98 protein-coding genes and 2 pseudogenes (1 of these 100 only partly in view) are annotated in these 115,343 nt (G+C 44.4%); 47 read left to right on the top strand and 53 right to left on the bottom strand.

Features of this window, described 5'->3' with window-relative positions; translation table 11 throughout:
• Together OO774_RS16520 and angU are read left to right on the top strand one after the other, a co-directional pair.
• Nucleotides 1-262: the end of a condensation domain-containing protein gene (locus OO774_RS16520; RefSeq protein ID WP_264907595.1), read on the top strand. It extends 2,609 nt beyond the left edge of the window; only the last 262 of its 2,871 coding nucleotides appear in the window; the start codon falls outside the window, past its left edge; it ends in the stop codon at nt 260-262.
• A 136-nt stretch (nt 263-398) separates the two neighbouring features.
• Entirely contained in the window at nt 399-1,724 is a 1,326-nt protein-coding gene (angU, locus tag OO774_RS16515) for an anguibactin biosynthesis histamine N-monooxygenase AngU (protein WP_264907593.1), read from the top strand.
• 74 nt (nt 1,725-1,798) lie between these two features.
• On the opposite strand, the gene OO774_RS16510 is transcribed toward angU, so the two are convergent.
• The 6 genes from OO774_RS16510 to OO774_RS16485 form a co-directional block, all read right to left on the bottom strand.
• Nucleotides 1,799-2,557: an alpha/beta fold hydrolase gene (locus tag OO774_RS16510; RefSeq protein ID WP_264907592.1), complete on the bottom strand. Its 759-nt coding sequence runs from the start codon at nt 2,555-2,557 to the stop codon at nt 1,799-1,801.
• Complete coding sequence (locus OO774_RS16505; protein WP_264907591.1) at nt 2,557-5,685, bottom strand: amino acid adenylation domain-containing protein; 3,129 nt, start codon at nt 5,683-5,685, stop codon at nt 2,557-2,559. The genes OO774_RS16510 and OO774_RS16505 overlap by 1 nt, the downstream gene beginning before the upstream one ends.
• A gap of 76 nt (nt 5,686-5,761) precedes the next feature.
• Complete coding sequence (locus OO774_RS16500) at nt 5,762-7,951, bottom strand: TonB-dependent receptor (protein ID WP_264907589.1); 2,190 nt, start codon at nt 7,949-7,951, stop codon at nt 5,762-5,764.
• Nucleotides 7,952-8,054: 103 nt separating this feature from the next.
• Nucleotides 8,055-9,023 carry a siderophore ABC transporter substrate-binding protein gene (locus OO774_RS16495; protein WP_264907587.1) on the bottom strand — a complete coding sequence of 323 codons (969 nt, stop codon included), beginning with the start codon at nt 9,021-9,023 and terminating at the stop codon, nt 8,055-8,057.
• Nucleotides 9,024-9,078: 55 nt separating this feature from the next.
• Nucleotides 9,079-10,032, bottom strand: a complete 954-nt coding sequence (locus OO774_RS16490; RefSeq protein ID WP_264907585.1) for an iron chelate uptake ABC transporter family permease subunit — start codon at nt 10,030-10,032, stop codon at nt 9,079-9,081.
• On the bottom strand, nt 10,029-10,973 hold the full coding sequence (locus OO774_RS16485; protein WP_264907584.1) for an iron chelate uptake ABC transporter family permease subunit: 945 nt from the start codon (nt 10,971-10,973) through the stop codon (nt 10,029-10,031). Before OO774_RS16485 ends, OO774_RS16490 begins: the two co-directional genes overlap by 4 nt.
• A gap of 411 nt (nt 10,974-11,384) precedes the next feature.
• Here OO774_RS16485 and OO774_RS16480 point away from each other — a divergent pair, with 411 nt between their 5' ends.
• Both OO774_RS16480 and OO774_RS16475 read left to right on the top strand, forming a co-directional pair.
• Nucleotides 11,385-13,499, top strand: a complete 2,115-nt coding sequence (locus OO774_RS16480; RefSeq protein ID WP_264907582.1) for a condensation domain-containing protein — start codon at nt 11,385-11,387, stop codon at nt 13,497-13,499.
• Nucleotides 13,500-13,638: 139 nt separating this feature from the next.
• Nucleotides 13,639-14,160: an SDR family NAD(P)-dependent oxidoreductase gene (locus OO774_RS16475; protein WP_264907581.1), complete on the top strand. Its 522-nt coding sequence runs from the start codon at nt 13,639-13,641 to the stop codon at nt 14,158-14,160.
• Nucleotides 14,161-14,342: 182 nt separating this feature from the next.
• Here OO774_RS16475 and istA read toward each other — a convergent pair.
• Nucleotides 14,343-15,687, bottom strand: a pseudogene (istA, locus tag OO774_RS16470) (IS21 family transposase); the annotation flags it as partial.
• Nucleotides 15,688-16,066: 379 nt separating this feature from the next.
• Between istA and OO774_RS16465 the strand changes: the two are divergent.
• Entirely contained in the window at nt 16,067-17,524 is a 1,458-nt protein-coding gene (locus OO774_RS16465; protein WP_264907579.1) for a DUF3360 domain-containing protein, read from the top strand.
• Between the two features lie 257 nt (nt 17,525-17,781).
• Here OO774_RS16465 and sulP read toward each other — a convergent pair whose 3' ends face one another.
• The 4 genes from sulP to OO774_RS16445 form a co-directional block, all read right to left on the bottom strand.
• Entirely contained in the window at nt 17,782-19,506 is a 1,725-nt protein-coding gene (sulP, locus tag OO774_RS16460) for a sulfate permease (protein WP_264907578.1), read from the bottom strand.
• 34 nt (nt 19,507-19,540) lie between these two features.
• On the bottom strand, nt 19,541-19,951 hold the full coding sequence (locus OO774_RS16455) for a TIGR01244 family sulfur transferase (RefSeq protein WP_264907576.1): 411 nt from the start codon (nt 19,949-19,951) through the stop codon (nt 19,541-19,543).
• 15 nt (nt 19,952-19,966) lie between these two features.
• Entirely contained in the window at nt 19,967-20,830 is an 864-nt protein-coding gene (locus OO774_RS16450; protein ID WP_264907574.1) for an MBL fold metallo-hydrolase, read from the bottom strand.
• A gap of 81 nt (nt 20,831-20,911) precedes the next feature.
• Nucleotides 20,912-21,559, bottom strand: a complete 648-nt coding sequence (locus OO774_RS16445) for a peroxiredoxin (RefSeq protein ID WP_264907572.1) — start codon at nt 21,557-21,559, stop codon at nt 20,912-20,914.
• Nucleotides 21,560-22,148: 589 nt separating this feature from the next.
• On the opposite strand from OO774_RS16445, the gene OO774_RS16440 reads away from it, so the two are divergent.
• The 3 genes from OO774_RS16440 to OO774_RS16430 all read left to right on the top strand — a co-directional run bounded on the left by OO774_RS16440 (nt 22,149) and on the right by OO774_RS16430 (nt 23,414).
• Nucleotides 22,149-22,379: a PAS domain-containing protein gene (locus OO774_RS16440; RefSeq protein ID WP_319553119.1), complete on the top strand. Its 231-nt coding sequence runs from the start codon at nt 22,149-22,151 to the stop codon at nt 22,377-22,379.
• A gap of 256 nt (nt 22,380-22,635) precedes the next feature.
• Nucleotides 22,636-22,857 carry a hypothetical protein gene (locus tag OO774_RS16435; RefSeq protein WP_264907570.1) on the top strand — a complete coding sequence of 74 codons (222 nt, stop codon included), beginning with the start codon at nt 22,636-22,638 and terminating at the stop codon, nt 22,855-22,857.
• Entirely contained in the window at nt 22,824-23,414 is a 591-nt protein-coding gene (locus tag OO774_RS16430; RefSeq protein ID WP_264907569.1) for a TIGR01458 family HAD-type hydrolase, read from the top strand. The genes OO774_RS16435 and OO774_RS16430 overlap by 34 nt, the downstream gene beginning before the upstream one ends.
• Before the next feature lie 210 nt (nt 23,415-23,624).
• On the opposite strand, the gene OO774_RS16425 is transcribed toward OO774_RS16430, so the two are convergent.
• Nucleotides 23,625-23,963 carry a cytosolic protein gene (locus tag OO774_RS16425; RefSeq protein ID WP_264907568.1) on the bottom strand — a complete coding sequence of 113 codons (339 nt, stop codon included), beginning with the start codon at nt 23,961-23,963 and terminating at the stop codon, nt 23,625-23,627.
• 239 nt (nt 23,964-24,202) lie between these two features.
• Between OO774_RS16425 and OO774_RS16420 the strand changes: the two genes are divergently transcribed.
• A complete protein-coding gene (locus OO774_RS16420; protein ID WP_264907566.1) occupies nt 24,203-24,358 on the top strand; it encodes a hypothetical protein in 156 nt (51 codons plus the stop codon).
• Between the two features lie 47 nt (nt 24,359-24,405).
• On the opposite strand, the gene OO774_RS16415 is transcribed toward OO774_RS16420, so the two are convergent.
• Together OO774_RS16415 and OO774_RS16410 are read right to left on the bottom strand one after the other, a co-directional pair.
• The gene (locus tag OO774_RS16415) at nt 24,406-24,750 is read right to left on the bottom strand and encodes a hypothetical protein (protein ID WP_140319048.1); all 345 of its coding nucleotides are present in this window, start codon (nt 24,748-24,750) and stop codon (nt 24,406-24,408) included.
• Between the two features lie 614 nt (nt 24,751-25,364).
• On the bottom strand, nt 25,365-27,125 hold the full coding sequence (locus OO774_RS16410) for an ABC transporter ATP-binding protein/permease (RefSeq protein WP_264907562.1): 1,761 nt from the start codon (nt 27,123-27,125) through the stop codon (nt 25,365-25,367).
• A gap of 37 nt (nt 27,126-27,162) precedes the next feature.
• Here OO774_RS16410 and OO774_RS16405 point away from each other — a divergent pair.
• Nucleotides 27,163-27,366: pseudogene (locus OO774_RS16405) on the top strand (hypothetical protein); the annotation flags it as partial.
• Here the strand turns inward: OO774_RS16405 and OO774_RS16400 are convergent.
• A complete protein-coding gene (locus tag OO774_RS16400) occupies nt 27,350-28,054 on the bottom strand; it encodes a GntR family transcriptional regulator (protein WP_264907560.1) in 705 nt (234 codons plus the stop codon). The pseudogene OO774_RS16405 and the gene OO774_RS16400 sit on opposite strands and share 17 nt — an antisense overlap.
• A 288-nt stretch (nt 28,055-28,342) precedes the next feature.
• Between OO774_RS16400 and OO774_RS16395 the strand changes: the two genes are divergently transcribed.
• Nucleotides 28,343-29,968 carry an alpha-glucoside-specific PTS transporter subunit IIBC gene (locus OO774_RS16395; protein ID WP_264907558.1) on the top strand — a complete coding sequence of 542 codons (1,626 nt, stop codon included), beginning with the start codon at nt 28,343-28,345 and terminating at the stop codon, nt 29,966-29,968.
• Nucleotides 29,969-30,048: 80 nt separating this feature from the next.
• A complete protein-coding gene (locus OO774_RS16390; protein ID WP_014233669.1) occupies nt 30,049-31,386 on the top strand; it encodes a 6-phospho-alpha-glucosidase in 1,338 nt (445 codons plus the stop codon).
• 251 nt (nt 31,387-31,637) lie between these two features.
• On the opposite strand, the gene OO774_RS16385 is transcribed toward OO774_RS16390, so the two are convergent.
• Together OO774_RS16385 and OO774_RS16380 are read right to left on the bottom strand one after the other, a co-directional pair.
• Nucleotides 31,638-32,252, bottom strand: a complete 615-nt coding sequence (locus tag OO774_RS16385; protein WP_264907556.1) for a 3'-5' exonuclease — start codon at nt 32,250-32,252, stop codon at nt 31,638-31,640.
• Between the two features lie 218 nt (nt 32,253-32,470).
• Entirely contained in the window at nt 32,471-33,400 is a 930-nt protein-coding gene (locus OO774_RS16380) for a M14 family metallocarboxypeptidase (protein WP_264907554.1), read from the bottom strand.
• A gap of 187 nt (nt 33,401-33,587) precedes the next feature.
• Here OO774_RS16380 and OO774_RS16375 point away from each other — a divergent pair, with 187 nt between their 5' ends.
• Nucleotides 33,588-34,493 (top strand): DUF808 domain-containing protein, encoded by a 906-nt coding sequence (locus OO774_RS16375; RefSeq protein ID WP_264907553.1) that lies wholly within the window; start codon nt 33,588-33,590, stop codon nt 34,491-34,493.
• 90 nt (nt 34,494-34,583) lie between these two features.
• Here the strand turns inward: OO774_RS16375 and pyrC are convergent, their stop codons facing one another.
• Nucleotides 34,584-35,612 carry a dihydroorotase gene (gene pyrC, locus OO774_RS16370; RefSeq protein ID WP_264907551.1) on the bottom strand — a complete coding sequence of 343 codons (1,029 nt, stop codon included), beginning with the start codon at nt 35,610-35,612 and terminating at the stop codon, nt 34,584-34,586.
• A 158-nt stretch (nt 35,613-35,770) separates the two neighbouring features.
• Nucleotides 35,771-35,935 (bottom strand): YqaE/Pmp3 family membrane protein, encoded by a 165-nt coding sequence (locus tag OO774_RS16365; protein WP_237313866.1) that lies wholly within the window; start codon nt 35,933-35,935, stop codon nt 35,771-35,773.
• A 199-nt stretch (nt 35,936-36,134) separates the two neighbouring features.
• On the opposite strand from OO774_RS16365, the gene OO774_RS16360 reads away from it, so the two are divergent.
• Nucleotides 36,135-37,952 (top strand): hybrid-cluster NAD(P)-dependent oxidoreductase, encoded by a 1,818-nt coding sequence (locus OO774_RS16360; protein WP_264907549.1) that lies wholly within the window; start codon nt 36,135-36,137, stop codon nt 37,950-37,952.
• Between the two features lie 79 nt (nt 37,953-38,031).
• Here OO774_RS16360 and nadE read toward each other — a convergent pair whose 3' ends face one another.
• Entirely contained in the window at nt 38,032-38,862 is an 831-nt protein-coding gene (gene nadE, locus OO774_RS16355) for an ammonia-dependent NAD(+) synthetase (protein ID WP_264907548.1), read from the bottom strand.
• Between the two features lie 215 nt (nt 38,863-39,077).
• On the opposite strand from nadE, the gene OO774_RS16350 reads away from it, so the two are divergent.
• Both OO774_RS16350 and OO774_RS16345 read left to right on the top strand, forming a co-directional pair.
• Nucleotides 39,078-39,611 carry a nicotinate-nicotinamide nucleotide adenylyltransferase gene (locus OO774_RS16350; protein WP_264907546.1) on the top strand — a complete coding sequence of 178 codons (534 nt, stop codon included), beginning with the start codon at nt 39,078-39,080 and terminating at the stop codon, nt 39,609-39,611.
• 14 nt (nt 39,612-39,625) lie between these two features.
• Nucleotides 39,626-40,108 (top strand): hypothetical protein, encoded by a 483-nt coding sequence (locus OO774_RS16345; RefSeq protein WP_264908708.1) that lies wholly within the window; start codon nt 39,626-39,628, stop codon nt 40,106-40,108.
• A gap of 91 nt (nt 40,109-40,199) precedes the next feature.
• Here the strand turns inward: OO774_RS16345 and OO774_RS16340 are convergent, their stop codons facing one another.
• Nucleotides 40,200-40,808, bottom strand: coding sequence for an AraC family transcriptional regulator (locus OO774_RS16340; protein ID WP_264907544.1), 609 nt, complete (start codon nt 40,806-40,808; stop codon nt 40,200-40,202).
• 192 nt (nt 40,809-41,000) lie between these two features.
• Between OO774_RS16340 and OO774_RS16335 the strand changes: the two genes are divergently transcribed.
• Nucleotides 41,001-42,107 (top strand): 1-acyl-sn-glycerol-3-phosphate acyltransferase, encoded by a 1,107-nt coding sequence (locus tag OO774_RS16335; protein ID WP_264907543.1) that lies wholly within the window; start codon nt 41,001-41,003, stop codon nt 42,105-42,107.
• A gap of 59 nt (nt 42,108-42,166) precedes the next feature.
• Here OO774_RS16335 and OO774_RS16330 read toward each other — a convergent pair whose 3' ends face one another.
• On the bottom strand, nt 42,167-42,769 hold the full coding sequence (locus tag OO774_RS16330) for a hypothetical protein (protein ID WP_264907542.1): 603 nt from the start codon (nt 42,767-42,769) through the stop codon (nt 42,167-42,169).
• A 145-nt stretch (nt 42,770-42,914) separates the two neighbouring features.
• Complete coding sequence (locus OO774_RS16325) at nt 42,915-43,214, bottom strand: YfcZ/YiiS family protein (protein WP_264907540.1); 300 nt, start codon at nt 43,212-43,214, stop codon at nt 42,915-42,917.
• 504 nt (nt 43,215-43,718) lie between these two features.
• On the opposite strand from OO774_RS16325, the gene OO774_RS16320 reads away from it, so the two are divergent.
• Entirely contained in the window at nt 43,719-44,180 is a 462-nt protein-coding gene (locus tag OO774_RS16320) for a TetR/AcrR family transcriptional regulator (RefSeq protein ID WP_264907539.1), read from the top strand.
• A 25-nt stretch (nt 44,181-44,205) separates the two neighbouring features.
• Here OO774_RS16320 and OO774_RS16315 read toward each other — a convergent pair whose 3' ends face one another.
• Nucleotides 44,206-45,147: a chemotaxis protein gene (locus tag OO774_RS16315; protein WP_264907537.1), complete on the bottom strand. Its 942-nt coding sequence runs from the start codon at nt 45,145-45,147 to the stop codon at nt 44,206-44,208.
• 255 nt (nt 45,148-45,402) lie between these two features.
• Here OO774_RS16315 and ppiC point away from each other — a divergent pair, with 255 nt between their 5' ends.
• Nucleotides 45,403-45,681 (top strand): peptidylprolyl isomerase PpiC, encoded by a 279-nt coding sequence (ppiC, locus tag OO774_RS16310; RefSeq protein ID WP_005375342.1) that lies wholly within the window; start codon nt 45,403-45,405, stop codon nt 45,679-45,681.
• A gap of 72 nt (nt 45,682-45,753) precedes the next feature.
• Nucleotides 45,754-46,098, top strand: coding sequence for a YajD family HNH nuclease (locus tag OO774_RS16305; protein WP_264907481.1), 345 nt, complete (start codon nt 45,754-45,756; stop codon nt 46,096-46,098).
• Between the two features lie 116 nt (nt 46,099-46,214).
• Here OO774_RS16305 and OO774_RS16300 read toward each other — a convergent pair whose 3' ends face one another.
• Both OO774_RS16300 and OO774_RS16295 read right to left on the bottom strand, forming a co-directional pair.
• Nucleotides 46,215-47,171 (bottom strand): siderophore ABC transporter substrate-binding protein, encoded by a 957-nt coding sequence (locus OO774_RS16300; protein WP_264907479.1) that lies wholly within the window; start codon nt 47,169-47,171, stop codon nt 46,215-46,217.
• Nucleotides 47,172-47,303: 132 nt separating this feature from the next.
• Nucleotides 47,304-49,397, bottom strand: coding sequence for a TonB-dependent receptor (locus tag OO774_RS16295; RefSeq protein WP_264907477.1), 2,094 nt, complete (start codon nt 49,395-49,397; stop codon nt 47,304-47,306).
• Nucleotides 49,398-49,556: 159 nt separating this feature from the next.
• On the opposite strand from OO774_RS16295, the gene OO774_RS16290 reads away from it, so the two are divergent.
• On the top strand, nt 49,557-50,453 hold the full coding sequence (locus tag OO774_RS16290; protein ID WP_264907475.1) for a LysR family transcriptional regulator: 897 nt from the start codon (nt 49,557-49,559) through the stop codon (nt 50,451-50,453).
• A 53-nt stretch (nt 50,454-50,506) separates the two neighbouring features.
• Nucleotides 50,507-51,022, top strand: coding sequence for a GNAT family N-acetyltransferase (locus OO774_RS16285; RefSeq protein WP_264907473.1), 516 nt, complete (start codon nt 50,507-50,509; stop codon nt 51,020-51,022).
• Nucleotides 51,023-51,147: 125 nt separating this feature from the next.
• Here OO774_RS16285 and OO774_RS16280 read toward each other — a convergent pair whose 3' ends face one another.
• Complete coding sequence (locus OO774_RS16280; protein WP_264907471.1) at nt 51,148-52,779, bottom strand: glycosyltransferase family 39 protein; 1,632 nt, start codon at nt 52,777-52,779, stop codon at nt 51,148-51,150.
• 499 nt (nt 52,780-53,278) lie between these two features.
• Here OO774_RS16280 and OO774_RS16275 point away from each other — a divergent pair, with 499 nt between their 5' ends.
• Nucleotides 53,279-53,620: a DUF3316 domain-containing protein gene (locus tag OO774_RS16275; protein ID WP_014234728.1), complete on the top strand. Its 342-nt coding sequence runs from the start codon at nt 53,279-53,281 to the stop codon at nt 53,618-53,620.
• 144 nt (nt 53,621-53,764) lie between these two features.
• Here the strand turns inward: OO774_RS16275 and OO774_RS16270 are convergent, their stop codons facing one another.
• Both OO774_RS16270 and fdhA read right to left on the bottom strand, forming a co-directional pair.
• Entirely contained in the window at nt 53,765-54,691 is a 927-nt protein-coding gene (locus OO774_RS16270) for a LysR family transcriptional regulator (protein ID WP_264907469.1), read from the bottom strand.
• 418 nt (nt 54,692-55,109) lie between these two features.
• Nucleotides 55,110-56,312 carry a formaldehyde dehydrogenase, glutathione-independent gene (fdhA, locus tag OO774_RS16265; RefSeq protein WP_264907467.1) on the bottom strand — a complete coding sequence of 401 codons (1,203 nt, stop codon included), beginning with the start codon at nt 56,310-56,312 and terminating at the stop codon, nt 55,110-55,112.
• Nucleotides 56,313-56,717: 405 nt separating this feature from the next.
• On the opposite strand from fdhA, the gene OO774_RS16260 reads away from it, so the two are divergent.
• Nucleotides 56,718-57,623, top strand: a complete 906-nt coding sequence (locus OO774_RS16260; protein WP_263839202.1) for a LysR family transcriptional regulator — start codon at nt 56,718-56,720, stop codon at nt 57,621-57,623.
• A 202-nt stretch (nt 57,624-57,825) separates the two neighbouring features.
• On the top strand, nt 57,826-58,482 hold the full coding sequence (locus tag OO774_RS16255; protein ID WP_264907465.1) for a nitroreductase family protein: 657 nt from the start codon (nt 57,826-57,828) through the stop codon (nt 58,480-58,482).
• An 80-nt stretch (nt 58,483-58,562) separates the two neighbouring features.
• Here OO774_RS16255 and OO774_RS16250 read toward each other — a convergent pair whose 3' ends face one another.
• The gene (locus tag OO774_RS16250; RefSeq protein WP_264907464.1) at nt 58,563-59,471 is read right to left on the bottom strand and encodes a LysR family transcriptional regulator; all 909 of its coding nucleotides are present in this window, start codon (nt 59,469-59,471) and stop codon (nt 58,563-58,565) included.
• A 307-nt stretch (nt 59,472-59,778) separates the two neighbouring features.
• Here OO774_RS16250 and OO774_RS16245 point away from each other — a divergent pair, with 307 nt between their 5' ends.
• The 3 genes from OO774_RS16245 to OO774_RS16235 all read left to right on the top strand — a co-directional run bounded on the left by OO774_RS16245 (nt 59,779) and on the right by OO774_RS16235 (nt 62,864).
• Complete coding sequence (locus OO774_RS16245; RefSeq protein WP_264907462.1) at nt 59,779-60,879, top strand: alkene reductase; 1,101 nt, start codon at nt 59,779-59,781, stop codon at nt 60,877-60,879.
• A gap of 260 nt (nt 60,880-61,139) precedes the next feature.
• A complete protein-coding gene (locus tag OO774_RS16240; protein ID WP_264907461.1) occupies nt 61,140-61,883 on the top strand; it encodes a dienelactone hydrolase family protein in 744 nt (247 codons plus the stop codon).
• A gap of 135 nt (nt 61,884-62,018) precedes the next feature.
• Nucleotides 62,019-62,864: a CPBP family intramembrane glutamic endopeptidase gene (locus OO774_RS16235; RefSeq protein ID WP_264907460.1), complete on the top strand. Its 846-nt coding sequence runs from the start codon at nt 62,019-62,021 to the stop codon at nt 62,862-62,864.
• A gap of 86 nt (nt 62,865-62,950) precedes the next feature.
• Here the strand turns inward: OO774_RS16235 and OO774_RS16230 are convergent, their stop codons facing one another.
• Genes OO774_RS16230 through dgcN form a run of 3 tightly spaced genes read right to left on the bottom strand, consistent with a single transcriptional unit; the run spans nt 62,951 to nt 65,797 of the window.
• The gene (locus OO774_RS16230) at nt 62,951-63,808 is read right to left on the bottom strand and encodes a D-amino-acid transaminase (protein WP_264907458.1); all 858 of its coding nucleotides are present in this window, start codon (nt 63,806-63,808) and stop codon (nt 62,951-62,953) included.
• A 10-nt stretch (nt 63,809-63,818) separates the two neighbouring features.
• Entirely contained in the window at nt 63,819-64,793 is a 975-nt protein-coding gene (gene dgcA, locus OO774_RS16225) for an N-acetyl-D-Glu racemase DgcA (protein WP_264907456.1), read from the bottom strand.
• Nucleotides 64,793-65,797 (bottom strand): N-acetyltransferase DgcN, encoded by a 1,005-nt coding sequence (gene dgcN, locus OO774_RS16220; RefSeq protein ID WP_264907454.1) that lies wholly within the window; start codon nt 65,795-65,797, stop codon nt 64,793-64,795. The genes dgcA and dgcN overlap by 1 nt, the downstream gene beginning before the upstream one ends.
• Before the next feature lie 1,330 nt (nt 65,798-67,127).
• Between dgcN and alr the strand changes: the two genes are divergently transcribed.
• Entirely contained in the window at nt 67,128-68,207 is a 1,080-nt protein-coding gene (alr, locus tag OO774_RS16215) for an alanine racemase (RefSeq protein WP_264907452.1), read from the top strand.
• Nucleotides 68,208-68,276: 69 nt separating this feature from the next.
• Here alr and OO774_RS16210 read toward each other — a convergent pair whose 3' ends face one another.
• Both OO774_RS16210 and OO774_RS16205 read right to left on the bottom strand, forming a co-directional pair.
• Nucleotides 68,277-70,367, bottom strand: a complete 2,091-nt coding sequence (locus OO774_RS16210; RefSeq protein WP_264907450.1) for a sodium:proton antiporter — start codon at nt 70,365-70,367, stop codon at nt 68,277-68,279.
• 128 nt (nt 70,368-70,495) lie between these two features.
• Nucleotides 70,496-70,675 (bottom strand): hypothetical protein, encoded by a 180-nt coding sequence (locus tag OO774_RS16205; protein ID WP_065298237.1) that lies wholly within the window; start codon nt 70,673-70,675, stop codon nt 70,496-70,498.
• A gap of 296 nt (nt 70,676-70,971) precedes the next feature.
• On the opposite strand from OO774_RS16205, the gene OO774_RS16200 reads away from it, so the two are divergent.
• A complete protein-coding gene (locus tag OO774_RS16200; RefSeq protein ID WP_264907448.1) occupies nt 70,972-71,973 on the top strand; it encodes a permease in 1,002 nt (333 codons plus the stop codon).
• 9 nt (nt 71,974-71,982) lie between these two features.
• A complete protein-coding gene (locus OO774_RS16195; protein ID WP_264907446.1) occupies nt 71,983-72,219 on the top strand; it encodes a thioredoxin family protein in 237 nt (78 codons plus the stop codon).
• A 48-nt stretch (nt 72,220-72,267) separates the two neighbouring features.
• On the opposite strand, the gene OO774_RS16190 is transcribed toward OO774_RS16195, so the two are convergent.
• From OO774_RS16190 to OO774_RS16180, 3 genes are read right to left on the bottom strand one after another with little or no spacing between them, the layout of a single operon-like run.
• Entirely contained in the window at nt 72,268-73,593 is a 1,326-nt protein-coding gene (locus OO774_RS16190) for a TRAP transporter large permease subunit (protein WP_264907444.1), read from the bottom strand.
• On the bottom strand, nt 73,583-74,209 hold the full coding sequence (locus OO774_RS16185) for a TRAP transporter small permease (RefSeq protein WP_264907442.1): 627 nt from the start codon (nt 74,207-74,209) through the stop codon (nt 73,583-73,585). The genes OO774_RS16190 and OO774_RS16185 overlap by 11 nt, the downstream gene beginning before the upstream one ends.
• A gap of 59 nt (nt 74,210-74,268) precedes the next feature.
• Nucleotides 74,269-75,285 carry a TRAP transporter substrate-binding protein gene (locus OO774_RS16180; protein WP_264907440.1) on the bottom strand — a complete coding sequence of 339 codons (1,017 nt, stop codon included), beginning with the start codon at nt 75,283-75,285 and terminating at the stop codon, nt 74,269-74,271.
• A 208-nt stretch (nt 75,286-75,493) separates the two neighbouring features.
• On the opposite strand from OO774_RS16180, the gene OO774_RS16175 reads away from it, so the two are divergent.
• From OO774_RS16175 to OO774_RS16165, 3 genes are all read left to right on the top strand, one after another.
• Nucleotides 75,494-76,921, top strand: a complete 1,428-nt coding sequence (locus OO774_RS16175; protein WP_264907438.1) for an NAD-dependent succinate-semialdehyde dehydrogenase — start codon at nt 75,494-75,496, stop codon at nt 76,919-76,921.
• 39 nt (nt 76,922-76,960) lie between these two features.
• Nucleotides 76,961-78,235, top strand: coding sequence for a 4-aminobutyrate--2-oxoglutarate transaminase (gene gabT, locus OO774_RS16170; protein ID WP_264907436.1), 1,275 nt, complete (start codon nt 76,961-76,963; stop codon nt 78,233-78,235).
• 100 nt (nt 78,236-78,335) lie between these two features.
• Nucleotides 78,336-80,159: a PLP-dependent aminotransferase family protein gene (locus tag OO774_RS16165; RefSeq protein WP_264907434.1), complete on the top strand. Its 1,824-nt coding sequence runs from the start codon at nt 78,336-78,338 to the stop codon at nt 80,157-80,159.
• 79 nt (nt 80,160-80,238) lie between these two features.
• On the opposite strand, the gene solA is transcribed toward OO774_RS16165, so the two are convergent.
• Entirely contained in the window at nt 80,239-81,363 is a 1,125-nt protein-coding gene (solA, locus tag OO774_RS16160) for an N-methyl-L-tryptophan oxidase (protein ID WP_264907432.1), read from the bottom strand.
• Nucleotides 81,364-81,990: 627 nt separating this feature from the next.
• On the opposite strand from solA, the gene OO774_RS16155 reads away from it, so the two are divergent.
• Both OO774_RS16155 and OO774_RS16150 read left to right on the top strand, forming a co-directional pair.
• Complete coding sequence (locus OO774_RS16155; RefSeq protein WP_264907430.1) at nt 81,991-83,343, top strand: alpha-amylase family protein; 1,353 nt, start codon at nt 81,991-81,993, stop codon at nt 83,341-83,343.
• Nucleotides 83,344-83,641: 298 nt separating this feature from the next.
• Entirely contained in the window at nt 83,642-83,935 is a 294-nt protein-coding gene (locus tag OO774_RS16150; protein WP_264907428.1) for a hypothetical protein, read from the top strand.
• A 100-nt stretch (nt 83,936-84,035) separates the two neighbouring features.
• Here the strand turns inward: OO774_RS16150 and OO774_RS16145 are convergent, their stop codons facing one another.
• Genes OO774_RS16145 through OO774_RS16135 form a run of 3 tightly spaced genes read right to left on the bottom strand, consistent with a single transcriptional unit; the run spans nt 84,036 to nt 87,075 of the window.
• Nucleotides 84,036-84,791, bottom strand: a complete 756-nt coding sequence (locus OO774_RS16145; RefSeq protein ID WP_264907426.1) for a DeoR/GlpR family DNA-binding transcription regulator — start codon at nt 84,789-84,791, stop codon at nt 84,036-84,038.
• Nucleotides 84,788-85,774: a 4-hydroxythreonine-4-phosphate dehydrogenase PdxA gene (gene pdxA, locus OO774_RS16140; protein WP_264907425.1), complete on the bottom strand. Its 987-nt coding sequence runs from the start codon at nt 85,772-85,774 to the stop codon at nt 84,788-84,790. The genes OO774_RS16145 and pdxA overlap by 4 nt, the downstream gene beginning before the upstream one ends.
• Nucleotides 85,774-87,075 carry a four-carbon acid sugar kinase family protein gene (locus tag OO774_RS16135; protein WP_264907423.1) on the bottom strand — a complete coding sequence of 434 codons (1,302 nt, stop codon included), beginning with the start codon at nt 87,073-87,075 and terminating at the stop codon, nt 85,774-85,776. Before OO774_RS16135 ends, pdxA begins: the two co-directional genes overlap by 1 nt.
• Before the next feature lie 207 nt (nt 87,076-87,282).
• Here OO774_RS16135 and OO774_RS16130 point away from each other — a divergent pair, with 207 nt between their 5' ends.
• The 7 genes from OO774_RS16130 to OO774_RS16100 all read left to right on the top strand — a co-directional run bounded on the left by OO774_RS16130 (nt 87,283) and on the right by OO774_RS16100 (nt 94,775).
• A complete protein-coding gene (locus OO774_RS16130; RefSeq protein WP_264907422.1) occupies nt 87,283-88,419 on the top strand; it encodes an iron-containing alcohol dehydrogenase in 1,137 nt (378 codons plus the stop codon).
• 9 nt (nt 88,420-88,428) lie between these two features.
• On the top strand, nt 88,429-89,304 hold the full coding sequence (locus OO774_RS16125; protein ID WP_264907420.1) for a dihydrodipicolinate synthase family protein: 876 nt from the start codon (nt 88,429-88,431) through the stop codon (nt 89,302-89,304).
• A gap of 33 nt (nt 89,305-89,337) precedes the next feature.
• The gene (locus OO774_RS16120; RefSeq protein WP_264907419.1) at nt 89,338-90,336 is read left to right on the top strand and encodes a TAXI family TRAP transporter solute-binding subunit; all 999 of its coding nucleotides are present in this window, start codon (nt 89,338-89,340) and stop codon (nt 90,334-90,336) included.
• A gap of 105 nt (nt 90,337-90,441) precedes the next feature.
• A complete protein-coding gene (locus OO774_RS16115; protein ID WP_264907416.1) occupies nt 90,442-92,322 on the top strand; it encodes a TRAP transporter fused permease subunit in 1,881 nt (626 codons plus the stop codon).
• 82 nt (nt 92,323-92,404) lie between these two features.
• Nucleotides 92,405-93,562: an exo-alpha-sialidase gene (locus OO774_RS16110; RefSeq protein ID WP_264907414.1), complete on the top strand. Its 1,158-nt coding sequence runs from the start codon at nt 92,405-92,407 to the stop codon at nt 93,560-93,562.
• A gap of 62 nt (nt 93,563-93,624) precedes the next feature.
• Entirely contained in the window at nt 93,625-94,095 is a 471-nt protein-coding gene (locus OO774_RS16105; RefSeq protein ID WP_264907412.1) for a YhcH/YjgK/YiaL family protein, read from the top strand.
• Nucleotides 94,096-94,097: 2 nt separating this feature from the next.
• Complete coding sequence (locus OO774_RS16100) at nt 94,098-94,775, top strand: SDR family oxidoreductase (RefSeq protein ID WP_264907411.1); 678 nt, start codon at nt 94,098-94,100, stop codon at nt 94,773-94,775.
• Nucleotides 94,776-94,880: 105 nt separating this feature from the next.
• Here OO774_RS16100 and OO774_RS16095 read toward each other — a convergent pair whose 3' ends face one another.
• Together OO774_RS16095 and speG are read right to left on the bottom strand one after the other, a co-directional pair.
• Nucleotides 94,881-95,306: a universal stress protein gene (locus tag OO774_RS16095; protein ID WP_264907410.1), complete on the bottom strand. Its 426-nt coding sequence runs from the start codon at nt 95,304-95,306 to the stop codon at nt 94,881-94,883.
• Between the two features lie 649 nt (nt 95,307-95,955).
• On the bottom strand, nt 95,956-96,495 hold the full coding sequence (gene speG, locus OO774_RS16090) for a spermidine N1-acetyltransferase (protein WP_264907409.1): 540 nt from the start codon (nt 96,493-96,495) through the stop codon (nt 95,956-95,958).
• A gap of 254 nt (nt 96,496-96,749) precedes the next feature.
• On the opposite strand from speG, the gene OO774_RS16085 reads away from it, so the two are divergent.
• Nucleotides 96,750-96,902, top strand: a complete 153-nt coding sequence (locus OO774_RS16085) for a hypothetical protein (RefSeq protein WP_264907407.1) — start codon at nt 96,750-96,752, stop codon at nt 96,900-96,902.
• A 117-nt stretch (nt 96,903-97,019) separates the two neighbouring features.
• On the opposite strand, the gene blaCARB is transcribed toward OO774_RS16085, so the two are convergent.
• Nucleotides 97,020-97,871 carry a CARB/PSE/RTG family carbenicillin-hydrolyzing class A beta-lactamase gene (gene blaCARB / locus OO774_RS16080; protein ID WP_264907405.1) on the bottom strand — a complete coding sequence of 284 codons (852 nt, stop codon included), beginning with the start codon at nt 97,869-97,871 and terminating at the stop codon, nt 97,020-97,022.
• 211 nt (nt 97,872-98,082) lie between these two features.
• Between blaCARB and OO774_RS16075 the strand changes: the two genes are divergently transcribed.
• Entirely contained in the window at nt 98,083-99,417 is a 1,335-nt protein-coding gene (locus OO774_RS16075; protein WP_264907403.1) for a ferric reductase-like transmembrane domain-containing protein, read from the top strand.
• A gap of 48 nt (nt 99,418-99,465) precedes the next feature.
• On the opposite strand, the gene OO774_RS16070 is transcribed toward OO774_RS16075, so the two are convergent.
• The 5 genes from OO774_RS16070 to OO774_RS16050 form a co-directional block, all read right to left on the bottom strand.
• Nucleotides 99,466-100,047 (bottom strand): copper-binding protein, encoded by a 582-nt coding sequence (locus OO774_RS16070; RefSeq protein ID WP_264907401.1) that lies wholly within the window; start codon nt 100,045-100,047, stop codon nt 99,466-99,468.
• A gap of 64 nt (nt 100,048-100,111) precedes the next feature.
• On the bottom strand, nt 100,112-103,252 hold the full coding sequence (locus OO774_RS16065) for an efflux RND transporter permease subunit (protein WP_264907400.1): 3,141 nt from the start codon (nt 103,250-103,252) through the stop codon (nt 100,112-100,114).
• A gap of 2 nt (nt 103,253-103,254) precedes the next feature.
• Nucleotides 103,255-104,970, bottom strand: a complete 1,716-nt coding sequence (locus tag OO774_RS16060; RefSeq protein ID WP_264907399.1) for an efflux RND transporter periplasmic adaptor subunit — start codon at nt 104,968-104,970, stop codon at nt 103,255-103,257.
• Between the two features lie 2 nt (nt 104,971-104,972).
• Nucleotides 104,973-106,364: a TolC family protein gene (locus OO774_RS16055; RefSeq protein WP_264907397.1), complete on the bottom strand. Its 1,392-nt coding sequence runs from the start codon at nt 106,362-106,364 to the stop codon at nt 104,973-104,975.
• Nucleotides 106,365-106,586: 222 nt separating this feature from the next.
• A complete protein-coding gene (locus tag OO774_RS16050; RefSeq protein ID WP_264907396.1) occupies nt 106,587-106,982 on the bottom strand; it encodes a hypothetical protein in 396 nt (131 codons plus the stop codon).
• A 189-nt stretch (nt 106,983-107,171) separates the two neighbouring features.
• Here OO774_RS16050 and fdhF point away from each other — a divergent pair, with 189 nt between their 5' ends.
• Both fdhF and OO774_RS16040 read left to right on the top strand, forming a co-directional pair.
• Nucleotides 107,172-111,440 carry a formate dehydrogenase subunit alpha gene (gene fdhF, locus OO774_RS16045; RefSeq protein ID WP_264907394.1) on the top strand — a complete coding sequence of 1,423 codons (4,269 nt, stop codon included), beginning with the start codon at nt 107,172-107,174 and terminating at the stop codon, nt 111,438-111,440.
• Between the two features lie 226 nt (nt 111,441-111,666).
• Nucleotides 111,667-112,038: a hypothetical protein gene (locus OO774_RS16040; RefSeq protein ID WP_014234677.1), complete on the top strand. Its 372-nt coding sequence runs from the start codon at nt 111,667-111,669 to the stop codon at nt 112,036-112,038.
• A gap of 25 nt (nt 112,039-112,063) precedes the next feature.
• On the opposite strand, the gene OO774_RS16035 is transcribed toward OO774_RS16040, so the two are convergent.
• From OO774_RS16035 to OO774_RS16025, 3 genes are read right to left on the bottom strand one after another with little or no spacing between them, the layout of a single operon-like run.
• Nucleotides 112,064-113,164 carry an ABC transporter permease gene (locus tag OO774_RS16035; protein ID WP_264907391.1) on the bottom strand — a complete coding sequence of 367 codons (1,101 nt, stop codon included), beginning with the start codon at nt 113,162-113,164 and terminating at the stop codon, nt 112,064-112,066.
• Entirely contained in the window at nt 113,161-114,087 is a 927-nt protein-coding gene (locus OO774_RS16030; RefSeq protein ID WP_264907389.1) for an ABC transporter ATP-binding protein, read from the bottom strand. Before OO774_RS16030 ends, OO774_RS16035 begins: the two co-directional genes overlap by 4 nt.
• A gap of 4 nt (nt 114,088-114,091) precedes the next feature.
• On the bottom strand, nt 114,092-115,039 hold the full coding sequence (locus OO774_RS16025; protein ID WP_264907387.1) for an HlyD family efflux transporter periplasmic adaptor subunit: 948 nt from the start codon (nt 115,037-115,039) through the stop codon (nt 114,092-114,094).
• Nucleotides 115,040-115,343: the final 304 nt, after the last annotated feature.

Genomic DNA, 115,343 nt, shown 5'->3' with positions numbered 1-115,343 from the left:
TCCAAAAGAAGCCAGCACTGCTGACTCAACAAAACAGATTATCTTTGATATCTACTGCAAAGTTCTTGGTAGGAGAACAGACGAAGATACCAATGAAAACATGCTTTTCGCTCAGTTGGGACTTCGACCTAATCATCTTAAACAGATCAGTATCGAACTACACAAAGCTTTGCTGGTGGAGTTGCCAGTGATGCAGCTCATACGCTGCAAAGACGCTAACGATGTAAAGGCACTCGCTCTGCAGCAAGGGTTGGAGTATTAACTCCAATAGGCTTGTTCAATTATAGACCTGAAATGAGTTTCCCAAAGAAAGATGATGGCTTATCAGGGGCTATTTATTCCAGCGGCTTAGGTCATCAGAACGTTAGGCTATTTTCATCTCACATCAAGGAGAAAAAGTGTATATAACAATAAAAGATATCGTCGGTGTTGGCATTGGGCCATTTAATCTAGGGCTTGCCGCTTTGGCCTCTCACCATCCTGAGCTAGACGTTGAGTTTATTGATCGCAGGCAAGAGTTTAATTGGCATAGTGGTATGTTGCTTCCAGGAGCAACCTTGCAAGTCCCTTTTTTGGCCGACCTTGTTACCATGGCTGATCCCACTCACCCTCTTAGCTACTTAAACTATCTTAAGCAACATGATCGCTTGTACCAGTTTTACTATTATGAAACTTTTCTTGTTCCACGAAGCGAGTACAACCATTATTGCCAATGGGCGGCAGGGCTGCTAGAAAACTGCTCATATGGTGAAAATGTGGTTGATGTAAAATACTCAGAAAAACACGAATGCTTTACAATTCAAAGCCAATTGAACAGCGGAGAAATTAAGACAAGGTATAGTAGAGATTTAGCGATAGGTGTTGGAACTACGCCTTGGTTGCCCGATTGGGCCAAAAATGCAAATCATGCTTTGATTCAACACTCTGCGGAGTTTGCTCATATGCGTGAGCAACTGGCAAAGTGTAACAGTGTTACGGTAATAGGATCTGGGCAAAGTGCCGCTGAATGTGTACTTAACTTATATCGTGATCTAAGCCCTGAAAAAATTGATGCCGGAGCAAGGGTTAGCTGGGTTACTCGTTCTGCTGGTTTCCATCCCATGGAAGCGTCTAAGCTGGGACAAGAGTGCTTTACACCGGCATATATGGATTACTTCCACACTCTTTCTCGGGAAAAACGTCGTCACATCGTAGAAGCGCAGGGGCTGCTCTATAAGGGAATAAGCGGATACACTATCGCAGAGATCTTCGATCTGCTTTATGAGCGATCTATTGGGGGTCGTGAGCCTGGGTTAAGCTTGTACTCTAATAGCCAAGTAAATGAGGTCGAAGCACCCGATCACTCGCAGGCGATTAAAGTGTGGTGTTATCAATCACAACAAGATCGAGCGTTCTCTCTTGATACTAACGCAGTTATTTGTGCAACTGGGTATGCGCATCAGTGGCCTAAATGGTTAGATGAGCTAAAAGGCTCTGTACTTGCAACTGATGAACACGATGATTTGATAGTTGAGCCTAACTTTGTTGCTCAGCGTTGTGACCAAGGTATTGGACGCGTCTTTGTTCAAAACCCAGAGATTTTCCAACATGGTGTTGGTGGACCAGATTTAGGTATTGGCGCATACAGAAATGCTTCAATCATAAACCAAGCTTTAGGTAAGGACGTTTATCGACTGCCAGAAAAATCTGCTTTCCAGACTTATGGTGCTCCAGAAGCAACCTAGCATCTTGAGGTTATTTGGGTATATAGCCTTATTTCTTATCGGCCATCATCAAGATGGCCAGTTGGTGAAGTAAATTATTGCTCTGCAACCTCACTCGATAAGGCTCTTACGCATTCAAGCATCATTTCTGGGTGCTCAGTAACATAGAAATGTCCTCCTTTAACAACAAGATGTTCAATCACGTCATTGCACCAAAACTTCCATTCCTCCACTTCTGAATAGTAGGCTTCTTGATCTTTATCTCCTGAAACCAGAATAGTAGGGACTGAAAGGCGAGCATCTCTATTTGGTGGTGATGCGAAAAAATATTGCTCTGTGGCGGTAAAGTCTGCGCGTAGAGCCGGAAGAAATATTGACCACCATTGCGGATTATCAGCAAGACTTTGATCGCATCCCCCCATTTCGATTAGGTTGGCAATGAAGGTTGTATCATCACACTTACTGAGCAATCTTCGACCTTTAATGTGAGGTGCCTGGCAACCAGAGATGACGAGACCTTTAGGCGTATGACCTTGGTGCAGGAGCTTCCTACTTGCCTCATAAGCGACTTGTGCTCCCATACTGTGACCAACAATGATCGTCTTTTCTATGGGGATACGGCTTGCAAGCAGGGCTTGAATCATTTCCTCTGCTAATGACTCGATATTTTCAATAGTCGCGTCATCAATTCTGGTTTCTCTGCCTGGGTAAAGCATGACTGATACTGATTCTTTGACTAGGTTCAGGTTCCGCCAAGCTCTAAGGCTGCCGCTGCCACCGCCTGCAAAAGGACAAAAAATATAGTGAACTCCCTGATCCATACCAGAAGAAGCAATCGTGATTAGTGGACTCATTATGAAGCTCCTTGAGTCATCACTAACTTGCATCTATCCATAATGAGAGCGAGAGCTTCGAGCGAAGGATAGCGATACAATACAGATAATTTGATTGGATAACCCGCTTGGTGACAATGTTTAAGTACCTCAATCGCTGCGTAGGCGTCTCCTCCCAATTGGAAAAAATGGCTAGACTTATAAAACTCTTGCGTGCCGAGTACCTCACTCCAAATCTCAGCTAACTTATGTTCACTGGATGTGACAAGTGGTTGGTCTGCAGTAGACGATTTGTTCTTTCTGCAGCTTGTCATTTGAGTTAGAGCTTTATAGTCGACTTTGCCGTTTGCAGTTAGCGGCAATGTGTCGAGGAATACTATTCGCTGAGGAACCATATAGCTAGGTAGTTGATTGTTTAGTAGGTTTTGTACTTCATCTGTATCTAGTCGCTTGGTGTTTGCTTGTTCTGGATCAAGGACGATAAACGCCGCGAGAGTCTTAGCTTTGTTACCTACAGCGATGGCGATCGCACGTTGTACTTGAGGGATGTTGTTGAGTGCAACTTCGATCTCCCCCAGTTCAATTCGATATCCACCTATTTTTACCTGTTTATCTCTGCGCCCCAAGAACTCAAGGGTGCCATCAGGCCAGTAACAACCCATGTCCCCAGTTCGATACCAAGCACAGTCATCAATATGTAAAAACTGCGCTTGAGTTTTGAGCTCATCGTTAAAATAGCCAAGAGCGACACCATCTCCACCAATCCAGAGTTCTCCAGCTACCCAATCTGGGCAATCGCGCCCAAAGTCATCAACTACTCGATATTGTTGTCGAGGAAGAGGATAGCCATATGGGATGGACCGCCACTCCGACGCTACCTGATCGACATCAAAGACATTCGACCATATTGATGCTTCTGTGGCTCCCCCCATCGCGACAAATTTTCCGTTAGGTCGATATTGACGATAGCGTTCTGGTAAGTCTAATCCGATCCAGTCTCCAGAAAGCATTGTTAAACGTAGTTCGGAAGGCGCAGAGGAACTAAAGCAAGACGCGTAAGTCAATAACATATCGAAAAGGGCAGGTACGCTATTCCACATGGTGACGTTATTCTTTTTAATCGCGTGGCACCAAGCACTTGGGTCTCTTCTTTCAGACTCATTGACTAGTACTATTGCGCCTCCAGCCGAGAGTAAACCAAAAATGTCATAGACAGAGAGATCAAAGTGAAGAGCAGACAGTGCTAATACTCGATCATTGCTATTGATTTGGTAGCGTTGATTGAGGGCGATACAAGTATTGAGTGCTCCTTGGTGAGATATTACTACTCCTTTGGGGGTGCCTGTTGAGCCTGAGGTGTAGATAATATAAGCAGGCTTACTTGGTTCTATTTCGGGTGATGCTACCATTGGCATGCTCTTTATAGCTGTTTGCCAATCTAAATACAAAAATTGGCTAGATGGCATTGAATCCTTTGTATCAGATTCGTCTGTAAGAACTACGTTTATACCAGCGCCTTGGTAAATACCTTCGCGTCTTTCTTGTGGCTGATCGAGTGACACTGGCACATAAACAGCGCCAGCGTACAATATGCCTAATACAGCAACGATCTGGCCGATTCCTTTATTCATACTTACAGCCACACGATCCCCGGGTACCACTCCAACCTTCGTTAGCGCACCTGCGCAGTGTTGCGCATAGTCTGCTAAAGTTTGGTAGCTGATAGACTTTGGGCCATGAATGACTGCCGTTGCATTCGGGAAAGCCTCAACATTTTTCCAAAAACCTTGATGAAGTAAGCCTTCTGGCAATTTGTGGCTTTCAGGTGTGTTGATTGCGTCACGGGTAGAAATTTGATTCGCTGGTAGCAGGATTGGTAAGGGTTGTGTCCAATCACTATCTCTTTGGCTGAGAGAATCAAGGAGGCCAGTGTAGCTAATTAACATCTCTTGGATCATGTCTTTTGGGAACAGTGTATCATGGCTGTCCCAGTGCAGAATAAGTTCGTTTTTCTTTAACTCTGCATGTAACGATAGCCAAGTATTGGCTGACTGGTGGCATCCCCAAACCGCTTTTTGCTTGGTCTCTGTAAGTTGGCTAGAGAAAGCGATATTGGCAGGATAGCGATGAGCGTCTGAAAGCCGAGATAATTGCTGAACAAGTGAGAAAATAGGTGTCGGATGATGCTTGTGCGTTTGTTCGAAGTGTTTTTGGTTTTCTCGAACAATGGAAAGAAAGCTCTGACCGAAACCAGATAAGTTTACAAGTAGAGGCTGAGTAAACTGGCCTACAATCCCTTTTTCTCTATTTTTGGGGCTATTATCAAACCTCAACATGAGAGTCTCTTGATGCCCCCATAGAGATAGAACTGAAGCAAAAATGGTCGCCAGCACTAGCTCCGGTGTTACGTTATGATTTTTACTTCTTACGACCAATTGTTGCCATTTTTCAGACGAAAAACTCACTGTTCGTCTGGTTATCCCTGTTTCAGGCACTTTGTCGGGTTCACATACTGTTGGGAGGTTGGCTGACCCAGGTAGCTTCAATATATGTTCTTCCCATTCGGAACAACCAACTGTCATATTGGTTAACTCGTTAGTCACCATATTGTGATGTGCAGTGAGAACGTCTTTTGGACTGAAAAATGTGGGTAGGTTTCCTTCTAACATTTGATCTAGTTGTTCAAAAAATAATGAAACACTTTGCGTATCAACAGCGACGGAGTTGAATCGGGTATGAAGCCTGATTCTATTTAGTGGTAATAGACTAATAGAAATGGAGAGGATCGCTTGTGAATGATTTTTTGTTAGTTCGGTACGAGTAAGTGTCAGTTGTTTTTCTATTTCTTCTTCCGACGCTTGGCTTAGCTCGTTTACATCGAAGGCTTCAAGGTGGTTTTTATGAGTAAGATGCAAGTAAAAATCAGCACTGATTCTGGTATTGAGCATTGGGTGATGGTTTATAAGTGTCACGAGACAACTTTCTAGCCGATCCCTTGGTGTGTCATTGTATTCCGCTTCTTGATAGATAAAGTTGGCAATGGCTTGCTGTTCACTACGCTGCCTTTGAGTCGATAGTTGCCAGGTTTGATAAGAAGTTAAGGGTAGGACTGTGTTATTGAGAGGAGGTAAGTGTTCGCTTTGGGTCATAGTGAGTTCTCATAAATAGCCAAGTGGGAGGAAGAAATACCCTTAGCCAACAGACTAAGGGCATAGGTGCGCTAGATTAGAAATCCGCTGTAGCAGACAGCATCACTGTGCGCGGTGCACCCAGAGCAAGGTCGGCATAGTGAGTGGTCGTCCAGTAATCCTCATCCAATACGTTGTTGACGGTAAGGCGCCAAATCACGCTTGTATCAGCAATTCTTGAATTGTAACGAGCGCCAAGATCAAAAATAGTCTGGGCAGATAGTGATTGAGTGTTTTGTGCATCAATAAATTGTTCTGACATATAGTTTGCTTGACCAATTAGCGTTAGCTCACGCATAGCTGGAAGGTTCCACTCTAATGCCAGTTTAGCTTGCAGGTCAGGTAACTTAGTTGCTTTTTTCCCTTCTTCTGTCACATCTGTTGCTTTTGTAATTTCAGCATCTGTATAGGCTATCCCCCCGATAAGCGTGTAGTCCTGTGATAGTGTGCCGTAGAATCCCCATTCAATACCGCGATTGCGCTGCTCACCACCGAAAGAAAAAATATTGCTATCCGGGTCTTGGTACCCATTTGGCTTTTTGATTTCAAATAAACTAAACGTATGCGCAAAGCCGTCCATGTCAAGCTTCAGGCCAGCTTCAGCCTGTTTGGTTTTTTGTGGTTCAAAAGCCTCACCAGCGTTCGCTGCACTTGAGCCCGCTGTCTGACCATTCGTCAAGCCTTCGGTGTAATTACCATAAAGCGATACTGAACTCGAAACCTTGTATAACGCAGCAAATGCGGGAGTGTAAGTACTTTCCTTGAGCTTAGTGGTAGGAAGAGACATCCCATTCATTTCTATTCCAGATTCGTAATCGATGCTTTGGTGACGTAAGCCAAGCGTGATTTGATATTTTCCATTAGCAAAAGACAATGTATCGGCAACACCATAGCTGACCTGAGTGGAGTCGACGGGTAAACCATAGTAGTTGTCATAAACTGAATTTTCAGGTCCCCAAACAGGATCATAGATATTAGAATTCCAAGGTGCAGGGCTATTATTTCCTGTCGGAGAATCGTTTTTATCTTCTCTAAAGTAAGTACTATTCAGTACTAAGTGGTGCTCTACCGGACCTGTGTCAAAGCGACTACGAACGCCAATTTCACCTGAAGTACGTTTACTCTCAAGCTTAACCGATCCTAGAGACACCTCGAGGTTGCCTGCGTTATCAATTATTTTGACTCTTTGCGGCACATTGGAATCAAAGTCCGTACGGCTAGCACCTAATGCGGCGTATGCTGTTATTGAGTCATTAACGTCGATTTCCCCGCGAATCATCATTCCTTTGTCTTCGCTGTCATTGTAGGCCCAATCTGGCGTCAATAATGTATCAGATGACGGTGGAGGTGGGACTTTGACACCAGAAGCGATGCTCAACCCTCGGTTTGCCCCCTCAACTCGCTCGGTACTGTAGTACAAATCTGCTTCAACGAAGGCAACATCATTGCGCCAATCCAGGCTTAGCGATGTAAGTTGCGTCTTGCTGCTTTGATTGTTTACTGCTGTGTCTCCATCTTTAAACACGCCATTGAAACGGATACCAAATTGATCATTTGAGCCGAAACGACGACCAATATCGAAATGTCCTCCAAACTGGGAATCAGACATGTAGGTGCCAGTGAAAGATGTTATTGGTGTTTCTTGAGCTCGTTTTGACACTAAGTTGATAGCACCACCCACAGAACCATTAGGAGCCATGCCATTAAGTAAAGATGATGGACCTTTCAGTACGTCGACACGTTGGAACATCTCGGGACTAATACGGTAGTAAGGAGCGATGCCATACAAGCCATTAAACATTGCGTCGCCAATGTCTAAATTAAATCCTCGTATTTTTAAACTTTCTTTGTTTAAACCAGTTTCACCACTGGTGAAAACGGAAGGATCAGAAGCTGAGATGACATCAGAGATATCTTTGGCGTGCTGGTCTTGGATTTGTTTTTCAGTGTATCCAATCGCATTGAAAGGAGTCTCCATGAAGTCTTTGTCTCCAAGCATCCCTATACTACTCGCTTTGGAAATTTTGCCAGCGGCATAAGCTTTGTTTGCTTCACCGTAAACGGTTATGGATTCGTCTACGACTTCTTCTGCTTGAGCAATGCTGATTGGCAATGTAAAAGAGCTGAGTTGAAGCGCAATGAAGAGGGCGATGCGGCTTGGGCTTGGTTTACCTTTTAGTGATTGTTTTGAAGAGTTCGCCGCTATCTGATGATAGTCATGAGTCATTAATGTTTCCTTTTTTTATTTTGGGCTGGCTCACATCCGTACTGATGTCAGTTACGGGATTGTTTGGTTGGACTACTTAAGGTCCAACTTATTGTTATTTAGTTTATTTTTGATAACCTTTGCGGATGTCTTCGATTATGATTTGCAAGGATGTAATACTGGCAGAGGTGATGTACCAGGCGTCGGCATCAACAAAAACGATGTTGTCGTTTTTCCATGCTGTAGTTTGACGAAGAAGTGGATTTGCCAAGTGTTCCGCATCAATTGCCGGCTTTCCTTCCATTACCGCTGTTCGGTCGATGATGTACAGAATGTCTGGATCGGCTTGGCTAATGAATTCACTAGATATTGGCTGACCATGTAAACTCGTCTCCACTTTCTTACTAGCAGGCTTTACTCCGAGCACATCGAAAACAAAACCATAACGAGACTCGACGCCAAATGAGCTGAAAGCGCCATCGTTATGCATGACAACCAAAGCTTTTTCTGGACGCTCTGTTGTGACTGCACGCACTTCCGCGACTTTTGCTTCGATTTCAGCAACTTTTTGCTGCGCTAGCTCTTGCTTTTCAAAGATCTCACCGAGAGCAATTAGGTGGTGCTTAATGATATCGACGTGATTGTGACGGCTATTACGGTAGTCGATGTCAAAATGCAACGTCGGAGCTAGCTGAGAAAGGTCCTCATATTGATTTGCATGTAGTGGGGTCATCAATACTAGATCTGGCTTTAGGGCATAGATTTTTTCCATATTAGGCTGCACTATCGCGCCTAGGTCAGCGATTTCAGGAGTGTCTTTGTACTTTGCTAGGAAGTGAGGAATAAAGTCTTTCACCATGCCTGCGATTGGGACATTTAGCTGATCTAAAAAGTCTACTTCGTTCATATCTAGTGCAGCCACTCGTTGAGGTCGACTAGAAATAGTCGTTGTCCCGAGGTTATGTTCAATCACGATGGGCGTTTCTAATGGCTGAGTAACTTGAGTTTTAGCTACTTCTGGTTCGCAACCCGTTAAGGTTACTAGAGAGCTGCAAGCGAGCGCGATGCTCAAACTTAGGGTGCTCTTAAACATGGTACATTTCCTTCTGTTGTCATTGAATTGCCTTTACACAGGCGAGTAACAGCCTTTAAATTTGGCTTCTTGTTCTCATCGTGATGGCCAGAAAATAGCCTCCACAAAGGACATTCACCAAAATAGAGACGGTAGTTTTATAGTTAAATAGGTGCTCGACTAAGATCTGACCTGCCAAGAACATCGCAATCGCAATAGCACAAGCGACTAGCAATATGTGCCTGTAGTTCGGTGTGCCAGTAACCGAATAGGCAATGTTGGCAATAAAAATACCCATGAAAGCCGTTGGACCAATCAAGCTAGTAGAAATAGCCACCAAAATTGCGATTACAGCAAAGTACTTTGGTATGTAATGTTTGTCATTTAGTCCTAATGACATCGCTTGGTCCCGGCCTAGCCCAATCACATCCAGCTCGCGTGACCACCTGTTCGCAAAGAGTGCTAAAACGCCCAACACTATACTGGCAAAGAGTAGGGTCGAAGGTTTCGCTCGTTCAAACGAGGTATAGCTGAGTCCTTGAAGGATTGAGAACTCTCCAGGACTTATTCTCAGTTGGATAAACTGCGCGAGTGTTGTCATTACCATCGTCAGAACAAACCCAATGAGCAACACTTGATGCATGTCACGTCGAAACCTCTTGAGTATCCAAGATTGAATGGCAAAGGAGTACAAGAGGATGAGTATTGTGGAGGCGGCGAAATTGCCTACAATACCTAACGTAGCAATGCCAGCGGAGCCTGCTAGTAATAAGAGTAGGGCTTGCCAAACCAGATAAACCGACTCATACCCCATAATGGATGGTGTAAGAATGCGATTAACAGCCAAGGCTTGGAAAACAACAGCAGAGACGGCCACGCAACTGCCTCCAACAAATATGGCTCCAAGTTTAATCAACCTCTTAGGGATAATGTAGTCAAAATCCCATCCGGAGCTAGTAAAGACAAAGGCGATGGAAAGTATGCCAAGGAGTATGATGCTAACTAGCATGGTGGAGTGGTGTGATCTCATGCTCGTGCTCCTTTCAAAAGAAAGGCAAGAAACATGATTCCCCCGACAGCACTGGCTGTTAATCCAATCGGGACTTCAAAAGGAAAGACAACGACTCTGCTTATAATGTCGCAGAAAATCAGTAATGAAGCGCCGCCTAGTGCAACGATTGGCAGTGTATTTTTAAGATGGTCGCCGTATTTGAGTGCGACGAGGTTAGGTATGACCAAACCGACAAAATGAATTGCACCTACTGTCACCACGGTTATAGCAGCGGTGATGGAAACCAGTACGAGGCCCAAGGCTGCAGTGACCGCAAAATTAACTCCTAAGTTGGATGCAACATCTTCCCCCATTCCCATAACTGTAAATCTATGTGCATATAAGTAAGTCAGCAGGGTGATGGGTAAAATTAAGAAAATTATCTCATAGTGTTCTTGAACAACCTTGGAGAAATCTCCCATTAGCCAACCGGACATGCTCTGCAAGATGTTGTTTTGATATGCATAAAACTCTGCGATGGCACTTAGCACACTACCAAACATAAGCCCAATCACAGGTACTAACGCAGAGTTACTGAATTTAATTCTTCGTACTATGGTGATGTATATCAGGCCGGCGGCGAAGCAAAATAGTACGGCGAAGAGCATACGTTCAAGCTTGTCAGAGGACGGAAGTAGGATGATTGATACCAAAATACCAAGTTTTGCCGCATCAATACCGCCAGTTGTACCTGGCTCAACAAATCGATTCCTAACAATATGTTGAAGAATGACCCCACACATGGCGAGACCAGCTCCGGTCAGAATCAGTGCGATTAGCCTTGGAAATCTACTGGCAGTAATTGGTAGCCAACCTTTGTCATCCATGGTCAGCAACAATGACCAATCTAGTGGAGTTGCACCGATGAAAATTGAAGTAAAGCACAACATAGAAAATGTGCATATTACGCGAACACTCATACAAAACATGCTCCGAAATGAAAAGGCAGTGAGCTTCTATTCGCTTTTTGTCGGAATACTAGGAGGCTGAAATACGCATAATGAATATCTTTCACTGAGCGGAGGTTACGTTCCAAAAAGCCATAACCAAGTTTGTTTTTAATAGATAATAAGATCACAACTCAACTCTCAAAACGTCACTAGAGCCAATTGATAATAAAAAAATCAACGGATTCATTCGTCAGTTAGTTTGGCTTAACTGACAAAAATGCAGTTTTCAATTCAAATTGATTATTGACTTGACGGTAAATGTAAATCTAAATGATAATCAATCCTATCATTGTTATTGTCGATGCGTAAGCAATTTGACGCATAATCTTAAAAAATAATATCGCTTACATACTGAGTGAAAAAATAAGAGTTAGAATTCATATGAACAACGTTACGAAAGCGCGTAAAACCCTACTTCCAATCGGCGAACATGAAGAGCAAGTCTGGTTGCAACAGCTTCAAGAGCCCCAGAGTGTTGAGTGGCGGGTTTTGGGGTATGCTATTGATAAAAATAGCAAAAATCATTTAATCGAACACGCTGTTCAAAAGCTAATTTTAGTCGATATGCGATTAAACCTTCGATACGGATTTTCTGAAGATTTTGAGTTAGAGAAGTGGCACCTATCTGAAGAAAGCCAGTTCACTGACACTTTAGATGCAACCAGTAAACAGATTCCAGATTTGATTAAAGCAATGAAAACGCGCGGGTGGGACCCCGAGTCTCAATCACCATTTAGAGTAGCCATTTTACAAACTGAGCAAGAGAAGTATTTGTTTATTATTATCCACCCGATACTAGAACCACATATTAACGATACAACTATCATTAATTTTTTAGGCGCTAATTACGAAGCGTTGAATAACCATTCTTCTTGTGAAAGTTTAAATCCGGAATACATAGATATCACCCAATTTTATTACCATGATGGATCTAACCGTAATATTGAAGAAAAAATATTAGCTGAATTTAGGGCTAGTCTCGATGACCCTGACGTTGAATTGGATGACAACTTTTTTGAAATTGGCGGACACTCACTGTTAGCAACCCGAATTATCGGGAACCTAATGAAGAATCATGGTATCGAAGTTAGCTTCAATGACTTTTTTAAATCCCCAAGTGCGAAAGCCCTTGCTCAGTGTGCTTCGGTAATTCATCAGTCAGCTGGTTTAACGTCTTCAGGAGAACTCGTAACGCACGAGACAACGGCATCATGTGGCTATCCTCTGTCATTCGCGCAACAGTTTTTATGGGATGCACATGTGGCTACAGGTAAGTGCGCGATTTTCAACTTGCCATTCGCAATGCGATTTGATGGCGAAGTCAATGAGGAGTCATTTAAGCTCGCATTTTCAGATCTATTGATTCGTCATACTGGCCTTAGGAGTTTGTTCGTTGATGATGGGAGTGGCGTCGTGCAGCGTATAATTGATGAGAAAGAATTGCCAAATTACGCTTGGTTTTGGGGAAGTTCAGAGCCTGGCAACGCGAGCTTGGCTTCTGAAGCTGCCTATGTGTTTGATTTATCTGAAGAGCTCCCCTTACGTATACGATTTTTTAGGGATGAGCAAACCGGAAAGCAGGTATTGTCTTTCCTCATTCATCATATGATCATCGATGAGTGGTCACTAAATAGTTTGATGTCTGAGCTTTCAAACGCATACATGGCGAGAGTTCAAGGTTTAGAGCCTGTTTGGGCGAAGCCTGCGCTTAGCATCCATGATTATGCTGTCGAACAGAAAAGTCGCGGCCCAAGCCAAGAAGATTTTCGTTACTGGGTGGAACATTTACAAGACGCAGCTCAAGGCCTTAAGCTGACCAAGCATGAACCTGAACAAAAGGCGTCTGTGATTAACCCAATTGAAGCAAATTGGATAGAAATCGATTTAGGTTCACGAGCACATCAGGCTGTCTCCGCCTTAGCTAGAGAGCATAATTCGTCCATTTTCAGTGTTGTTTATTCTGCCATTGCGCATGCTCTGCAAGACGCTGGAGATTTAAAAGACTTGGTGATTGGTACATCAGCATCAGGACGTGATGATGCAAAATACTTCGACTCAGTAGGCTATTACACCACTATGGTCGCTCACCGAGTGCTATTTTACCCTGAGCAATCTTTTGGAAAGCTGATTGAAGATGTGACCGAAACTATCAATGACTCCATGTCCCACGCAACAGTACCGATTGATATGGTTCAACGTGAGCTTGGTTTTGATCCTAACAACGGATTATTATTCGATGTATATGCACAGATTCACTCGGATAATGCGTTGTATGGCTCACTACAAAAGGCTCAGGGTGAATCAGTTTCATACCAGCAAATCCTCCCTAATAAAACTGAGTCATTGTTTGGTTTACACTTTGAAATTATGGAAAACGTGGACAACGAAGAACGCAGTTTGCGTTTAATAGTTACGTATCAGACTGCCCGTTACAATGCTGAACAAGTTTCTAGCATTGGGCAGAAAATGAAAAAAGTCCTCACCAGTCAGAACTAGCCTAAAACGTGTATAGCCAATTTGGTCACAACAACGGCCAGTACAATGTCACTGGCCAATTACGCAATTTTTGCGCCCCCCAATTTAAAGAGAGTTTACTTTCTCAAAAGTAGATTCATTGTTTCTAGTGGAAATCACGATGTCATTAGATAATCAAAGAGTATTACTTGTCGGAGCGGCAACTGGCATTGGTCTGTCAACTTTAGAGCACTTACTTAGTGCAGGTGCACGAGTGATTGTTGCAGACAAGCAAATAGACCTCTTGAAGAAGAATACGCAATCTCTAGCACAAAGATACCCAATGCAGTTTGATTGCTGCTGGTTAGATTTAAGCGATCAAAGCCGATTAGTTGAGATGTTAGCCTCTTGGCAGCAACAAGCCGCGTTTGACCATCTAGTTTGTTGCGCTGGAGTTTTACACGTTGGTGCGCTTCATGAGTTACCCATCGATGTGGTAAAGCAGACTTTCGAAATAAATACTTTTGGTGTGCTTGTACTAATGCAAACCCTTGCTAAGGGGATGAAATCTCATGGCTCGGGAAGTATGGTTATTGTTGGATCTAATGCAGCAAATACACCGAGGAATGCTATAGGTGCGTATGGAGCCTCAAAAGCAGCACTTCATATGATGGTGATCACAGCACGCTTTCAAAGCTCTTGACATCATTTTTCCCCTTTTCGTGTTAGCTCTCATGAACGAGGAATATTTAGCCCACATTGTTTTGCCATACATGATCTAATGGATAGGCAAAAGACAAGACTGCCCCAATTGTCGTCATAAGTGTTTTCAACATAGAAGTTCTTGAATGTTAATGTTTACGTCTGCAAAACTTCCCCATAAATTTATACTCGAAATAGACTAGTGATTTGATCAGTCAATGTCGGGCCTCGAACATTGCTGTGAACAAGGTTCGGCGTATTTGCTTTATCTTTACTCAGTTGTCCTTCACGATTGTTCTTGAGTAGATTGTTGATGAAGGTGTAATTGGGTTTTGTCAGCATCAGTGCATCTTTACAGGCTTGCTCTAAGCGTGGTTCGCTATGCGCTTTACTCAGATTGAGCAGCCCAAGGCAGGAGCGATATGACTGCTCTGGATGAGGCTTGGAGTTAAGCATCTTATTGACGACTTCTCGTGTGGCTGGGCCGATATTGGCTCCCCCAGTTGAGCAAGCGTCCAGGCGACCACCTCTGATGTTGATGATTACTCGGCATGTGCTCTGGTTGGGTGCTGTTTCCGCGCTCTCTTTCGCTGCGTGGATGCCGGGCGACCAAGTCACCTTGATGGTAGATCTGCACCAGACGGTTGGAGGCTTCCAGTTCAACATGGTGGCCAACAAGCTGATGGGGAACCGAGTAGTAGTGACGGCGATATTCGATGTGATAATCAGGCCCCACTTTGGCTCGTTTGGTTTCGGTATATAGGTATCGCTGCATAGGCAGCGACTTCAATGCAGGTTTATCGAGTTTGTCGAACAGCGCTTTACGACTTGCACCATACTGTTTCATCTCACGTTGGTTTAAGTCATTCATAAGCTCACGGATAGCGAGGTTCAGCTCTTTGAAGGTATGGAAGGTTTGGTGTCGTAGCCGCATCATGATCCAGCGTTCCACTAGGAGCACGGCATTCTCTGCCTTGGCTTTGTCCTTCGGTTTATAGGGGCGAGCAGGCACCACTGCGGTTTGATAGTGATTTGCCAGTTTTTGATAGCTGTCATTAAGTCTCGGCTCATAGCGATTGGCTTTGGTGACCGCGCTACGCAGGTTATCGGGGACCAAGAGCTGTGGTACACCGCCGAAGTGTTCGAACGCATTAGCATGCGCCTCTAACCAGTAAGACTTACCTTGACTAGGGAAGGCTTCAACATAGGTGTAATTAGACGCGCCTAAGGTCGCTACGAACACTTCGGCTTCGCGCACTTCACCTGTATCAGGGTTGACCACTTGAAGCCGAGGCCCACAGTAATCGATAAACAGCTTGTCACCTGTAACATGGAGCTGACGCATGCTGCGCTTTTGGGTTTTGAACCAGCGGGTGAAGTGCTCGCAGAACTGAGTGTACGCATAAGCTTGCTCTTGATATTGCTCATGATATTCCTGCCACAGCAACATCTTTGTCATGCCCTTACGTCTCAGCTCGACAGCATATTGCGTGAAGTCTGGCATGACTTTATCGCGCCTGGCTTTCCGTTCAAAAAACGCTCACGAAAGATCAACAAGCTTTCATGTTATGTTAATGATTTGTGCGATAAGTGAGATTTTTGTTGTTCTTTTACTAATGTCTAATATTCCTACCGATAGCAATACATGCTTAATAAGCTCAAGTCAAAGTTGGCCCCATACCTCTTTCTCAGTATGGCCTCAATGTTTGATGTGGATGTTTGGCAAGATACCTATTCAGCTTTCTTGTTTTCACTAGCGAAGTAAATCCAAGTTTTCTTCATTTATGAAATCAATAAAGGTGCTCTGTAGCGCTAAGGATGTTGTCTCGTATTGGTCGAAGGTCAGTACACCAAGCGAAACTCTGGTTGGCATAGTTCAACTTCGAAACATAACAAAGGATAACTCAATGTCTGACACAAGTAAGACCTTTTACAGGGATGTGCGCAAAAAACCGCATGAATTTGAAAACCGAGAAGACTTCCTAAACCATGATTTAACCATCATGAGCTTTCGTCGCTGGGGTATTCATTTGCCATCACGTGACTACAGTATTGAAATCGAAGACTGGGTACCAGCGTTAGCCGCCACCATTGGTAAAGTGGTTATGGTAACCGCCATGGTTGCCGCCTTTGCTGCTCAGTTCGGTTTATCTCCGGAGTTCGTTGCAGAAAACGTGCGTTACGAACTGCTTATCGCGGGCGCTCTGTTCGTTATCCTGTTTTCTGCCATTCTAAACCCGAACGCAAACTTGGCCGGTACCCATGGCCCAATGATACCGCTGATTCCTATGATTGCTGCAGCAGGGGGGCATCCACTTGCTCTTGGCTTGATGGTATGTGCTTTTGGCTTAATTCTCGCTTTTACTAAAGGTGGTTCTAAACTCATGACCCTCACTGGCATTGGGGTTCGAGGTGGGTTGCTGATCTACCTCGGCGCAGTGGGGTTGATCGGACAGATTAATAAGACTGAAGCGTGGGCTGCAAGTACGGACCAAAGTTACATCTCGTTTGTGGTTATTGGTCTAACGGTGTTGGTTTATGCCTACTTAGCCAAGATCAACAAACGTTGGTTGGCCATCCCGCTGTGTTCAGCACTAGCGGGCATTGTCGCTTATGCGATGGGCGCTGAGTTTGCTTTTACCACGGAACCAGGCCTACCTAATTTCAGTCCATTCTACTGGTGGGGTGAAGATACCGGCTGGCAACTAGGCTGGCCAACCCTGGAGCACTTTATTGCCGTTACTCCATTTGCTCTACTAGCCGTTGCTATGTGGTCTCCTGACTACCTCGGTCATCGTGTTTTTCAAGAACTTAACTACCCAAAAGAAGCAAAAGGCGTACTAATGGATGTCGACGACACTATGGTCGGAGCGTCTGTTCGCCAGGGGGTTGGCTCACTATTAGGTGGCGGTAACCTAGCGTCTTCTTGGGGTACGTACATGATTCCTGCGGCAATTGCCAAACGTCCTATTCCAGGCGGCGCGCTGTTAACGGGTTTAATGTGTATTGCCGCGGCAGTCATTGGTTACCCGATGGATCTAGCAATGTGGGAACCTGTTCTTCGTGTCGCGCTGATTGTCGGTGTATTCTTACCACTTCTTGAAGCGGGTATGCAGATGATACATAAGCATAAAGATTCACTCAGTGCAGGTATCTGTATTTTTGCTTGTGCATTCGTTAACCCAGTCTTCGGCTGGGCAATAACTATGCTGCTGGATAACCTCGGACTTATTGGCGACCATGAGCGCGCTAACGAGCTATCGGGTAAAGATAAATACCTGATTCCTGGCGTTGCCTTTATCGTTTGTGCTGGTTCCCTTGCTGTCGTTGGTCAGCTTCCGGGTATTCCCGCCCTGATCGGTTAGCAGAGTCTCGCTCTAAAGGCATAGGTGGTTACTATCTATGCCTTCTCTCATTCCCGCTCTACGCTTGTCCAATGTTCATTGGATACAGGTAAGACGCTGTATTTATTCCAAGTGCTGAATGAAACCTCGAGAATACTCAGCCCCCTTTTGGGATAGTTTCTTAGAACCTATCAATTTACAATTCAATTACCTGTTTGAATTTTTACCTGCTCAGTTGTGATATCGAATCACGACACAAATAGATGTATTGTATGGCGTCATTTTATCAAGGCGCTGTCTAGTTCATTAATTGCATCAAACTGACTGAGAAAGATTTTGCCTTTAAAATGTTCGATGAAATCTGAGCGGTCAATTTGATCCATGACCGGACCTTTTACTTCAGATAAATGCATTTGTATATTCGTTTCTTTGAGACGGTCATGAATCAAAGCTAAGCTCTCTAACGCACTGGCATCAACCATATTCACCCCGGATAACATGAGTACCAGATGTTGGGTCTGAGGATATTGCTCCAGATATTCTGGTATTTTATCTTCTAAATAGCGGGCATTCGCGAAATACAGGCTCTCATCGAATCTCAAATTCAGTACCGTTTTGCTTTGTAGTACATTGAAACGGCGAATATTTCTAAAATGATGGGTTCCCTCGATTAAACCGACAATCGCGATATGAGGCCGGCTGGTGCGCCATAAAAACAGCGCCAACGATGAGAACAATCCAGCCAACACGCCAATTTCAACGTTGAAGGCCAATACACCAACAATAGTGAGGAGCATAGCGATGGCATCACTTCTCGCACTCTTCCAGGTATGGATGATGGCTTTAATATCAATCAGAGATGAAACCGCAACAATAATCGTGGCTGCCAGCACCGCATTCGGCAGATAGGTAAATAGTGGCGTAAAGTAGAGCACGGTAATGCCAATACCAATCGCAGTAAAGGTTCCGGCAAGCGGTGTTTCGGCGCCAGCATCATAGTTGACCACGGAACGTGACAGACCACCTGTGACTGGAAATCCTCCGTTAAGAGAAGAAACGATATTGGCACCGCTGAGGGCTATCAACTCCTGATTAGGCTCTATTCTCTGCCGTCGTTTGGCTGCCAATGTTTGTCCGACAGATGCTGATTCAACAAAGCCGATAATACTGATTAAAATGGCGTAAGGACGTAATTCTCTGATTAATTCTAGGTCCAGTAGTGGTAGGGAAAAACCAGGTAAACCACTCGGGATTTGTCCGACAACACTTACCCCTTTTTTATCAAGACCAAACCAAGCGACGAGCCCAATGCTTAGTATCATAAAGAATACCGGGGCCAGTTTGGTAATATGGCCTGCTAGTATCGGTGACAGGCCAGATTTGATTAAACCGGGCTTTAGGCTACGCCGTGAGTAAATCAGAGCGATAAGGCAGGATACCCCAATAAGTGTGGTAGGCAGGTTAGCCTGGGGGATCGCTAGAATCAGTTCAATTAAACGCTGTATGACATTTTCACCGTGCAGAGGTACGCCGAGAATATGCTTTACCTGACCGATAGTAATGAGTATACCGGATGCAGTCATAAAGCCGGAAAGTACCGGGTGACTTAAAAAAGTGGTTAAAAAACCCAGTCGCAGCACTGACATTAAAAGCAATACGACCCCAGAAAGAAAGGCCAGAGTTGTTGCGGCGCTGATGTAACCTTGACTACCTATTTCAAATAAAGGCGACATGGATTCCGCCGTCATCAGAGAGACTACGGCAACAGGTCCCACTGCCAGCGTTTTACTGGTTCCAAGTATGGTGTAAGCAATTAGGGGCAAGATACTGGCGTACAACCCTGTCACTGGTGGTAACCCCGCCACCATTGCATAAGCGAGACTTTGCGGGATCAGCATTAGGGTGACAATAACTGCCGCTAAACTGTCTTTAGTTGCGTCGTGGCGTGTGTAGCCAGGTAACCAAGTGGATATTGGTAACCATTTAAACCAGAAATTTTTCATACTGAGATGACCCTAAATGTATGCATAAATGAATTTAGTCGGGCTTGCAGACCCAGCTCAGGTTGAATCCCAGTTCAGTCGCTCGCGAAATGCGATTGTTATATGATTCAAGTTCATTTGTCCCCATTGACCATAATGCGCTGCACCTGGTGCCAGTTCGGCAAAACGCAAAAATGGGTTTGGTGGCTTTTTCAAAAAGATCACCAAACTGCTTTCCCTGGTCTTGAGGGATATTTCCCGAAATAACAGGTAGATAGAAATATTCTAGTCCAAGCTTATTAGCAACCTCTTCAATCTCACTGTTAAGAGGTTGCTCTTGTTCTTCTCCGTCCGGACGATTATTGATGATGGATTTGAATCCCATCTCGGCCAGTTGGGCGACGTCGCTGGGCAGAATTTGCGGAGAAACAGTAATCGAGTCGGTTAAATGAATCGGTGTCAGCATAATGGCAACTCCGTTTTATACTTTATTTAAGGGAATTTTTAAGTAACGCACACCATTATCTTCTGCTGGTGGAAGTTCTCCGGCTCGCATATTGACCTGTACTGAAGGCAGAATGAGTGTCGGCATATTCAATGTGGCATCTCGCTTTTCTCTCATTTCGACAAACTGGTGTTCAGCGATCTCTTGATTGACATGAATATTGTGTAACCGCTCTTCACCTATCGTCGTTTCAAATAGATACTCTTCCCGATTAGGTGCTTTGTAGTCGTGGCACATAAAAACGCGAGTTTCATCAGGCAAGGTAAAGAGTTTTTGAATTGACTGGTAAAGTGTTGCGGCATCTCCGCCAGGAAAATCACAGCGGGCCGTGCCGTAATCGGGCATAAATAGCGTATCACCAACAAAAACACAGTTGCTAATAATGTACGCCATGCAGGCTGGGGTATGACCGGGAGTATGAATGGCCTTAGCCTCAAGATTGCCAAGAGTAAACGTTTCCTGATCGGAGAATAGATGATCAAATTGACTGCCATCCATCGCAAAGTCGCTACCAGCATTAAATAACTTACCAAAGGTGTTTTGCACCGAGGTAATTTTGTCGCCGATACTGACTTTCCCACCTAACTTTTGCTTGATATAAGGTGCGGCACTTAAATGATCGGCATGGACGTGAGTTTCAAGAATCCACTCGACTTCCAATCTACTTTCCCGGACGAATTCGATAAGTTTATCCGCCGATTCATATGACGTTCTTCCTGAAGCAGGGTCATAATCCAGCACAGAATCAATAACAGCGCATTGCTGACTTGATGAATCAGTAACGACATAGCTGTAGGTGGAGGTTTTTGGGTCAAAAAATTCGTAAACATTGGGAGTCATGGTTCCTCCTGTGTTTCAGAAATAGGGGGGTGATGTTATTAGTAATGCGGGTGCTGATGGCGCCCGCATATATCAAACAAATTACAGCGCTTTTTTACTAAAGTACCAGTCAACGTAGTTATAGCCCTGATCTTGACGTACTTCTGCCTCTTGAGTAGTCGCAGGTGGTGGAACAATAACTTCATCACCAGGAGCCCAGTTTTCAGGTGTTGCACATGCGTTTGTATCGGTTGTTTGCAGTGCTTTAACTAAGCGCAAAATTTCAGCCACTGAACGGCCATTACTCATTGGGTAATAAAGCATTGCGCGTAACACACCTTCAGGGTCGATGACAAATGTGGCACGAACAGCCGATGTGTCGCTTGCGCCTGGCTGAACCATGCCGTAGGCGCTAGCCACTTTCATGTTCAGATCGGCAATAATTGGGAAGTTGATTTCAACGCCAAAGTTATCTTTAATACTACGAGCCCAAGCTATGTGAGCATGAACACCATCGATAGACAGACCCATCAATTCACAATTGAGTGCTTTAAAGTCCTGACTTGCTTTCGCAAATGCCATAAATTCAGTTGTGCATACTGGAGTAAAATCTGCCGGATGTGAGAAAAGAACTAACCATTTCCCTTTGTAATCTTCAAGACTAAGTGTGCCGTGAGTGGTTTGGGCAGTGAAAGCCGGAGCCGCTTCTTTTAAACGTGGCATTGCAACGACAGTAGTTTGTTCAGTCATATATTGCTCCTTTCCGTTAAGTTAGGTGTTTCTATACTAGTAATTACTAGCTATTGGTGATTGTATTGCCATGCAAGAGTTTTATGGTTAAACCTCCGGTGTTTGGTATTTTTGTTAGTTGATTAAAGTTCATTCATTTGTAAAAGTAGAAGATAACAGCGTGTAATATGGTGATTTTAATTCTTTACCACTTAGGGTTCTCAGGTTGTTTACAGATTCTGATGACTGTTACATAAAAGGGTGAGAGTGTTCCTATAACTGGCATATGATAAAAATTGTTCTTGCTGACAATTTGATAGACAAAAAGAACGGAAAAGGCGAGCAAGTACTTTTTATCTATATGTTGTAAACAAAAAGCAATACTCAATGGTGATGGCCTTATTCCAATGGTTTAACACGCTTTACTGCTGTAAATAATAGGTTCTGCTTAGGTATGACCATTATTTAAAGCTAATTTACTCTTGTTTGACGGACGTTATAAGTGGGTAATATGCCAAATTGTGTTTCTAATACGACAAGTGTTTTTTAATAAAACGAACTGTTTTAGAGTAATTGTATGTAGCAAGATTAAGTAAACTGTTATGGAAAAATAAATAAGACATTTCTACTTACACTCACCACCGATATTCTTGAGAGTATTTCAGACGGAGTATTCACGGTTGATGATAAGTGGCAAATAAGCTTTTTCAACAGAGCTTCGGAAACGATAACTGGTATGCCCAGAGTAGAAGCCATAGGCAAATGGTATTCTGAAGTCTTCAAATTCAGTATGTGTGAATCCGATTGCGCGTTTTACAGGAACAAGTCTATGAACCTTTAGGCGCTATTCGGCCAGCGAGAATCATTGCTGCTACCCACCGGGATTTGCACCAAATGGTCGTTGATGGTTAATTAGACCCACGTTTTGGCTGGGCCCCTGGATTCCCGGAGGTCATTACCATCAAGTGAGTAATGAAACAGCACCGCAGACCTTAAATTATAGCGAGTTCACCTTTTTTAACCTTCTCTTGTGTCCACTTTCCTCTAGTAAACTACAGTTAACTTATTACCAGATATAATTTTTTCGGAGAAAAGTTGTGGAAGAACGACAGAATAAAATACATGGAGTGCTTTTAGATCTGGAAGGGGTTTTATTTGTTGGGGAACAGGTAATTGAAGGTGCAATTGAAGTCGTTGAGTATTTGCAAACACAGCGAATACCATTTCGATTTATGACGAATACAACAACAAAATCAAGAAATAGTATTGCAGAAAAAATGCAAAAATGGGATTCAAGGTTCAGGCTGAAAATATCTTAACTGCAGCGTATGCAGCAAAACACTATCTGGAGCAAAAAGAAAATGTTTCCTGCTATTTATTAGTCGCAGATGAAGTTAAAAATGAGTTTGCTGGATTTCAACAGTCTGAGCAACATCCGGATGTTATTGTCATTGGTGATATCGGGCCGGCTTGGAATTACGAGCTTATTAATAGAGTGTTTCAAATGGTGATGTCTGGCTCTGAATTAATTGCATTGCATAAAGGTAAGTACTGGCAAACCGCGCTAGGCTTGCAGGTGGATATTGGTGCTTTTGTTGCAGGGATTGAATATGTAACTAATAAACAAGCTGTTGTTATTGGTAAACCGTCATCTGCTTTTTTTGATGCAGGGGTTGATGCGTTGGGGTGTGAAAGAAAACGTATTGTGATGATTGGCGATGATATTGAGTCGGATGTTGGTGGTGCTCAACGGGCTGGGATCATGGGTGCATTGGTAAAGACTGGTAAGTATAGAAAAGAAACGTGTTTATCTTCAACCGTGACTTCTGACTTCATATTAAATTCGATTTCAGACTTTAAACAGCTCTTACTATAATTGTGATGGAGCGTGAAAATGGAAAGAGCAAAAGATGCGGTCCTCTGTTACATCGATACTCACTTTTCCTGTGATGGGTCATAGAAGGAGATAGAAAAGTCACTAGCAAGTTTTTGTCCGTGTCCGCTTCAGCCAGTTTTGGCTGAGAGATTTCTGCCCCTTTCCTAGCTAGGGATGCCAATTCGCCGATTTCAACTTACTGAATATTTTTCAGTCCATTCGGGTAATAAAGGTTTGCTCGTCATCCACAAAAGCTACAAAGCCGCCGTGATAGATAAACACCCGACCACGCCCCTCAACTAGACAGGCAAGCTGTGGGTTCAAATCTTCTTCGTTGTCCTGGCTTTGAAAAGTGCCGGTATCTGTGATCACGCCGGTGAGTGTAGGCAAATATCCATAAGCACGCTTGGCTTGATCGATCAGGTTCAATTCGCTGTCGATAGAGAAGCAAGAGGGGATTGCACCAGCGTCTTCGATGAATATAGGTTTCAGTTCTTCAAAAGCTGTAATCACCAGCCAGTCGATGCCGTTAACATGATGGATAAACATAGAGTTGCTCGATAATTTTGATGTGGAGATTCTATCATTATCAGGTGCAGAGCGTAGTAGAAATTTAGTTGCTAAAGGCGGTAATTCTATGCCATTTCCGGACGTTCACTAGGCCACTCGATACACGTTTTTGTCCAGAGGTGTGCTGACGGGCATGTAACACAGAAATGCCCCAAAACAATTCAGAGCAAAGTTCTTGCTCAATACAACGGCTTTGTTGCGTAATTCGACGCAACTAAATGCTTCGATGGATTCTCGAAGTTGGCCGTGCAATTGCCATGCAAGAAATTGAGAACCAAATTAAAGATCCACATGATGTTCTGAATCCTACGCTAACTTACCTAGCAAATCAGTCATATCAAAGCCCGCTCACAACAGCATATATCTTTGGTTAACAAACTAGGAAAAAGGTTGGTGTGTTAACACCAACCTTTTTTAACATTTAACAGGCCTCATTCAAAAGTACCTTGTAGTATTTCGGTAAGAACAACTCACCTTTTTGCCATTCTAATTGAACGTGTTGGCATCGGCCTTGGTAAAGATAGTTACCGTCGACGTAGATTGATTTGCCTTTATCAATCAGCTGATTAAGGAACACAGCTTCTTCGATTTTATCGTCCATTCTGATTTTTGTTTGCAAGTCTCTATCATCATCTATTGCTATCGTCAGAATCCGATTTTTGGCGCTGAACTCTACAGATCTAAGATTATTAATTTTGGCTTCATCGCCACTGGTGTAAAAGTAGAACGCTACTGCAATTAAACCCAGAATAACAAATATTTTCATTTCATCCCCATAAAAAACTCGTTGCATAATCAGCTATTTTAACACGATGTTTTAGAGAGAAAAATTAATTGAAACGGCAGTTTTGTTGGAGTATTCAATAAAGAAAGATGTTTCAATGGTCTTAGTAGAGCAGAGACGTTTCTTCACGTTAGGGCGTCTGACTCTAACGATCGTAAAGAGGCTGAGGACGGGGCTGCTGAAGAGTACATGAAGGCAAACCAAATGGAGCCAGTAGAAGTTGCGGTATACGAGTGATTTTTCCTCTACCTACAGACAGCACAACACCACCAACAATGCTACGAATTAGTTCAAGTTATAAGGTACTAAATAACAAGTGGGCTGCATTAAATTAGCACATAACAAAGTATTTAGAGTGATTCGCAACGCGTGGCATTAATTTCACATATGTCAGCTAATCCGTTATATCCTAATTTAGTAATACAGCTGAGAAAGTTTTGTCCAAAGCCGAGTTATTACACCCTGTGATGACACTAAAAACATAAAATGTCTAAATAAATTTCATGGATTGATAGTCGTCAAGGTGCTTGACTCTGTGAGCAACACTCAGTTGATAAACATTGAGCCTGCTATTGATAACGAGCTTACGTATGTGTTTATTCCAAGTGCTTAAATTGCAACGCCACCAGTCGTTGATACAGCTCGCAGCTTTGCATCAATGAATGGTGGTTGCCAATATCGACCAGTGCGCCATCGTCTAATACCGCTATCTTATCTGCATGTTGGATGGTTGATAAGCGATGAGCAATGATCAGTGTGGTACGGCCTTTCATTAACGCCTCAAGTGCTTGCTGAACATGATGTTCACTTTCGCTATCCAGTGCACTGGTAGCTTCATCAAGCAGTAGGATTTTCGGATCTTTCAGAATGGCACGAGCAATCGCAATTCGCTGTTTTTGTCCTCCTGATAGCCTTACTCCGCGCTCGCCTAAAAAGCTGCGATAGCCTTCAGGTAGCTTCTCAATAAACTCATGTGCATGTGCTTTTTTCGCAGCTTCGATAACTTGCTCGTCTGTCGCTTCTGGGTTGCCGTAGCGAATGTTGTGGAACACGTCGTGGCTGAATAAAGCGGGCTGTTGTGGTACCAGTGCCATCTGTTGGCGAAGATCATTCGGGTCGAACTGGCGAATATCAACGCCTCCATACATAACCTGGCCTTGCTGTGGGTCGTAAAAACGTTGCAGTAGTTCGAATAGTGTCGTTTTACCCGCACCCGACGTACCAACCAGCGCCAATACTTTACCTTGTTCAGCAGTGAGGTATAGTTCCTTAATAGCAGGTTGGTCAGGGCGAGAAGGGTAGTTGAAATTAACCGAGTTAAAAGTAACTTCCGCCGGCATTGTTGCGCTTATCGGTAAAGCATGGTTTGGCGCACTAATATCGCTTTCAACTTGCAGAATCTCAATCAGTCTTTCGGTGGCACCTGCAGCTCTTTGCAGCTCACCAAGCACTTCAGAAATGGTTGCCGTAGAGGACGCGACCATAATGGCATAAAACACAAATGCGGCTAGATCACCGGCTGACATTTTTCCGTGGATGACATCACTGCCGCCGACCCAAAGCATGCCAGCAATCGCGCTAAACACGATCACAATGACCCCAGATATTAAAATCGCGCGTTGTTTTACACGCTGTCTTCCGACCTCAAATGCTTTTTCCACCTCAACGGCAAAGGCGGCTTTTTCATGTTGCTCTGAGCTAAAACTTTGTACCGTTTTAATATGCTCTATCGCTTCACCTGCGTAGCTACCCACATCGGCCATTGAGTCTTGGCTTTGGCGGGATAGTGCACGCACTCGCCGTCCATAGAACAAAATCGGTACCAAAACGAGTGGCACAGACGCAAGTACAATCAGCGTGAGCTTAAAATTGGTGGCAAACAGCATAATGATGGCTCCAATGCACATTAAGGCACTGCGCATGGCCATCGAAAATGACGAGCCAATAATGCTCTGCAACAAAGTGGTGTCAGTGGTGAGGCGCGACATAATATCGCCACTGCTGTTGGTCTCAAAATAACTAGGGTGCAGCGAAATAACATGGTTAAACACCGCGAGACGAATATCAGCGCTAACGCGTTCACCCACTGATGAAACAAGATAGAAGCGAAAGAAAGTACCGATGGCAATACACAGAGTGACACCGACAATAAACTGAATCGCATTCGTTAGATCTTGTAATGACTGTTGAGCAAACCCTTGGTCGATCAGCATGCGTACCCCGTAGCCAACCGATAACGTCAGGCTTGCGGTCGCGACTAGTGCAACCAAGGCTGCGATAACTCGCCACTTATAGGGAGAAATAAAGGCATTTAGTTTAAGAAGGATGCCGAGGTTTTTGTTATTTTTACTGCTCATGAGTGGTCCACAAACCTTTGTTACTGCTAAATGAGCCGATAACCACCTCGATCTTGACTCAAAAATCATGCTGACACAGGCACTACCCAATTATCGTGGTGGTTTCATTCTAGTTAGTCATGTTCATGACTTTGCCTGTGAATCGGGAGTTTTCAGCGACAAATTACTTTGTAACTGTTTTAGAGTACCGGGATCTGTGCATATCATCATACTCGGTAGGTCAGTTATTTACAGCGTTTGAGATAATGTTTGTAAGACATGGTTTCTGGCTTCGAAACAATGCGCGTATATTCAAACACACGTCCATCTTTAAGAATACCAACGGATGAGATACACAATAAGGGCTTGTTCTCATTTACGCCTAGTATCTCACACATGTGTTGAGTGGGCATTATGGCCTCAAAGTCTTGAAATGCGCCATCAATTTCAAAACCGAGTTCGTTTTCTAGGTAGGCGTATTTAGAGCCTTCTAGAGACATTACCTTCATTTTGGGATACATCGCCATTGGCATGTATGAGTCTTCGTAAACAGAAGGCACGCCGTTAATTAGCTTGAAACGACGGATAAAGTAGACCTTTTCACCACTTTCAATGTGTAAGATCTTTGCCAGATCTTCGTCGGCATCAATAAAAGCAAACTCAGCAATTTTGTATTCAAGACTGCTGCTGGCATCCGTAAAGTATTCACTTGTACTTTTCAATTCCAGCATAGAGCCGACCATGGTTTTTCCAATTATGGTCGTTCCGGCCCCTTGACGCTTTTCCACCAAACCAAGCTGTACTAACTCTTGAATTGCTTTTCGGATGGTAATGCGACTGACAGAGTATTGATCAACCAATGCCTTTTCAGTTGGAAGCGTGTCACCAATCGCGAATTCATCGGAATCAATTCGGTTTTTTAGCTCCTGCATGACTTGTTTATACAGCATAAGTTACCTCTCTAATTTCTGATGAAATTATCACATCGCAAATAATACAAATCAATAACCTTTATTGAGTTGTATCGCAATTATTCGGTTTTAAAGCACACAGTATACGTATAAAGATTATCTATAGGTCATGTTTTGTGAGCTTTTTCTCAAAGCATATCTTTTATTTGTATTTGATCACGTTTTGCTTGTATTTAATTTGTCTCTTTTTGTGTCTGGGAGTAATTTGAATGTGTCGAAAGACGGAACACTGTGAAGATGAATAAATAACAAATTAAGGATCCTGCCATGTTGAGTGCGATACAACGTTTAGGCGGAGCGATGTTTACCCCAGTTTTACTATTTCCGTTTGTCGGGATCTTAGTAGGGCTAACCATTGTTCTTAAAAACCCGGTTTTTGTTGGTGATTTAGCCGATAAAAGCGGCCTTTATTATCAAGTGTTACAAGTTATTGAAGAAGGTGGCTGGACCATCTTCCGAAATATGGCGCTATTGTTTGCCGTTGGATTACCAATTGGTTTAGCTAAAACCGCTCATGCCAGAGCTGCCATGGTTGTGATGGTTTCGTACTTATCCTTCAACTACTTTATTGGCGCGATGGGAGGTTTCTGGGGAGAGTTTTTTGGTGTCGACTTTTCTCAACCTATCGGTGGAACTTCAGGATTGACCGAAATTGCGGGCATTAAAACCATCGATACTGGTATTTTTGGTGCCATTATAATCTCCGCTTTGGTTACCTGGATTCATAACCGTACCTTCGAAAAACAGCTACCCGCATATTTAGGCATTTTCCAAGGTGCTTCTTTTGTAGCGATGCTTTCGTTCTTCGCTATGCTTCCTTCTGCTTGGTTAACATTGTATGTGTGGCCTTCAATTCAACATGGGATTTTAAATTTACAGAACTTTATGGTTGATTCGGGTTCCTTTGGTGTGTGGTTATATACTTTTCTGGAGCGCATCTTAATCCCAACAGGTTTACATCACTTTGTGTATGCCCCATTTGTGTTCGGTAATGTGGCAACGCCAAATGGAATTGCTGTGGACTGGTTTACCAATCTAGAAGTGTTCACTCAATCTAGCCAATCTATGCAAGACCTTTTCCCTGCTGGTGGATTTGCATTACACGGTAACTCCAAGATTTTTGGCTGCACAGGTATCGCACTCGCGATGTACCACACGGCTAAACCAGAAAACCGTAAAAAGGTTGCTGCCTTACTCATCCCTGCGACATTAACTGCCGTGATGGTTGGAATTACAGAGCCGCTTGAATTCACTTTCCTCTTTATTGCTCCATGGCTATTCGCCATTCACGCAGTGCTCGCAGGCACTATGGCAATGGTGATGTATAGCTTTGGTGTGGTAGGCAACATGGGCGGCGGCTTAATTGAATTTGCAACGGGTACCTGGATCCCACTGCTAGGTAACCATACCAGTATGGTGGTGACGCAAATCGCGATTGGCTTGTGTTTTACCGTTCTCTACTACTTCGTATTTAAATACCTAATCGTTAAGTTCGATGTACCAATTGCAGGTCGAGGTGAAGCCGAGATGAAACTGCATTCCAAAGAAGACTTTAATAAAAAATACGGAATTACGGGCAAAGGTAATCAAGGTGCCAGCCCACTGCAAATCCAAGCATTTGAGACCATTCATGGCTTAGGCGGTGTCAAAAACATAGCCGACTTAAGTAATTGTGCGACTCGTTTACGCGTGACAGTGAAAGACGCAGAGCAAGTCGAATCCGCTGAATATTTCATGAGTACTGGCGCGGTGAACTTAGTTAAAAGTGGCAATGCCGTGCAAGTCATCATCGGTTTGAATGTGCCCCAGTTACGTGAGGAGTGCGAAAAGATTGTTAATGAGTATGAGCCAGAACTACAAGCATCGGAACTAACGCTTAGCCCGGCTCGTTAAGACCAGACGATTAATCAAAGAATTTTAAACCAGTATTGTAGGGGCGGCGGAAGCGTCGCCCGAAAAAAGAGAGGCATATTATGAAAAAAGAATTCTCAGTTGTTATTGCAGGCGGCGGTTCAACATTTACTCCTGGCATCGTCATGATGCTGCTAGAAAACCAGGAGCGTTTTCCTATCCGTCAACTGAAGTTCTACGATAACTTTGCGTCGCGTCAGGAAACCGTGGCGGAAGCGTGTAAAATTTTACTGAAAGAACGTGCACCGCATATCGAATTTTCTTACACAACGGATCCAGAAGAAGCGTTTACCGATATTGATTTCTGTATGGCTCACATTAGAGCAGGTCTATATGCAATGCGTGAGCAAGATGAGAAAATCCCACTGCGTCACGGCTGTGTAGGGCAAGAAACATGTGGTGCTGGTGGTATGGCTTATGGTCTGCGATCTATTCCTGCAGTCATCGAATTGATTGATTACATGGAGAAATACTCGCCAAATGCTTGGATGTTGAACTACTCAAACCCAGCCGCAATTGTTGCAGAAGCGTGCCGTGTAATGCGTCCTAACTCAAAAGTACTGAATATCTGTGACATGCCTATCGGTATTGAGACTCGTATTGCAGAGATCCTCGGTTACGATGATCGTAAACAGTTCGACATTATGTACTACGGCCTTAACCATTTTGGTTGGTGGAAAGAATTCAAAGACGCAGCAACAGGTGAAGATCTTATGCCGCGTATCAAAGAATACATCACAGAGTATGGTTATTTGCCACCAAGTGCGATGAATGGCACTCAGCATACCGATGAATCCTGGAAGGAGACTTTTATTAAAGTTCGCGATGTGTATGCGCTTGACCCAGAAACCATTCCAAACACGTACCTGAAATACTATATGTACCCTGATTACGTCGTAGAACACTCGAACAAAGAGCACACCCGTGCAAACGAAGTTATGGAAGGTCGTGAGAAGGAAGTGTTTACCGAGTGTCACCGCATTATCGCTAATGGCACTGCGACAGATACGACCATCGAAGTGGAAGAGCACGCTTCATACATTGTTGACTTAGCGACAGCCATCGCGTTTAACACCAAGGAGCGTATGTTGCTTATTGTGCCGAACAATGGTGCGATTAGTAACTTTGATCCAACGGCGATGGTTGAGATCCCATGTATTGTCGATAATACGGGGGCAAAACCTCTACAAATTGGTGAAATCCCAGAGTTCCAAAAAGGCATGATGAACCAACAAGTGTCGGTAGAAAAATTGGTGGTTCAAGCACACGTAGAAGGCTCTAAACAAAAATTGTGGCAAGCGTTGACACTGTCCGCGACTATTCCAAGTGCAAAAGTCGCGAAAGATATCTTAGAAGATTTACTTGAAGCGAATAAAGAGTACTGGGTGGAAATGAAATAATCACTAGTAACCAAAAATGCCCTGCCAGTACAGGGCATTTTTTGTGGTTGTAAAAATATCAAAATACTCGCAGATCTGACATAGAATACATTCCCAGCCATGAAAATTAACCTGTCGAGGCGATGAACACAGAAAACAATACTTTGATTAATACCAAGTCAGAGAGATTGGGAAGTGCTTTGCTCATTCATGTACAACTGCTAGTCAGGGACGTATTAGCCGACACGTATGAAGCGTTGAGTAAGAGTTAGCTAAACACGACTTCTAGCGAGTAACAGGTCCACTTTACCTTTTGCTGTCTTACTAACGGTTTGCATAAACTGAAAGCTGGGCTTGGCGATTCCTGATTGCTCTACCTCCACGACCATTTGAAGCCAAAGTTTGGCCGTCATTTGTGCATCTGCTAACGCACGGTGAAAAACACCGTCGTTTTCGATGTTTTTATAGCGAACGAGCTCGCCTAGTTTGTGTGACGGCGCATCTTGAATCAGTCGTCTTGCCACCAGTAAAGAACAAGCGAACTCTCCTGAATAGCCTTTGTTGACTCTCTCAAGCTCTGCGTCGAGAAATCGTTTATCGAACGAGGCGTTGTGAGCGATGAGGTTTTCATCGGCAATGAACTCACTAAACGATGCCATCACCTCATCGCAGCTTGGTGCAGTGCGTAACATGTTATTGGTGATGCCAGTATAACTTTCAATGAATGAGCTTACTCTGAAGCCAGGATTCATGAGTTGCTGAAAACTATCGACAACCTCACCATCAACTAATTTAACCGCTCCAATTTCAATTGCGCGATCACCAAGGTTAGGAGAGAGGCCAGTGGTTTCAAAGTCGAGCACAACCACGGAATTTGCTTGAGGCATGAAGTTTTCCAACTAAAAAATAATGTGCAGAGTATCCTAGAAAGCGCTAGAAAAATAAAGGTGATGCGCTGCCATGAACACAAGTTGAGTGTGTTTCTGGCATTGAATAATGCGTTGTCGTCTTAGCCTGATAAAAGGAAAGCTTCCACTTTCATAGTAGGGCACTGTATGAAAGTGAAAGCTGTAACTTATTGGAATGAAATTAAGATATGAGCAGCTTACACTGTGGGCTTGAGCTGTGACAGAACGTAATCCAGTCCGCCTACAACCGCTGCAACCTGAGCATCATTACATTCTTCGTCAGTGACTTTTGCGCTATCTGGGTAGACTTCAGTTGTCGTACCATATTGGCAGTTTGTCACACCGCCACATAATCCCAGTTTCACCATCGGGTAGTTGATCACGCCAAATTGAACAACAGGTGAGCCGATGATTTCGCCTTGATCGTCCGCAGGGGCGATGTGCGTCACTTTCGCTACCGATTCAATCACCGCTTTTTGGAACTCTGGTTGTGGATTTTCAGTGTCTCCGACGGTGTAAAAGCCGTCTGGAATCAAACCTTCGATGTATTCAATACCATCGCGAGCGGCTAAAGCAGGGCGGAACTCTGTTTCATCCGAGTCAGTCGTTTCGTGAAGATCAATGTGCATTAACACATCGCCCAGTGTCGCAACAAGCTGGCTAAGGTTCGCGGATTCTTCCGCAGGGCTGTTTGCATAGAAAGAGCGGTTCGGGTCAATCGCGTTTGGGTTCCAACGGTTAATCACCTCATAACCCCAAGGACTCACGCATGGCGCAACAACGATATTGAAGTGCTCTGCGTAACGCTCAGCTTCAGTGTCCACGAATTTTAATGCTCCATGTACACCACTGGTTTCGTAGCCGTGCACGCCACCAGTGACAAGAACAACAGGTTTTGCTGAATCCCAGTTGCGTGTTTTGATGCAAAACAGTGGGAAACGATCTTCGTCATATGAGAGCGCTCCGTATTGCTCGACATCAAAACGGTCGCGAAGTGCGTCGATTTTACTGACAACTTCTTCCTGATAGCTGCGTTTTACATCGCGTTCGGCTAACCAGGCTTTACGTTCAGCTTCGCCCCAAGGTTGTCCTGGGGTACCAATTGGGTAAGTGTATCCGCTTTTCATCTATACTTTTTCTTTTGTTTACTCAAAGGTAAGACAAGACTAGACGTGTCTTATCTCGACAGCAATATAAAATACCGTCCATTATCATAATCTTTGCCAGATAATCACTTTGCTGAGCATATTTGTGGTGATACATTTTAATTTTTACTAGATTTAATGTAACTAATTGCATTTAAAGAGATAAAAAATGGCTGGAGCAAGTTTACTCACACTGTTAGATGACATTGCCACGGTACTCGATGACATCGCGGTGATGTCAAAAGTGGCGGCAAAAAAGACAGCAGGTGTGTTAGGAGATGATTTAGCATTGAACGCCCAGCAGGTACAAGGTGTTGCCTCTGAACGTGAAATACCTGTGGTTTGGGCTGTTGCCAAGGGATCGTTTAAGAACAAATTGATTTTGGTACCCTCTGCATTACTTATTAGTGCCATTATTCCTTGGTTGATCATGCCATTGCTTCTGCTTGGTGGTCTCTTCCTCTGCTTTGAAGGCACAGAGAAAGTACTAGAGAAACTCTTTCCCCATGCTCACTCACATGAAGACAAAGAAGAAGTGCTGGATACTGGGGAGTCGGTTGAAGCGTTCGAGAAGCGGAAAGTGAATGGGGCGATTCGTACCGATTTTATTCTCTCAGCTGAAATTATCGTGATCGCTTTAGGGACGGTTTCAGAAGCCAGTTTTGTCACTCAGGTTATTGTGGTGAGCCTGATTGCGATAGTGATGACTATTGGTGTTTATGGCTTAGTCGCTGGGATAGTTAAGCTGGATGACTTGGGCTTGTACCTTGAGGTTCGCGCGAAAGGAAAAGGCTTCATGGCAAAAGTCGGCAACGCACTGGTAACTTTTGCACCCAAGTTGATGAGATTGCTAACCATAGTGGGCACAGCAGCGATGTTTTTGGTTGGTGGCGGCATTATTGTTCACAATGTGCCAGCCATTCATCACTTTGTAGAGCCAATTCTGATGGACTTTAGTGGCCACTCTTTTGCCACCGCAGTATTACCGATCTTACTCAACGGTCTTATCGGATTTGTTGCCGGTTTGCTTGTCGTTGGTGCCTGGACATTGATAGAAAAGGTGCGTGGGAATTAAGCTCACCAAAAACAACAAGGGTCATGACTTCTTTTATTGATAGAAAGCCATGACCCTTTTTAATTTGTGAGCGTTATCTAAGTGAAGCGCTTATTTAACTTGCCATTCAATCTGTTCGTTCGCGCGGATAGGCACAACGATGTCATTGCCAAACGGCATTGTTTCTGGCACATCCCAAGAGGCTTTTTCTAAGGTAATTGTGTCGGTGTTACGAGCAATACCGTAGAAATCTGGGCCATTGAAGCTTGCAAATGCTTCCAGGTTTTCCAGTTTACCTTCTTTGTCAAATACCTCAGCATAAAGCTCAACGGCTGCGTGTGCTGTGTATGAACCCGCACAGCCACAAGCCGATTCTTTCGCGCCTTTTGCGTGTGGCGCTGAATCTGTACCCAGGAAGAACTTCTTACTACCGCTTGTTGCCGCTTCAATCAGCGCTTGCTGGTGGGTATTGCGCTTCAGGATTGGCAGACAGTAGAAGTGAGGCTTAATGCCACCGACAAGCATGTGGTTGCGGTTGAAAAGTAGGTGGTGAGCAGTGATTGTCGCCGCAACGTTATCAGACGCGTTTTTAACGAAGTTAGCTGCGTCAGCGGTGGTGATGTGTTCCAGAACAATTTTTAGATTTGGGAAATCACTAACGATAGGAGCAAGAACCGTATCAAGGAACTCTTTTTCACGGTCGAAGATATCAACATCGTGATGTGTGACTTCGCCATGAACCAACAGTAGCATGCCGACTTCTTCCATTGCTTCCAGAACGTGGTAGATGTTCTTTGCATTGGTCACGCCAGAGTCTGAGTTGGTGGTTGCGCCTGCTGGGTAAAGTTTTGCTGCAACAATTTTGCCAGTTGCTTTGGCGGCACGAATTTCGTCTGGAGTGGTGTTATCGGTTAGGTACAGCGACATTAATGGTTCAAATTGCTCGCCGTGTTGTTCTTTAAGGATTCTATCTCGGTAGGCTAGCGCCATTTCAGTGTTGGTAACAGGTGGGACGGTGTTTGGCATGATCAGTGCGCGACCGTTGTAGCGGCTGATATCGCGAACGGTGTCTTTAAGGACTTCCCCATCGCGTAAGTGAACGTGCCAGTCGTCAGGACGAGTAATAGTCAGTGTTGTCATTAATTGCTCCCACCATTGAAAAAGTTGTCTGATTGGAGCCTAAACGAAGCAGTTACGCTTTTAGCAAACGCTTGCGCTTAGGCGACAGGATGATAGAGGAATTGACTCCACATTTCACCCCATTTTTCACTTTTCTACGACTGGGGAAGCCCTACGCGTTATTTCATGGTTAACCAAAGCGCATGAATTGTACCTGGCAGGAAGAAGAAAAAGGTTAGGATCAAGTTGATGAAGAAGTCTTTATTGAACCCTCTTTCCATGTACACCGCGACAGGTGGAAGAAAGATACACAGTAAAATTAGAACGAGTTTTCTAGTATCCATGATAAGCCTCTAGTCAATTTATCGTTGATGTCAAAAGAGTGGCGAATTATGTGTCTTGTGTCACATTGTATCAATTGGTGTTTAGTCAGCGTATTGTAAAAAATGCAATGTTTAGATTTAGTTAAGTTGACTCCTTACATTAGTCAAGACTTCTCCTTACAATAGAGCAATAAATAAAATGCACCTCAGGAAGAAGGCCATGTCACAACCCACTTTATCGCAAATAAATGTCTTTCCGGTTAAATCAGTTGGAGGGGTAGCTCTCTCGTCTGCATGGGTAGAAAAGCAAGGCTTAAGCTTTGATCGCCGTTTTATGCTTGCCAAAGCAGATGGCTCGATGATCACCGCAAGGAAATACCCACAAATGGTCACCGTGAAATCAGCGATACTCGCCGATGGTGTGGTGTTTAGCGCCCTAGGTATGGAGCCGCTTAAAATCCGCTACCAAGATTTCAAAATGCAGGAAACGTCGGCAACAGTTTGGAATGACACGTTTACCGCCTACACCACAACCGATGAAGCCGATGACTGGTTTACCAGTGTATTGGGGCAGCGAGTCGAGTTGCTTTTTTGTGGTGAGCAATCGAACCGCGTGCGCGAAAAGTTTGGTCATAATGTGAGCTTTGCTGATGGGTATCCGGTTTTGGTCATTAGTCAGGCTTCGCTTGATGAACTGAACAAAAGAAGTTCCGAGCAGCACTCTATGGATCAGTTCCGTACCAATCTGGTCGTTGCAGATACAAAACCATTTGAAGAGGATTCTTGGAAGCGAATTCGCATCGGCGAGGTGGAATTCGAGTCACTCAAGCCTTGTGAGCGTTGCATTCTTACGACGGTCAATACGCAAAGAGGTACGTTCCGCGAGAGCAAAGAGCCGCTGAAGACGCTACAACAGTTCCGTGCCAATGAGCGAGGCGGGGTCTTTTTCGGGCAAAATCTTGTGGCGCGTAATGAAGGCATTATTCGTCAAGGCGATAAAGTTGAAGTGCTGGAATACAAAGAACCTGAGTTTTATGAGGACAACTCACCGATGTGTTTGTCGTTAACTTGCGTCGAACGTGAAGAAATAGCACAAGATTTTGTGACGTTTTGGCTCGAACCGAGTAAAGGTCAGTTACCTAATTACTTGCCGGGTCAGCATTTGCCGATTGACATTGAAGTCGATGGTAAAAAGATTGGCAGACGTTATACGCTCTCCTCTAGTCCTTCTCGCCTTGGACGCTATGCGATTTCAGTGAAAAGAATTTCTGGCGGACGCGTGTCTAACGCATTGTTGGATAATCTTCAGGTTGGCGACGTACTAGAAGCGGAAAACCCAGATGGCGAGTTTCATCTTAAACCGCATCATACTCAACGTCTGTTATTGCTTTCTGCGGGAAGCGGTGTTACGCCGATGTTGTCGATGGTGCGTTATTTAGCCGATCACAAGCAATTAGATGACGTGGTGTTCTACCATCAGTGTCGCACAGAAAAAGACATTCCTTGCCGAGCTGAACTGGAACAACTGAAGCGCGAGCATCCGGGACTAGAGGTAAAATTCTGCCTGACTCAGCCTGCGATCGATTGGTTTGGATTGAAAGGTCGCCTCAGCCTTTCGCACATCAAACAGATTAAAGATGCGGAGCAGCGTCAGGTGTTTGTTTGTGGCCCTGATGGCTTTATGCAAAAAGCGAAGAACCTATTGTTGAAAAAGGGGCTACCAGAAGACAGTTACCATCAGGAAGCATTTGGCGTGATTCCTGTGAAGACAAAAGCAGAGAAAAGCATTGAAATCGAATTCAACGGTTCTACATTCACGGGGAACAATCAGAGAACCCTTCTTGATCAGTTAGAAGACGCAGGCAAGGAGATCAGCAATAGTTGCCGCGCTGGATTGTGTGGTTCGTGTAAAGTGCAATTAAAGTCAGGAAAAGTAGACCACCCGCATGTTCCAGCGTTAAGCGATGAAGAACGAGCAATGGGGACGGTATTAGCGTGCTGCGCGGTTCCTGAAAGCGATGTTACGGTGACGGACTAGCTTGTTAGAATATGCAATAAAAACGCTGCCCTTGAGCAGCGTTTTTTTATATGAGTCGTGTCAGTGAAGCAATGATGATTTAATCGTAAATCGTCGGGATAGGCTGACGTTTGTGCTGTGTTGCGCTGTAAATCGCAACCAGACGATCACTCACTTGCTGTGAAACTGGCTTGCCTTCCAGGAAGTCATCGATTTGATCGTAAGTCAGATTCAACGCATCTTCGTCCGCTTTTTGCGGTGCAAGCTCTTCCAAATCTGCCGTTGGCGTCTTTTTCACCAGTAGTTCTGGTGCGCCTAATGTTGCTGCCACTTCACGTACTTGACGCTTGCTCAAACCAAACAGGGGAGCAAGGTCACATGCACCATCACCAAACTTCGTGTAGAAGCCAGTTATGTTTTCTGCCGAGTGATCCGTGCCGATGACTAGGCCACCCACATAACCCGCGATCTCGTATTGTGCGACCATTCGAGCGCGCGCTTTTACATTACCTTTCACAAAATCTACTTTCGCTGCGTCAGTTGGTAGCAGACCAGTCCCCTCAAGCGCAAAGTTAGAAGCGGCGTGCATACCGTCAACACCTTGCTTGATATTTACTGATACCGAATGTGTCGGTTGAATAAACGATAATGCAAGTTGCGCTTCATCTTCATCTTTTTGCTCACCGTAAGGCAGACGAACCGCGATGAATTGGTAGTCTTTACTGCCGCTGGCTTCATTGAGTTCATTGACTGCAAGTTGGGCAAGGCGACCGCACGTGGTCGAGTCAACACCGCCACTGATGCCAAGCACGAGAGACTTACAACCAGCTTCTTGTAGTTTACGTTTTATGAAAGCAACACGGCGTTCAATTTCGAAATGCGGATCAATAGAAGGGAGTACACGCATTTCATCACGGATGGATTGTTCCATTTAGGGTTCCTTTTCCTGCAAATATATCAGACACAAACAGCGTTGATATTGACCAAAACTAGTTAGAGCAATGGGTTGATTACGCACAAATGGTGACAAACTGTCCAATTGAGGTGCACAAACAACGCTTTAGTGTCAAAAAGCTTTAAAGATTAGTAGTATCATACCGAAATCATTAAATTAGAAAACTCTCTTAAACCAGGTAATCGCCGGATATGAAAAAAATTGCCATTTTTGGTAGCGCATTTAATCCACCTAGCTTAGGCCACAAAAGTGTTATTGAGTCTCTGAGCCATTTTGATCTTGTGCTTCTTGAGCCCAGCATCGCACACGCATGGGGCAAGGAAATGTTGGATTACCCAACGCGGTGCAAGTTGGTTGATGCGTTTATCAAAGATATCGGGCTTTCAAATGTTCAACGCTCGAACGTAGAGCAAGCTTTATACCAACCTGGGCAAAGTGTGACGACATATGCGTTATTAGACAAAATTCAAGAAATTCATTCGACGGACGATTTAACTTTTGTCATTGGCCCTGACAATTTTTTCAAATTTGCTAAATTTTATAAAGCTCAAGAGATTACCGAGCGTTGGACCGTCATGGCGTGCCCTGAAAAAATAAAAATTAGAAGTACAGATATTCGAAATGCGTTGATGGAAGGAAAAGACATCAGTGCCTTCACTACGTTAACAGTCAGTGAACTCTTGCTCAACCAAGGTTTATATAGAGAAACATTATCTGGTAACTGAGAGGTCAAATGTTCATGGTCAGATTAGCCGTATTTGGTACGTGCATACTGCTTGTAAATCCGCAAGCCTGTTTAGCATGTAACTATTTTTCTGATCGATCGGTGGTTTTTGCTGACAACACCATGCTTATTTGTGAAGAACTGTTTGATAGCACTGGTGTATTCGGTGCTAACACTTTGAGTTGGTATGTGCCAGAAGTCGAACTGGATGGACCCACACAAAATTATTGGGAAGAGTGGGCTTTTACACAATACGAAACACCAATTCTCACTCAGAATCTAGAGAAGAACTACTTCGGCCTTGGTATCTGGATGCCTGAAGAGCTCTTAGAAGAAGAAAGTAAGATGACGACGGAAGAGTGGATTCGTAATCATGGTCTGATGTTTAGCATCGGTTTTGGCGATAAGAGAGATGGTGAGCCTAGAATGCGATTGGACTACCGTTGGCACGATTACTATGACGCCGACTGGATGATGCAGATAGAGTTACCATTCTGAAAATATGAATAAAAGCGCACCTCAACGGATGTACGCTTTTTTGTTTTCATCGACGGGGATTGTTTGGTGTATAAATTACTTAAATAAGTAGTTATAAAGGCTCGCCAAAAACCAAGAAACAAAGTTGCTCATACTCTTCGCTATTTCCTGCAAAAAGCACTTCTACAATATCTGCATCTTTTTTCCCTGATAACTTCATCTTTCTTGCTTCACGCAATGTGAGTACTAGGCACAACTCTCTTGATATACGTACTTCACCCCCAGGTTGCCACTGATTGATCGCTTTGCTTAATTCTGAGCTGGAAAGAGTGGGAGAAATCGTACCAACTTCGTGCTTTATTACTGCGAGTAAGTCTAGCTGGATATCCGAACGTGATTCGACGGTCGCCAACTTGTCGAGTAAAGCTTTTAGTAAGGCGGATGGCTTAATGAAACCTGCTTGCTGAGTAAAGTCATCGCTCAACCGCACAGAAAAATCACAGCGATGCACACGAGTATTAGGCAAAAAGGTGAGGGAGCTCAAACATCCCTGAGGAATCCAAAAAAACTGACCTGGTTCAATGGCATACTCATGCTTACCCAATTTAATGATCACTAACCCTTCAATCACAGATAACAAACTGTGCTTTAGTGCTTTTTTGCGCGCAGTAACATTAAGAAAAGGGTAATTAGTGTCGTGAAATTCAATTGCGTAGTTCATTATGATTACCAGTGATTTTTGGGCGCTAAGCGTAACGCTAAACCTACAGGATTCCAACCGGTTAAAAAATTTTTTTAGCCACACTATTTTTAAGTGAACTGGTATGACCATGAGAAAAGTATCAGCTGAAATGCTGCTATACACTAAAACTATGCGTAAAATGTGCCAGCTTTTTTAGATATGTAATGAATAATGACTGCCAATACCGACCCTTATATTGAAATTCGTCCTTATAATGACGAAGAAATCCCAGCAGCGCTGGACCGTCTAATCCAAGATGACGAATTTATCACCGCGATTCTTGATCACCGTTTTGCCAACAAAGCAGGGTGGTTTAAAACGCTTATGAGCCCGCTTGTTCGCCTTTACCTTAAAGCTAAGTGGAGCAAGCTTGATTCTGTCGAAGCGATTCAGATCGAAGTGAAAAAGTATCTTGAAGATATGTTGAAAAAGACAACGGATGGCGTCACTTTTTCTGGTTTAGACAAGCTAGATAAAAACACCTCGTACTTATTCGTTTCTAACCACCGTGATATCGCGATGGATCCAGCATTGGTTAACTACGGTTTACACCAAACTGACCATCGTACCGTTCGTATTGCAATTGGTGATAACCTTCTCAAAAAGCCGTGTACGACAGAACTGATGCGATTGAACAAGAGCTTTATTGTAAAGCGTTCAGCGAAAGCACCGCGAGAAATGATGAAAGCGTTAGGACAACTGTCAAGTTACATCAAACACTCTCTAGATACGGGTAACTCGATTTGGATCGCGCAAAAGGAAGGCCGAGCAAAAGACGGTAATGATTTCACCGATCCTGCCATTCTAAAAATGTTTCATGTCGAAGGTCGCAAACAAAAAGTCAGTTTTGGAGAGTACACACGCTCTTTAAAAATCGTGCCTGTCTCTATCTCTTACGAGAACGACCCTTGTGACCTTGCTAAGGCGAAAGAGTTGTTCGCTAAAGCAACAAGTGGCCGTTACGAGAAAGGCGAATTTGAAGATATTGAAAGTATCATTCAAGGCATTATTGGTTACAAAGGCCGTATTCATGTCGCTTTCGGTGATGTGATTGAACAAGAGTTTGAAACGCCAGAATCTCTTGCAGCTGAGATCGACCGTCAGATTCACAACAACTACCGACTCTACCCAATGAATTTGCTTGCCGCTGGCCGCTATGATTCTGAAGTACCTGAAAAGGTAAAACGCCAATTGGCCGAAAAGCTTGAAGAGTTGCCAGATGGTGCTCGTCCTTTTCTTGTGGCAAGTTATGCTAATCCGGTAAACAATCAAGAGTAGCATTGGTTGACTTATTTCTGAATCAAAATACCTCGGGCTCTGCCCCGAGGTTTTTTCTTTTAAGGTGCGACAGCGCCGCCTAAGGTCAGGTTACTTGGCCATTTAGTGATTTGATTCCCACCCAGAAATATATTTCCTTTCACGGTCAGTTTGTCTGGAAATGTCTTGATCTCCGAGCCACCAATGTAAAGATTGCCATCGATGATTAAGCCATCAGGCAAAGACCTTAATGGTGTGCGAATAACACTTAAATCTCCATAGACACGAAGTCTTGCAGGAAGCTTTTTTAGTGGAGTGTCAGTAAGGTTTAAATATCCGCCGAGTTTGACGCCTTTTGGCCAGTTTTCGATTTGGCTGCCTAGTAAATTTGCATAGCCTTTTATGCTGGTACCAGGCCTGACGGTTTTAAGTGCGCTGTTTGTTGCTTCTAAACTGCCACCGACATTGAGACCATTCGGTAGCTGCATGATAGGTGTCTGGGAAATATCCAGATTGCCTTTGATAGACAAACCCGCTGGTAATTGAGTAAAGGATTTGTGTCGCAGGTCAAGGTTACCGTAATTGTCCAAGTAAACTAACTTAGTGTAGTAATCCAGCTCGTATGCGGCAGCAGAAGGAGAGTTGAGTGTGGCTAGTGTAACAATAAGTAGAATGAAACGCATGGTAATGACTTTACTCGAGATAAAACCTCAAAAGCATATCTCAAAGTGTGGATTGCGGCTATCCCAAGTATTCACGCTCGGAGGAAAGTAACAACCTAAACAGAATTAAGTAGAAAGCGAGCAGAGTGCTCGCTTTGAAATAGGATTAACGCGCTAATGAACGAGTTTTTAATTCAAAGATCAGCTTTTCTGCACTAACTTCGAACTTGAAGCGGGCTGACGCTTGTTTAGACTCTTCTGTGATTTCACTGACATTATATTCAACGTTGGCACATACGGATTTTGCCAATTCAATGTAGTCTGCTAATCCTGATTCTAGGGCCGCTTTGGACTCTGCGAAAATCGTTACGTCGGCAACCTCGTCGCCTTCCTTAATAACAAAGCCAATTTCACCCGCACAACCACATGCTTCGCAGACTTGGTTTCCTTCTAATTCGATGCTCATAACGAATCCTCTTGTAAAAACTAAGGTTATTCTAGCAGGTATTTGATCTCTATCTACAAAAATGAATGAATTTGCATAAAAAAGCGCAAAGAGTGATGTTGTGCTTTGGCTGAATACGGAATATCTAATCTACCTAATGTGATATGTATCAATATTTAAGAGCAATTACACTAGGTAAGAGCGAGTTTTCTGTCTGGTCAGTTGAACTGGGGAACAATTTATAAGAGTATTTATGGATTGAATAATACTACATGATTATCATTCTTAACTCCTGAGTGGTTTCGATGGTTGGCCTGACGCAACATGCTGATGCCGTTAACTTTTCACCTGAGATAAAACGGTAGATGTAGATTAAAAACCGAATGTTAGTTATTGCGCAGTACTTTATCGCTATGACAGAGGTCCGAGTTTAGACCAGGAAACACAGTCATAAACTGAGGATGATTTCACTCTGGCTTCGTTGAGTTGTGAGTTAGATGGATTTAAAAGAGAAGAGCTTAAAATATGCCAAAGCGTAGTAAAGAAGATACTGAAATTACCGTTCAGAAGATCATGGATGCGGTCGTTGATCAATTGCTTAGACTCGGTTATGACAAAATGTCGTACACAACGCTGAGTCAGCAGACGGGTGTATCGCGTACCGGTATTAGTCATCACTTCCCTAAGAAAACGGATTTTACCGCAGCGCTCGATGCACGCATCTTTAAAATGTTTGTTGAGCACTTGAGTTTTGATAAAGGACTGGATGCGTTTTCAGCTAGCTGGATGACAGCGTTGGAAGATGCAGAGTTTGTCGCTATTTTAAAACTACTGTTCCATCACATCGTGACGCCTGAAAACGCACATGAGTTTGCAACAAATGGCATTGACCGCCTGTATAAGATGGTAGACAGCCAATTTGGTGCTGGCGGTGATAAAGAGCTTGAATGGTTGATCGGCCGTTCTTTGATTCAAATGAGCAAATAACCGGAACAGAATTAAGCTAGCCCTGCTATAAACTAGCAGGGCTTTCTGTTTTTGGCTCTAGCCCTGCTTTAGATTCTATCTCCTTCGCACCTCTCAGCATAGCTTCAATTAACTCACCAGCGTTAAACTTTACCAGAGCTTCGTGTGCGCCAACTTGATGGGCGCGATCAACACAGATTTCACTTGAAAGAGAAGTGTGCAAAATACGATACGAGTGGTTGAGTGTCGAGTCGTTTTGTACTTCGAACGCCAGCTCGTATCCATCCAGTCCCGGCATTTCAATATCACTGACCAATAAATCTATCGGGTTACGTTGCGCGGCTTGATTTCTCATCAATTGCAATGCATCTGCACCATTTTTACTGATCTGATACGGGATGTTAATGCTGTCTAATGCATCACTAAGTTGCTTTCGTGCAATCGAAGAGTCGTCAACGAGTAAGATATTAAGTGCTTTTAAACGCTCGCGCTCGATATCGGTCAGCATTGGAATTTTTGAATGCTCATATTGCGGATAGATCTTGGACAATAGCAATTCGACATCCAGCATTTGAACCATTTTGTTTTCATACTGAGTAATGCCCGTGACAAAAATATTTTGACCAGCACTCTCGGGTGGTGACTCTATGGTTTTCCAGTCACAATCAATGATTTTTTCAATGCTTCGAACCATAAAGGCAACTACGGTTCGCAGGCAGTCGGTCACAATCAAGTAACAGCTTTGGTACTCTTCTTCCTGAATCGGCCGGAACCCGACGGCTGCGGACATATCAATCACAGGCACGGTTAGGTTGCGAATCGTCACAGTGCCGATTACGTGCTGGTGGGAGTATGGGATCTTCGTGGTCGGCATGTACGGAACAATTTCACGGACTTTCAGAGTCCCTATTGCGAAGTATTGTTGCAGGGTAAGTTTGAATACCAACATCCCCTGAGATTGGTTCGCTTTGCTAACGACTTTTGCCATGAAATAACCTTATAAATACCAACTGATTCCCCTTAATCTAATCGGATAAACCAGCGGCATCAACAGCCCTACACCGAAAAGTTAAGTTTTCATTCAATCTATTAGCTTTGCAGATGTCAGAATGCTCAAATTCCGCTCAGGTCATGTGAACAAAACACAAATAGAGCTTCCCTTGTAGGCGTGGTGAGAGAAATGTTTGGCGTGATTGGGTGTATTCGGTAAACTTGCGCTAACAGAACAGCGAGAGACAAACAGATGGCAAATACAGCAGCCGCATTGCACATTCTTGTTAAGCACAAAGAACAAGCAGAAGACATCATCAAGCAACTTAAAAAGGGGGCTAAGTTCCAGACTCTGGCCAAGAAATACTCGACCTGCCCGTCTGGTAAACGAGGTGGTGATCTTGGCGAGTTTCGTCGTGGGCAAATGGTACCTCAGTTCGACAAAGTTTGCTTTTCAGGTGAAGTGCTAACCCCACATTTGGTGAAAACTAAATTTGGCTGGCATGTAGTAAAAGTATTATATAGAACATGATATTTAGCACGAGCGCAGGAACTTTGTGCTCGTGCGAGCATCTTATTTTAAATCACACGTGAGGTTATACGTATGGCATCAGATTATTACGGAACCAGTGCCAGTTATGCGCGTAAAGAAGCCGGTTATCGCGAAAAAGCACTGAAGCTCTACCCTTGGGTATGCGGAAGGTGTGCTCGAGAGTTTGTCTATTCAAATCTGCGTGAACTAACGGTTCATCACAAGGATCATGACCACACGAATAACCCGGAAGATGGCAGCAACTGGGAGTTGTTATGTCTCTATTGCCACGATCATGAGCATAGTAAGTATCTAGAGCATGAGCGTTACGGCAGTGAAATAAAACCTGGTGAAGACGAACACCAAGGTGCGACATACAATCCATTTGCTGATTTAGCAAAACTGATGAAGAAGTGATGCTTGAGGGCTAAAGCGCTTTGAGGTTGTACCCCAAACTTTACTTCAGCCCTCACTGCACAATACTGGTTTTGTATCGTGTTACCTAATAAAAAGGCGATAGGGTGCAGTTTAAGTTACTTGTTGAAACGCGCTTGTAGCGCTGACAATGTAAGACTTACACTTTGATAACCACCCGTCGCGAGATACCAATTGGTTGGATTTACGTAGTACGTCTGGCCGGATTTCCATGCCGAGGTTTGCGCAATCGCTTTACGTGCTGCTAGCGTCTGCTCAGCCTGCCCCTCTCCACCTGTCGCTGCGCCGCGATCAAGGACAATGAGCCATTCAGGATTATTGTCTAACGCCTGTTTCAGCTTCTGTTCTCTTACTAACTTGGCCGCTTTCGCTTCCTCAGAGCCCGGTTTTGGTCTTACTTTAGGTTTTTGTTCTGATGAAGGTTCAACAACGGAAGATAGACCAGTCAAGCCATACAACATCCCGAATCGATCGCCTGGAGCGTGGAGCATAATGTTATCTTTGATCGTAAAGAGCACTAAGCCACTGCCTTGCTTAGATCCCAGTGATTGGACTGATGCAATTGATTGATTTAATTCTGTTAACAATTTATTCGCTTGCTGCTCTTTGTTAAAGATAGCGCCTAACGTCGTTAGATTGTGACTGATTCCTGCCTCAAAACTCGATGGATCAATACTCAAATCAATCGTTGGTGCTAGCTCAGCGAGTTCCGGGTATGCAGAACGTGAGCGTCCAGCAATAATAATAAGATCAGGATTGAGGGCTTTGATTGCATCGAAGTCTGGTTTAAACAGTGTTCCAACTTTGGCAACTTTTTCATCAGTATAGTGATTCAGATAAGCTGGTAGTAACACATCAGGAACTCCAACTGCGGACTCTCCTAATGCATCCATGGTATCTAAAGATGCGAGGTCAAAAACGACGACTCGCGAAGGCTGTTTTTCAATTGTCGTGACGCCTTGCCCGTGATCAATATCGAGCGGATATGCCCATGCCAATGTTGCTTGAGACATACTGGCGATGAGTGTCATAAGTGTTATTTTGATTTTCTTCATAATTTCTCTCTCGCTGAAGTTAGCATCCGAAACTTCAGCACTGTAATTTGTTAGGGAACTGTCTTCCTCAGGGGAAGTAGTAATAGGGAAGTCATCATGGGAGCCTGTGCTCCCATAAATGGACATTCCCAATTAGAAGTTGTATGCCACAGACACGTGATATTTACGCCCGTCCAGGATGTAACGATAATCCGCATCTTCTTCTGGATTCACTTCCTCGTTAAAGACGTTGTATACCCCAGCCTTTAGGCTAAGCTCACGTTTTGGCTTGAACACAAGACCTAAATCGTAGAAGGTGTAATCAGGAATGGTCAGGCCATTGGTCGAACTGCCGCTGGTACCGGTTTGCCAGCGACCCGAGGTCTCGCCTCGGTAATTACCTTGCGTCCACAGCAACAGTTGCTCAGTTGCTTGCCACTCTAACGAGGCGTTGAACATGTGCTTGGCGACGTCGTTTAGTGGCTCACCCGCGTATTCTCCGGTTTTTTGCTCAGTTTTGGTGTAAGTGTAAGAATGTCGGTACATCAGGTCTTGAGTAAATTGGTAGTCAAGGGTGAACTCAATCCCAGACATTTCTGCTTCTGCGATGTTTTCATACGCGGTGTAGCCGTACTGATGCGCAGGGTAGTAGGTGCCGTTGTAGTAACACTCTACGTCCGCTTCACATACACGGCCGGTACGATTGATCTTGTCTTTAAACTCAGAGATGTAGGCCGTCAGCGTTGTTGACACACCAGAACCGTACAGGTCGTCATAACCAATACCAATCTCATAGTTCAAGCTCGTTTCAGGTTTTAAATCTGGGTTACCAATGATTACACCGCCACGAGAAGTGGCACCAAAATCGCTGGCACTTTGACGTAAACTCGGCGCCTTATAGCCAGATGTAACCCCACCTTTGATGACAACTTCGTCGGTTACGCCATACACACCGTAAACTTTTGGGCTAAAGTGGCTGCCGAAATCTTGGTTGTCGTCAAATCGACCACTAAGAACAATGGAAAGGTCATCAATCGGTGCCCATTCGTTTTCTGCAAATAGCGAATACTGGTAGCGCTCCATTTTATTCACGGCATTGGCGACGGGAATGATGGGGGGTTGTAAACCATTGGTCGCACCATCTTCCAAACGCTCATTTTTATAGGTTGCACCCACGGTCAACGTGTTGTGATCCCAGAACCAGTTCATCTGGGAGTTGATAGTCAGCACGTCAAACTGGATGCCATTACCTGTCTCTTCATTGGTGCGAGTTGAGTTATCAGAGTCATCATAATTGACATACGATTTCCAGCGCATATCGTCATAATGGCCTTCATGTTCGATGAAGTAAGTATCACGAACCGATTTGTTATAACTCAATTCCGCATCGCTGATACTACCGTCACGGTTAGTTACTGTTTCAGAAATACTAATGCCAGGAGTATGAGTCCGCTCTTGTACATATCGGCTGTAACCGGCGGCAATATTGTTTTGATCATCAATCACCCAGTTAAGTTTGGATGAAAAGTTTTTACGTTTATATTCCGGATCAGAGGCATAGCTATCATCACCACCAATAAAGTGGCTTTCGTCTTGGTTCAAGAAAGAGCCGCTCAGTTGAAGCGCGAGTTTGTCATCCACCAAAGGCGCATTAAGGACAAAGTTGGTTTGCATCGCATCTTCGTTCACTTTGTTGGCGCTGTCTGCTTTGGTGTACTCTGTAGAAACGCTTCCTCCCCACTCATTGCGAACTTTTTTGGTGATAACGTTAATAACGCCGCCCATCGCATCCGAACCATAAAGTGCTGAAGCAGGGCCACGAATCACTTCGATACGTTGTATTTCGGAAACAGGCGGTAAAAAGTTAATCGGAGTACCTGCTTGAGTGCCATTCAAACCAAATGCATCATTGCCTTGAACTGGACGGCCATCAATCAGGAATAAAGTGTAGCTAGAGGCCATGCCGCGAATCATGATAGATTGCTCGACTCCGCCCCCCATGACTTGAACACCTGACATATTTTTTAATACATCGGTGATGTCGGTATACGCTCTTTTCTCAATGTCTTCAGCAGAAATCACCGACATGGTAGCAGGTGCTCGCTGTAAAGTTTGTTCGAAGCCTGATGCAGTAACGACTACGGTTTCATCAGCCTGATTTTGTGTTTGTTCCGCCCAAGCACTACTTTGGCTGATTAGCCCGAGTGAAACGGCTAACGCGACTTGAGAGGGGGGCCAACTGAACATTTACAACTCCTTAATGTGAATGGTTATCAATATCAATTTTGTATTGGCATTATTCATAAAATTTATTTTTGAAATAGATCAATTTGTGGGACACTTTGGCCCATTAGTGGAACAGTTCTCATTATCAGCTTTATGTGTGAGATGAATAAGGAGTTGTATATGCAAGATCTTAGAGCTGTGCGTGCGTTCTCCGCGCTTTGCCAGCACAAGAGTTTAACCGCTGCGGCGAAATCTTTGGGGCAACCTAAATCCACACTCAGTAGAAGGCTCACGCAACTTGAAGAAGATCTTGGACAAGCACTGGTTGTAAAACAAGGGAATCGACTCGCTCTGACCAAAGCCGGTGAAGTATTTTCAGTTTACTCTGAGCAGTTATTAGAACTTGCAGGTAAAGGAAAAGAAGCGCTACATGAGCTGAATAATCACGTAACCGGGGAAATCACTCTAATCGTACACCCTAGCTTAACACGTCGATGGATGAGTCAATCACTGGATATATTCATGAAAAAACACCCTGAAATTAAAATCCGAATATATAGTCAATTCCACCATGGTGACCACGCTATTGATGCAGACCTTATTATTTGGATGGGGGACATTACTCCAATGGGCTACCGCAAGGAACAGCTCGGACTTTGGCACTATGCGGCGTACGCTTCACCTGAGTATTTGTCCCAGCACAACAGGCTCAGTCATCCTAAAGAGTTAGTTAATCATCCTTGGATTGACTTTATTGCTGCTCGACAAGAAGCAATGACACTACATCATCCCAAGTATGGAGACCACGAACTTCCCGCAATGGAAAGTCGCTTGCAGAGCGATAACTTAACGATGCAAGTAGATGCGATAGCAAAGGGCAGAGGTGTTGGCTTATTGCCGACTTGGCTCGCGAATGGATTTGAGAAATCACATCCCGGCAGTTTAGTGCCTTGTCTGGAAGATTGGCTATCCGACCCTGCTACGGTAAGTTGTTTTTACCCAATTGGTCGACACCCATTAAGATTAAAATTGTTTATTGATGTCTTACGTGAAACTCGTCCAGCAGAGTGGAAGTGAAGACTAGAATGATAACTTGGATTCGGTAAGCGGTAAGAGAGAGTTTCGTTATTATGCAGCAAAATATAGAAACGGACAGGCTTGTACTAAGGTCCTTTGTTTTACTTGATGCTCCGCGTGTCGCACTTCTGGCTGGTGACAAGGTTATTGCGGACATGACAGCGAACATCCCTCATCCTTATTCGCTTGCCGATGCGGAGTTGTGGATTAATACTCATGAGCCACTCTTTGATAGTGGTAAAGGTATCGTCTATGCCATTACTTTAAAAGAGAGCGGTGAGCTGATTGGCGCGGTGAGTTTTCTAGGAATAGATAATGGTGTGGGCACCTTAGGTTATTGGCTGGGAGTTCCTTATTGGGGGCGTGGTTATGCGACTGAAGCATCGAAAGCAATAATCACCTTTGGCAAATCGAACCTTGGGTTGAGCAAGTTACACGTTATGCACCTTTTGGGTAATGAACGTTCCAAGTCAGTGATCAAAAAACTCGGCGTTACCTATATTGAAAATCGCATCAATCGTATGCAGGGAAAGGCGCGAGAAGTTTGTGTTTATACTTCAGATCTTTAATTTATGTATTCGAATAAACAGTGGAAATGACAACTGTGCGGTTGTCACAGTTTAGTTAGGACTCGTTTGCGAACACTCATCGACGAGCCCGGTTTTTGATGCCTGTTTTAATTTAGATAAAGCGGCTACTTTTCCGCTGCTTCACTAGTGCCACTTGGTGCAAGAAGGTTTGCCAGTACTTGATTGTCGACAATAAACAGCCACCTGCCACGGTAGGGGGTCATGTAAATGGCATTGGTTTCCAAAGGCTGTGTTTTCTTACGTTGAACCCAGATGGTATAGCCCGGCTGCGTGGTTAAAAATGCGTTTCTCTCTGGTTGTGATGACGGAATTAAATTTAGCGGTTTTTTCAGTTTTCCGGCGAAACCAAAGGTATTGTGATACTTGCCAACGTACGAAACGCTGTGTCCTTGAGATTGCAACTGATGGATTTGACGACCTGTCTCTGTTACATCATAAACGTTGTTGAGTACTGGTGACAGACTGGCCATTAAGGCGGATAAGCTCAGCAGTAGTGCCCCGATATTAAGCGCAAGACGATCAATAGGCAGCTTTCTTTTCCAAAATAGCAACACGATCAACAGAGCAGGCAACAGGCTCCAACTTAAGTGAACATCCGTGACTTCCGTGCTGCGAAATGCTCTTTCTACCCATAGCGGAGCACTTAAGATGGCTAGCGTAATAAGCACGATGGCTCCCACTATCGCGGGCTCGGTTTTTACCTTTGCGAGATCCATTCGCTTGGCGATCCAAATGGCGATAAAAGGAAAAATCGGAAGTAAATAGTGAATCTGTTTTCCGCTGAAGCAACTGAATATTCCCACCACAAACACAAACAAAGAGAAACAGAAGGTATCTCTTCGTCCGACCCAAATCCATGGACGATTTCGCCAGAAACTAATGAGGAAAAGCCAAGGAAAAAGTAAGGCTGGCAAGAGTGACACATACCAGTAAAAAGGTCGGGCATGGGCAAAAGAGTCTTGTACCCTCCCGGCAGATTGCACCCATAAAATGGCCTTCGTGTACTCTTCTCCACCGACTATCGCCGCAGGTAGTGCCCAAAGCAGGATGACTATAACCGCGATACCCACTGTTTTGAGAATCGCTTTGAAAAAGGCTTTGTTGATGGAAGCGGGTGAAGGGTGCCAAAGATGGGCTAACAGAAGGAAAGGGATAAAATAGACGAACACCACGGGTCCCTTAGTCAGCATTCCAAGCCCAAGGCACACACCACTTAAATATGACCATGAATCACGTTCTGTTTCGGTGTATCGCCAAAAACTCAATACCGCAAGTTGGAGGAATACGGCGAGTATTAAATCGAACATGATCATACTGGAATACAAAAACCAGCCAAGAAAACTGATAAGAATGAGGGGAGATAACCACTTCGCTTGTGCTGAGTCGGGGTAAATTTTCTCCGCCAGTTTTCCTACAAGATATAGGTTTACCAAAGCGAAGCCTGGTACTACTAAACGCGTCACGGTATCGGATGTACCAAACAAGGACCAAACGGCGCTGAATAACCAGAACATTAACGGTGGTTTATGATCGTACGGTAGCCCATTGATTTGCGGTACCAGCCAGTCATTGTTGAGCCACATTTCCCACGCGACAGAGACATAACGGGTTTCATCGATGGGAAAGATAGGTCGGAACCAGAGATTCACGGCTATGAAGAATAACGCGGCAAAAAGTGCCAGTGCAGTGTACTGAACATGTGGATATAAAGGTGAGGTTGCCTTCTTAGATGTCATTGTTGTTCCTGCTATCTAACGTTACTCGTAGTTCATGAGTTCAATCCATCATTCTTATGAGTGAATAGTTGGCCAGTCTCATTCTCTACTTAGTACTTTATTTGCATTTTGTTACATTTAGTTAGCATAGCAATCTTCTCTGATAGAACAACATGTCAATGTTTAACCAGGCTGGAACCCCAGCAGCATCAATTTATTTTTCAATTAGTGTTAACTTTCAATAGCAAAGCACCTAACTCAGAATGCTGTTGGGTTATAAGAGGTGAAATTAGACCCAAGGGTAAGTGTCTGTCTTTTGATCCCAATCATAATGCCAAGTCAGTTTTCGGGTGTAATCTACACATCCAGTAGCACTAGCCATACGGTTTATTAGTGCCATTTTGCCCATAGTGAAATTCTGAAACCTCCCTTTATCTTCCCAGTCCAAACATGAATAATAAACCCAACAAAACGAGATAGGTTCCTATCAACATTAATTAATACATTAAAGGGTTTTATTATGAAAAAGTTATTCGTACTAACTTCTGGTCTACTTATGGCTTCATCAGTATTTGCTTCAAATATTACTATTACAGAACATACAAATATGGATGCAGGTACTTATCAAAGCAGAGAGCAAGCACTCAATGCAGGTTTTGATTTGTCAGATTCATTAAAGTCAATGTCTAAATCAGAGTTACGACGTGAATTTGGCTTATTTGGCTACACTAATGTAAATAATATCAACATCGATGACAGTAAAGTGATTATTAAAGAAGTGGCTTACGCTCGTGATGACATTCAATATCGAGCCGTTCTAAATGTTGATTACCACTTCAACGCAATGAGACTACATGACTAAGTTATGGCTTATTTAGTCGAACATCCAAATCTAAAATATTATCTTAATTGTATTGGGGGACATAATACTCCCCCAATAATAAATGCCAATAAAGCTGATACTGACGTAAATTGAATATTTATCAAAATATAAATATTGTTTAGTTTACGTCATGTAACTCTCCCATATCGGTGGGCTTCCAATCGTATTTTGTACCGTTTCAATAAACAGTTTGACCAGCGGAGGCTGATTGCGGTGTGGATACAAGGCGTACAAACCACCGGTATAAGAGATTTCATAATCAGGTAATAATCTAACCAGCTGCATCTCTTCGATACTCTGCGTGAGCATCAATTGGCCCACGATGGCATAGCCTAGCCCCGATTGCACACCATCCATTAATAACTCTACCTCATTGACATGGTAGCGACCTTTAGCCGTCACCGTCACGGGATGCGCTTCTTCGTCTTGCATTGACGATAACTGTACTTTATTCATTTGATATGAGCCGTTGGAATAAATGACAGCGGGTAACGCTGCGAGCTCTTGAGGTGTTTCAGGGTAGCCGTATTCAGCGATAAAGTCCTTTGATGCGAGTAATAGCAGCTGATGATTTGCCAATTTTTTCGCCACTAAGTTTGAGTCTACGGGAGAACCGACTCTAAAAACCACATCATAACGTTCCCCTATAAGGTCTACTTTTCTATCATTGAGGACGATATCGACACTGACTTGTGGGTATTTTTTGAGGAAAATTACCGCACTTTCCTTAACGTATTTCCGGCCAAAAAGTGATGTACAAGATATTCTAAGATGACCCTTTGGCGTGTCATTGAACGTGTCTGCAAGCTGGCGAGTCTTGCCTAACGCATCACTTACTTGCTGGGCTTGTTTTACGATTTCTTGGCCAGCAGGAGTAAGCGACAGTGAGCGTGTAGAACGATTAAGTAGCCTGAGGCCAAGCGACTCTTCTAGCTTTCTTATTTGTTTAGATAACACTGAGCGGTCGATACCACGCGCGTCAGCAGCCTGGGCGAAAGAGCCCTGTTTAGAAACCTCGAGTAGTAGTTCGAGTCTACTTGCAAGATCCATGAGAGTACCTAAGTGATGACTTTTTATTTTTGTGGGGATGATAATATCAATATTTGATTTAACGTGACAATAAATCATGCGTCCCCAAACAGGATAATTAGTTATCTCAATGAACCACTAATCTCTTACTTTTAGGCTGTTTCCATATAGGTGTATAAATGGAATTGAGTGGCGGTTGTGTTCATTTTTCTCTCTTCCTGGCAGAAGGCGATTGAGTTTTTGAACATCTTAATACCACTAAAAGTGATAGAGTGAAAAAGTTAGTTTGATAAATCCGCGGGTATAAAAAGGCGGGCTGAAATTCAGCCCGCGCTAGAGGAGTCAAGCCCACCTTAACGATCGCAGTTATTATCGTTTAACTTTGGTTAATTTAATAACCTATCCCCTAAAAATTAAGCATATTGTCTGCGGTATTTTATTAAGAGCTAAACTCGCCGTGTGGATCAATAACAAATTTCTTAGCTGCACCACCATCAAAGTCGGCATAACCTTGAGGTGCATGATCGAGTGAAATCATTTGTACGTTTACGGCGTCAGCAATTTTCACTTTGTCGAACAAAATAGATTGCATCAGACCACGGTGATATTTCATTACCGGACATTGACCAGTATGGAACGAATGCGATTTCGCCCAGCCAAGACCAAAACGCATGCTCAGTGCCCCTTCTTTTGCTGCTTCGTCTTTCGCACCCGGATCGTCTGTAACGTAAAGACCAGGAATACCAATCGAACCACCGGCACGCGTTACTTGCATCGCAGAGTTCAGTACTGTTGCTGGTGCTTCTTGAGTGTGACCACCACAGCCACATCCGTGCGCTTCGAAACCAACACAGTCAACAAAACAATCAACTTCACGCTCATTCAGAATGGCTTCAATTTTGTCTTCCATGCTGCCGTCTTCGCGTAGGTCAATGGTTTCGCAACCAAAACTACGAGCTTGCTCTAGACGATCTGGGATCATGTCTCCAACGATGACACAAGCTGCGCCAAGTAGTTGAGCCGATACCGCCGCTGCCAGACCCACAGGACCTGCACCAGCAATATAAACGGTAGAACCAGGACCAACGCCTGCGGTTACACAGCCATGGAAACCCGTTGGGAAGATATCAGAAAGAAGTGTTAAATCCTTAATTTTCTCTCGTGCCTGATCCGGATCTGGGAACTTAAGTAAGTTGAAGTCAGCGTACGGTATCATTACGTATTCAGATTGGCCGCCAACCCAGCCGCCCATATCAACATAACCGTATGCCGCACCTGGACGAGCAGGGTTCACGTTGAGACAGATACCAGTCATGCCTGATTTACAGTTGCGGCATCGGCCACAAGCAATGTTAAACGGTACTGAAACGATATCGCCAACATCAACGAACTCGACATCGCGGCCTTTTTCTAAAATGATGCCCGTGATTTCGTGACCAAGTACTAAGCCTTCTTCAGCGGTCGTACGTCCACGTACCATATGTTGGTCGCTGCCACAGATATTGGTCGTCAGCACTTTAAGGATTACGCCGTGCTCACACTTACGATTGCCTAGCGCGAGTTCTGGGTATGGAATTGACTCGACAGCAACTTTGCCCGGACCTTTGTAAACAACGGCACGGTTTGATTTTTCGTAGGACATAAGGTCTCCTTGTTGAGGCTTATTATAGTTGTGGTGGTTCCTTTACCAGTGAAATCCGTTAACGATGACAACAGCTTTAAAACTCAGCTTTATCAAACCATTAGGGCGATTTTAGTCCTTGGTGACAACAGCATTTCGGCTCATGTTAGCTAAGATTTATTGGTGCTTTTGTTTGACTTTCGTGGAGGAGAGTAGCACTCGCGGATTGCACCTATTTGCGGCATTGCGCCAGATGTTGGTGCATTTGCGACATGATTGGCATAAGAAAATTGATGCCGAGATCAAGGTCACAAGTGTTTATTAAGAAGTGACATCGCTTATTAAACGGTACATCACGTAAAATGAAGTCAAAAGCTGTCAGAGCAAAGAATCGATTCGACGTTTAAGCACGAGGACAAATTTAAAATGAATATTGAACATCTAAAGCTGTTTGTTCGTTTAGCGTCTAGCCAAAGTATTAGTATGGCGGGGAATAGTTTGGGGTTATCTCCGGCGGTTGCGAGCGCTCATATCAATAAGCTAGAAGAAAGTTTAGGCGTTCGTTTGGTGCATCGAACCACGCGTAAGGTATCCCTCACTGAAGAGGGGAAGGCGTTTTTGCCTTATGCGGAAGATGTTCTAGCCTCGGTAGAAGCGGCCCGAAGTGTTGTTGGAGTGGGGCATGGTAATCCCACTGGCACAATACGCGTGACTGCACCTGCATCATTTGGTCGTATGCATTTAATTCCGGCATTGAAAGGTTTTATGTCTAAATACCCGGACCTTACGGTGGATTTTCGATTTTCCGATTCCATTATAGATATGGTTGAGGGCGGGTTTGATGTTGCGATACGTGTTGCAGAGCTGAAAGATTCGACGCTAGTGGCAAGGAAGTTAGCGTCTGACCGAAGAATTATTGTTGCATCACCAGAATATCTCGCGAAATTTGGAACGCCTGATACGCCACAGGACTTAACGAACCATGAATGTATCAACCTGATGGGGATGGATAGCTGGGCGTTCAACACATCTAATGGTCCATTAAATATTCGAACAACGGGCCGCTTCAGAACGGATAATGGCGATGCTATGCGAGATGCAACGATTGATGGTATTGGTATTTCTATTAACTCGATATGGAGTGTTTATCAGCAGGTTAAGCGTGGTGAGTTAATCGAAATATTACATGAATACCCATTGGCGATGGATGCAAGCATTTGGGCTGTTTATCCAAGCTCACGCCTGATCGCACTTAAGGTCAGAGCGTTTATTGATTACTTCGCGGAGTATTTTGGTCACCCAACCTATTGGGAAACACTTTGTTGCGACTAGCGAAATCCACAATTTCTCTAGTCTTGACACACCCGTTGGCGGTAAGGGAAATCTATTTTCAATAAAATCTATAAAGTGATTCTAAATTTGTGGGTATTATTAATTTTCTTGTAAGGCATTATGATATCGTCACTGGCGAAGTTCTCCTAGCTGATACGCTAAGTACTGCTTCCATCTGTTTGTATTTAAATAGGATATCAAGATGTCTCATCAAGTAATCAAAGATCTCAATCGTCGTTATACTGCAAAGAAATATGATGCAGAGAAACGTATCTCTCAACAAGATATGGAAACGATAAAAGAAGCAATTCGTTTGTCGGCATCATCCATTAACTCTCAACCGTGGAAGTTTATCGTCATTGAGAGTGATGAAGCGAAGCAGCGTTTCCACAATACGTTTGCGAATATGCATCAGTTCAATCAGCCACATGCTAAAGAAGCGTCACACACGATCCTTTTGGCGTATGATCCTAAGTTTACCAAAGAGAAATATGCGAAACGTGTTGATGCGGAAGTGACATCAGGTCATCTACCAGCAGAGATGTACGAAAGATTTATGGGCGCATACGCTTTTGCTGAAGCGAACACCGATAAGGCGGGTTTTAACGGCAACTGGACAAAAGCTCAGGTGTATTTAGCGCTTGGTAATGTATTGCATACGCTTGCTAGGTTAGGCATTGATTCGACCCCGATGGAAGGTGTTGATTCAAAATTGATTGGTGAAGAGTTCAAAGAGGAACTGGAAGGCCACGTATGTGAAGTCGCATTGGCAATGGGCTATCACTTAGATGCGGAAGATTACAACTATGGCCTGCCTAAGGCGCGTTTGAGTTTAGATGATGTGATTACAACGTTGTAATCTTACCTGCCAGTTTTTATGAGCCAGTGTCGTCGACGCTGGCTCAATATTTAGGGTGATCTTTTATCCCCAACCTTTATCTAAACTGTATCGGATTGCTCTGTCTCTAGGGCCGCTTCAATCACTTGAATAACCTGATCATAGCGGCGAGCAAGTGGTAGATTAAGTTTACTTACCAAATAGACAGGCTCTTTGATGTCAGAAAAAATCGCTATTGTTTGCAGATGTGCTTTGTCTGGGAATAAGTCAACACACAATTTGGGGACAACAGTAAATCCAATGCCTTTGGCAATAGGAACTAAAATCTGATGGATTTGGTTAATATAACTTTGTGTAGGAATGTTCTCTAAATCCAATTGATGAAGGTCGTCATTATTTGCCTGATTGACGTAGGATTGGAAATAGTGGTTTAGGTCAGGGTGTCGAACGGCCCCTAACCCGGTCAATAATTCCTTCAACGGCAGAGTTAAATCAGCGGAAGAAGGGACAACAAGAGCAAGAAACTCCGCGCCTACAACTCGGCTCGAGAAATATTTAAGGTTAGGCTTCTTGGTCACTAGCCCGATATCCAATGTGCCTTGCTGTATCTGTTCAAGGATACGATGATTGGGTGAGGCTTCCAGTTCTATGGATAAGCCGGGATAGACCGTTTGTAAAGAGAGCAACTCCGGATAAATCAACCAAGCAAAAGTCCCTGAACAGCCAATGGTACAACGGCCTCGAAAGGGCTCGTCACGGCCTAGATTCTGTAACAGTTCGGACTCTTCTTCAAAATGCTTCACAGAATACTCGTAAACTTTTCTACCATAGGTCGTGAGCTCAAACTTCTTGTTAAATCGCTTTATCAAAGGATAACCACAAGCCGCTTCCAACTTACTGACATGTTGACTTACCCCAGGCTGGGTCATATGAAGCACCTCGGCTGTTTTAGTGAAGTGTCCAACATCAATCAATGTTTTAAAGGTATTGAGCCAGATAGGATTAAGCATTTATAACAACCACGTATTATCAAAATATACATTTTTAATAAGTTAAAATTATACACCTTGAGCGCTAAACTCAAAATTTTTAGTAAATCGTTGAAGCAGCAACGAGTGATATCGGCTCTTTTGACGGCTGGGTTATTTAATCTTGATAACAATAAATTATAAAAATAATAAATTATGATAATTTTTAATTAAAATTTAAGTGCTTTATTGTATACCCATATTCATTTACCACTCAAACCGCCTTTATTAAAGGCCCTGATGGCTACCAAATCGAACTCATTCAAATTAATAAGTAAGAGGCACTGCAATGAAAGATTTAATGTTTCAATCCATTCAACTTGGTGAGTTAACTCTTGCTAACCGTATCGTCATGCCACCAATGACACGTTCGCGTGCAAGCCAGTCTGACAAAGCAGCAAATCAAATGATGGCGCAATATTATGCACAACGTGCGAGCGCTGGTTTGATTGTTGCTGAAGGAACCCAAATTTCACCAATGGGTCAAGGTTATGCGTGGACTCCTGGTATTTACAGCCAAGAACAAATCGAAGGCTGGAAACTGGTTACGGACGCAGTACACGCCAAAGGTGGAGCAATCTTCGCTCAACTCTGGCATGTTGGTCGTGTTACGCACCCAGATAACATCGGCGGTAAACAACCAATTTCATCGTCAGCACTTAAGGCTGAAAACGTGAAAGTGTTTGTCGACAATGGGACTGACGAACCTGGCTTTGTTGATGTTGTAGAGCCACGCGAAATGACCAAAGAAGATATAAAGCAAGTTGTTGCGGAATATCGACAAGCTGCGCTGAATGCGATTGAAGCTGGCTTTGATGGTATAGAACTGCATGCCGCTAACGGCTACCTCGTAAACCAGTTTATTGATTCGGAAGCGAACACCCGAACCGATGAATACGGCGGCAGCATTGAAAATCGTTTACGTTTCTTGGGTGAAGTAGTGAAAGCGATGGCAGACGCTATCGGGGCAGAGCGCATAGGCGTTCGTTTAGCACCATTTACCTCACTAAATGGGACTGTAGACAAAACACCGATTGAAACGTATACCACAGCAGCGGCATTACTCAACAAATTAAACGTGGTGTATATACACATTGCGGAAGTTGACTGGGATGATGCTCCAGATATGCCCGCAGCGTTTAAGCTTGCCATTCGTGACGCATACCAAGGTGTGATTATTTACGCTGGTCGTTACGATGCCGAAAAAGCAGCGAGTGCTTTAGAATCCGGTTTGGCGGATATGATTGGCTTTGGCCGCCCATTTGTTGCTAATCCAGATCTCCCAGCTCGCATTAAAAATGGTTACCCACTTGCGACACATGATCCTGCAACACTGTTTGGTGGTGGTGAAAAAGGATTAATTGATTATCCAACGTATTCTGAGATCTAAAGTCCAATTTAACTATTTTCATATAAAGCCTCTTCATAGAGGCTTTTGTCGTTTTTTAAGAAAGAAGCCTCGCTGCCCCTTCGACCTAGATTATCGATGCTACTCGCTTCAATGGTTGAGTTTCACTTGATCATTTTGTTCTCCACGTTGGTATAAAACGCTTGAATCAATCGCAAAGTATCATCCTTAATCCTCTGCGCCTGTTGAGGATGTACTAAGCTACTTAGACAACTGTTTACATAATACAGAAGGGAATTAGTATGAAAATCAAGCTCATTGGGTTGGCACTTCTTGCTGCGGCTGGCAGCTGCTCTGTTTCTGCTGGTGAGAACGTGGTTTACCAAGTTGGCGATGTTTCTTACGAAGGGTATTGGGCTAAAGTTGACGATAATGCACCGCTAGTATTGTTGGTCCACGACTGGGACGGGCTGACCGAGTACGAAGAAAAGAGAGCGCAAATGCTTAACGATATGGGGTACAACGTATTTGCTGCTGATCTGTTTGGTCAAGGAGTACGTCCAACTAAAGTGGAAGATAAAAGGCAGCATACTGGGGAGCTTTACAAAGACAGAGACAAGCTAAGAAAGTTAATGAGCGCCAGCTTAGCTGAAGCAGGAAAACTAGGCGGAAATTTAGAGAACACGGTTGTGATGGGGTACTGCTTTGGCGGTGCGGCAGTATTGGAGTCTGCGCGATCTGGCATGAGTGCGAAAGGTTTCGTCACTTTCCATGGCGGCCTAAAAACACCAGAAGGTCAAAGCTATGCAGATACCAAAGCTCCAGTACTTATTCTTCATGGCACGGCTGATACTGCAATCCCAATGAGCGAATTTGCTCAGTTGGCTGACGAACTCGAGCAAAACAAAGTTCCACATGAAATGGTGGCTTACGGCGGTGCACCTCATGCCTTCACCGTGTGGGACTCCGATCGTTATCGTAAAGATGCGGATGAGAAATCTTGGCAAGCATTCTCAAGTTTCTTAACCGCGAATACGACTAAATAAAGTTAAGCACCACCTAGCATCTCATCAAATCTAAAAGGCTACCAAGATTCACGGTAGCCTTCTTACTGTCTGTACTTCTTTCCTTTACAATTCAACCCTGATTTACTGAAGCACAATTATAAAAAGGACTTTTTCATGCTTCTTGATGCCACCGTCTGGGTATGGCTACCCCTTTTGACTGCGACAGCTATAGCTTTCACTCGACATAAATTGTTAGCACTACTGCTGTTACTCGTGGCTCTGGTATGTGCTCTTATCGTTAATTGCATTGAGTTTATCGCGTTTATTACGGCATTGCTTGTGCTCGCTACCGCTTACCAATTACCCAGGCTTGCTAAGAACCAACAAGGTAGATGGGTTTACTATTGTGGCTGGGCACTTGTTCTGATTTGGTGTGCGATGCTGTTTACCCACACTATGCCGGGATTTAATAACCTCCAAGTGCTTGATGATGTCAAATCGGGCGCACAAAGTATTCCCTTCTCAATGTATTTGAATTTGGATAAACCACTCGCCTTTTTTGCTCTTCTACTCGCTTACCCGAAGTTATTGGGGGAAACAAAGCGAATCGAATTTAAACAGGTTTTACTGATACTGGTTCCATTGCTCAGCTTACTGCCTATTGCGAGTTTTTTGGGAGCATTGAATGTGGAACTTAGCCTACCAAGCTGGTGGTGGTTATTTGCTGTTAATAACTTAATGATTACCTGTGTTGCGGAAGAAGCATTGTTTCGCGGGTTGATTCAACAATCTCTAGGCCGTCGTTTTAACTGGAAAGCTGGCTTGTTAGTTGCGGGTGTGTTGTTTGGTGTTGCGCATATCGCAGGTGGCGGATTACTTGTTTTATTCGCTATGCTTGCAGGGTTAGGCTACGGGTTGATTTTCTACGTGACTGGCCGATTATGGTGTGCGGTATTGGCGCATTTTCTGTTTAACTTTGCTCATCTGATTTTCTTTACCTATCCGGCAGCCGCACAGTGATTGTTATCAAGCAACTCATCGGTGTTAAAAGAAATTCAACCGTGGCCAATGTTAATTGGCCACAATGCTTGGGTTATATCGTGACGTTAAACTGCTAATTCTTTCGACGTCTTAATGTAAATATCACGCAGCCTTAATGCGATTTCACCAGGTTTGCCACTGCCAATCGGTTTATCATCGATTGCGACGACAGGCCACACGAAGGTTGTTGCTGAGCTGATAAACGCTTCTTTGGCCTGATAAGCTTCTTCGATGGTGAAGAAACGCTCTTCAATGGTTAAGTTCAGCTCTTTAGCAAGAGTCATTAATGATGCACGGGTGATACCGTGCAGAATATCATTGCTTAGCGGACGAGTGACCAGCACATCGTCTTGAGTAACAATATAGGCATTACTTGAGCCACCTTCAGTGACATGGCCATCTTCAATCAGCCAAACATCCTCTGCACCAGCATCGTGTGCGGTTTGTTTCGCTAAGCACGCGGGTAATAAGCTGGTGGTTTTAATATCACGTCTACGCCAGCGAATATCATCAAACGAAATGACTTTAATCCCTGTCTGAGCTTTCGGGCTATCAATCAGATTGCGTGATTGAGTAAACAGCACCAGTGTGGGTTCAATCTTGTCACTGTATGAAAAGTCGCGATCGCCTTCGTTACCACGAGTCAGTTGGAGGTAGATGCCACCCTCCACTAAGCCGTTTTTTTCAATTAGCTGGCGCTGAATATCCATCAACTGTTCACCAGTGACCGGCATCTTAATGCCTAGCTCTTTAGCCGAACGTTCTAAGCGGGCAAGGTGACCTTCATGGTCAATCAGTTTACCATCTAATACTGCCGTTACTTCATAGACGGCATCTGCAAAGAGGAATCCTCTGTCAAATACGGAAACTTTTGCGTCACTTGCAGCGAGAAACTTTCCGTTGAGGTATACAATTCGTTCCATTACTTTCCCCTTATCCCCACAATTTTCTGTCGAAAGGCAGCATAGAGTTGTTTTCGAACTCAAAGCCATGTTCGATATCTTCACTGAGCAGCAGTGGGCCATCTAGATCGACGACTTCCGCTCCTTGGGCGACGACAAATGCTGGCGCCATACTTAATGAAGATGCCACCATGCACCCGACCATAATACGTAGACCTGCCGATTGAGCTTGTTCTTTAAGTGCCAGAGCTTCAGTTAAGCCACCCGTTTTATCGAGTTTTATATTGATCATGTCATAGCGACCAATGATCTTTTGTAGACTCATTCGATCATGACAAGATTCGTCGGCACAAATGGCGATCGGACGTTCAAGATCATCCAATATATGATCGTCTTCGGCATGAAACGGCTGCTCAATCATTGAAACATCCAGCTTTAATAGCTCAGGTATCAGCTGATTATAGGTCTCTAGCGTCCATGCTTCGTTGGCATCCAGAATGATCGCAGAGTTGGGCGCACCGCGGCGTACAGCCTGAACACGCTCAAGATCTTCTGCACCACCTAATTTCAGTTTAAGCAGTGGTCGATGAGAATGTTCAATTGCCTTTTTCTCCATATTTTTTGGGGCATCCAAAGAGAGGGTGTACGCTGTGGTCAGTTCACCTGCTGACAAACCAATTTTTTCCCAGATAGACTGGTTTGCGGTTTTACACTCCAAATCCCACAGAGCGCAGTCGACGGCATTACGCGCTGCGCCTGATGGTAATAGCGGTTGCAACTCTTCTCGGCTTATCCCAGCTTCAATATCAGGGATGATACTTTCTATCTCTGCCAACACATTTTGAATAGATTCACCGTATCGGCCATATGGGACACATTCGCCACGTCCTTTCAAGCCTTGGTGTTCTATTTCAACAATGATGGTTTCTGCGTGGGTTTTACTACCCCTAGAGATAGTAAAACTCCCCAGAATCGGCCAACTTTTCGTTTCAAGACTAACCTTCATTACAGCTCCGCTAATTTATCTACGATACGTGCTACGCCTTGACGGAATGGATCGACAACTGGCAAGCCCACTTCAGACTCAACGCTATCCATGTATTCCATCGCTTCACTTTCTGACAGGCCTGAAGTGTTGATTGAGATACCGACAAATTGGACATTTGGATTGGTGAGTTTTGCGGTGGCAATATTGGCTTCCATACAAGCTTTGATATCCGGCAATGGATAATCAGGCAGGCCACGCATATGGGTGCGAGTCGGCTCATGACACAACACTAAAGCGTCTGCTTGAGAGCCATGGATAAGACCTGTGGTAACACCTGCAAACGAAGCGTGGAATAACGATCCTTGGCCTTCTATGACATCCCAGTGCTGTGGATCATTTTCTGGCGCGATGGTTTCAATAGCACCGGCAATGAAATCGGCGACTACACAGTCTGCGCTGACACCTTCACCAGTGATCAGAATACCCGTCTGACCGGTGGCGCGAAAATCAGCATCAATGCCTCGTTCTTTCATTTCTTTCTCGATCGCCAGCGAGGTATACATTTTGCCTACAGAGCAGTCTGTACCTACCGTTAATAGGCGTTTGCCTGAACGTTGCTTACCGTTTGCGACAGGGTAGGTTTGTGTTGGATAGCGAACATCGAAAAGGCTGCAGCCATTTTTCTTTGCACTCTCTACCAGCTCAGGAATGTCGTTTAATTTATTATGTAAACCTGCTGCGATGTCCATACCCGATTCAAGTGCTTCGATCAGGACCGAAATCCACTCCTCAGAAATCACGCCACCTCGGTTAGCAACGCCAATAACCAATGTTTTGGCACCCGCCTCAACAGCTTGTGCCACACTTAGATCGTCAAGGCCAACATCAGCATTACAACCCTCAAGGCGTAATTGTCCAACACAATGTTCTGGTCGCCACGTTTTGATTCCCTGTGCGACTTTCGCTGCTAAAGCATCTGCAGCATCGCCTAAAAATAATAGATAAGGTTGTTTAAGTTCCATTTTGTGTTAACTCCATGTCGTGAATTGGATTTCTGACCAGCTTTTAATCTTGCTTCTCAATACAAACTACAGTGCAAAATTCGTGACATCAACCTCAGTCGATACATAAGAATATTTAAAGTATAAGCAATGAAACTCAAAAAAATGCACTATTTATTCAAAGTAAATTAATTTAACGCATATTTATTCAATAAGTTTGGTTTTCATAATATTCTGATTTTAACCTTGCCGTCGTGCTTTAAATGTCGTCTATGAGTGTGTCAGTAACAGATTGTGTTAGTACTTAGTGAATTACGCGTCTTATCTATAAAATAAGCCATGACTTATCCATTGGTCATTTATACTAAGTTTAAATTAATATATAGATGATTCTATTATGTGATGTAATTCAAACTTTACTGGTTGGTTTTATAATTATAGCTCAATGATATTTTTTAATATTCACCGGATTGCACCAAAAGAATACATATTGACCCTAAATGGTGCGTAGTTTGCCATTTTTGTCTGATTTTTATCGTTATAATCCCATATTTATTTTATGGTTTTATTGGTGCTTGCTTTTATATATTAATCTGATATTTTGATTTATATCGAAATAATATACAGGTTTTAGAATTCCAGTTCGGAACTTATACCATGAGTATTTCTTTAGGGTATTTCACTGTAAAAAAGCTTAATAGCTGAGTGTATGTGCTGATTGGAACGATGGTCTGTATATACCCAAATGACTTCAAGATGCAGGATTCAGAGCGTTGTCACTGATACTAGTTCAAGGAAAATAATGAAGCGGAATAGCAAGCTCTTTCCAAGTTGTTTGACGCAGAAATTGTGTCAGTGACACGCTCCCGAAGGGCGAGTTGTCTTGACTCACAGCCTTTGTTAACGATTTTTGATTTAGAACCACTAGATCTTCAAATCGTTGCCGCGTCTGAGAGCCAAGTCATTCTCGCTGAACCAAGCATCTCGAGGTTATTTGGGTATATTGCTTAATTGATATTGAGTATATTTGCGTTGAGTTTATTTGGTGGCTTAGGTAACTCGTATAGAAAGACCGTAAATTATCGCAAAACAAGAGCTATAACCGTTATTAATCGGCTCATCAGATACAATCCAATGAATTGTGTTTGTAGAGCTGACATGGAAGAAATTCAATACCAATTTGAATGAGGAAATAGTCATTTTATTGCGTTGGATAAATCGCGTAGAGCAAGGTATAGATAGCATTAACTTGTTATTTTAATTACCGATCTGTTACCCAACCATCAGCGAATTTAACCTGCAATAATGATGAAAAACTTACTCCGATTGGTATATTACTGGGAATGAGTTAATGATCACTGCTGAAGCTGTTATTAATCTAAAAGCACTTAGCGATAACTACGATGTACTTAAAAATAAATGCGCTGATAAATCTGTTGTCGCTGTGATAAAAGGTGATGCTTACGGGCATAACGCTGTAAAAACTGCAAAAACACTGACGCAAGCCGACATGTTTGCTGTGTCTCGTATCGAAGAAGCGCTAGAGCTAAGAAGCGAAGGTATTAAACAGCCAATACTGCTGCTGGAAGGGTGTTTTTGTAAAGCTGATCTCGAAATGGCTGCACGTGAAGGTTTCCATACGGCGATTCATTGCAAAGAGCAGTTGGAAGATCTTAAACAGGCTGATATCACTACCCCTGTTACGGTCTGGCTCAAACTGGATACCGGGATGCATAGGTTGGGGATCCACCCCTATGAACTCAGCGACTACGTTCGACAAATCGAAGCGACCAACAAACTCGCGGGACCGGTTGGTTTCATGAGTCATTTTAGCTGTGCTGACGATTTATCCTCCCCTGCGACGCAAAAGCAGATCGATCTGTTTCTGTCGCAAACCGGCGACTTCCCAGGACCTAAAACACTAGCTAACTCAGCGGGCATTCTGTATTGGTCTGACTCTCACCTCGATTACATGAGAGCGGGCATTTCTCTTTATGGTATTTGCCCAAATGAAAATGAAACGGGTAAGGAGCATGGGTTACATTGTGTAATGACACTGAACTCAAAGCTTATTGCGATACGCGAGCATAAGGCGAATCAACCTGTGGGTTATGGTGAAAGCTGGACTTCAGAACGTGATACCAACATTGGTGTTATCGCGATGGGGTATGGTGACGGCTATCCTCGAAATGCACCGGTTGGTACTCCTGTCTATATCAACGGACGAATCGTTCCTATCTCTGGTCGCGTTTCTATGGATATGGTTACCGTGGATCTTGGGCCTGATGCACGTGATGCTGTCGGAGATACCGTTGAGTTTTGGGGCGACAATCTACCGATTGAAAAAGTCGCGAAACACATAGGTACCATTCCGTATGAGCTCGTAATCAAACTGACTAAGCGAGTTCGCAAAACGTACGTAGAAGTTTAGTTACAACCAGCCCTGCTTGATCAAATGATTAATATGGTTCAAGCCTTAGAAATATTTGGGTTGGTTTCGCTATTTAGTGTCGTCAGTAGAGTGGGTTGAGTCACGGCCAGTTCGAATGTTATCAACCGAATCCTTATAAAAGGATGAGGTGGTATGCATCAGCTGTTTTACGATCTGCTCTTTGTCCGACTCACTGATCAGACGCTGCCTGACAAACTTCTCAAGGTGCGCTTTTTGAACCGTATTCAGCATATGATGTAGCCATTTTCTATGGGCTGTCGCCGTAATTACGGGATAGGTTTTGTCCAGCTGGCTGACGGTATCTGCGCTTTGCTGGCGCCAGGACGCCCAGACCTGAAGCACTTGTTTTTTCAAAGCGGGTTCAACTGGGTAGTCGTTTAGCAGAGCTTTAAGTTCGATAAGCGTTAAATCGGTAGTAAGTAATCGCGACCAAGCGAGTTCGTACTGAATGGACACATCTGACGTAGGTTTGTGTGTCCACTTATCAAACGTGCGGAAAAGCGATCGCGTGTGAGTATGTTGAGAATTTGGCTGTTGGTATTTATGGCGCGCCGCGTCCATTTGTTGATCAAAAAACTCTCTGTGCTTTTGATAACTTTCCATTGAGATCAAGCCCTGATCATAAAGCAAGTAGAGGTATTCACTCTCGATACTCAAGCCTTCCATAATGAGTTTCTTATACAAACTTTGAGTGTCCACTTCTGTGGTATAGAGATGACGCAAATCGCGCTTTTCTTCATCCACATGCGATTTAAGTGATTGCATGATTTCGTCAGGAGCACCGCTGTCGGCTAACGGTGTTTTTGCCAGGTGTGCCAACACTTTCTCACTGGCTTTCATCGCCGATAACATAAGCTCTTTCTTGGTAATCTTCTCTTCAATGCTGGTTTCATCCAGTTTTAACCGGCTCGCAAGAGGAGATAACGTCAGCCCTTGAATCAAAATGGTAAAGAACACCGCACCCATGGCGACGGCTAACATGGTTTCTCGTTCTTCGACAGTAAATAATGAGGTGTCGGTAATCACTAATATCGAAAGTGCAAGAGTGACCGCACCTCTTAGTCCACCCCATAAACAGATGTGTTGGTATGATCGCGGCATAGAGTAGGAAAGGCGGCGGAGTCGCCCGAAAAATGGCAAAATCCAGTACACAAAGCCCGCTCTCGCGGCAAGCATGCTGATGATCACCAGCAGAGTGTTTAACCAATGCGATGCGATCAATTCCAAATTTAACCACAATCCCACCAGTATAAAAATCATGGCTTTAGCGAGATCGGACATGTAGGTCCAGAAGCTATTCAGATACTGATTGGACTCATTACTGATCGGTAATGGCGTATTTTTTGCCAATACTAAACCGCAAATCGTCAAAGCGACAATACTGCTGGCATGGACAAGCTGCTCAACAGAGACAAAGCATCCAATCGCAGTGACAAGGCTGATGCTTATTTCGATATAAGGATCGTCGGGCAGCGACTTCATCAGCCAAAGAAGCAGGTGACCCGTGACATAGCCACAAAGTGCACCGACTAAAAAGACCCAAGTGAATTGCCACAGCCCGGTGAGTACCATATCTGTCGGGGTTAGGTGCATGGCAAAAATTAGCACCGCGATTTTGTATGCTGCAATGACGGTCGCATCATTGAATAAACTTTCTCCCTCTACAATCGTGATGAGATCTTTAGGCGCGCCGGACTCCTTAAAAATAGCGATCGTGGCGCTGGGGTCGGTAGCACTTAAAATAATCCCAAGGATTAGGGCGGTCTGAGGCGTTAAAATACCAATAAAAACAAGTGTCGCTGTAATGATTAACGTTGAGAACATGACGCCGGGAATGGCCATGATCATAATCGCGGACCAGTTAGCGGTGAACTTAGCGAAATCGAATTTATAGGCGGCCTCGAACACCAATAACGGTAGGAAGACGAATAAGATGGTCTTCTCTGCAGTATCGGGTTCGTAGAATATGCGGATGCCTGCTGGCAGTTCGGGTAGAAGTGTAAGGCAAACACCAGACATCACCAGAATAATTGGGAAGGGGACTCGCAGCGCTCTTGCAATCAGGGACGAAGCCACGGATACTGTTATTAACAGTACGATACCTAAGATCGATGATATGAAAATATCAGGAACATTCATACTTACTGGACGTCTTATTGGCTGCGCTAAACCTATGAATTAATAATGGTTCATCTTTGGATAAGATTCCTGATTAATTTGAAAAGTACCTAATGTTCCCTATCTATTTATCATTCAAACGATCGAAATTATTTTTTGCAGCTAATGACGGCCGCAATGATTAACCCCATCCCGATGCCAGCAATCAGACAGCCGACAAAGGCGAGCGCAGAATGCTGAATAAAGATCATCCCCACCCCTAAGCCGAGTAGTGTTCCACCGCCAATAGCCCAGTTGCTTTTATCTTTAGGGTTTGTCTCATCGTTCATTTTACAACTCCTTGATCGTTGTATCTGTGACTAACTATAGCTAAGGATTCGGCAATGATGATGTCGAAGGTTTCAACTTGGTGGTTTCTAGTCAATACGACTATTAAATACTTGTCGTGAAAGATTAAAAAACAAAGGTGAAATAGTGCCACTAAATGAAATTAGCCTGGAGATATAGACTAGAATTAGAGTAAAAACTTATTTCTCAAGGTATCAGAGTGCCTTGTCTCACGCTGTTGACTTACTTGCAATATCGATGAGCAGACTGGTCATCGTAGTAAGTATAAGGATTCGATATGTTTGAGGTTTTTACACGTCTCGCTGATTGGGTGACTTACCAGCTTTTTTCTTTACAGCCCAATACCAAGCTCGCAGATGCTATTCACTTTTTTATTGAAGACGTCAGTAAAATCCTGGTGCTACTGGTCGTCATGATTTATGTGATTGCGCTGTTTAGAGCCTCGTTAAATGTCGAAAAAGTGCGTCACTATTTAGCGGGAAAACGTAGATGGTTTGGGTATCTTGCGGGCAGCTTTTTTGGTGCAATCACTCCATTTTGCTCTTGTTCTAGCATTCCAATCTTTTTAGGTTTTACCTCTGCAGGTATTCCTATTGGTATCACTATGGCTTTCTTGATCACCTCGCCGTTGATTAACGAAATCGCCGTGTTGTTGCTATTCAGCTTACTTGGCTGGAAGTTCACCGTCATGTACGTCGTGATAGGGATGCTTATCGGTATCGTGAGTGGCTGGATCCTTGATGTGATCGGTGCACAGCGCTGGTTACAGCCTCTGGCATCAAAGGCGATGCGTAATGCCAAATTTCCGCAACAGAGTCATGAAACCCTAAGTGACAATGGGAGCGCGGGAATAACGTTGTCAGAGCGACACACGTTTGCCAAGCAAGAGATGGTCGAGATTGTAGGTCGTGTCTGGAAGTGGGTGTTTATTGGGGTCGGCATTGGAGCTGGCTTACATGGCTTCGTTCCTGATGGTTGGATAGAAACACATTTGGGATCCGGTCAATGGTGGTCGGTTCCGGCGTCGGTACTTATTGGTATTCCTCTTTATTCAAATGCGACAGGTGTGATTCCCGTGATGGAAAGCCTTCTTCAAAATGGTTTGCCAATCGGTACTACATTAGCATTTTGTATGAGCACGGTTGCCGCAAGTATTCCTGAGTTTGTGATGTTGAAACAAGTTATGCAGTGGCGACTTCTTGGTATGCTTTTCGGTATGTTGCTGCTCGCGTTTACGACGATGGGATGGATATTTAATTTACCACTATGGCGGTTTTAGGAGCTGGAGATGAAAGTTTTTAAAGTGTTGGGTTCAGGCTGTGCGAACTGTGTTAATACAGCAAACTTGATCGAAAAAATAGCGGCGGAGCAGGGGGTTGACGTTGAAGTGGAAAAAGTCACGGATATGGAAACCATCATGGACTACGGAGTGATGTCTACACCGGCCGTGGTGATGGACGAAGAGCTAGTGCATTCTGGCGGAGTCCCTCAAGCGGAAAAAATTCAGTCGTGGCTAACATCTTGATGGCAATAAAAAAGGCTGTTTTTTAACAGCCTTTCCTTTCTCTAATATCTAGCCCATGACTTGGTTGGGTAGCCAAGTGACCAAATCTGGGAAAACCATAACAATACACAAAACCAGCAATTGCACTAGGATAAATGGGGTGACTGATTTATAGATATCCAGCATGGTAATGCCTTTTGGCGCGATGCCTTTTAAGTAAAACAGAGCGAAACCATAAGGTGGAGTTTGTACTGCGATAACAATGTTAAGGATCATCAGAACACCAAACCAGATAGGGTCGTAACCCAATGCGACAGCGACAGGTGTAAAGATCGGCGCGCACATCAAGACAATAATGAATTCATCAATGATGAAGCCCAGAAGTAGCATGATGATCTGGAACATGATGATGATCATGATCGGTGGCAGATCGAGACTGGTTGTAATGTCGGAAACCATGCCTTGTACGCCCATCAGGAGATGGAAGTTACTGAATACCGACGCTCCAAGGATGATCCACATCGCGACGCTGACTAAGGTTGCCGTTTGTAGCCCAGCTTTCTGAACCATTGCTGGCTTAAAGCGTTTAAACAAAATAGACAGAATAATCGCACCCACAACACCGATTGCACCAGATTCGGTCGGTGTCGCAATACCTGCAATAATACTGCCTAACACAGCGACAATCAGTAACAGTGAAGACGCGCCGTCACGAATGGTTCTGAACATCTCATAACCTTTCGGGATCTCGATATCATTGTCGTTCTCGGTATCCAATGGTGCGCGATTTGGATTCAGTTTGCACGAAATCACCACGTAGCTAATCAGAAGCACAATGGTAATCAAAGCGGGAACCATAGCGCCGAGAAACATTTTGCCAACAGAGTTCTGTGTCGCGGATGCAAACATGATCATTGGGATACTTGGTGGAATAAGGATACCTAAAGAGCCACCAGCCATGATGACACCCAACGCCAGGCGTTTATCGTAGCCGCGTTCTAGCATCGGTTTTAATGCGATGCTGCTCGATGTCATGATGCCTGCGCCGATAATGCCAACCATAGCGCCAATCATTGAACACACGCCTATAACGCTGATAGCCAATGAGCCGCGAATTCGTCCAATGGCTAATTGGCTGGCGTTAAACATGGCATCTCCGATGCCAGAGCGAGTCAGAATCTGGCCCATGTAAATGTAGAGTGGGATTGCTAAAAGGATAAAGTTGAAAAACGTACTCTCAACGGTAGTCGGAATAATGTTGAATAAACCTTCACCCCAGGTGATATATCCCACGCCCATGGCGATTGCCGCTAATGCGAGTCCGACTTGTGCACCTAAAGCAAAAGCGGTAAGGATACAGGCCAATAACACCCCTGTAAGTACTTCAATCTCCATATGCCACTTCCTCTGTGTTTTGCTCTTTATTAAATTTTGTTGAATCTACTTTGAACGGCTGCTCTTCAAGCGAAGAGGGTACGTCGTGCTTTGAAGGTTTCAGAAGTTCTCTGGATGTCAGCAGATAGAACAGGTTGCAAATGATTTGCACCGAGTATTGAGCAATAAAAATGCCTGCAGATACTGTAATCATCAGCCAAAAGTGATGTAACGGTGGAGCCCACTCACTCTGAGTTCGATAGTTTAGCTCCAGGCTTTCGAAAAACATTCCACAGCAAACTTTGGCCATCACGGCTAAGAAACCAATGGCTAATACGGCAGTCAGCAAATCGAAACAACGTCGAATCTTTTCGGAAACCTTAGCGTGGATAATATCTACGTTGATATGAGCGCCTTTCTGTTGTGCATAAGCACCGCCCAGTGCTGAGATATAGCCAAACAAAAACAGCGACGTGTCATAGCCCCATATCGTAGGTCGGTCTAGAATATAACGTGCGAACACTTCGTAAGCGACGACACTGGCGAGTATTGGCAGGAGATAGGAGACGGAACGCCCGATACCTCTTATCAAACTCTGAACGATTCGGCAGTATCCGATGAGAATTTTTTCAATCATGTGGCCTCCTTGCAAACAGACAAACAGAGGTGGAGCGAACTCCACCTCTCAATTCTTTGTTACTGTTTTTCCAATATGTCGATAAGCTGTTTAGAGTACTTATCTGCTGCTGCGTATTCTGCTGCGAGAGATTTCCCCGCTTCTTCCCATGCTTTTTTGTCTGCTTCAGATGGTTCTGGACTCCATTTCAAACCTTTAGCTTCCATATCAGCAATAGCCTGAGATTCCCAAAGGATTGATTTCGTCATCTGTTCTTGTGCGTGAACGGTGGTAGCAGCGCTGACGATAGCCTGTAGATCGGGAGATAGCTTAGCCCATGCTTTCTTGTTGACCACAATTGGCAGCACCTGTGCGCCAGCCAGAGGAAGCGGGTACATGTATTTGGCAACTTCAACGTGGTTACCGTCGCGGTGGTCAATCATGTTAGAGCCAATTGAGCCGTCGATTACGCCTGTTGCCAGAGAGGTGTAGATTTCACTCCAAGCTAGTGAAACAGGTGAAGCACCAAGGTTTCTCAGGAATTTACCGTAAGCACCTGGCGCGCGAATTTTCATGCCTTTGAAGTCTTCAACAGACTTAATTTCTTCTTTTGTGATGATGTAGACCGGGGGCTGAATGTAAGGATCCAACCACACCAGATTTTGAGAACCATAGGCGTCTTTTAATACTTCCGACCAGCCCTTTTCGTGGAACAATGTCGAAAGTTCGCCCACATCGTCAGTACCACCCGGTAAGCCAATCTCTACAACGCCAGCAGGGAGTTCACCCGCGTGCATAGATTGAAATGGTGCGCCCATCTGGATCAGGCCAGATTTAACAGCACCCAGAATACCCTTAGTACCAACGCCTTCGCCTGAATATAAAACCTGTACAGCGATCCGACCGTCAGACATGGTTTCAATATTCTTTGCCAGGTTTTCGTAAACTTGTCCATAAGCCGTTCCACGGCCATAAAGGTTGGCAAAGCGCCAGTTCTGCTCTGCAGCAAAACTTGCCGCTGAAGTAGCCATAGCGCCCAATCCCAGTGTCGCTGCAAGCATACAGCTCAGTAGCTTTTTACCTTTTCCCTTTAGCATAGAAAGTCCTCTTCTAAATGTTTTTCGATTCCGTTTTCGATACTCATATTAAGAGTCGAGTGCTAAAGGAATAGAACCAGTCGGTGACATACGATGGTACCAGTTTAAATTTTTATGCTGGTACCATGAATATTTTCAAACTGGTACTTAGGCACCGTTTTTTTTGTCGATAGCATTCTTCTCATAGACGAAAGTAAGAGAGTGAATTATGGACAAGGTTTCGAACCAATCCCTGTTAAAGGGAACGTGTGATGCAAGCGATGACGCTATTGCTGTTGTGAACCCAGCAACAAATGAAGTGATTGGCTATGTTCCATCATTACAGCCAGCGCAGATTGAAGGGCTAATTGAGCAGTCCAAACAAGCTCAGAAATTATGGCAGGATCGAACCGCGTCAGAGCGCTCAGCCATTTTAAAGCGTTGGTACGATCTGGTTATCGAAAACAGTGATGATCTCGCCCGCATCATGACCTTGGAGCAAGGCAAACCAGTAGCTGAAGCGAAAGGTGAAATTATTTACGGCGCATCATTTATTCAGTGGTTTGCCGAAGAAGCGAAGCGCACATACGGCGATACCATTCCGACACCAGCGGGTAGCAAAAGACTCATGACAATCAAGCAGCCAATTGGTATTGCTGCAGCGATTACACCATGGAATTTTCCGACTGCGATGATCACGCGTAAAGCCGCGCCAGCATTGGCAGCAGGCTGTAGCTTTATTGTCAAACCAGCAAATCAAACTCCGCTTTCTGCCTACGCTATCGCCGAATTAGCTTATCAGGCAGGACTGCCGAAAGAGTTGCTGGTTGTGGTGAACAATCACTCTTCTGTCGCGATTGGCGATCTTTTCTGCCAACACCCAGATATTCAAAAATTGTCTTTCACTGGCTCGACTGGGGTGGGTAGCCAACTGATAAAACAGTGTGCCGACACCATCAAACGAACGTCGATGGAACTCGGCGGAAACGCGCCGTTTATTGTGTTTGATGATGCCAATATTGATGAGGCGGTTAAAGGAGCAATTGCCTCTAAATTCCGTAACGCAGGACAAACGTGTGTCTGTGCCAACCGCTTCTATGTGCAGGATGCCGTATACGACCAGTTTGTTGAAAAATTCAAAGCCGCTGTGGCAGAGCTCAAAGTCGGAAACGGTATTGAGCCTGGCGTGACAATTGGCCCGCTGATCGACAGCAAAGCGAAAGCACAGGTGATGGGCTATATCGAAACAGCTGTGGCACAAGGCGCGAACGTAGCCTTTGGTGGTGATGACCTAGGTGGATTATACGTACAGCCAACGATTCTGACGGATGTGACTCAGGATATGGATATTGTACAGACGGAACTATTTGGTCCAGTCGCCCCAATTATTCGTTTTAGCAATGACGAAGAGCTGGTCACGCTCGCCAACGATACGATTTACGGCTTAGCCAGTTACTTCTACACCAATACGCTGACTCGCGCGTTCTCTATCGCCGAAAAGCTGGAATACGGAATGGTTGGAGTGAATGAAGGGATCATCTCAAATGAAGTCGCTCCGTTTGGTGGCGTTAAACAATCTGGTTTTGGCCGCGAAGGTGCAAAACAAGGTATCGATGAATACTTGAACATTAAATACATCTGCCTCGGCGGAATGTAATAGACAACAGACTGACGATAGTTTTAAAGGAACAAGGCTATGACAAATTCACAATGGCAAGAGCGTAAAGAAAAAGTAGTTGCTAAGGGCATGGCAAACCTTAGCGCGGTATACATCGAAAGTGCGAAAAATGCACTTTTGACGGATATCGAAGGCAAAGAATACATCGATTTTGCCGCTGGGATCGCAGTAACGAACACGGGTCATTCTCACCCTCAAATTGTTGCAGCAGTAAAAGAGCAATTAGAAAAGTTCAGTCACACTTGTTCGATGGTGACGCCATACAGCAGCTTTATTGAATTGGCAGAAAAAATCGTCGATGTTGCGCCGGGTGAAGGGGATAAGAAAGTTGCCTTTTTAACTACGGGCGCAGAAGCGGTGGAGAATGCGGTCAAAGTGGCTCGTGCGCATACTGGCCGTAGTGGTGTGATCGCCTTTAAAGGTGGGTTTCATGGCCGAACTAATATGTGTATGGGCTTAACAGGTAAAGTGGCTCCGTACAAAGCGGGCTTTGGTCCTTTTCCTAACGAAATCTATCACTTACCGTTCCCAAATGAATATCATGGTATCTCTGAGCAACAGAGCTTAGATGCATTGGATGATTTGTTCGCGTGTGATATTGAACCAACCCGCGTTGCGGCGATGATCTTTGAGCCAATTCAGGGCGAAGGTGGTTTTTACCAGGCACCTGCTGCCTGGGCGCAAAAGCTGAGAGAAGTTTGTGATAAGCACGGTATCGTTCTTATCTGTGACGAAATTCAGACAGGCTTTGCTCGAACTGGCAAGATGTTTGCTTCAGAATACCTTGGAATCGTTCCCGATATCACTACAATGGCAAAAGGTATCGCTGGTGGATTCCCGCTATCGGGTATTGTTGGTAAAGCTGAGATCATGGATTCAGCAAATCCAGGTGGTTTAGGTGGTACTTACGCGGGTTCACCTTTGGCTTGTGTCGCTGGCATAGAGGTTCTTAACATTATTGAGTCAGAATCTTTGTGTGAAAGAGCGGAGCAGATTGGTCAAACCTTCGCCGAGTTGTTATCTGAGATGCAGAAAGATGTGCCCCAAATTGGTGATATTCGCCAAGTTGGTGCAATGATTGCGATCGAATTTAACGATCCTGGTACCAAAGAACCGCTATCTGAACTGACGAAAAAGCTTGTGGCAAATGCTAACAAAGCAGGCGTGGTGCTACTCTCATGTGGTGTGAAAGGAAACGTTATCCGCTTCCTGCCACCACTAACGATTGAAGATGAACTGATCTGCAAAGGGTTAGATATCATTAAATCTGAGTTGCAGGCTTTAACTCGATAGCTGATAAAACCTTCAAAAGCGGCATTTAACGTGCTGCTTTTGAGTGGTATGGTTTAGTGACCTGAATTCAGGTTAAGTAGTTGAAGCTGGGCATGTGTAAATGGCCGGCGCAGTAAAGGCTAGGTCATTTATGCTCCAGGGTTACATTCACATCGATCCTCTCGATTCTCGTACGTTACAAGAACAAATCAAAAGCAGCATCTCTCAGGCGATATTTGATGGCTTTGTTTCCAAACACCGCAGCCTTGAATCATCACGAAAGCTCGCTCAGTCCCTTTCTGTATCTCGGAACACTGTACTCAGAGTCTACGACCAACTCACTGATGAAGGTTTACTCATTTCGGTAGAGAGAAAAGGCTACTTCGTTAATCCTGAGTTAGAAGTTTCCGCAAAGAAAGCCCCTGAACGCGTACTTGAATCTGAAAGGCAATTGGATTGGGAAAAATACCTGATAGAAGGAGATGAAGCACATGGTTCAGCTGCGAATAATCTCAAGAATTATCCTTACCTCTTTGTTCATGGTCAGGTCGATGAGGACCTCTTTCCGGTATCCGAGTGGCGAAAATGCAGTATTCAATCACTGAATAAGATCAATCACAAAAGCTGGACTTCCGACGATAATGATTACCACGATCTTATTGAGCAGATTCGAACTCGGGTACTGCCGAATCGCGGAATTTTTGTCGATGCGGATCAGATTGCGTTAACTCATGGTTGCCAGAACAGTTTGTACTTAATTTCCAAACTACTGGTATCCCGCTATACGAAAGTTGGATTTGAAAACCCAGGATACCCAGAAGCACTTCAGCAGTTCAGAGCAAGGCGGGCAAACGTTCAACCTTTAGAAGTAGATAGGGAAGGCATGATTGTCGACGACAGACTGAACGCCTGTCAGCTTGTCTATGCGACTCCGAGTAATCAGTTTCCTACGACGGTTAGAATGTCTTCGCAACGCAGAAAGCAATTGATGGACAAGGCTGAGCAGGAAGATTTACTCGTTATTGAGGACGACTTTGAGCATGACATCAACTTTATAAGCGACAAGTGCCCGGCGCTTCGTAGCGAGTACCCGAGTGAGCGTATTATTTATATCTCCAGCTTTTCCTCGATTATCGCACCGGGCTTACGGTTAGGGTTTATTGTGGCGTCGCCACCGCTTATTAAGCAGATAAGGCAAGTTCAGCAGCGGATGCATAGTTTACCGCCAAAGAACAACTGCCAGACGTTGGCACTTTTCATCAGCCTTGGTTATTACGATTCGTTAATCCAGAAGATGTTGAAGAAATATCGTGAGAAGTGGTTAACCATGGAAAAAGCGTTAAACACTTATTTTCCTCAATCCGGTGTTATTCCCTCGCTCGCGGGAACCGCATTTTGGATAGATTATCGTGAAGACTTTGATGCCGGTTTACTTGAAGAATTGGCGAAGGCTCATGGCATATTGATAAACAACGGTGCCAAGTATTATACGTGTGAAAAGCGTAATAATAGTTTCCGCCTCAGCTTTCAGTCGATAAAGAATTCTGATATTCGCAGCGGTATCGAGAAGCTCGCTCAATTGGCAAAGAAAATACTTCCTATTCCGCGAGTAGAAGATGCAGAAGGCGTTCGCTTAAACGGCAAGCGTATACGAGAGTTACTTTCTGACAGGGTCGTTCTGACAAGAGATTGCTTCAATATCCCATACCGAATCACCTTTCAGGCGGATGGCAAAATGACAGGGGTGTCTGATAGACCGAATGACGTGGATGAAGGTTACTGGTGGATTGAAAATAATCACTTTATGTACCAGTGGCGTAACTGGCAATTTGCGGATGTACGCAGAGTAACGGTTATTTTGGATGGCGACGCTATCAAGCGGTTTGGTGAAGATGGCTACTTTATTGGCGATGCCACGCTGGTTGGTGAAACAGCCCAAGCCTAGAAACCAGTCAAAAGAACATGGTTGTATATAATCAACCATGTTCAAATTCGACCTGGCTATTTTCTTAATAGCGCTGGGTTTATTTAAAACGATCCACCGAGAACAGAGACAAGTTAAACTTAGCCGGTTTATCAATCGCTATATCTGCGACCACTTCGCCAATCACGCTGGCAAATTTGAATCCATGCCCGGAAAATCCAGACACTAGCACGACATTGTCATTTTCAGGGTGCTTATCGATAATGAAGTTTTCATCTGGCGTTCGGGTGTACATACAGGTTTTACCAAACTTCAGCGATTCAACGTGGGGCATGTGTTTATCTAGCAGTTGTTGAAGGTCTGCTGAATCTGTTTGGTTGTCGAAAGGCGTGATCTCGGCGTTGGGATCTTGGTCGTCACCTAAATCATGACGGCCTATTTTTAATCCAGCACCATCAATACTTGGGAATCCGTAGTAGATACCCTCTGGCGTTACAAAGGAAAATGCAGGGAAAGTCCCCTCTCCATAAAGAGCTTCTGGTGCATTGTACCAGGCAAATGTTTTACGGATAGGGCTGATTGGCAAGGTTACGCCTAGCATATCCAGCAGGTCGTTTGACCATGCACCAACGGAGACGACCAATTTCTTACCCTGAAATGTATTGCCGTTTGCTGCAACGCTGACGCCATCATCAAGAAGTTCAACGCCAGATACCTTATGGTGTGTAAGCAGTGTTGCGCCGTGAGCAAGGGCGAGATAACGGTATGCCTGAATGCAATCTTCCACTCTAAGCACGCCTGACGTCGACTCAAAACAACCGATATATTCTGGTGGCAGGTTGAGGCCTTCAAAGCGTTGGTTTGCCTCATCGGCACTTAAAATTTCAAGCGGAAGCTGATGTTTTTTTGCACTGGCAATCAGCATCGAGATAAAAGGTGAGCGCTCATCACCAATGTTAAGAACACCCGTTTTGAGGAATAAAGATTTGCCTGATAACTGTTCTAACTCGCCCCACAATTCTTGCGCTCGTAACGCCAATGGTACGTATTCTTCACCTTCTCCGTATGCATGTCGGATAATGCGGGTTTCACCATGATGACTGGCGTGTGAATGGGGTGGATCAAAAGCATCAAGAAGTAGTACTTTTTTCCCTTGTTTAGCTAAAAAGTAGCCTGTGGACATGCCCATCGATCCTGCACCGACAACAATCACATCGTACTGCATTATGACTCCGTTAACGTTATGTAAAGCTGTTGAGACTCTATCACATTTCAATAGATTACAAAGGCACTAATAAACGTAAACGAGTAAGTTCGAGTTTTACTGCTTCACGGTATGGGCTTACCGACATTACTAAACAGTCACTTTTTAGCTGTACTTCCCGACACCGAGGTGAAAAACACTATTCTTCTGCTTCTTTGGCCTGAATTATGCTTTATTTACTCTATTTGAGAGTTGTTTTCTTTCTCCCCGAATGTGATCCAGCGTCCAGATTCTTTTTGTTGAAACTTTGTTGTCTAGAGGGTAGAAAATGCTTGTTGTACCGAGAGCAACAAAATCAGGGCGTATATGAGTTTATGTTCATATAGTGGTAATGTGATTATAAAACAGTGGGTTACTTGCTTTTTGGGAGGGTTTTTATAAGGGCTGTCACACGGTAAAGGGTTAAGTAAGCCTTGATGTACCGAAAAGGAGTAGGGAGTACGCCTTAATTTTCATCCTTGAGTAAAGCCTCAAAGGGTGAGGGGCTCCCGAAGATAGCACTTATAATTTTTACTATTGAATCCACTTACTACGAATCGAAAACTATACAAGCAGCAACAGGTAAGTGGAGCGAGTAGGAGAAAAAACATGAGTGGCTTACAGGAAATACAATCAGCTGGTGCAAACGTCATTCTGCATGCTTTTGATTGGAAGTATGCTGACATTGCCCGACGTGCAAAAGAGATCCATGAGCTAGGCTATGGTTCTGTTCTGGTCTCTCCACCAATGAAAAGCGCTAACGATGAACGCTGGTGGCAGCGCTATCAACCTCAAGATTATCGTGTTATCGACAATGCCCTTGGTAACACTCAAGATTTTATCCATATGGTTAATGAACTGGGTCGTTTTGGTGTACTCGTGTACGTAGACGTTGTGTTCAATCATATGGCGAATGAAGCGCATATGCGCCAAGATCTGCAATACCCGAGCAAAGAAATTTTACAGGAATACCAAAATCACCCAGAGAAATACAAGGCGCTCAAGCTGTTTGGTGACTTATCTGAGCCGCTTTTTACCGAAGAAGACTTCGCGCAAGCATTTGGCATTAAAAACTGGAAAGACAAATGGCAAGTACAAAATGGTCGAATTACTGGTGGGCCTGCCGATCCGGGTTTGCCGACGCTAAAAGTATGTGATCATGTTGTTGAGCAGCAGCGAGCTTATTTGAAAGCGCTGAAAACGATTGGTGTAAAAGGGTTCCGTATTGATGCGGCCAAACATATGACTCTCGAGCACCTTAAGCTTGTCTGGACTGATGAGATTACCCGAGATGTGCACATTTTTGGTGAGATCATTACAGATGGCGGGGCGACCGTCGAAGAGTATCAGCTCTTTCTTGAACCATACTTGCAAGAAACGCGCTTAGGTGCCTATGACTTCCCGTTATTTACCACCATATTTAAAGCGTTTTCTAAAGCAGGTAGCTTTAAGTCGTTGATCGACCCATATTGTTTCGGTGAGGCATTGTCACCGGGTCGAGCCATCACTTTTGTTGTGACGCACGACATTCCAAATAACGATGTATTCCTCGACCTCGTTATGGATGAAGAAGACGAATGGTTAGCGTACGCGTATATATTGGGTAGAGACGGTGGTGTCCCTTTGATTTACACCGACTTAGACACCAGTGGGATTAAAGACACAAACGGTAAACCAAGATGGAAAGGGGCATGGAGTGATCCTCGCATGGCTACCATGATTAAGTTCCATAATGCAGTTCATGGTCAACCTATGAAGGTTATCGAAGGTAACGACGACATGCTGGTGTTAGAGCGGGGGGAGCAAGGTATTGTGGTCCTCAACAAATCATCTCGTCCGCAGTCTTTGTCGCTTGCAACAGAAGGAAATTGGTTAGATATGATGACTGGAAACACAGTTTCGTCCCAAGATGAGATCAAGGTACCGGCCAAGTCATCGATGCTACTTTTGGCCCAGTTGTAGTACTGTAAGCTTGTTTAACGTCGATTCGTCAAGGCGCTAAACAAGCCTTCTTGGTGAGATGAGCATTGAGAGCCAAGTCATTTTCGCTGAACCAAGCATCTCGAGGTTATTTGGGTATAAAGCGTTTAGTATCGAGTTTTTTCGAACGAGTGTTCGGAGAGTTTCATGCCGAACTCATTGTTAGTGAGAAAACTTGCTTGATCTGATGAGACAGATCAATCTTAACCATTATTTTACTTTTCTGTCACATTGGTTCAGCTACACTTATCGTTGAATTGGCAGACACAAGGAGACGGCTATGATTGCAGTTCACCGAGACTACTGTTTATCTAGACGCCCGGATTTACACGCGCATATCGAAGTAAACCCTGTCGGTAAATTAAAAGTCGAGATCGTCGAACTTCAACAGTGTCACTCGACGGCGTTTGACGATTTGTCTTTTGAAAGCCGTGGCAACGAGACGCGTATTTGTGGTAAAGAAAACGCGGCTCCTTGGCAATTCAAGCTTGCGGTTTCCGATGCTAGAGAGCTTTCTCATTTAGTTGAGGAAGCGAGTGAAGAATATGAGACTTTAATGAATGATCTTATGTAATTTGCTCTACTCGTAATCGCGTAGTGGTGTTCTAAGTATTTAAAACCTCCCTGTAATTGGGAGGTTTTTTCATTATTGAAGGTTTGAGACTTCCATCAAACTAAACAGTAATGAGTTCGATACCTTTTGCTCGAATTTGGGATTGAGTATCGGCTTCGAGACTGCTATCGGTGATGATATGCGTGGTATCGACTAAATCACAGGCTTTATAGAGCGAATAAGCTCCGTACTTTGAACTGTCCGCAATCAACACCTTTCTGTTGGCGTTTAGAATTATGTCTCTTTTCAAAGATGCCTTTTCTTCGGTTGGTGTTGTGACACCTTTTTCCAGGCTCCAGCTGTTACAAGTTAGGAAGGCAATATCTGGATGAATAGAGCGGAGTAGCTGTTTACCATGCTCACCAATGGTTGACTGGCTGCTATGGTCCACAGCGCCTCCGGTAACAATGACTTCTATCTGTTTAAACTCAGACAGAAACAACGCGATGTGCAGATCAACCGTAATAACTCGAAGTGGAAGATGAGTGAGGTTTTTGACCAACGCCATTGACGTTGTCCCCGCATCCAACACGATGGAATCTCCAGCCTGAACTAATTCTGCTGCACTGTCTGCGATATGTTGCTTTTCTCGCATACTGCGTAGCATTTTTTCATTAGTAGTTGGCTGATTGGCGACAAATCGATTTAAAGATACGCCACCATGAGTTCGGGTGATGACACCTTGCTCATCCAGTTTGATTAGGTCTCGTCTAATCGTGGCAGGTGATGCTGCCACGACTTTGACCAAATCATCCACGGTCACCAGGTTATGGTGTTTGAGATACTCAGTTATTTGCTCAACGCGGTGTTTTTTCATACATTGCTCAATTTAACCGCCAATTCGACGGACTTAATCATACTTTCAGGGTTAGCTTTACCTGACCATGCAATATCAAATGCAGTACCATGGTCTGCAGAGGTACGGAAAAACGGCAAACCAGCGGTAATATTAACACCGTCGTAGAAGCCCATCAATTTCAGAGGGATATGCCCTTGATCGTGGTACATGGCAACGACAATATCATATTGGCCTTGTGACGCTTGTAGGAAGACAGTGTCTGGTGGGCATGGGCCATAAACGTCAATGCCTTCATTTTTCATAGTTTCGATACATGGGTTCAGGACTTCAATCTCTTCGGTACCGAACAAACCGTTCTCGCCAGCATGAGGGTTCACGCCTGCAACTGCAATTCTAGGCGTTTCGAACCCCGCTTTTTTCATAAACTCGTCCGCAATCTTAATCACAGTGTTTACGCGAGTCTGATTCAGAGTCTCCAAGAATTTTAGCAACGCGATGTGTGTGGTTACATGGATAACACGTAGTGTATCGGTGTAAAGCACCATGGCGTAATCTTTAGTATCCGTAAGCTTCGCCAGTAACTCTGTATGACCAGGGTAGTTATGGCCTGCCAAGTGCAACGCTTCTTTGTTCAGAGGCGCTGTGGCAATTGCGCTGATTTCACCATCTAGGGCTAGCGAAGTTGCTACTTCGATACAGCGGTAGGCAAGGTCACCAGCTTGGGCTTGCACTGTGCCGATCTTAAATGAACCGATGTCTTCCAGTGGAATATCGATAACATTCACAACGCCAGTACTAAAATTAGCTTCACTAACCTTGTTAATAACATTTATTTCTTGAGATGGGGCAAGATCTTGCTTAAGCACTTCCTCAAGAACTTCAGCACTACCGATTACCACACAGTTTGTCCCAGATAGCGAATCTTCGGCTAGTGCTTTAAGAATGATTTCCGGGCCGATACCTGCAGGGTCGCCCATTGTAATACCAATTACACCTTTCATTATTTGACCTCTTTATTTAAATGCTGAATAACTTTAGAGAAAGTGCTAGCGTCGCCAAACCCGCCTGCTTTCGTGAAGATAGGAAATTGGGTTAATTCGCTATCAAGTGTTCCCCATGGCACGCAATCAGCGACAATACCGCCGATGTTGTAGGTAGGGGCGTTCAATTTCTGCGCGGTGGCTATGGCAATGTCACCACCGCAAAGAATCATCCCTCCGAGTTTTTGAGTGGACTCGGGGGGGGCAATAATTTGTGTCGCTAACTCCGCCAAGCAGTTACGAACATGCTCAGCCAGTGCTTTTTGAGATAAATTGTGTTGCGCTGCTATCGCGCTGAGCTCATGTCGAATCTCAGGGTCTTTACAGCTTCTTATTACGCAGTTGTGATTGCTGTTCAGCCATTGGATGGCTTCTGATGATTTTGCTTGTAAGTACGACTCAAACTCAGAAGACAGTAAAGCTTCTAACTCCAGTTCAACCACTTGCGCTATTTCATTGTCGAGTAGGAACTGTGTTTGTTTGAAAGTGGTTTGACTCATCGACCCAATTATCGCCAACACAGGTCCTTGGACGTGATTCATTGCTGCCTTTGGATTACTTGTATTGTCGACGATTGCCTGGGTCAGTTCCCCAGTTGTTACAAAGACAGTTGGTATCGATAACTTCGCCGCTGCCTGATAAAGCTCAAGCAAATCTTTGTTTGAATTTGCGTCGCAGACAACAATTTTGGTACCGCTTTCATAAAATTTATTGAAATGTTGATGGTGAGGATCATTATTGTGATCTGACTGAAGATATTCGCTCATTTCACTGGTAGTTTGTGAGCGCAAGATATCAATGATTCTCGATGAAGTAATAGGTGATTTCGGATCAGAAGCAAACTCTGTCTCTGACAGTGGGGTGTCGTTGACAAAACAAAGGCCGTTAACCGTTTTTCTTTTAGCGATTGGGGCCGCGATTGCGACGATGGCTAAATCATAACCGGTGTCAATTAATGCTTCGATTTCGCTTCCAACATTGCCACGCAAAGTTGAATCGACTTTCTTTATAAGCAGTGGTTGATGCTCAGCTAAATGAAAGCTTTTTGATATCTGAGCGAGCTCAGCTTTCGCGTCTTGCTTGTCTAGATCTCGGGAGTCAGTACAAATGATGCGAACGGCAGTGCCTTGGCCGCTAAGCACTTCAGGAGTTAGCAGAACTTGCGTTTCTACCCCTGATGAAGCTAATGCGACACCTACATCGTTTGCGCCAGTGAAATCGTCAGCAACAATGTAAACAGGTTTATCTATTCCTTCCTTCATGACGAAATTCTTACTCCAAGATTTGCAACTACAGTTATTGTAATCAAAAAATCGCTCAAATAAAGAACTTTTTGATTAAATTTAATCAAAATGATTATTTGTGAGCTAAATCTCGTCGATGGTCAGAATTTTTATGTATAAATATATCAAGTTTAATAACGGCGATGATTGAAAATAATCAGTCCTAGCGATAGATAAGGGAAGTGAATGAATATTTTTACAACTGTGATAAGTGGTGGCATCGAACAGATGTTTCAGGTGTTATCAAGTGAACAGAATCTGTTAATAATGACAGACAGCAACGTTATTAAGCTGGACAAAGTTCAGTCGTTTGTTTCTTCACTTGATAAGCAGGGATACCACTATACGTTAGTCAGCGATTTACCTGCAGAGCCGACCAACCTTGATGTCGAAAGCCTACTCGATACATTGCCAGAGAACGTAGATGCTGTTGTTGGTATCGGCGGTGGTAGTGTCCTTGATATTTCAAAACTAATTTCTGTGCTTTACGCATCACCTTCAGAGAATCTGGCGTGCTTTAACCGCTTATTAGAAGGTGAAACACCAGAGTCACGAATTCCTTTAGTGCTTGTTCCTACTACAGCAGGTACTGGTGCAGAAGCAACGCCAAACTCAATCATCGCGATCCCAGAGCGTGCAACAAAAGTGGGCATCATTTCTCCTGTGATGCTTCCTGATTATGTTGCTCTGGTTCCTGAGTTGACCACTTCTATGCCAGCGCACATTACTGCTTCAACAGGGATTGATGCGCTATGTCACTTAATCGAGTGTTACACCGCGAGCGTAGCAAACCCAGTTGGTGATAACTACGCGCTGATCGGCATGCAGAAGTTTTTCGCGAATATCGAGCAAGTGATTGAAACACCAGAAGACTTAATGGTTCGACTTAACCTGTTGTGGGCTTCGTACTACGGCGGGGCATCCATTTCTCATTCTGGTACCCACCTTGTGCATGCGTTGTCTTACCCACTTGGCGGCAAATATAAAATTCCACATGGCCTGGCGAACTCACTGTTACTCGTGCCAGTTATGAAGCATATCTACAGTCACTGCGAAGAAAAGTTAGCGAATGTCTACCGACTACTGCCTTCTGCCAACCTTGAGTTGTCTGAAGCAGAAATGGCATCCGCGTTGGTAGATTACTTAGAAAACCTAGTACAAAAGCTAGGTCTACCTACTTACCTCAATGACATTGGCATTGAGCGCGAACAGTTGCCTGAGTTGGCGGCGAGCGCAATGCAAGTAACCCGTTTACTTAACCATTCACCAGTTAAAGTTTCTGAACAAGATGTTTTGGAGCTTTATCAGAGCATCACGAAGTAAGGACAAACTATGACCAGCCCAATAACAGGTCCACACGTTGCTGTTGTCACCCCTTTCGACAGTCAAGGTACATTGGACGAAGCTGCGCTAAGAGCACAAGTTCGCAGACAGCTATCAAACGGTAATAAGATTTTCTGTAATGGAACGAATGGCGAATTTTTTGTCTTGAGTGATTACGAAAAGCGTCGAGTAACAGAAATCTGTCTTGATGAAGCAAAAGATAGCAGCCTGGTTGTTACTCATATTGGTGAAACGAATCTTGCTCAAACCATTCAACATGGTAAAGACGTTGCAGCGATGGGTATCAAGGCGGTTTCTGTGATTACGCCATGGTTCTCAGCACTGCGTCCACAAGAGTTAGTGCGTTATTTCCAACAAGTTGCAGATGCGGTGCCAGTACCTGTTTACTTGTACAACATTCCTGCTCGCACCGGAAACACGATCACGCCAGAGATTGCTGCCGAGTTAGCGAAGCATCCAAACATTTATGGCATCAAAGACAGCGCTGGTTCATTGGAAAGCCTGCAGGGATTTCTTGCTGTTAGTGAAGAAGCGGAAAACTTTGATGTACTGACTGGTCCGGACTCACTGATTCTGACTGGTTACAACCTGGGTGCTGTTGGTTGTATCTCGGGTATCGCGAATATTGTGCCTGAGCTCGTTAACCAGGTTTATCAAGGTTTCGTACAAGACGACCAAGAGTTAGCAAATCAAGCACAAGAAAAGATAAATCATTTACGTGCAACCCTATACCCAATTGCATTTGCGCCTGCTGTTGTTAAGAAAACGATGAATTTACTCGGTGAAAAAGTCGGAGAGAGCCGTTACCCGGTCTATTTCACTCAGGAAGATACCGACAAGATATTGTCTATTGTCAACGCATAGCCAGACATATACTTATAATAAGGATCCCCAGTAATGTTTAACAAAAACCTTAAATCTGCACTCAAAACCGCTGTATTGTGTTCAACTCTTGTTGCAGCAGGCGTACAAGCTGCCTCTACCGCAAGTATTATTTCTCAGCCACCAGGAAACGGCTGGTACACGTATGGCACGACATTTTCACAATTAATTCCTCGCGCTACTAACGATGAGTACAAAATCAAACTTATCCCTCGTGGTGGCGGTATGACAAACCCTGTGGTTGTAAACCAAGAGAAAGCTGACTTTGGTTTCGCAACATCTAACGCTGCTGTTTGGGCTCGCGATGGTCTGACAGACATCTATAAAGGCCGCACGAACAAAGAACTGCGAATGGTTCTGGATAATGTTCAACAAGCGTACACCATCACTGTGGCTCGTAAAGCGTGGGTTGATCAGACTGGTAACGATACTTGGGAAAAAATCATCAACGCCGATAAAGTCATTATCGCGATGAAGCCAACAGGTTCTCAGGTTCCTATCATTGCTGATTACATCTTTGAATCTTTAGGTTCCGACTTCGAGACCTTAAAGAAAGAAGGTAAGATTGTTCAAATGGGCAGTGGTCAAGCAAGCCAAATGATGCGTGATAACGCTATCGATGTTTATATTGATAACGTTCCAGCGATGCACCCTAACTTGACTGAAATGACACTAACAAGTGATGTCACTTATATCCCTTACTCAGATAAGACGCTTAAAAATTTAGCAAAAGTTGGCCTGCCAACGGGCACGATGCCTTCTGGTACTTATGATGGCCAAACGGCAGATTACGTAAACCCAGTTAGTGCTACTGTATTTTTAACTAACTCGAAAGTGAGTGATGACGTTGTTTATAACGTAACTAAGTCACTGGTTGAAAATCAGGCTGAAATTAAGAAGTCACACTCACCTCTAAAATTCTGGCACCCAGAAGAGATTGGTCAAGCAGAGCAACTAGTTGAGCTACACCCAGGCGCAGCTAAATATTACAAAGAACAAGGCTGGATTAAATAAGTCCAGTTTGAGTAAGACAGGTGCATATATAAATAATATATGCATCTGTTTCTCTAAAGCTTTAATTAAGCTTTGCTTAATGAGTTTAGTAAGTAGGGTATTGTTATGAACTACAAAAACTTTATGAAAGCACTAACTGCGGTAATTGGTATCGCATATATCGTGTTTTTACTTCGACAGTTTTTTTATCCGCTATCTCCTTTAACGGCTGCAAGTATTCATGTCTTTACGGCGACAGCTTTAGTTTTATGTTTTCAACCTCTTGAGTTTAAAAACGGCGCGTTTTTATATCTCGGTAGAATAATTAATCTTATTTTTATCGGATTAACCTTGTCGGTGGTATACCACTATTATACGTCAATCCCAAGGTTAGAAACCCGCCTGGAAATGATCGACGATGTATTATTCTCTGATAAATACGCGTTTATTGTTGGCTGTTTGATGCTATTTGAAGCAGTTCGACGTTCAGTAGGCTTCTCTCTTCTCTCTGTTGTTATTGTCTTTGTTGCCTACGGTTTCTTAGGTCCATACTTCCCAGGTTGGACTGCGTTTGAAGGCTTCTCTTTAGATACAATGACAGAGTTAATCAGTATGCAAGCTGACGGTCTGTTTGGTATCACAGCAAGTACCGCTGTTAACTTTGTATTCTTCTTCGTTATGTTTGGCAGTGTGTTCACCATGACAGGCGGCGGTAGCGTATTTATTGACTTAGCAATGAAGGCCACTGCATCTCTGACTGGTGGCGCAGCAAAAATGTCACTACTTGGCTCTGCTTTGTTTGGCATGGTGAGTGGATCTGCGGTTGCTAATACAACATCGACAGGTGTACTTACGATTCCGATCATGAAGCGCTCTGGCTACAGTAAAGAGCAAGCTGCAGCGACAGAAGCGATTGCTTCAACTGGTGGTCAGCTAATGCCACCTATCATGGGTATTGCAGCGTTTGTTATGGCTGACATGCTAGGTATTCCTTACGCTGAGATTGCTGCTGCAGGTATTATTCCGGCTGCTGCGTTTTACTTTGCACTGTTCATCATCATCGATCTACGTGCGAGAAAAACAGGCACAGGTAATATCTCGAAAGAAGATCTACAGTTTGAGCCGATTCTACCTCGCTTGCACCTATTGATCTCTCCAGCGTTCTTGGTTATCGCTCTGATTTCTGGATACTCTGCACCTTATGCGGCGTTCATTGGTACTGTATTTGCTCTGATTGCACCACTGTTTAGAAAGCATACTCGCTACAGCTACAAGATTATCTACCCGATGGTGATGGATGTGGCTAAACAAATGTCTTGGGTTTCAGTGCCTCTTGCCTCTGTGGGTATCATCATGGTGTTGGCGACTCAATCAAACCTGGCATTTAAGTTCGTAGAAATTTTGAGTGCAGTTGGTGAGAACAACCTATACCTATCACTGGTTATGGTGATTGTTGGTTGTATTATCATGGGTATGGGGCTGCCGACGGTTGCTGCCTACATCATCGGTTCAATCATCTTTGCTCCTGCAATGATTGAGATGGGTGTTGATGTACTGGCTGCAAACATGTTCATCATGTACTACTGCGTACTGTCAATGGTAACGCCACCCGTTGCACTCTGTGCTTACGCGGCATCGGCCATTGGTCATAGTGACTCGTCTAAAACTGGCTTTATCGCGTTCTCTTACGCACTGGTTATTTTCTTAGTACCGTTTAGCTTTATTACAGACCCTGTCGTGCTTTGGAAAGGTAGTTGGTATCTCATTCTGATTGCTTTCATGGGCATGCTAATGGCGACTTTCTGCTGGGCTGTATTCCTACAAGGCTGGTTGAAGAAAAATCTGAATATTGTGGAAAGATTACTCTTCCTAGTCGCGAGCTTAGGTATTGTATTAGATAACTCTGCATCACCGTTTTGGTTCTTCTTTATCGGTATGGCGACCATGTTAATTCTATGGTGCTGGAAGTCTTCTGCAAAAAAAGTTAGTTCAGTGACTCTCGCATAACTCCTCTGTTACGAATATAGCTCTCTAAAACAGAGAGCTATATTTACTCAAGTTTTAAATTTTAATTTATAGGGCAAATTCAATGAATCAAGAAGCTATTACTGTAGAACGTGACGGTAAAGTCGTGCCAGTTGAGCATCGTGAGCAATACTATAATGCAATGCTACCTTCCGACTATCCTCAAAACCATGCGTCGAATTTGCTTGTTTTACCAAATGGTGACTTGCTATGTACCTGGTTCGCAGGGACGCAAGAAGGGGTATCTGATATTTCGATTCTGTGTTCGCGCCTTCGTAAAGGCTCGAACGAATGGGAGCCAGCGGTAAAACTGTCCAATGATCCAGAGCGTTCAGAGCAAAACCCAGTATTATTCTTAGACCCAGACAACACACTTTGGTTGTTATGGACGGCTCAACTGGCGGGTAACCAGGACACCGCGATCGTACGTTACCGAAAATCATTTGATATGGGTGAAACATGGCAAGATATCGATGTATTGATCGATAAGCCAGGAACCTTCATCCGCCAGCCTATCGTGGTTTTACCAAACGGTAATTGGTTGTTGCCAATATTTAACTGCACGATCAAACCAGGTGAGAAATGGGTGGGTAATTACGACACCAGTAGCGTGAAGATCTCGGAAGACAAAGGCCAAACTTGGCGTGATGTCGACGTTCCAGATAGCCTGGGTTGCGTGCATATGTCTGTGGCGCTGCTAAAAAATGGTTCTCTGATCGCGGTATACCGCAGTCGTTGGGCTGATTCTATTTACAAAAGCTACTCCCATGACAATGGCGAGACCTGGAGTGCACCAGTTCCAACTGAGCTGCCAAACAACAACTCTTCGATTCAGCTTACCGCGTTGAATAATGGTGATCTGGCGATGGTCTTTAATAATATGAGTGCAGAAGGTGCAACGGATCGTCGTAGCTCTTTATATGATGAAATTGAAGATGGTAGCGACGCGAAAGAGCCTGAAATTATCGATGGGAAAAGTGCATTCTGGGGTGCTCCTCGTGCACCAATGTCACTGGCTATCTCTAAAGATGACGGCGCAAGCTGGTCGATCGTTGCGCATTTAGATGAAGGCGATGGTTTCTGTATGACGAACAATTCACAAGAAAAACTCAACCGTGAATTCTCATACCCGACGATTACTCAATCAAGCGATGGTGCCATTCATATTGCTTACACCTACTTCCGCCAAGCAATTAAATACGTACGTATTAATCACCTCTAAATCATCTGCAAATGAATAGGGTAGCTCTTTGATAGGGCTACCTGTTATTAAGAGATACGACTATGATATGTGGAAATCTATTATCGCTAGAAACGGCAGGATTGCCGCGAGCGTTTAAAGACATTTTATCTCATCCGGAGTGTTTACTTGAGTCGCTCATTCAATCTGATGACGGGAAAATGCAATTATCTAATGAAGAGTGGTTCGTTAATATTGGTCCGGCACAAACACAAGAACAAGAAGTAAGACACACAGAGTTTCATAACCTTTATGCCGATATACAAGTGGTCTTGGAAGGTGAGGAGATCATCAATTATGGCGTTGTCGATTGTTCAGATGAAGAAGCGGTAGAAAAGAAACCGGATTTATTCATCTTGGCTAATCCAAAGCTGTCTCAATCGGTGCACCTTAAATCAGGTGACTTCGCGATTTTTATGCCAGGTGAGCCTCATCAGGCTTTGTGTATGGTTTCTGAACCAAAACAAATCCGCAAAGCCGTTTTCAAAGTCCCGCGATCTATCTTGGGAGAGTGAATATGAGTCGTCATGCTGTCGTTACAGGTGCAAGTTCCGGAATAGGACAAGCGATTGCCGAAACGTTGCTCTCTTCAGGGTGGAAAGTTACCGGATTAAGCCGCACTAAAGTTGAACATGAGAACCCGAACTTTGTCAGTCAGACTGTAGATTTGTTCGATACCAATAACTTAATTCACTGCTTGGAAAACTTACCTCCGGTCGATGCGGTTATTCACGCGGCAGGCAAAATGGTTGCAGCGCCGTTAGGTCAACTAAACATTGAAGAAAGTCAGTCTATTTGGCACCTTCATGTTCACGTGGCAGAAATATTAGCTAATCACTTCGCACCTAAATTGGAACAGGGTGGTCGGATTGTGATTATCGGCAGTCGCACTTCGAAAGGCGTTGCTGGCCGTTCCCAATATGTCGCGACTAAATCAGCGTTGTTTGGCATGGTGCGCAGTTGGGCCGCTGAGTTAGCGCCAAAAGGAGTGACAGCCAACATTATCGCGCCGGGAGCAACGGAAACCCCAATGTTGCTAAACCCTGACCGAAAATCATCTCCACCCAAGCTTCCACCGATGGGGCGTTATATATCTCCGTATGAAGTCGCAGAGTACGTGAAATTTATCCTTTCAGCTCATGCAAGCACTATTACTGGACAGGAACTGGTGATGTGCGGGGGCGCATCTCTGTAGAGTGAGATGATCTTTGCTATCAGTCGTAAACAAAAAGGCCTGTCACTGATTACGACTGGCCTTTGCTTTGTATAATTGATTTATTCGTTTCTGATCGACAGAACTCTAGTCGTGAATAGGCACAACCAGAATGTCGACTGGTGACTTATTTATGAGATGACGAGAGTAGGAGATAAGCTTGCTCCACAAATCCTGATGGTGGCCACAGATCAGTAAGTCGACTTCTTGCTCTTTGATGGTTGTTTCTAGTTTATCAGCCAAATCGCCAGTACCCACAAAGAAATGTTTAAGTGGGTAGTCCATATAGTCGCTGAACGTTTTTAGACACTCCATTGAATGCTCGTTTAGTGGTACATGATCTGGGTTTGCTTTGATATCCACGAGCTCGCGATAAATTTCACCATGAGTACCATCCACATGGATGAATGAAATGTTGGAGTCGAGATAGTTTGCCATTTCTACTGCTCTATCAATCAGCACTGTGCTTTCATCTGCAAGTTCCAGTGCGACAAGAATATGTTTGTATTTCATAACCACGCCCTTAAGTGGATTATATTCACTCTAAGCATAGTATGGCTTGACGAAAAATTGTGTCGACAAGATCGCGAAACCAGTTAAAGGTGTAAAGAAAGATCAATAAAAGTAATGAGTTGGAGTGAATTGTGAGTGTTGACTGATAGCTCACTAATTTTGCTTTCGACGATGTTCTAGTTTTACAACAACAACGCAGCTCGATCTTATTCCTAAAGAGTATGTGACGGTGGTGCTTGACGTCTAAAGTGTCTAGGTATTGAGACAGAAGTTGATGTTTGTCGCTGTGTTTACTCTTAACTAGTAATTAGCAATTGAAAATAGACCGATTTAGAACGGCCAGAGTAGGACTATTTATTACACTGATACTTTTTAAGGACATGTTTCATCAGCGCGTGTCCATTCTATCAATACGATTCAATCTTAGGAGGGAGAATGTCAATTTGGGCAACTGTTTCAAGTCTTTCTTCGCGCTCAACGTCATTGACACCTATGCTATGGAAATTCGGCAGTGCTTTTTAATAACCAGCAACAGCTCTCTGTAGCATAGGTTCAATATAAAAATAATAGGTTTTGTTATGAAAAACCTTTCAAAAATCGTTGTGGCTGGCTCGCTATTAATATGCTCTGCAGCTCAAGCTGCGACGAATTAATTGCTATCTTTCTTTTCTTCTATCGGCTTTTGATATTGATGTTTCAGAATGTACATGCGTATAACGTCTCGATAACCACCATTAATAAAGTACTCTTCGACCAAGTGGCCCTCTTCGATAAAGCCACACTTTTTATATAGGTGGATAGCAATTTCATTTTCTACTGCGACCAGTAGATAAATTTTACGCAGATTGAGAATAGAAAAAGAATAATCTAAAGCGCGGTTGATCATTTCCATCGCGTAGCCTAGGCCTTGGTGTTCGGGTGCAATGATGATCTGAAACTCTGCACTTCGGTGAATGTAGTTGATTTCAATAAGTTCAACTAAGCCGATAACAATACCGTCAGTATCCTCTACGACGAAACGCCTTTCTGCATCGTCATGTATGTGCTTGCGGTAAAGCTCCTCCAGTTCATCATAAGATTCGTAAGGCTCTTCAAACCAGTAAGCCATGATATTGCGGTTGTTATTGAGTTCGTGGATAAAACGAAGGTCTGAGCGTTCTAATGCACGCATTTTAAGGCCTTTAGTCATGATATTTCTCCGGTAAGAGCTGATGTCGCTTCTATTCTTATACCTAAAAATATTAACTGACTATACGAAATTTGGTTACTTGTTTTTTTATGATTTAGTGATGTTTATCTACATCAAAAAATAGAAAATCGATTTGTGAACGAGAACAGAAAAATTAATCTTAACGACAAAAAAGCTGATTAGATAAATGACGCTATTTCTTATTAAATACCTCGCAATGACTCATTGTCTCAATCTGCATAAAGGTGTTGAATATGTTTTCTATCGGTGACGAAGTAGTAGCAACTAAAGGTATTGATCTAGGTAAAATGGTCGTTACAGGCGTAAGCGGCGGCGGTGCCTACACTCACGTAAAAACGGATGGCGCAGCTTTGACTTACCCAACTAAAGATCTGCAGAAAGCATAATTTAATCGGCTTGTTTTGCCGATGTCTGAAATTTTCAGGTGTCGGTGGGAGTAGGGATAAAGGTAGCGCTTTAGGTCGCTACCTTTTTTATTTCGGATTTCCTGGTTGGTTTCAACGCTAGAGGTTTTGGTACTTATATAAAATAAGCTGGCTAATTTGCGCGATGAGTTGTTCTCTTGCCTGTAGAGACAGTTCGGTTTCTGCAACATAGATACTTATATAAACTGGCTTGTGGTTTTCTTTCCAGATGACGGCGTTAAAGCCAAGTGAACCGTTGCCACCAGAACCTGAACGATCTGCGATAGACCAGCCTGAAGGTAAAACTGAACGCATGAGTGAATCAGACACTTTACTGTCTTGCATCCAAATTTTTAATTGAATTCGAGATTCATAAGAGAGCGCATCACCATCGATCAGTGTTTCAAGTGTGTTTACCATGGCGTTAGGTGTCGTCGTGTCATGCTTATCGCCCGGCATAGCTTCGTTGACGATCGGTTCAGCGCTGTCGAGTCTGGTGGCTTTGTCTCCGATGGTACGCAGGAAAAGCATGACCGACTTAGGCCCGCCGATTTCATTCAATACGAGATTCGTCGCCGTGTTATCGTTCATCAACATCGCGGCTTCGCAGGCATGCTCGATACGGACATTCTGCCCAGCCAGTTTATCCATGATGGGAGACCACATCACCATATCGCGTTTTTCTACAGTCGCGGTGGCATTTTTTTTGAGGATACCGGTATCCATCTCACTCAGCATGGTTGCGCAAGCTAACGTCTTAACGGTTCCTACCAGAGGAAATCTTTCGTCGCCACGATAAGCCCAATGTTTGTCGGTCTGAGTATCCCAGACGGCGATGCCTATGCGACCAGTGATCTGTTGCTCAAGAAGAGAAATATCTTCATGTAATTTAGAGGCGTGACTTAAAGGTGAGCAGACCATTAGCGCAATCAAAAAAAGTATCTTTCTCATGGGTGATTATCTTTATTTATTTTTCTGGCTCGCATTGAGGTGAAATCAACTCAGACTATAGCGATGGAGTGGACTATGAACTGTTAAATCCCGGTTGGTTTTCTGTAGAATTCTGCTCAAATAAAGCGTTTTACTAAGCTTTACCGTTATTGACGTTGTTTTACGTAGGTTGCACTAAACTAAAGTTGTCACCAGTGGCGGAGTAGTGAAAATGAAAACAGTACGGAATTCTATATATGTTGTGATTGCAGTCGTATCTGTTCTGTGGTTTATGAGCGAAACACAACTGCTGTCATCGACACAATTTTTTTATTGGCGCTCAGCGTTGATTCAATATTCTGGTGTGATAGCACTTGGTTTAATGTCCATTGCCATGTTGTTAGCGTTGCGATTGCCGGTTATAGAGCGCTGGGTGAATGGTATGGATAAAGCCTATCGAGCTCATAAGTGGTTGGGTATTTCCGGTGTGAGTTTAGCTATTGTGCATTGGCTTTTGTATCAAGTACCTAAATGGTTAGTCGAGTCCGGAATCCTAGAAAAGCCCCTTAAGCATACTGGGGAAGGGCCTGCCGGACATAACTTAACAGGATTGGAACAATGGATAGTGGATCTGCGCGATGTGGGACTTAGTCTCGGGGAGTGGGGATTTTATCTTCTATTAGTTTTATTCGGTATTTCACTTTGGGGCGTGGTGAAATACAAACCGTTCAAAGTGTCACATCGATTGATGGCCGCTGTCTATTTGATGATTGCGGTTCACTCTGTGTTGTTGATCAAGCGAGCCTATTGGGGGGAGCCGATTTTCTATATTTCTATCGCATTCGCCTTAATTGGCAGCGCTGCGGCTTTCTATAGCTTATTGGGTTTGGTTGGTCGAATGAACCGCCACAGCATGAAAGTGAAATCGACGCGCTTTTTCCCTCAAGCTCGTGTTATGGAGTTGGTAGTTACCCCAACGGACTCTTGGCAGGGGCATAAAGCAGGACAATTCGCTTATGTACGATTTGGTAATGAAGATCCGCATCCGTTTACGATTGCATCGGCTAATGGTGAACCTGAGCTACGATTTTTAATCAAAGAGCTTGGGGATTTTACAACTGGCTTGTTCGAGCGAATAGAAGCAGGGGATGAGGTCACTTTGGAAGGACCTTATGGCCGTTTAGAGTTTGACGTCAGCAAACCTCAAATCTGGATTGCTGGTGGGGTTGGTATTGCGGTTTTCTTTGCGATACTTGCTTCATTAAAACAGCGCAGATCACATCAGCCAGTGCATCTATTCTATTGTGCTCGAGGATTGGATAGCCATTTAGTGGATGAGTTGTGGCATTACGCTCATCACGCTGAGGTTGAGTTAAGTGTTATTGATACTCAGGTTTCGACGAGACTGAACGCAAAACGCATCGTTAAGCAGTGTGGGGATTTGGCAGACTATGAACTTTATTTCTGTGGGCCTGAGGCGTTTTCCGACACATTGAAACAGCAATTGGCTGAGTATCAATTCGATATCGAACATCACTATCATGAAGAGTTGTTCGTAATGAGATAATCACACCAAAAAAGGAGCGAAAATCCGCTCCTTTTGTTTAATAGAATATTACTTTGTTGCAGGTTCTAACTTCACTTTTTTCACCATGCCAGCTTCCGCGTGGCTAGGGATGTTGCACGCAAACTCGACATTGTTGTCGCCGTGGAAGTGCCATAAAAGTTGCTTAGCTTTGCCTGGTTCAACCGTTACGGCATTATCTGAATCATGCATGTGATTGCCAGACATGTTTTTCATCATTTCACGATGCTCTAGCTGCTCTTTGGCTGAACCAATTGTGAACTCATGATTCATTTTACCCGTGTTCATCACCACAAACTGGACAACGTCATTGGGTTCGATCTGCACTTCTTTTTTAAAGGTGATTTTCATGTCGTCACTCAAAATAACATGCACGACTTTATCCGGTTTTGCTCCGTTTGCAGGCATGCCTACGGCAGACGTGGCTACCATGCCTCCCATACTGGAATGATCCATGTTTGAGTGGTCCATAGGCATATTTTCACTTTGCATATGTTCCATAGGCATAGAGTCATGCTCCATGTTGTCATGATTTATGGTTGAATTATCCATCTGAGCAAATACGCAGCCAGAAGCAAAAGTTAGAGCAAGAGTAATCAGTGTCTTTTTCATATCGGTTTCCTTTATCGTCAATGAGGTAATGCGCTATGGACATTGGTACCATAGCGCTTTATGTTTATTTCTCTGTGTTTTTGTTAGGTTTTACTTCACGCTGTTTCCAGAGCATAAAAATAGCTGGCAGTACCAGTAGGGTTAGCACTAAGGCTGATGCCATACCACCGATCATTGGGGCAGCAATACGTTGCATTACCTGTGAGCCTGTCCCTTCGCCATACATGATTGGAATCAGACCAATAATGACGGTGAGTACGGTCATCATCACCGGACGCACACGTAGACCGGCTCCTTCACGTATTGCATTAGTCAGATCATCTAAGCGCAGTGGCTGGCGTTTTTCTTCTGCATCCAGTTTTTTGTGGTGCCATGCTTGGTTAAGGTAAACCAACATAATGACCCCAATTTCAACAGCGACACCTGCGAGGGCAATAAAGCCAACCCCTACCGCAATGGAGAAGTTGTAACTGAGGCTGTACATTAACCACAAGCCACCCACCATCGCCAATGGCAGCGTCAGCATGATGATCAAGACTTCTCCGATGCGACGGAAACTGAAGTAGAGCAACATCATGATGATCACCAAGGTAATCGGCACGACCACGCTGAGTCGGTCTTTCGCGCGTTCCATGTACTCATATTGACCCGACCAAGCGATAGAATAGCCAATAGGTAAAATTAGCTGATCCGCGACGGCTTGCTGCGCTTCAATCACGTATGAACCAAGATCTCGTCCGTCGATATCAACAAACACCCAGCCATTTGGACGCGCATTTTCTGTTTTGATCATCGGAGGACCATCTTCGTAACGGATATCCGCTACATCAGCGAGCGCGATACGAGCGCCGTTTGGTGTTACCAGCGGCAGGTTCTGCAGTTTAACTACTGAATCACGGTAGTCTTGCGGATAACGCACGTTAATCGGATAGCGTTCCAGACCTTCGATAGTTTCACCGACATTCATGCCTCCCACTGCTGTGGAAATCACCTGTTGAACATCTTTGATATTCAGACCGTAACGCGCAGCGACACGGCGTTTGATATCAATGGTGACGTAGCGACCGCCAGCAACACGCTCAGCGTAAACCGATGAGGTGCCAGAGACGTTATTAAGAATTGGCTCTATTTGCGCACCAATTTTCTCGATCTCTTTCAGGTCAGGACCGGCGATTTTTATCCCGATAGGGGTTTTGATGCCGGTTGCCAGCATGTCGATACGAGTTTTAATTGGCATAACCCAGGCGTTGGTTAATCCAGGGAATTGCACCAGCTGGTCAAACTCTTTGCGCAAAGACTCTGTTGTCACGCCTTCACGCCATTCTTCACGTGGTTTAAATTGAATAACCGTTTCGATCATCGTCAGCGGGGCAGGGTCGGTTGCCGTATCAGCACGACCAATTTTGCCCCAAACCGTTTTCACTTCCGGTACGGTTTTGATCAACTTATTGGTTTGTTGGAGTAATTCACGTGCTTTACCGATAGATATACCCGGATAGGTGGTCGGCATATACATCAAATCGCCTTCATCCAGAGGCGGAATGAATTCACTGCCCAGTTTGCTGGTTGGGTAGTAAGCTGATGCCATTAGTCCAAGAGCCAGCACGATCATCGCCTTCGGATACTTCAAACTCAGGTTGAGCAGTGGGCGATAAAGTGCCACCAAGCTGCGGTTGACCGGGTTTTTGTGTTCAGGAAGTACCTTACCGCGAATAAAGTAACCCATTAAAACCGGCACTAGCGTGATAGCCAAAGCCGCCGCCGAGGCCATCGCGTACGTTTTAGTAAAGGCGAGAGGCGAGAACATTTTTCCTTCTTGCCCTTCCAGCGCGAACACCGGAACAAAGCTCAATGTGATGATTAGGAGCGAGAAGAATAGGGGAGCCCCCACTTCTTCGGCTGCTTTACCAATTACCTGCCAACGGTTTTTGTCAGTAAGCGGCGTCCGTTCGATATGTTTGTGGACGTTTTCTATCATCACAATCGCGCCGTCCACCATCGCCCCGATGGCAATAGCTATCCCACCGAGAGACATGATGTTGGCATTAATGCCTTGATAGTGCATCACGATAAAGGCAGCCAAAATACCTACTGGCAAGCTAAGCGCAATGACTAACGACGAACGAATATGGAACAAGAACAAAGCACAAACAATCGCTACCACGATGAACTCTTCGGCGAGTTTTTTCCATAGGTTGTCTACCGCTGCGTTGATCAACGTTGAGCGCTCGTAAGTTGATACGATTTCTACGCCATCAGGCAGGCTTCGCTGCAAATCATCCAGCTTCTCTTTGACCTTACTGATGACTTCACTGGCATTTTCACCGTAGCGCATCACAATCACGCCACCGACGGCTTCCCCTTCACCGTTTAGCTCAGAAATACCGCGACGCATTTGTGGACCGATATTGATGTCTGCAATGTCTCCAAGTAGGAGCGGCGTACCTTTGTCGGTCACTTTGATTGGCAGAGACTCAATGTCTTCGATGCTGGTTAAGTAGCCAGTCGTGCGAACCATGTGTTCCGCTTCTGCCACTTCCACAACGGACGCACCCGTTTCCTGGTTACCGTTCTGGATAGCCATGTTGACTTGCTGCAGCGTGAGGTTGTAGGCGCGCAGTTTGGCCGGGTCGATCTGGACTTGGTATTGTTTGACCATCCCGCCAACAGTTGCGACCTCAGAAACCCCATCAACCGTTTGAAGTTCGTACTTTAAGAACCAGTCCTGAAAACTACGAAGTTCAGCAAGGTCGTGTTGCCCTGTTTTGTCTTGCAGAACATAGCTGTAAACCCAGCCTACACCTGTCGCGTCCGGACCTAGCGTCGGTTTTGCACTTGGTGGCAACTTAGGAGCTACCTGACTTAAGTATTCTAAAACGCGAGATCTCGCCCAGTACATGTCGGTATCATCATTGAAAATGATATAAACATACGAATCGCCGAAGAAAGAATAGCCACGAACGGTTTCTGCGCCCGGAACCGCTAACATCGCGGTAGTCAGAGGATAAGTGACTTGATCCTCCACAACTTGTGGTGCTTGTCCTGGGTAGCTGGTTTTAATGATCACCTGAACATCAGAAAGATCGGGAATAGCATCAACAGGTGTATTCTTTACGCTGTAAAGCCCCGATAGCACAACCACTAAGGTGGCGATTAACACCATAAAGCGATTGTTGATAGACCAACGGATAATTGCTCCAATCATAGTTAGCCCTCAATCGCTTCGAGTTGTTTTAATACGTAGTCAGTACCTTGCTTTTCGATTAGAAACCGAACTTTTTGGCCTTCCTTGAAACCAGATAGGCTGACTTCGTCACCGACTGTGAAGTTCATTTCACCAGCGTCCCAGTTCCATTCTGCAACAGGCATGTGATTTAACGTGATCATGCCAAAGTCTGCCATGAGCATGCTGATGTCTCCAGTTAGCCATACATCGGTAGCAACGACACTGCCATCTGCTTTGTAATCAATAATTTCGTATTGGCCTGAATCTGTTTTTTGCATTTCAAATTCGATGTTTTGACCTTTTTGCAGATCACCCATTTCTACGCCATCGGCAAAGGTAAAGTTCATCACCATGCCTGGCCAATCCCATTCCGGAACTGGTTGGTGATTGATGGTGAGCATGCGATGGTCTTTCATCACATCGGTAATTTCTCCTTTCGCCCAAGCCGTTTCTGCAGCAGACTTTTGCGGAGCTGAAATACGAGAAAGATCGGCCGTTTGGCTTGATTCTGAGTCCAGCATAAAGTGCGCGGAGGTAACAATACGATCTTCTCGGCTTAGGCCTTCTAATACCTCGGTTTTGTCATCGGCTTCGCGTCCGACTTTGATTCGGGTAGAGCGGTACTTTCCGTTGCCTTCGGCAAGGACAACTCGGGTCATACCGCCAGAGCGAATAACGGAAGACTTAGGAATAGTCAGTACGGCATCGTCACTTACAGGCTGTAGCGCAATGTTGGCAAACATGTTCGGTTTCAGTTCACCATTAGGATTCGGGAACTTGAGACGCACACGCAGGGTTCGGGTTTTTGGATCAAGAATTGGGTAGACGTAATCAACCGTACCTTGCCAGTTTTTACCCGGAATCGAATCTAACGTCATAGTTGCATTGCTACCAGCTTTCATCCAATGAGCCTGACGCTCAAACACTTCTGCATCGACCCAAACATTCTCCAGTGGACCAGCGCTAATCACGGCTTGAGCAGGTGATAAGTAACCGCCTTCACGCACATTTAAGCTGGCGATGATGCCATCTTCTGGGGCTTTGACTGCTATGGTTTGGGAGGCTTTACCGCGCTTTATAATGGCTTGGATTTGTGAGCGATCGACACCGAGTGTCACCAGACGCTCAGTTGCGCCTTTGACTAAACCACTGCGGCCTGTACGATAGGCGTTGAGCAGCTCTTCCTGAGCTTTAACCAGTTCAGGCGAGTAGAGTGTGAATAGCACGTCACCTTTACTTACTTTTTCACCAACGGCGTTGATGTAGAGCTTTTCAACCCAACCAGCAACACGAACGTTGGTTTGCCATAATTTACTCTCATCGAAGGCAATGTAACCAACGGTTTCAATACGCGGTGATAATTTCTCTAACGAAACTTGAGCGGTTTTAACCCCAAGATTGTTCTCGACAGAAGGGTCAATGGTGACCGTGCCAGGCTTATCTTGTGCTCCGGTGAGATCTTCAGCATAGACTGGGATTAAATCCATCCCCATTGGTGATTTTCCCGGTTTATCGCGCTTGTAATTAGGATCCATTGGGGCGACCCAGTACAGCGGATCGTTTGAGCTATTTGACGCACTATCCTCAGCTGCCATTAGTTCATGATTGGCACTCAGATTTAAATGGCTGATACCAAAGCCTAAGGCTCCACCTACTATTAAAGCGATAGTTGCGATTTTGATAGAATTCGAACTCATTGTTACTTCCTTAATTCCGGTGCTGATACTTGATATTCAAAACCACCCAGTAAAGTTGCCAAGTTGCTATTGACGATATTTAAATCAGTGATCAAACGTTGTTGCTCAAGCTGCAGAGCCAGCTCATCGGTACTGGCCAAAATCACATCGTTGAATTGCGCGGTGTTATTTTGGTACCCCCGTTCTACTGCGCGAATCCGAGCTTTGACCTGAGGAAGTAAAGTGGTTTGATAACGCTCCAGGCGTTGGGTTAAGTTGCTGCGGTCGACCAAAAGCGTGTTCACTTTGGCGTTCATTTGTGTCAGTAATGTATCTTTCTGTGAGCGCGCGGCTCCTACTTGATACTGCGCCGCTGCGAGGTTTTTATCTTGGCGATTGCCAGTGAATAGCGGAATATCCATCGTTAAATACGCACTCACTAAATCTGAAGCCGGCTCGCCTTTCATGTTGTTTGACTGGCGATAGGCATAGGCAACTTCGACACCAAACTGCGGACTATAAGCCTGCTCGGCAATCTCAACCTGAGTTTCATTAGTTGAAATGCTGACATCGGCCATTTTCACCATTGGGTGCTGGCTAAGTCGTTGATAGTGCTGCGTAGAATCAGCCCCTGAGGAGAGGGTCTGATTCAGGTTATTCCAGTTAAGTTGGTTGCTGGCTTGTAGCGATGGAGTAGCTTGTTGAGCATTATTAATCAACCAGTCAGAGCCTAACCATTCAGAAAGCTGGGCTACTAAACGTCGCTGCATTTGAGCATTAGCCTGTAACTTTTCATCCAGCTTGCTTACTTGCAGTTGTGCGTTAAGAAGGTCCTGAGCTTCGCTTTTGCCAATTGAGTAATTGGTTTGGATGAAGTTTTCCATTTCCTTCATCAAGCGGCGGTTTTCCAACATGATCTGTTCAGCTTGCTGCTGGTAGCCAAGCTCAAGCCAGAGTTGAGTCATGTTGTTCGCTATATCCAGCTCTCTTGCATGCACTTGCAGAGATAAACCAACCGCTTGTTGATTGGCTTTCTTTTGTTGCAGATCGAGGGTGGAACCGCGTTCAAATTGCTGCATCAGACCGACGGAGATATTAGTCATCGGGTCTTCGTCGAACTTGAAACTGTCGACAGGTAAGCCGCCAACACCGATTTTCAATTTCGGGTCCATCAGCGTCGCGTTTGCCACGCCTGTTTCGCGCATGGCTTCTGATTGAGCGAAGAACTGTTTACGGTTTCCATCGTTTTCAAGTGCAATATTAATCAGCTTTGCCAACTCTTGGGTGGACTGTGCCTGAGACACTTCGCCCACTTTTTCATGCGATGACGTTTGTGCCATGACATTGAATGTCGGTGAGGCGATCAGGACTAGTGAGCCAATTGAGGCCACTAAGTGATTTGGGGTGAATTCCATCGTTTTCATCCAAATTAATACCAGACTTGCTCGTAAACGCACAAATAGTGTGAATAGATGCGAAAGCCGGTGATTGCCGGACGTTTGGAAGATGTCATTACTCTTGCTCTTTCACGATACAGCTAAACTGAGATCGTAAGGAGTCAATTAGGTACGTTGACCAATCGTCGGGCGCAGTTAAACAACCTGCCAGATTCAGCAGGATCGAATGCTTTGAATGAATTAAACGATAGGAGGTCGGTAGAGGTCGTGACTGACCTGTACGACAGGGTCATTGCTCTCGATATTGAAGGTAGCTCGATAGGCTAACGGAGAGAGTTGGTTTTCTGGAACGGGTAATGAGACAAAAACAAACGAGCAGGATGTCGTGCAGCAGTTATGAACCATACCCGAGCTGTCGGCACAGCTCATCGGTATGTCGGAAGAGGCTGAGCTATGAGACATCGCCAGGCTCATCTCCATACTGTGGGAGCCACAGTGTTCGTCTTGTTTAGCTATTGTCTGATCTGACATCATTTTAAGGTTCATAAGTGGTGCACTGTTTACCACGCTTGATACCAAAAGGATCAGCGTTGTCAGCATAGTTAACCAAATTGTATGCGAGGATTTAAGGTGCATACGCGTTCCAGTAAAAATGAATGTATCTCGTTAATAACCCTTGGAGAATAAAGGTTACCCCAGGGGTAAAGTCAATAGTTAATATTTGACAATAAAAATGTAGTTAGTGAGCATTTTGTCACATGAACTTCCCGCTTGAGGATTTATCCTTAATTTATGTGAGGGTTAATAACTGGCACAGGGTAGCGTATGATCGAAATTATTATCGACGGGAAGTATCGAATTGTAGAAGAAGGCCTGACTCTTCTTGAAGCGGCAAAAGTATGTGGGGTAGAAATCCCGTCGCTTTGCGGAATGAACAAAAGTAACGAGAAAGTGCCATGTGACTTATGTGTCGTTGAGATAGAAAGTGGTGGTACGAAACGAGCGTGTGAGCTCGAAGTCTATCGAGGGCTTAACGCCGTTACCCAGTCAGAGCAACTCAGTGAACACCGAAGAAAAGCCCTTAACCGAATTATGACGGACCATTACGCTGACTGCGAAGCTCCGTGTAAAACGGCTTGTCCCGCTGGTGTCGATATTCAGTCTTACCTCTACCATATCTCACAGAATGATCACCAAAAAGCGATTGAAGTGATCAAAAAAACGCTGCCAATGCCGTTATCTATCGGACGTGTTTGTCCGGCCTTTTGTGAAAGCGAATGCCGCCGCTCTTTAGTCGATGAGCCTATTGCCATTCGTCAACTTAAGCGTCACGCGGCAGACACCGATTTGGCTTCTTATGACGCTTACGTGCCGGATAAAAAACCGACCAAGAACCTTAGAGTCGCGGTGGTAGGAAGTGGCCCGGGGGGGTTAACCACCGGCTATTATCTTTCTAACGAAGGCTATGACGTTACGGTCTTTGAGTCGATGCCGAAAGCGGGTGGGTGGCTGCGCTATGGCATTCCGGAATATCGCCTGCCAAAAGACATTCTGGATAAAGAAATCGAATTGATGTGTCGCAATGGCATGCAAATCGAAACTAATACAAAGCTTGGCGTTGATTTTACGCTTTCCCAACTAAGTGAAGATTATGACGCAGTGTGTTTGGCTGTCGGCGCATCTCAAGCGGTGGAGATGACCTATCCGGGGAGTGACCTAGACGGTTGCTACCTAGGGGTAGATTACCTTAAAGACTACGTGACCGAACAACGCTATGTGACAGGCAAAAAAGTGGCGGTTATTGGTGGTGGTAACACCGCGATCGATTGTGCCCGAACGGCGCGACGAGCAGGGGCTGATACAACACTGATTTACCGTCGGACTCGAGACGAAATGCCTGCAGAAGACTACGAAATTGTTGAAGCAGAACACGAAGGTGTGAAGTTCCACTTTCTGACCAATCCTGCGGAAAATTTAGCTGATAAAAGCGGACGCGTTCATGCCGTTCGTTTAGAACGAATGGCCTTGGGGCCGCCAGATTCATCAGGTCGTCGCAGCCCAAAACCGACAGGGGAGTTCTTCATCGAAGCATTTGATACGGTGATCGCTGCCGTGTCTCAGAAACCAGATTTAAGTTTTTTAGACAACGATGCGTTGTCGATTCCCGTAACTCGTTGGAACACTTCGGAATCTGACGCGCAAACCATGCATACCGGTACGGGAAATATTTTCAGTATTGGCGATTTCCGCCGCGGCCCTGCGACAGCGGTAGAAGCGGTTGGAGATGGACGAGTTGCCGCAAAAGCGATTGATCTGTTCTTGAATGGTGACATGGCAGATATGCCAACACCTGCTTTTAACTCTCGTAAAGAGCAAAAACTATCGCAAGTTGATCCGCTTCACTTTGAAAATATCCAAAAAGTCGCTCGTACGATCATGCCGGAATTAACCCCGGAACAACGTGAACAGAGTTTTGCTGAAGTTGAGCTCGGATTTGATAATGAAGAGGCCATGAAAGAAGCGGCGCGTTGCCTTGAATGTGGCTGTCAGGCGAACACCGACTGTGCCTTGCGAGATTATTCAACAGAATATCAAGTTGAACAGAGATTTGAGGATGCGTTACAAGCTAAAGCAACTAATGTCGTCGATCATCAAGGGTGGCTTGACCTGCGAGCAAAAGATCTTCGCCATAAATACGAAGTCGACCGCAGTTCGGAATTTATTGAATTCGATGCCAACCGCTGTATCAGTTGTGGTCAGTGTATTCAGGCATGTCGGGAGCAAGCCGTTCATGGCGTGCTCAGCTTTCTGAGCGATGCTAATGGCCGTCCGGCTCTGAGACCGGATGATCGACCTCGATTCCGCTCAGAAAAAAAAGGGAACAAGCCTAGTGGGTTAACACTGATGAGCGACTCAAAGTGCGTGCAGTGTGGTGCTTGTGTGCAAGCGTGTCCAACGGGAGCAATGGTAGATAGCCGTGATCGATCACAAGGCCGAACCGAGGATTTGAAGGCCGTTGATACTATCTGTACCTACTGTGGGGTCGGTTGTAAGTTAACCATGTTTGTCGACGAGGCCGAGAATAAAATTCGCTATGTCGAAGGTGCTGAATCACCGGTTAACCAAGGTATGTTGTGCGTAAAAGGGCGCTTTGGTTTTGATTTCATTGGCAGCGAAGAGCGATTAACCACGCCACTTATTCGTAAAGATGGATGGCTGCAACCAGCGAGTTGGGAAGAAGCAATTCAATTAGTTGCGTCTAAGTTTGTGTCTATTAAGCAAGACTTTGGCAGCAATGCGCTGGCGGGTTTCTCGTCGGCAAAAACCACTAACGAAGACAATTACGCGTTTCAGAAATTCATTCGCCGCGAACTCGGTACCAATAACGTCGACCATTGCGCGAGACTTTGTCATGCATCAAGCGTCACCGGGCTGGAAGCCTCATTAGGCAGTGGGGCAATGACGAATGATATTCCGAGTATCAAACACTCGGATGTGATTTTTATTATTGGTTCAGACACCACTTCTGCCCATCCAATCATCGCATCTCATATCAAGCAAGCCATTCGTCATCACGGTGCACGCCTGGTGGTGGCTGATCCAAAACGTGTCGATATCGTTGAGCATGCAGAGCTTTACTTAGCACATCGTCCGGGGACGGATGTCATGCTACTCAATGGTGTAATGCAGCTGATTATTAAGAATGGCTGGTTTGACCAGGAGTACATTGAAGAACGCGTCGATGGCTTTGATACCTTGCTTCAAGAAGTGATGTCACCTGCTTACAACCTAGACAAAGTTGAACTAGTCACGGGTGTGAAAGCCGACGATATTTTCGCCATGGCACGTATGATCGGGACTGCCAAGCGTACGGCTGTGTATTATTCGATGGGAATTACGCAGCATACCACCGGACATGATAACGTTCGTTCGATTGCTAACCTGCAACTGTTGTGTGGCAACATTGGTATCGAAGGTGGCGGCATCAATCCACTACGCGGCCAATCAAATGTGCAAGGGGCGTGTGATATGGGCGCATTACCGAATTGCTATCCGGGCTACCAAAAAGTGTATAACCCAATGGTACGACAAAAGTTTGCTATAGAATGGAATGCGCCCGATTTATCGGCAGAGCAAGGGTTAACTCTGACTGAAATTATTGATGCCGCATGCAAACGAGACGTTCGTGGTATGTACATCATGGGTGAAAACCCTGTATTGAGTGACCCAAACCAAGCGCATGTCATTGAAGGCTTGGAGGCACTGGATTTCTTGGTTGTACAGGATATCTTCCTTACTGAAACGGCTCAGTATGCCGATGTGATTCTGCCTTCTTGCTCATTTGCTGAAAAATCTGGCCATTTCACTAACACCGAGCGTCGGGTACAACGTGTGAATGCTGTTGTTACCGCTCCAGGAGAGGCCAAAGAGGATTGGTGGATCATTCAAGAGCTGGCTAACGCGATGGGTAGTGACTGGAATTATCACTGTGTGTCTGAAATCACCAGCGAAATTGCTCGTGTGACACCTCAGTATGCGGGCTTACGTTGGGACGCTATCACGCCAAATGGTGTGCAATGGCCGAGCAATAAGAATAACCCGAACGGTACGCGAATCATGCACCAAACCCAGTTTACTCGCGGCAAAGGGCAAATGGTGGGTATTCCATTCCGTTACGCGGCTGAACTTCCAGATGACGAGTATCCTCTGGTACTGACAACGGGGCGTGTGTTGGAGCAGTTCCATACCGGGACCATGACGCGAAAAACGAAAGGGTTGGATAATCTTGCAGGACCGAGAGCTATGATCAGCGTCGAAGATGCCGAGGCTTTGGGGATCAGCAATGGTCAGCGCCTGAAAATATCGACACGTCGTGGTCATATCGAAATTGATGCGTTTGTAACCAAGAGAATGCAAAAAGGGGTGGTGTTTATTCCTTTCCACTTTGTTGAATCGCCAGTTAACCGCTTAACCACTACGGCAACGGATCCGCATGCGAAAATTCCGGAATTTAAGGTTGCGGCGGTAAAAGTTGAAATAGTAGAACCCGTTAAGGCTGAGAGCTTAGCTACCGAACATGTACATTCGAATTAGGCAGACACGATAAAACGGGCTTGGCATTGAGTCTGGAAAAGAAAAGGGCAGGAATCATAATATGATCCCTGCCCTTTTTTGTTATGTTTCTCGGAGTGAGATTGTCAGAGAATTGACTGTTTCTGACGGCCCTCTGTTATTCAGGCAAGTTCTATAACCTAAAATTTGCTGAGCTCCTATACTCAGACTACAACGTTGAGTTTTTATAACAACAAGAGGCACTTGCATGACAAGAACAACCTCATTAGCAGTCGTTTTTTTATTGATGTGCGCATATTTTGGCTATAACCGATTTTATGTTTACCCAAAGCAGTTGGAATCCCAGGCAGAATCAATGTTGCTAAAGATGGCAAATCGAGAAGAATGGCTTGATGCGTTCGAGGTGATGAACCGAGTTGATGCGCACAAAGGTTACTTAGAGCTTGCAGCACAAATCAAATCTTCCGATGGTAATCGAGCCTATAGTGAAGGCTTTATTACCTACAGCGACCGGCAAGGCATGGTCTGCAAAGAAGTTGTGTTTGATTTTAAGATTGACTCTTTAAATAACTACACGATTTCTCAAATACGTGACTGCTCTATGGGCGAGTACTATTAAACGATGCACTGCGTTTGGTTCGCTGTTAATCGAGCGACTTCTTAAACCTGAGAGAAGCAACTAACAGACCAAGGATGGTAAATCCAACTAGCCATAACGTATCTCGCCATAAATCGAATAAGTCCGCACCACGTAGCACAATTCCTCTAATCATTCTCATAAAGTGGGTAGCGGGAAGCACTTCCGATATCCATTGTGCCGCCACTGGCATTCCTTCATAGGGAAACATAAAACCAGATAACAGAATGGATGGTAGCAGAATAAACACGGTCATCTGCATGGCTTGCAGCTGTGTTTTAGCAATGGTGGATATCATCAGGCCTAAGGTCAGGCTTGCCGCGATAAAGAGCAATGTCCCAAACAGCATTTGGCTGATGGCACCGTTGATAGGAACGCCAAAAATCCAATGGCCGAGACCTAAAATGATAAAGACTTGAATCAAGCCGACGAAGATATAAGGAACGATTTTCGCAATCATCAATTCAATAGAATGGATTGGCGTCGTGATAAGTAATTCTAAGTTCCCGCGTTCTCGTTCACGTACAATAGCCGCACTGGTGAATAAGATCATCGTCATGGTAAGAATCACACCGAGTAACCCCGGAACAATGTTTACCGCAGAACGGCGACTGGGATTGTAGTACAGCGCAACCTCAAAGGTTTTGGTCGGCCTGGATCGAATCTCGAAGTCAAAGTCAGTGAGAGGCATGGTTTGTAGCGACAAAATTGCTGAGCTGATCATGGTGTCGGAACCATCGACGATCCATTGGCCCAGTTCGCGCCCTTGCATCATTCGTTGTGTCAGGTCGCTTGGTAAAATCAGTACTGCTCGCACAAGCCCGTCCTGGATCGCTTGCTCTGCTTCTTGCGCAGTGGCATAGGTCTCTTTGATATCCACAACCTGAGTGACTTCCACTGACTGAGCAATGATACGCCCGGCCGTACTGCCACTTTGATCGACGACACCAACCGGAATATTGCGAATATCCGTATTGATTGCGAACCCGAACAAGAGTAACTGAATAAGCGGGATCATCACGACCATACCAAAGGTGACCCTATCTCGGGAAAGTTGACGAATTTCCTTGATCATCACGGCTTTCATTCGGGCTATTGGCTTGATCATTGGCGGCCTTTCCCAGTTACAGTGACGAAGACATCTTCCAGGCTTGGTCGTGCATGATTCATTTCGGCATTTTCTAATTCCGGAAATGTCTGTTTGAGCCAATTTATTGGATGCTCAACATGCTGGTGGATCAGAATGCGCAAACGAATCCCCAACTGAGCGGCAGAACGAACCTCATCACGTTGAAGGAGTTTTTCTTTTAACTCACGCAGTTTGTCTGATTTGACTTCAATAATGTTCACGCCCATATTTTCCATCAACTGTTCCGGTTCACCATCGGCACGAATTTCACCTGACTCCATAATAGCCAGACGATGGCACCGTTCGGCTTCGTCCATGTAATGGGTGGTGACTAAAATGGTGGTGCCTTGGTCGCATAAATCAAACAACTGCTCCCAAAACTCACGTCGGTTTTCAGGATCGACGGCGGAGGTAGGCTCATCAAGAAACAGAAGTTCGGGGTTATGCATTGTTGCAGCAGCAAGAGAAAGGCGTTGTTTTTGTCCGCCACTCATGCCGCTGACTCGTTGCTTTCGTAGCTGATCCAACCCATAGGTTCTCAATTGTTCTTCAATCCGGGTTTTAAGCGCTTTGCTACCCAGACCAAAAATTTGGCCAATAAATTCGAGGTTTTCTTGGACAGAGAGATCGTCATAAAGTGAGAACTTCTGTGTCATGTAACCGATCTTGAGGCGCAGCATTTCGGACTGCCTAGGAATCTCCAGCCCAAGAACATCGACGTTGCCTTCGGTAGGGCTGAGCAAACCTGTCAGTACACGAATAGTTGTCGACTTACCGCAGCCATTCGGACCCAAAAATCCGTAGATAGAACCTTTGGGAACATTCAGTGTGATGTCGTTTATCGCCGTGAAATTACCGAATTTTCTGACTACATTCTTAGCCTGAATGGCGTATTCCGTCATGGCATTACTCCACTAGGTCAACTTGAGCTGGCACACCAGAAGGTAGCGATTTTGCCGACTCAGGTAAATCGACTTCAGCCAGATACATCAAACGCGAACGTTCTTCTTCTGTGAGCGCGAAATAAGGCGTAAATGACGGCTCGGTAGCTACCCAGCGTACGGTTCCCTGTAAAGAACTTGCCAGTCCATCCACATTAACGGTAACGGTTTTACCTGGGACAAAATTAAGGCGGAATTTAGCAGGAACGTACACTCGGGCATAGGGAACCCTGCTCGCTTGTATTACGGCAACAATACCATTTAAAGGCACTCGCTCGCCAAGGTTGTAGGGTAAGTTATCCAACGTTCCATCTCGGGTGGCGGTAATGGTCAGTTCTGCCAGTTTCTGTTCTTGCAGCGCAACATCCGCTTTCGCTGCCATCAATTCCGCTTTAGCCTGATCAATATCTTCAGGTCGAGAACCGGCAGTGAGCTTGCTGAACTCTTCTTTGGCGGAGTTCAACTCAGCCCGAGCTGAATCTCTTGCTGCCAGTGCAGAGTCTTTCTCCGATTGGCTAATAAGCTTCTTGCGTACCAGTTCGACTGTGCGTTGATAGCTTTTCTGAGCTTCTGTGAGTTGCGCTTCGGCTCTTGCGACTTTTGCCGAGGCGGCAGCGATGTCTTCTGGACGCTCACCGTTAGTTAACTTCAAGAGATAAGCTTCGGCTTTGGCTTGCTCGGCTACTGTGTGTGCGAGCACCGCTTGTTGGTTCTTGGTATCCAATTGCACGAGAACTTCACCTTCACTAACTTGGCTGCCTTCCTTAACGGGTAGGGCGCGAATTATCTCATTTGAGGTCGCGGTGAAAGTGACGCGGTCACGCTCAAGTGTTCCGAGTGCTTGATGCGTGTTGTCTTTTGAACATGCAGTCAGTAGAGCAATAATTAAGGTGCCAAAGATAATTCGCTTCATAGTGCGGAGCTTCCCTGAAAGATGTTTGGACAAGTCATTTTGATGCCCTGAAATTACTGGATATATTTCAGCAGTGAACGAGCTTTATTACAGCTTAGCATGGTATTTAAAAACTATTCTGTTTAAATAGAGAGACTTAGGCTCTTAACTGAATTGCTGTGTGCTCAACGTACAGAATCGAGAGCGTGATCGGGTTTCGTACTTCTTTAAGATGTATATGTAATTGTAGTCAGTGTGATGATTGAGCAATTCAGTGCATTGAGAGGTTGTTTATAGGGCGGGTGAAAGAACGAAGCCCAACAGC

The sequence above is a fragment of the Vibrio sp. STUT-A11 genome (genome assembly GCF_026000435.1).
GTDB lineage: Bacteria > Pseudomonadota > Gammaproteobacteria > Enterobacterales > Vibrionaceae > Vibrio.
This window is presented reverse-complemented; position numbering and strand designations above follow the sequence as displayed.

Excerpts from the sequence above, each read along its gene's own strand:
- OO774_RS16065 (WP_264907400.1), bottom strand. The coding sequence starts at position 103,252 with ATGATTGGAGCAATTATCCGTTGGTCTATCAACAATCGCTTTATGGTG.
- OO774_RS16375 (WP_264907553.1), top strand. The coding sequence starts at position 33,588 with ATGGCTGGAGCAAGTTTACTCACACTGTTAGATGACATTGCCACGGTA.
- fdhA (WP_264907467.1), bottom strand. The coding sequence starts at position 56,312 with ATGTCCTACGAAAAATCAAACCGTGCCGTTGTTTACAAAGGTCCGGGC.
- blaCARB (WP_264907405.1), bottom strand. The coding sequence starts at position 97,871 with ATGAGAAAGATACTTTTTTTGATTGCGCTAATGGTCTGCTCACCTTTA.
- OO774_RS16145 (WP_264907426.1), bottom strand. The coding sequence starts at position 84,791 with ATGAAAAAACACCGCGTTGAGCAAATAACTGAGTATCTCAAACACCAT.
- OO774_RS16300 (WP_264907479.1), bottom strand. The coding sequence starts at position 47,171 with ATGAAGAAAATCAAAATAACACTTATGACACTCATCGCCAGTATGTCT.
- OO774_RS16305 (WP_264907481.1), top strand. The coding sequence starts at position 45,754 with ATGGCATCAGATTATTACGGAACCAGTGCCAGTTATGCGCGTAAAGAA.
- OO774_RS16185 (WP_264907442.1), bottom strand. The coding sequence starts at position 74,209 with ATGATTGAAAAAATTCTCATCGGATACTGCCGAATCGTTCAGAGTTTG.
- OO774_RS16050 (WP_264907396.1), bottom strand. The coding sequence starts at position 106,982 with ATGCACCTTAAATCCTCGCATACAATTTGGTTAACTATGCTGACAACG.
- OO774_RS16330 (WP_264907542.1), bottom strand. The coding sequence starts at position 42,769 with ATGCGTTTCATTCTACTTATTGTTACACTAGCCACACTCAACTCTCCT.
- OO774_RS16075 (WP_264907403.1), top strand. The coding sequence starts at position 98,083 with ATGAAAACAGTACGGAATTCTATATATGTTGTGATTGCAGTCGTATCT.
- OO774_RS16420 (WP_264907566.1), top strand. The coding sequence starts at position 24,203 with ATGCTTCGATGGATTCTCGAAGTTGGCCGTGCAATTGCCATGCAAGAA.
- OO774_RS16250 (WP_264907464.1), bottom strand. The coding sequence starts at position 59,471 with ATGCTTAATCCTATCTGGCTCAATACCTTTAAAACATTGATTGATGTT.
- OO774_RS16255 (WP_264907465.1), top strand. The coding sequence starts at position 57,826 with ATGTCTCATCAAGTAATCAAAGATCTCAATCGTCGTTATACTGCAAAG.
- OO774_RS16240 (WP_264907461.1), top strand. The coding sequence starts at position 61,140 with ATGAAAATCAAGCTCATTGGGTTGGCACTTCTTGCTGCGGCTGGCAGC.
- OO774_RS16390 (WP_014233669.1), top strand. The coding sequence starts at position 30,049 with ATGAAAAAAGAATTCTCAGTTGTTATTGCAGGCGGCGGTTCAACATTT.
- OO774_RS16025 (WP_264907387.1), bottom strand. The coding sequence starts at position 115,039 with ATGAAGCGAATTATCTTTGGCACCTTAATTATTGCTCTACTGACTGCA.
- OO774_RS16485 (WP_264907584.1), bottom strand. The coding sequence starts at position 10,973 with ATGAGTGTTCGCGTAATATGCACATTTTCTATGTTGTGCTTTACTTCA.
- OO774_RS16055 (WP_264907397.1), bottom strand. The coding sequence starts at position 106,364 with ATGGAATTCACCCCAAATCACTTAGTGGCCTCAATTGGCTCACTAGTC.
- OO774_RS16245 (WP_264907462.1), top strand. The coding sequence starts at position 59,779 with ATGAAAGATTTAATGTTTCAATCCATTCAACTTGGTGAGTTAACTCTT.
- OO774_RS16475 (WP_264907581.1), top strand. The coding sequence starts at position 13,639 with ATGTCATTAGATAATCAAAGAGTATTACTTGTCGGAGCGGCAACTGGC.
- OO774_RS16415 (WP_140319048.1), bottom strand. The coding sequence starts at position 24,750 with ATGAAAATATTTGTTATTCTGGGTTTAATTGCAGTAGCGTTCTACTTT.
- OO774_RS16280 (WP_264907471.1), bottom strand. The coding sequence starts at position 52,779 with ATGACATCTAAGAAGGCAACCTCACCTTTATATCCACATGTTCAGTAC.
- OO774_RS16060 (WP_264907399.1), bottom strand. The coding sequence starts at position 104,970 with ATGAGTTCGAATTCTATCAAAATCGCAACTATCGCTTTAATAGTAGGT.
- OO774_RS16230 (WP_264907458.1), bottom strand. The coding sequence starts at position 63,808 with ATGGAACGAATTGTATACCTCAACGGAAAGTTTCTCGCTGCAAGTGAC.
- OO774_RS16395 (WP_264907558.1), top strand. The coding sequence starts at position 28,343 with ATGTTGAGTGCGATACAACGTTTAGGCGGAGCGATGTTTACCCCAGTT.
- OO774_RS16105 (WP_264907412.1), top strand. The coding sequence starts at position 93,625 with ATGATATGTGGAAATCTATTATCGCTAGAAACGGCAGGATTGCCGCGA.
- OO774_RS16445 (WP_264907572.1), bottom strand. The coding sequence starts at position 21,559 with ATGACTGAACAAACTACTGTCGTTGCAATGCCACGTTTAAAAGAAGCG.
- OO774_RS16360 (WP_264907549.1), top strand. The coding sequence starts at position 36,135 with ATGTCACAACCCACTTTATCGCAAATAAATGTCTTTCCGGTTAAATCA.
- OO774_RS16325 (WP_264907540.1), bottom strand. The coding sequence starts at position 43,214 with ATGAGCATCGAATTAGAAGGAAACCAAGTCTGCGAAGCATGTGGTTGT.
- OO774_RS16085 (WP_264907407.1), top strand. The coding sequence starts at position 96,750 with ATGTTTTCTATCGGTGACGAAGTAGTAGCAACTAAAGGTATTGATCTA.
- dgcN (WP_264907454.1), bottom strand. The coding sequence starts at position 65,797 with ATGGAACTTAAACAACCTTATCTATTATTTTTAGGCGATGCTGCAGAT.
- sulP (WP_264907578.1), bottom strand. The coding sequence starts at position 19,506 with ATGAAAAATTTCTGGTTTAAATGGTTACCAATATCCACTTGGTTACCT.
- OO774_RS16205 (WP_065298237.1), bottom strand. The coding sequence starts at position 70,675 with ATGAACGATGAGACAAACCCTAAAGATAAAAGCAACTGGGCTATTGGC.
- OO774_RS16210 (WP_264907450.1), bottom strand. The coding sequence starts at position 70,367 with ATGAATGTTCCTGATATTTTCATATCATCGATCTTAGGTATCGTACTG.
- OO774_RS16150 (WP_264907428.1), top strand. The coding sequence starts at position 83,642 with ATGATTGCAGTTCACCGAGACTACTGTTTATCTAGACGCCCGGATTTA.
- OO774_RS16385 (WP_264907556.1), bottom strand. The coding sequence starts at position 32,252 with ATGCCTCAAGCAAATTCCGTGGTTGTGCTCGACTTTGAAACCACTGGC.
- OO774_RS16510 (WP_264907592.1), bottom strand. The coding sequence starts at position 2,557 with ATGAGTCCACTAATCACGATTGCTTCTTCTGGTATGGATCAGGGAGTT.
- OO774_RS16290 (WP_264907475.1), top strand. The coding sequence starts at position 49,557 with ATGCAAGATCTTAGAGCTGTGCGTGCGTTCTCCGCGCTTTGCCAGCAC.
- OO774_RS16335 (WP_264907543.1), top strand. The coding sequence starts at position 41,001 with ATGACTGCCAATACCGACCCTTATATTGAAATTCGTCCTTATAATGAC.
- solA (WP_264907432.1), bottom strand. The coding sequence starts at position 81,363 with ATGCAGTACGATGTGATTGTTGTCGGTGCAGGATCGATGGGCATGTCC.
- OO774_RS16320 (WP_264907539.1), top strand. The coding sequence starts at position 43,719 with ATGCCAAAGCGTAGTAAAGAAGATACTGAAATTACCGTTCAGAAGATC.
- OO774_RS16120 (WP_264907419.1), top strand. The coding sequence starts at position 89,338 with ATGTTTAACAAAAACCTTAAATCTGCACTCAAAACCGCTGTATTGTGT.
- OO774_RS16070 (WP_264907401.1), bottom strand. The coding sequence starts at position 100,047 with ATGAAAAAGACACTGATTACTCTTGCTCTAACTTTTGCTTCTGGCTGC.
- OO774_RS16110 (WP_264907414.1), top strand. The coding sequence starts at position 92,405 with ATGAATCAAGAAGCTATTACTGTAGAACGTGACGGTAAAGTCGTGCCA.
- OO774_RS16350 (WP_264907546.1), top strand. The coding sequence starts at position 39,078 with ATGAAAAAAATTGCCATTTTTGGTAGCGCATTTAATCCACCTAGCTTA.
- OO774_RS16285 (WP_264907473.1), top strand. The coding sequence starts at position 50,507 with ATGCAGCAAAATATAGAAACGGACAGGCTTGTACTAAGGTCCTTTGTT.
- OO774_RS16165 (WP_264907434.1), top strand. The coding sequence starts at position 78,336 with ATGGCCGGCGCAGTAAAGGCTAGGTCATTTATGCTCCAGGGTTACATT.
- OO774_RS16430 (WP_264907569.1), top strand. The coding sequence starts at position 22,824 with ATGGGATTCAAGGTTCAGGCTGAAAATATCTTAACTGCAGCGTATGCA.
- OO774_RS16365 (WP_237313866.1), bottom strand. The coding sequence starts at position 35,935 with ATGGATACTAGAAAACTCGTTCTAATTTTACTGTGTATCTTTCTTCCA.
- OO774_RS16155 (WP_264907430.1), top strand. The coding sequence starts at position 81,991 with ATGAGTGGCTTACAGGAAATACAATCAGCTGGTGCAAACGTCATTCTG.
- OO774_RS16450 (WP_264907574.1), bottom strand. The coding sequence starts at position 20,830 with ATGACTCCCAATGTTTACGAATTTTTTGACCCAAAAACCTCCACCTAC.
- OO774_RS16400 (WP_264907560.1), bottom strand. The coding sequence starts at position 28,054 with ATGCTGTATAAACAAGTCATGCAGGAGCTAAAAAACCGAATTGATTCC.
- alr (WP_264907452.1), top strand. The coding sequence starts at position 67,128 with ATGATCACTGCTGAAGCTGTTATTAATCTAAAAGCACTTAGCGATAAC.
- nadE (WP_264907548.1), bottom strand. The coding sequence starts at position 38,862 with ATGGAACAATCCATCCGTGATGAAATGCGTGTACTCCCTTCTATTGAT.
- OO774_RS16115 (WP_264907416.1), top strand. The coding sequence starts at position 90,442 with ATGAACTACAAAAACTTTATGAAAGCACTAACTGCGGTAATTGGTATC.
- OO774_RS16315 (WP_264907537.1), bottom strand. The coding sequence starts at position 45,147 with ATGGCAAAAGTCGTTAGCAAAGCGAACCAATCTCAGGGGATGTTGGTA.
- OO774_RS16030 (WP_264907389.1), bottom strand. The coding sequence starts at position 114,087 with ATGACGGAATACGCCATTCAGGCTAAGAATGTAGTCAGAAAATTCGGT.
- ppiC (WP_005375342.1), top strand. The coding sequence starts at position 45,403 with ATGGCAAATACAGCAGCCGCATTGCACATTCTTGTTAAGCACAAAGAA.
- OO774_RS16295 (WP_264907477.1), bottom strand. The coding sequence starts at position 49,397 with ATGTTCAGTTGGCCCCCCTCTCAAGTCGCGTTAGCCGTTTCACTCGGG.
- OO774_RS16340 (WP_264907544.1), bottom strand. The coding sequence starts at position 40,808 with ATGAACTACGCAATTGAATTTCACGACACTAATTACCCTTTTCTTAAT.
- OO774_RS16495 (WP_264907587.1), bottom strand. The coding sequence starts at position 9,023 with ATGTTTAAGAGCACCCTAAGTTTGAGCATCGCGCTCGCTTGCAGCTCT.
- OO774_RS16040 (WP_014234677.1), top strand. The coding sequence starts at position 111,667 with ATGACAAGAACAACCTCATTAGCAGTCGTTTTTTTATTGATGTGCGCA.
- OO774_RS16235 (WP_264907460.1), top strand. The coding sequence starts at position 62,019 with ATGCTTCTTGATGCCACCGTCTGGGTATGGCTACCCCTTTTGACTGCG.
- OO774_RS16180 (WP_264907440.1), bottom strand. The coding sequence starts at position 75,285 with ATGCTAAAGGGAAAAGGTAAAAAGCTACTGAGCTGTATGCTTGCAGCG.
- OO774_RS16135 (WP_264907423.1), bottom strand. The coding sequence starts at position 87,075 with ATGAAGGAAGGAATAGATAAACCTGTTTACATTGTTGCTGACGATTTC.
- dgcA (WP_264907456.1), bottom strand. The coding sequence starts at position 64,793 with ATGAAGGTTAGTCTTGAAACGAAAAGTTGGCCGATTCTGGGGAGTTTT.
- OO774_RS16175 (WP_264907438.1), top strand. The coding sequence starts at position 75,494 with ATGGACAAGGTTTCGAACCAATCCCTGTTAAAGGGAACGTGTGATGCA.
- OO774_RS16380 (WP_264907554.1), bottom strand. The coding sequence starts at position 33,400 with ATGAAAAGCGGATACACTTACCCAATTGGTACCCCAGGACAACCTTGG.
- OO774_RS16100 (WP_264907411.1), top strand. The coding sequence starts at position 94,098 with ATGAGTCGTCATGCTGTCGTTACAGGTGCAAGTTCCGGAATAGGACAA.
- OO774_RS16035 (WP_264907391.1), bottom strand. The coding sequence starts at position 113,164 with ATGATCAAGCCAATAGCCCGAATGAAAGCCGTGATGATCAAGGAAATT.
- OO774_RS16500 (WP_264907589.1), bottom strand. The coding sequence starts at position 7,951 with ATGACTCATGACTATCATCAGATAGCGGCGAACTCTTCAAAACAATCA.
- OO774_RS16345 (WP_264908708.1), top strand. The coding sequence starts at position 39,626 with ATGGTCAGATTAGCCGTATTTGGTACGTGCATACTGCTTGTAAATCCG.
- OO774_RS16130 (WP_264907422.1), top strand. The coding sequence starts at position 87,283 with ATGAATATTTTTACAACTGTGATAAGTGGTGGCATCGAACAGATGTTT.
- OO774_RS16095 (WP_264907410.1), bottom strand. The coding sequence starts at position 95,306 with ATGAAATACAAACATATTCTTGTCGCACTGGAACTTGCAGATGAAAGC.
- OO774_RS16480 (WP_264907582.1), top strand. The coding sequence starts at position 11,385 with ATGAACAACGTTACGAAAGCGCGTAAAACCCTACTTCCAATCGGCGAA.
- gabT (WP_264907436.1), top strand. The coding sequence starts at position 76,961 with ATGACAAATTCACAATGGCAAGAGCGTAAAGAAAAAGTAGTTGCTAAG.
- OO774_RS16490 (WP_264907585.1), bottom strand. The coding sequence starts at position 10,032 with ATGAGATCACACCACTCCACCATGCTAGTTAGCATCATACTCCTTGGC.
- pyrC (WP_264907551.1), bottom strand. The coding sequence starts at position 35,612 with ATGACAACACTGACTATTACTCGTCCTGACGACTGGCACGTTCACTTA.
- OO774_RS16200 (WP_264907448.1), top strand. The coding sequence starts at position 70,972 with ATGTTTGAGGTTTTTACACGTCTCGCTGATTGGGTGACTTACCAGCTT.
- OO774_RS16410 (WP_264907562.1), bottom strand. The coding sequence starts at position 27,125 with ATGAGCAGTAAAAATAACAAAAACCTCGGCATCCTTCTTAAACTAAAT.
- OO774_RS16465 (WP_264907579.1), top strand. The coding sequence starts at position 16,067 with ATGTCTGACACAAGTAAGACCTTTTACAGGGATGTGCGCAAAAAACCG.
- OO774_RS16190 (WP_264907444.1), bottom strand. The coding sequence starts at position 73,593 with ATGGAGATTGAAGTACTTACAGGGGTGTTATTGGCCTGTATCCTTACC.
- fdhF (WP_264907394.1), top strand. The coding sequence starts at position 107,172 with ATGATCGAAATTATTATCGACGGGAAGTATCGAATTGTAGAAGAAGGC.
- OO774_RS16260 (WP_263839202.1), top strand. The coding sequence starts at position 56,718 with ATGAATATTGAACATCTAAAGCTGTTTGTTCGTTTAGCGTCTAGCCAA.
- OO774_RS16270 (WP_264907469.1), bottom strand. The coding sequence starts at position 54,691 with ATGGATCTTGCAAGTAGACTCGAACTACTACTCGAGGTTTCTAAACAG.
- OO774_RS16275 (WP_014234728.1), top strand. The coding sequence starts at position 53,279 with ATGAAAAAGTTATTCGTACTAACTTCTGGTCTACTTATGGCTTCATCA.
- OO774_RS16505 (WP_264907591.1), bottom strand. The coding sequence starts at position 5,685 with ATGACCCAAAGCGAACACTTACCTCCTCTCAATAACACAGTCCTACCC.
- speG (WP_264907409.1), bottom strand. The coding sequence starts at position 96,495 with ATGACTAAAGGCCTTAAAATGCGTGCATTAGAACGCTCAGACCTTCGT.
- OO774_RS16425 (WP_264907568.1), bottom strand. The coding sequence starts at position 23,963 with ATGTTTATCCATCATGTTAACGGCATCGACTGGCTGGTGATTACAGCT.
- OO774_RS16195 (WP_264907446.1), top strand. The coding sequence starts at position 71,983 with ATGAAAGTTTTTAAAGTGTTGGGTTCAGGCTGTGCGAACTGTGTTAAT.
- pdxA (WP_264907425.1), bottom strand. The coding sequence starts at position 85,774 with ATGAAAGGTGTAATTGGTATTACAATGGGCGACCCTGCAGGTATCGGC.
- OO774_RS16455 (WP_264907576.1), bottom strand. The coding sequence starts at position 19,951 with ATGCTGACACCGATTCATTTAACCGACTCGATTACTGTTTCTCCGCAA.
- OO774_RS16125 (WP_264907420.1), top strand. The coding sequence starts at position 88,429 with ATGACCAGCCCAATAACAGGTCCACACGTTGCTGTTGTCACCCCTTTC.